An 87748-nucleotide genomic window follows, 5' to 3' on the forward strand; every position below is an offset into this window, starting at 1 on the left:
CTTAGAAGTTAATTGCGCCAGCAAAGAAAATCATAATTCTTCTAATATTAGACAGCCTGCCGTAATTCTTCTTCCTCTTGTATAACCTGTGGTTTCATGGTTTCTTCTCTACGCTGACATATGTTATTCCAAATAAGAGCTGAAATTACAAGTAGAGTCCCTGCTATATCAAAGACTGTTATTTTATATCCTTGTATCATCATAATGACCAATGTAGTAATTGGAACAAAATTAATAAATAAAATCCCATTAATGGATGATAGGATTTTCACACCATAATTCCAACTAAGCAATGCCACAATGCCTGGTAGTGTCATCATAAACAATAAATCATATTTAATAGCAAAAATCGTTTCCACACTTGGAACGGATACATACCCTTGTATTGTCATGATCATTGTGATGATGCCTGTTACAGCTGTGCCAAATACACATGTTAATGTCGAATAGCGCAGAGTTGACCATTCATTAAATGTTTGACCGCCCATTGTATAAATAACCCATCCTACAACACCAATTAAAATAAATGCGAGCGAAACTAAATTATGTTTCAGTGTAAGAAAGAAACCCATATCGCCTTTTGTAATAACAAAAATAGCCCCAATAAAAGCAATGATCATGCTACTAATCATATACTTCTTCGGTTTCACATGTTTATACCCCCAAAGAATAGCAATCGAAATCATCGGCATGAGTGCTTCCATAATCGACGCTACCATAACACCGGATTTCCCCATTAACATTTGGCCTAAGAAAACAAGCACGTTGTAAACTGTAAACGCCATGGTCCCAAAAAAGACTAGCAATTTACCTTTCCCTTCTAAACGAAAAGCTTTCTTCCCTTCTTTCATCCATAATAAAATGACTAATACAATCGATACTGCCCCATATCGAATAATTGAAAAATAGAATGGATTTATATATTCAAGTGCATGATCTGCAACTGGAAACATGGCTCCCCATGACATACTTGCTATTAAACATGCTATCATGCCTACTATTATTTTACTTTTTCTCACTGTTTTTCCCCGTTTCTATACAACCCTATCAATTATGCCTCGGCATAATTGCGTCCGGAATCGGTTTTGTGCTTGCACAAAGAACTCCTTTCCGATTCCGTGACATCCGCCGGAGGCTTTAACTTCTTTCAGCAATTATTTTCTGTAGCGAAAGCGAAGCGTCAGCTACAAATGTCTTTTGTACCGAAAGCGTAGCGACAGGTACAGGTGTTTGGATACCCGCTGAAAGAAGTTAAAATGCACAATGAGAATTATAAAAAAGAAAATACATCACGTAAAATGATTGAAAGTGATATTAACTATCATTTATAATGATAGTTTTAAGGGGGTATGTTCAATGGAACTGCGAGATTTACAGATTTTCAAAAGCGTCGCAAATTGCGGGAGCGTCAGCCGTGCTGCAAAAGAATTAAATTATGTACAATCCAATGTAACTGCACGTATTAAGCTATTAGAAAAGGAGCTCCAAACGCCCCTTTTTTATCGCCATAAAAAAGGGATGACATTAAATCCAGAAGGCCGAAAAATGCTTGCTTACGTTAATAAAATTTTGCAGGATGTCGAGGAAATGAAACAAGTATTTTTAGATAGTGATACACCTACCGGTACATTAAAAATCGGTACAGTCGAAACGGTTAGTATATTACCTACTATTCTAGCGTCTTACTATAAGGGGTATCCCAATGTCGACTTAACACTGCAAGCTGGTTTAACTGAAGAACTTATTAAAGAAGTAGCAGACCACCAATTAGATGGTGCTTTTATAACTGGACCGATTAAACATCCAGTTTTAGAACAATATGATGTGTATACAGAAAATCTCGTTCTCCTATCACAAAACAAATCATTTCGTACAGAGGAATTTATGTCTACACCAATCCTTGTTTCTAATCAAGGTTGCGGATATCGATCCAAGCTAGAACTCTGGCTCAAAGATGAGGGTTTACTGCCAAAAAGAATCATGGAATTTAATATATTAGAGACAATTTTAAACAGTGTTGCAATTGGTCTTGGCGTTACACTTGTACCACAATCGGCTGCTGAACATCTTTCTACAACCGGCAAGGTTTATTGTCATCCAATTCCTAAAAAATACGGTACTATTTCAACCGTCTTTATACGACGAAAAGATGCATATATGACAAATTCGATGGAATGTTTTTTAAAAACAATTGCTGAGCATCAGCATATATAGGGTTACTTCTATCATTACCGAGTCTTTTCTTCTGCCAATCACCATTAACAGTATCTAATGGGTACATCCATTGATAAAAAATAGTGAAGTGACAAAAAACGCTTGGTTTTTAGTACCAAGCGTTCTGTGTTAATCAATGTTAATTATATATGGAAAGAAAAGTTGCAGATAACCTATTTAAAAACATCATTTCAAATTATAATGGTGCTATTTTGCATTTTTGTCAGGCTGATGAATACCGAATATATTGCCCTCGGTATCAATATAGTATCCCTGCCACGCCATTCCAGGAAGAGCATATTTCGGCATTGCAACCTCGCCGCCATTCTCAATAATTTTAGCTTCTGTTACATCGTAATTTTCCACACCCATTGTACAAGCAAATCCATTAAAAGCTTGGTTTGGTTCCGGAGAAGCACCTTGACGTTGCATTAAAGCACCATTGACTCCAGGCTCGTCCTCATTGCCAGTCATCGCTCCAAAGTAAGGCATTCCTGCATAATCACTCCAATCTTGAAATGACCATCCGAATACCTCTCCATAAAATTTCTTCGCACGTTCCATGTCACTTACATGAATTTCAAAATGAACTAATCTTCCCATGATATCCTCCTAATTATTAAAGAATTAAATTACTCACTGTGTTTGAGTACAATTACTATATATTATTATTACAAGGAATGGAAATAAAAAAGAAGAGAAATTATATGAAAAAATCGAGAATAAACATTCTAATGCTTGTTCTCGATTTTGGTTCTATTGCTTTTAAGTTAGTTAATTTATAGCGTTTAAATTTTCTTTTAAATACTGAATAAATGGATGATCTTCTATATCTGATTTGCGTGTACATATAAATAAACTTTGCTGAATATCTGCATGTTCTACATACACCCGAGCTAGTTTTCCATTTGTTATACTTTCAGTTACACTGTAGGACGGTGCTAAAGTCATACCGAACCCTGCTTCCACTACTTTAATCGATTCATGTAAGCCCTGCATTTGAAGTCCTAATTTAGGTAATGGACTGTTAAATGTGTAAAAAACAGCCTTCAATAAATCAAGTGTCGAGCTACCACGTTCCCGATAAATAAAGTCCTCATTCGATAATTCATAAATGGAGACAGTTTGATTTGCCAAAGAATGTGATGGGTGAACTACAAACCAAAACGGGATATCTAGTATTTTTTCAAACTGTAGATCAGGGTGACCCATTTTATTTTGCACGACAAAACCAAGGTCTACTTCATAACTCAGAACTTGCTCTTCCACAGATTTCACATTGCCAAGCGACACAAAAAATTCAATGTGAGGATTAGCAAGTTTATACGCTGCTATAATAGGCGGGAGTATATAGTTTATTGGTATATAGGAAGAAGCAATATGTATTTTTTCTTCTTTCGCTAAAAATTTACCGAGCTTTTCATCAATTTGTGCTTCTAAATAAAATAAACGCATTCCCTGCTCATACAAAAACTTCCCCTCAGGCGTTAATTGAATGCCGCGTCCTTTTCCTTCAATCAATTTTGTCCCTATTTCGCTCTCTAATTTCCGTATTTGAATTGTGACAGCTGGTTGACTAAGCAGCATTTTATTGGCCGCTGCGGTAATTCCCCCATGTTTTGCTACATTCGTAAAAATCCTTAACGCATGCAAATTCATTCCATTCACACCTTTCTATCGATCAATTTCGCCTTGGCGTAATTGTAGCTGACGCTTTGCTTTCGCTACAGAAAACATTTGTTGCTGTCGCTGCGCTTTCGCACAGATAAACAATGGTCCGGATTTTGAATTGTGCCCGTGCCTGCACGATGCAGGTCAGTTAGCCGTTTTCTCAGGAAGCGAAGGTTTTAGGCTAACATCCTTATAGTCATTCCTTTCAAAATCTGTGACATCCGCCGGAGGCTTTATCTTCATTCAGTGGGTGTTAGAACACCCACTGAATGAAGGATAAATTAAATTTATGAATAAGCAATTATTATATATTTGTTTTATGTATTGTTTAGCAGTAATTTAGGTTTAGAGGTGATTTGATGGAGATTTTACTACATGAATGGTTATCAGTAAATGGATTTATTTTATTTACAATTGGCTTACTCGCAGCAGTCATTGGTGTTCTTTTCGGCGCTGCAGGCTTCGTTTTGTTACCTGCAATGTTACTTATTGGCATTCCGATTCATACAACCGTAGCAGTTAATAAATTCGCGACAGGAATTTCAGCTCTATCAAATGTCGTATCGTTTATAATTAAAGGACATTTATCGTTAAAAAAATTCACATCTTTAATTATGATATCTAGTTTAGGAGGTTTATTTGGCGCATTTTTAGCCACTCGATTATCGGAACAAGTCATGAATATTGTAGCTTGTGTATTCTTAATTTTCGCATTTTTCATTGTGCTTTGCAGTAATAAATTTATGGTAAAGGATATAAATGAAACAGAGGAACAACCAATTAATAAACTCATTCCGTTTGCGGTTTCAATATATGACGGTGGTTTTGGACCAGGCTCAGCTCTAATGAATGTAACCTATCATCTTAAAAAGCAATATACCTATATAAAAGCAGTTGAATTAACAAGAATTATTACGTTTTCAAGTTGTACAGGTGCATTTCTCTTTTACTACTTTACGGGCATTGTTAATTGGGGAATCGCCATTCCTGTTTCCATTGGCTCTATTGTCGGCTCATTCTTAGGTTTAAAGATAATACCTTATATCAATACAAAGTGGATTCAAATTTTATTACCAATCATTTTTTTCTTGCTAATTGTTCAGGTCGTATCAGATTTATTGATATAAATCACTCTACCTATTCCCACTCTAATTGGATAGGCCACTCTAAGTTGGACAAATAGAATAAGAGCTTGTAAACTTAGACTATTAACTAAATGCTTTAATCGAACAATTGATTAAGTTGTAATTTTCCCCATTTCAAAGTCCTGTATTACAACTTTTTTAAATGCGATTTGATATACTAAAATCTTATTTTTGGCTCTTTTAGAAATAACATTCTTGCCACTTTTAAAGGTACTAGAGGATTATTATAATAAAATCTATATTGTGGCATAGAAAATGTAAACACATCTGATGACAATATTTTGTTTATTCTAAAAACTCACAATGATTTCTATTAAGTAAGGAGAGATTTTACATGTATATTCCTAAGTATCACAAAATAACTGATCTAGAAGAAATCAAAGAATTTATTAAAGTCAATTCCTTTGCAACAATTGTTTCAATAAGAAAAGGGAAACCAATAGCATCCCATGTGCCATTAATATTGAATAAAATTAAGGATGAATATTATCTCACAGGTCACTTGGCATATGGAAATCCTCTTTGGAGGACTTTTGAGGATGCAGATGAAATACTAGTTATATTTAATGGCCCCCATGCTTATATTTCTTCCTCTTGGTATGAAAAAGAAAATGTGCCAACTTGGAATTATCAATCTGTACATGTATATGGAAAAGCAAGCCTACTTGATGGAATAGAGTTAGAACAAGATTTATCTAAATTACTTGAAAAGTATGAGAAATTCCGAGAAAATCCAGTTTTATTGGATAAACTTTCTCCTGAATTATTACAACAAGAAATGAAAGGAATAAAAGGATTTAAAATTAAGGTACAAGAAATTCAAGCTGCATATAAATTAAGTCAAAATCGTAATGCTAATGATTATGCCAATATCATTAGCGAACTATATAAAGAAGAAGATCCCAATGCTCATGCAGTTGCAGAAGCAATGAAGAAAAAAAGAGTTGAGTAATTGCAGATATTGGCTAAAAATTTTTAGTAAAGAAATAGGCACATGCTGACTAGTGAGTCTCTTTCGTATAAATCAATTATGCCTCGGCATAATTGCGTAAGGAATCGGCTTTGTGCTTAGGCCTCATGAGGGCCGACACGATGTCGGTCATTTCGGTAATGTCACAGGACGTGGCGTTCTTAGACTGAGTTCCTATATTTCAGCGGGTGTTTGGATACCCGCTGAAAAGTAGCTTAAACCCGCATTCATCTGTACCTGTCGCTACGCTTTCGGTACAAAAGACATTTGTAGCTGACGTTTCACTTACGCTACCAAAACACTTGCTGAAAGAAGGTAAACGTCGCAATACCACCCTCACTGTACTAGGCATCTTCATGCTAGAAATCGTTGCTATAGGCGATTTAACGTCTTCATTAGATGGTGCTTTATATCGTACTCTTAGTTTGGGTATGGACCCGTTATGTTGTTTAACAGTCAAAGTAAGCGAGAAGTGACTAACTTCTCGCTCTTTTGTTTACTCTTATTTTATTAATTAGCAGGTTTATAGCTTTACAAGTTATTAATTGTACTGAGTGACAACAAGTTATATTTTCAACTCTTTTATACCTGCTTTTAATGTGTCTGCATCTACTTTTAATGTTCTCCAGCTGTCTTTAGCTGATTTCAAGTTAGGTAGTAAAAATTTAAATTTATTTTGTTCCGCTTTATCAGATGCATTCTCTATATGTCTCAGTACGCCCGAATATTGAGAGTCTAAGTCATTCCATTGTGCAGACATAAAAGTAAGAGCATTAATAGCATCATCTAGTGCATTGTACATCTCACTAATATTACTATGTGCTACTCCAACTACACGATTTAATGTTGTTTTATAATCAACTGTCTGATTTAATTGTGCTAATAACGGTTCTAACTGACCTAATTGATCTCTTGCTATCCCCAGCATAATACCACCAGCAATCCACGTAGGAATAGAGGGCACAAATACTGTTATCATTCCATCAGACTCTAATTTTTTATAGTAGTTTACTGATTCTAAAACTTCATTTAGTCGCTTTTGATCATCCTCAACTGCAACCCCTTGGTTTTTTAAAATCGACTGTAAAAGATCTTTGTTACTGCCAAATGCTCTAACATCTTGTCCAATAGCGTCTCTTAATTTAGTTAATTCTTCTATTAATTGTTGTGCATACTTTTGATTTTGTTGAATTTCATCTCGTAAATCTGTTATTCCTTCTATTAACGTCTCTCCATCTCCTGTATTAATGGCCTCTACAATTATGTCATAATAATTTTCAAATTTTGTATCGTATTCAATAATACCTGTCAATGTATCTATAAGCTGTTTTTTTACTTTTGTATCCCATGTAAAGGCATGTGCTCTTGCATCCTTTTGATCTTGTATAATTTTACTAGGTAAATCTGGATAGCCATTAATCTTAATTCCTTCAAAGTTCACATCCGGATTCTTAATTAACATATAGGAATAGGCATTCATAGATTTTGCAAAAAGACCCGCCTTTTGCAAGGTTTCTTTCATCTTCACTTCGTTTGCTGAAAGAGACGTATCACTATTGTTAGTTTGCTCAATCTTACTTGTCTCTGCAAATGCTGCTACTGGAGAGATTACAGAAGTTGTAGTCAAGGTTAAAAATGTCGATACAGCGAGTACTTTGTATAGAGATTTTTTATTCATTTATATTCCTCCTATCTGTATTTCAATTCTTTTCTTCTTGTTTAAAGGCAATGTCTTTTGCGATAAACTCTGCATCTTGATGAATATCATTCCAACTTTGTTTAGCAGCTTTTAAATCATCAGGTATTAAAGAGAGCTTATGTTCTTGCATTTGATCGATATTATCATATAAATCTTTGTAATTTGCCCCCATTGTATTCCATTGTTGCTGAATATTCGTTAGAGACATTATCGCTTGATCCACAGTTTGATACAAATACGTCAAAGTGTCTTTGGCGTTAGTAAGTGCAATAACTGCTTGGTTAGCAAAATCGGCTTTCATAGTTAATTCTCCGATTTTATTGGAAATTTCGTTATAGGAGTCCATATGATTGGATGCCGTAACACCAGCTGCTGTTCCTAAACCAATACCAGCTGAACCGAGAACCGTAAGGCCTCCTATAACAGCCGGTGTTGCTGTTCCACCAGTCACAACAATTACTACCCCTCCTGCAATAGTTCCAATAACTAAAACAGCTGCTCCCAACCCACCACCTATTGACCATGCTAATACATTGTCAAAATGTGCTTTCTGAGTGGAACGTAGATTCTCAATTTCAGCTTGAAGTTGTGGAACCAATGCTTGTTTTCCCGCTAATATTGCCGTTAATCCACCTTTCCCATCTGGACCACCAATATTATTTTTAAAATCTATAGTATTCGTATACAGTTTCGTTTTGAAGGCTTCTAACATTTTAATTACTTCTGTAACTTCTTTTGAATTTGTATTAATTGTACTGATTAAATCACCTATACCTTCTTTTAAGCCTTCTTTATCTTTCTTTTGTACAGTGTCTATTAATGTGTCGTAATAGTTATTAAATTGTTCATCATAATTTACAATATTACGTGCCGCCTTTTGAATTTTTGGCTTCGCCGTATCTAGCCAATAATTCGCATTGATTCGAGACAGTTCCTGATTAAGGTGAATATTTTTGATTAATGCCCCCCCTTCTGAACCTAAATCAATATTGGATAGATTTACATTCGGCTGTTTAATCATTGTTTTTGCGTACAAATCCATTACAAGAATATGAGATCCTGTTTCAGCTAACGCTTTTTTCAATCCCTCAGGTCCTAATGTATAATAATTTCCTATTTTTTGTTCTTGTTCTTGAGTGATCTGTTCTTGTGCAAGTGCATGAATAGTGCTACTGTTAGTTGCGGTTATAACCGTTGCTAAAGTGGCCACGGTCAATACTTTAAATGGTAATTTTTTCATATTAAATCTCCTTCCAAACATCGATAGATTTTTACAATTCTAGTTTTCTTAATTTCATCAAATATCAAAATTTATCAGCTTGTTCCTCTAGTTGACTTATTACATTTTTTAATCGTCTTAATGTATCTTTTTGAGTCGTATTGTCGGTAGTATCAGCATCAGTACTTAATTTTGTGACACTATTTTTTATTAAATTCAAGTCTTCTTTATAGCGCTTCAATAGGTCAAGTTCTACATCCACTTGGCTAGCAAATGTATGCAAATCATGTTGCATAAGAAGAAGCATTGATTTTTGTAAATCTGCTATCGTTAGTTTCGTAGTTAAATCATATAATTTTTGATTTTGTTGCTCCAAATCATCTAAAAATGCTCGTTGTTCTGCCTTTAGATTATTTACTTCAGCGAAAGTACTATATGTTTTTTTGATTCTTTCTGGGTCAATTGCTTTCATAAGGTCATACTCTTTCGCTTTTGTAGCTGCAGCTGCAGCAATTTCACCTTTTTTATTTTCCTCAATTGCTTCACGAGCTTCTTTTTTGGCAGCTTCAATCTCTAAAGCAGATTTACCCTTTTCTTTTGCTTCTTGCTCAGCTTTTTCCTCTGCTTCTAAAATAGATTTATTTATTTCTTTTCCTTTGTTATACGCTGCCGCTGCTGTTTGAGCAGCTGGCTCGATAATATCTTTTGTAAGACTATAAATCTCTTGGAATATTTTAAGTCCTTGTACATTTAAAGCCCCTGGTAGAAATGCTATTTGCTGTAAATCATTTTGAATTAATTTTTTAGTGTCTAGTAATTCGTCTTTTAGTTTGTCTATCTTCCCTGTTCCCTCTAAACTTAGTACTCCCTGAGCTTTTGTCACATCAGTATCGAGATCTTTAAGTTTTTTATCAAGCTGTAATTTAAGATCTGTTAATTCATTAATCTGAAGTTGCACGTTTTCTTGATTAGTCATAGCCATTTCTTGAAGGACTTCTAATCTATCCAAAAAACCTTCTATTTCATCCTTATTATCTACATATCCTTTTAATGTTGGATAATAGTTATTAAATTTAGTGGCAAACCCTTTACTTTTCGAATTTATTAGCATTAACTTTGGATAGTGTTCCGATGACCATTCTTTCATATCCTGTTTTATTAGAAATTGCTCTGTGTTTAAAGCTGGTACTTCCTCTAGCTGTACATTAGGGCTTATTAAAGCCTGATCTATATACATTTGAATCAATTTAGACTGTGCACCTAATTTTCTTAAAGATGAGGAAATAGCCATGTTCTCTTCTTGAATTTCCGCTTGAACTATAGGCGTTGTAAAAGTATATATAGGAATAGCCCCCGTAGTAACAATGGACGTCATCATTAATCCTGTAATTATTTTCTTTTTCATTTTATTTACCTCCTTATACTTATAGTTTTAGGAAAGATCCTCGCTAGAATAATCCGCACTTTCCTGTAATGTAAATTTTAGGTATAGTCACATTTTTTAGCAAATCGCAGTGAAATTAATCTATTTTATGTGCAAAATAGTTTATTTCACTGTAATTTTGATTTTAAAATAGATTAATATGAGCAAAATTAAAATGAAAGTGTCATAATATGATGGAAATCAGCAGATTGAAGTTGCAATATTGACATATTTTTGCCAATGGAAAAGAAAATAAATCTTCAAAATTTAGACATATTGGTCATTTTAGAAAGGACGTGTTTTATTAGGATAGAAAGGCGCAATGAATACTTTTGTTGGTATATTTTATTAACAGAAAACTTTCTATTCCTTATTTAGATAGAAAACTAAAAAAACCAATTGCAGATTAAAAATTGCAATTGGTTCTTAGAGTAGATTTTTGATTTGTTTAGTAGAAAATGATTATCCCCTACCTGAAAAAGTGTAAATTAAGATTGGACTTTCATCCAGCGTGCATTTCTCCCTTTTGAAATAAGTTTGATTTCACCTAATATTTGCAAATCAGTTAAAGCTTTACTAATTGTACTTTCAGCTATATCTGGATAAATATTTCGAATGCATTCTTTTGTAAAAGGTTGTTTTTGATTATGAATAAAATTCTGAATTCGCTCTACCTTAGTATGTTTACATATAGAATCCAATACTCTGCTATGTAGATCTTTATAAGCCTCTAACATAATAATTAAGAACTCTTTTAACCAGAAGCTAATATTATGCCCATTACAGTACCAATTAACCGATGATTTATATATGGCTTCATAGTATTCTGATTCTCTTTTTTTTATATATTCATCTAAACAAACATATTTTACAAATGTATGTCCGCTTTTTACTAATAGTAATTGCATGAACATAAGCGTTAATCTACCATTGCCTTGACTAAAAGGGATTATGCAATAAAGATTCAATATAAAACGAGCTATCAATATAAGTGTAGGTAACTCTTTTTTACGGTTTAATAAATTGTACTGGTTGCATAATTGTTCAACAGCTCGTGGAATATTTTCAGGTGGAAAAGGACGATAACAAATCGTATGCATCCCTTTTTCAGGAAGTCCTGGGATAGAGAATGGCTTTTGGCGCCATTTTGCACCGTCAGAGGTATTATAATGAATTAATTGAAAATGCAATTCTTGTATAGTATCTGGACTAATAGAAAAAGTACAAGACTTTTTATGTACAAGAGTCAAAGTTTCATAAAAACAAAATATTGCATCTTCCGAAATGGATTGGGGTATCATATCATCTAAAATAAGTTCTTTTAATCTCTTATTTGAAACTTTTATATCCTCATAAACTGAAATATAGTTTTTTATGTATTGTAGGGGTATAGCTTTTTCAAGGCTAGTGAATATATCAGGTCTTTGCTCTTTATAAGCGGTCAACATTCCTTTATACTCACTAATTTCACTGACTAAGTTTATTAGTTGTTGCTCAATATTCATGTACGGGTCTTCGAAAAAATTTCTCATTTGGTTCCTCCTGTTACTATCTCACAATGCTCTATTACAGTAATAAATTTTATATTTTTTAGGAATTCCTAATGTTATTCGAATAACATCCGGTTTAATAGAGCTTTTACTTTCTAAAAGAGGATTAATTTATTATTCAAATTTATGTATAAAGTTACTACGGATTTCGAAATCGTTAGACGTTAGACATTATTAAATATCGGAATATTATCATTAAAATGTACTGATTTTTATTTTATTTTTTTGTGACATTTTATAAATGTATTTTTCTTATAGTTGTAATACATTTAGTAAATGAACATAAATAAAAATTTATTCCCACTAAAATTCGTAACAAATCAATTATGCCTCGGCATAATTGTGTCCGGAATTGGCTTTGTGCTTAGGCCTGCATGAGGGCCGACACGATGTTCCGTGACATCCGCCGGAGACTTTAGGCCAACAAGTGTTTTTGTGCGAAAGCGTAGCGGCGGCAACAGATGTTTTTTGTGCGAAAGCGTAGCAGCAGCAACAGATGTTTTTGTAGATAAATTGCCACAGGACGTGGCGTTCTTAGACTGAATTCCTCTATTTCAGCGGATGTTTGAAAGAAGTTAAATTAATTAACGAGCCCTTTATTATACTCAATCCATTTTTCCATTTCTCTCTCCACTGCTCGATTTTGCCATTCAAACCAAATTCCATAGCATTCACTACAGTGACTGTCTACGCCATTTTTTTTATGCAAATCTTTATATGTAAACAAGGTCTTTTTACGACAACTGTAGCAGTAGATTTCTTTTTCTTTATAAAATTCCATAACTAATTCCCCCTCCATTTACACATAATCATTTCCATTTTTTAAATAAATTATTCTGAAGTATAGCTTCATTCCAATCCTAGCCTTTTTATTTTGTATTTGAAAAATAAAAAGAAGAGCCAATAAAAGTTAGCTCCTCTACTTCAAAATATATTTTTTTCTGTCTCAATGACTATTTCTTTAAAAATATCCCATCACCAACTTTTTTTCGCCTCATATTCTATAGAATCAGACCTATGTTGAGGGGGAAAAGTATGGGGATTGAATTGACAGCTCTCCATTGGATTTACGTTGTTTTTATTGTCCTTATTATTGGATTTATGGTTAAACGTCGAGATACCACCCTCATTTGTGTACTAGGCATCTTCATGTTAGCAATCGTTGCTACAGGCGATATAACTTCGTCCATTAGTGGTGTTTTTAACAGTTTTATTTATGCTATCACCGAGCTATTGTCGACCATTCTCATTATTTCTATTATCGTAGCCATGAGTCGGGTCATGATGACTTCTGGTATTAATGAGGTCATGATTGCGCCTTTTACTAAAATTATTAAAACACCCACTTTAGCTTATTGGACGATTGGTCTGTTAATGATGTGTATCTCTTGGTTTTTCTGGCCTTCACCTGCTGTTGCTCTATTAGGGGCAGTTTTGTTACCTGTTGCTCTACGTGCAGGCTTACCAGCACTTGGTGTGGCGATGGCGATGAATTTATTTGGTCACGGAATCGCTCTATCGAGTGATTTTGTTATACAAGGAGCTCCGAAGCTAACGGCGGATGCTGCTGGTATTCCAGTTAGTGAGGTAATGACTGCTAGTATTCCCCTTGTTATTACAATGGGCGTTGTTACTACGGTAGTCGCCTATATCTTATTACGACGTGATATGAAGCGTGGATCAGCGAATTTATATGCAACAAATGACACAAATGAAGATGTAGAACAAGTAGCTGATGAAAACCTCCTAACACTCGGGCAAAAACGCTTTTTCGCAGTACTTATTCCAATTGCCTTTGTACTCGATGTCATCGCAATGTCTATATTAAAATTACAAGGCGGAGATGCAACAGCTTTAATAGGAGGGACTTCTGTCTTTATCCTACTATTGCTTTGTGTTGTAGCCCACAAAAAACAAGGGCTTGAAAAGACAACAAGCTATTTTATTCAAGGATTCCAATTCGGATTTAAAGTGTTTGGACCGGTTATTCCAATCGCAGCCTTTTTCTATCTAGGAGATTCCGGATTTACGAAAATTATTGGTGACTACTTACCAGCCGCTTCACACGGTATTGTCAACGATCTCGGTGTAGGCCTAGCAGCGGTAGTTCCATTAACAAAGGGAATTGCAGTCGTCACTTTAGCAGTCGTTGGCGCCATTACAGGCTTAGACGGTTCTGGTTTCTCAGGTATTTCCTTAGCAGGTTCCGTCGGTAGTCTGTTTGGCAATGCTATTGGCGGAGGTACTGCAACGTTAACAGCTTTAGGACAAATAACAGCGATTTGGGTTGGAGGAGGAACATTAATTCCTTGGGCTTTAATCCCTGCTGCTGCTATTTGCAATGTTAGCCCCTTCGAACTTGCAAGGCGTAATTTATTGCCCGTGGCGATTGGTCTTGTGATTACAACCATTGTGGCGGTGTTTTTAATATAACATCTTAAAAGTAAGGAACTCTTTTTATGGTTTCTTACTTTTTTATTTTCCACACAATCTCAACGGTATGATTTAACTATATAAATTAGAAAGGAGATGATTTCAATGAAAGTTTCCTATTGGCGTGGAGAAAAAATACGGTTGAAGGCGGCCAGGTCTGAGGACATTCATATATTTGAAAAAGATGATGACATACTTAAAAACCTTGATTCAATCGCTTTCCCTCGGACAAATCAGCAAATTGAAGAATGGATAAATGAAATATCACAAGGGGCATCTACTGACAGTGATGATTTTTACTGGATTGCGGAGGATGCTTCAAACAATGTCGTGGGGACAATTGAGGTTTCTGGTTGTAATGCAAAGAATGGAACCTTTGATTATGCTATAACGGTATTTCCCTCACATAGAGGAAAAGGATATGCAAAAGATATGATTTTAACGATTTTAAAGCATTATTTCTTTGAACTTCGCTATCAGAAAGCAACAATTTGTGTTTACTCCTTTAATGCATCTTCATTAGCTCTACATAAAAAACTACGATTTGTTGAGGAAGGCCGGCTAAGAAATATGATTTATACAAATGGTGTCTTTTATGACAAGGTCTATTTTGGGATGACTAAGGATGAGTTTACTAAAATACACCCTAATCAATAAGAGATGGCTTCTGTACATTGCAGAAGTCATCTCTTTTTCTTTTAAGGCTCAATATAATATTTTCGCAAATGCTCATAAAACATCTGCTGTAGTTGATGTTCATTAATACCTAAAACATAAGCTTCACACATTATTTGTTCGACCTTTATAGATATTTGTTGAAGGTTAACATCCTTTGCTTCAGCAGACTTATTAACAATTGCTTTTGAGCTAGGTTTTATATCGATTATCCCCTTCTTTTGAAGCTCTTTATAGCTTTTATGAACGGTATGAAGATTGAGGTTTGTTTGAGCTGCTAAATCACGAATGGAGGGCAATGGGTCACCATTTTGCAAATTTCCTGTCGCTATTTCAAAAAGTAATTGCTGGGTTAACTGTTGATAGAGAGGAATGTTACTCTTTGAATCTATTTTTACATTCAATTGTTTAGGATCCTTTCATATGGCTCTTCGCCAAAAGTTAAGAACTTCATTTGTTAAAACATATATCATGGATATTAGTTGATCAGAGTGAAGACTGGGCGACTCCTCGGGGATCAGCATCACAGATGAGACCCTGGAGCGAGCTTTGCAGGGGAACGAAGGCTAAAACCATCACGTCCTGTGATAACGCCTTCGTGACCAACATCCTGCTGTTGCTGACGCTTCGTTAGCACTACGCTTTCGCGCAAAAACATCCTGCCGCTGACGCTTCGCTTTCGCGCAAAAAACATCTGTTGGCCCAAGCGGCTCATCGGACGCCGCCAGGAAAGAGCCCAGTCGGAACGAAAATCAACACCACGTTATGGTAATAAGCCTTTCATATTCTTATAAAATGTTTTGTAAATTAATGTGATTGAACATAGAATTACAATCATCAAAATAATTACGGCTGTCATCAACGGAGAAACATCGAAAGTAAGTAAGCTAAAATGAAGAAGTCCGATGACAATCAATAATGGGAATCCATATAACAGGCTTATTAATACTGTAGGATTTGATTTTATTGCTTCAGATGGATTAGACCATTCAAGTAAAGGATGCCTTCTATCATAAAGCGGGGACAATAAATTATACGTAATGACTAATAGTAATGTAATCAATAAATGTAGTCCCGTAATAATATCGCCTCTACCAAATAACATGTAAATAATATAGCTTATTACAACCGATATTGTGCCGATACATGATGAAGTCATAACTTTTGCTAGATACACCTTTTGTGGATCAAATGGCAACGTCATGCTAGATGCATAGTATTTTCCCTCTCTTGAATAGGGAGTTCCACTAATATTGTTCATACAACTCATCAACAAAACCATATAGACAAAAAGAAAAGATTCATTGTTCACAATCCATTCAGCCTTTAAAATATTCGTCTGTACGAGAAAAATGATTGTACAAATTGGCGTTAAAATGATCCCTAAAATAGCTTGCATTTTAAAGTATGGTTCAGACTGAATAATCCAATATTCACGTTGCAAATAATTGACCAAACTACTTTGAATATCTCTCCCCCAAACTTTGGTCGTTTTTTCTATTCTGTTTACTAGCAAGCCATGTTCATAATACTTAGACGCAATCATTTTTATAGTTGATTTAAACAATAAATAACATAGTACGAATAATAAGATGAAACTTATTGCAGTATTTAATGACAAAAACGTCTCCACGACTGATTGTTGCATTGCAAATCGATAACCTATACCGAGAAAATCTGAAATTGAAGCACTTAAGGATGATATTGTTGAAGCATCTAATTTCGCTAAAACAATGCTGATAGCATGATAATTATTTATTAGAAAGTACAATATTGGGCTTATTCCAATACCTACTATAAGAATCATCCTAACAAGCAAATACACGGATGTATTAATAAATACACTGCGATAATGATTCAAAATGGATAATAAAAATAGAAGGAACAGTACAATTAAAACGTTCATGATAAGTAAAAATGCAATTGATTTTACAGCAATACCTAGATTAAACTCTATCAGTAATATGAAAAATGTTGGTATTGATAGAATACTTACTACCATCATTGGTAAAGCTACTCCACTTATTATTTTCGACATCACTACCCGCTTTGCAGAAATGGGTAAATGAGCAAATATAGCAAAATCACTTTGACTAAACACTACAGAGATAGCAAAATAAGAAATCAATATATACGTCATACCATTTGAAAGAAGAATATTGTAAAATAAATACTCCTCTGGGGTCGCTATAAAATAAATACTTAGAGTAAGCACAAAATACTGAGTGGCTACATAAATGAATGCCATCAATAGGAGTACTTGAATTACTGGCTGCTTTGGCTTTGCATAAAAGGATGTTAAAAAGAATTTGATTAATTGCATATTATCCTTCATTAGCTTGTTTCTCCATAAAAATAGTCTCTAAGCTCCCATCGACTAGCAATTTCTCAACACGCTCATGTAAGACAATCTTTCCATCTTTTAAAAACGAAATGGATTGACAAATTTTCTCGGCAACATCTAACAAATGAGTTGAAAAGAGAACGGTCCCACCCTTTTCAACATACTCTTTCATACAATTTTTAAAAGCAACGACAGCAAGTGGATCTAATCCATTTAACGGCTCATCCATAATTAGGATGGGCGGACTAATTGTAAAAGCAGTAATCAACGCAATCTTATGAAGCATTCCATAAGAATACGTTCCCATAGGCTTATAAATACTTTTTTCCATACCAAAGACGCTAATAAAGTTTTGTAGTTTTTCATCATCAGTCTTTTCATATAGCTTCAAAACAAAATGTATCCAATCATATGCAGCTATATTTGGAAATACATGAATCGTATCGGGTATAAAATAAAATTGCTTTTTATATTCGAGCGATTGCGATTTCGAAACATTATTAATTATTATTTTCCCGCAATTTTGTTCTACTAATCCAGCAATACAATTTAATGTCGTTGTTTTACCTGCACCATTCCCACCAACAAACGCCAGTATTTCTCCCTTTTCTATTTTTAACTCTACACCCTTCAAAACCTCATGCTGTCCATATGATTTCTGTAAATTTTCTATCGATAACAATTTCATCACCTCATCCCATATCATTTATACCACCTAATGTTTGATCAACTAATGAAAAAGTGACTTAAATCCTATTCATCACCCCATAAAGTGGCAGGGGACATCTGTACCTGTCGCTTCGCTTTCGCACAGAAAACATCTTGTTGCTGTCGCTCCGCTTTCGCACAGAAAACATCTGCTGAAAGAAGTTAAAATTTCTTTTTCGCTATGAAACTTTGCATAGTAATGATCATCAATACAACTAACAGCAGTGTTACTATAATATTGATGCCATACCAAGATCCCACATCACCCGACATTAGAATATTTGTTGCATACATACTATTACTAGCAGGATTAACAATGTCCATTAATGGATGTAGCCCAGCGATAAAACGACATATTAATAGGACAACGATACTTATTAGTGCAATAAATGCAGGACTTTTAAAAAATGTACTCATCATCGCAACAAACGTTATGATGAATAACAGCCAAACACAATAAAATGCAAAAGCCCACATAGCTTGTGTCATAGGAACAGTAGTAAATAAATACGCTGAATAGCCATAGGATGCTGCATAGCCAAGAGCTATACATATAACAGCCAATATATAATGAATGATGATTTTACTATTTAAATAAGATGATATCGATACTGGCCTTGTTAAGATAAATGCCATCATGCCATTTGCTTTTTCCCCTTGAATAATACTCATAGTGGCAACGACCAGAATAATAATACCTAGCTGATCAAACTGTGAATTTAATGTTGAGGCAAGTACCTCCTGTCCCACAGGCTTTGCCATCGTAGGATCAATTATTATACCTTGAACACCACCAGCTGATTGTAAAATAACAGGTAAATAATACATCATAATCGGTTGTGTTAGCCCTAGTAAAATAAATACGATTGGGAGCCACAATATTTTAAACTCCCTTGCCATTTGATGTACTTCTTTTTTGCTTAATTCGATAAAAGCATTCATTCACTTACACCACCAATTCTAAAAAGATTTCTTCTAGATTGTCTTGAATACCCACTTCAAATTTAGTAAACATCACTTTTGAATCCAGTCCGTGCTGTATTAATCGATTAGCATCTGTTTCCAAATTTTCAACGTGTATTTTGAAACCATTTCCACAGCTTTCGATTTTCTGCACATAAGATAATTGTTCAAGCATTGTTAACCACTGAAAATCTACCTTGCGAATCATTAAAAAGATAGCTGATTCTTGATGGCGCTCAAGTAACTCTGATTTTGTAGCATCCTCTATTTTGTGACCATTTTTAATCATCACAAAGCGCTCACAAATTTCCTCCGCATCGCTCAATATATGCGTTGATATTAAAACTGTCGTTTCTTTTTTTATCTCTTTTAATAGATTTAACACTTCTCTTCTCCCTATTGGATCTAGCGCTGATACCGGTTCATCCATAATCATTAAAGCTGGCTTATGCAACAATGCTTGTGCAATGCCAAGGCGTTGCTTCATACCACCTGAAAATGTCCCGACATGAATATGTGCTTCTTTCCCTAAGCCTACCTTTTCTAAAAGTAATGGAATTTCTTTCTGCAATTCATTTTTTGATATGCCTGAAAGTGTTCCCATAAAGGACAATGTTTCAAATGCTGTCATCCATGAGAAAAAATTAGGATACTGAGGTAAATAACCAATGTGATTTTTCATAGATGAAATCTTTTGACCATTAAGAAGAACTTCTCCTTTGTCTGCAATCAGAATGTCGGCAATGATTTGAATTAATGTTGATTTCCCTGCTCCATTTGGTCCAATTAATCCGACACACTCATTAGCATCAATGACCATTGAAAAATCATTCACGGCTGTTTTTTGTTTAAACTTTTTCGTAATATTTTTAATCTCTAAGCGCACGTTTATTTACATCCTTCCTACCAATAATGAAGTATAGAACAGAACCAATTGAGTTACAGAACAAAATAATAATTGTCCACATCAGTATGTTTTCTCGCGTATCTCGGTGCCGATATAAATCGAATAATGCAACAATGATTAGAACAAATCCTACGAATAAAAATGGCAAAATGATTGGAAGTATACTTGCCCAATCCAGTTGGCTTAACTCATCAAAACCATAGTGTAATTTCATGCCTAAAACCTCCATTCATTATCATTATCAATAATGATAACATAAGATGTAAAAAATTTCATTACCTTTCTACTGTACATCTGTAAAAAATATATATAGTATAGTTATTGATAATGTTCTCATATTGATAACATTTGATTGCTTCCCTTGATACCATCTGATAGGAGGATCGTTTTATGCGGAATAAGGCAGAGACTTTAATGCACCCTGTGAGAATGAAAATTTTCCAAGCTCTGATGCACAATAAAGAAGAAGGTTTAAGCACTTTGGAGATGATTTCTATTATAAAGGATGTACCTCAGGCTACTTTATATCGACACATCCAAATTTTAGTAGATGAAAATATCATAAAAATTGTGAAAGAGCGAAAAGTACGTTCTGTTACAGAGAAATTTTATGCATTAAATGAAGGAGCAGAAAAACTTAGTCAGGAGGATTGGACACAACTAACGATCAAACAAAAATTAAATTATGTTTCCAACTATCAATTAACTTTACTATCTCAATATCAAAATTATTTACATTCACTTAGTGAAGAAGAAAGACTTGCAGATTTAGCAACTTTTTCATTTATTGATTTAACATTAACGACTGATCAATTTATGAGCTTTGAAAATGAATTAAACGATTTAATAATTAAATACTATAATATGACCGACTCAAACAATGATGAGACAAAAACAATAGCTATAAATATTATTCCAAAACCTTAAGTATGATTTTTACGTAAAGAAATGGAGAAGATTTATGAAAAGAAGAAAGTCAGTTGAAAACACACGAAAATTTATCATGATTATTATTGGCGCCATCATCGCAGCATATGGACTAGAAGCGGTATTAATTCCAAACGATGTCATTGATGGTGGCGTGACAGGTATTAGTATTATGGGAGCACACCTCTTTGGTATTCCATTAGGCTTACTGCTCTTTGTATTAAACATTCCTTTTATTTGGATTGGTTACAAACAAGTAGGTAAAACTTTTGCATTGATGAGTAGTGCTGGGATAGCAGCTCTCTCTATTTCCACAGTGCTTATGCATGATGTTAAAACAATTTTAGGTCCAAATGATCCGTTATTAATTGTTTTATCTGGTGGTATGCTACTAGGTGTTGGGATTGGGATTGTCTTACGTAACGGTGGCGCTTTAGATGGCTCTGAGGTTTTAGCCGTGTTACTATCACGTAAAATTCCGTTTTCAGTCGGGGATATTATATTATTTATTAATGCCTTTATTTTCTTAGGGGCAAGCTTTATTTTTGGCTTAGAAAGCGCATTATACTCAGCTTTAACGTACTATATTGCGAAAAACGTTATCGATATTATTCAAGTAGGTTTAGAAAAATCAAAAGATGTTCGTGTTGTCAGTGCAAAATCAGAGGAAATTGGTGATGCGATCCAAGCTCGTTTAGGACGTGGTGTTACATATACTAAAGGGCGTGGCGGTTTCTCCAATGAACCTACTGATATATTAAACTGTGTCATTAACCGTATGGAAGAAAATAAACTTGTATCGATTATTAAAGATATTGATGAAGGTGCCTTCGTAGTTATTTCTGATGTTTCAGAGGTACGTGGTGGGAACTTCAAAAAACGTGATATCCACTAAAACAAAAGTAAGTAAGTCTCTCGTTGACTTACTTACTTTTTTGTCTATTTACTTACGTTGAACTAAGGCGTTATCGACTCTGCTGTAGCATTTTCATTTGTAATTTTAATATTCTCGTATAGCCGCTAGCTCTCCTACTTTTTCTTTTTCATATTTTAATCCACTAATAAGACATAATGCTCCTACTACTACAACGGCTGTTGCTCCAAATAAGGCATACTGATAGCTATTCGTATAATTAGCTAATGCTCCTGCAAGTGAAGGACCTAACATTTGTCCCAAAGCATAACCAGCAGTTAGGTAACCTAATATTTGGTGACTGTTCACAGGCACTATTTGTCTTGCCAATGTTGTAGCTACTGTTGTAATTCCCATAAAAGTGGCTCCAAAAATAAAGGCACTTGTATTGAGTGTCATTGTATTTGTCGCAAATGCTGGTAAAACAATGCCTAACCCTTGAAATAGCATGGAAATCAATAATGTTCTCACATAGCCGTATCGCTGTGCCAGCTTAGACCAAACAATGCAGGATGGAATCGCTGCAATCCCGACAACAAACCATACAAAGCTAGCATCACCATGAAAGTTTGTTGATTCTTCTGCGATTGACACGATAAATGTTCCCGTGACAATATAGCCAAGGCCCTCGAAGCTATAAGCTAAAATGAGCCACTTCATCCATGTCGTAGGTGGAACTTTTTGTAACGCTACTGTTTGACTTGGCTTCTGTTGTGTATATTGTTGAGTAACTGGCTTTATGAACCATACGATGAATACAAGCAATATGACACTAAACAACGCCAAAGCAACCCATGTTCCACTCCAATCAAACATTGCATGTATGGGTGACACCATAACCGCACTTAAGGCAATTCCTGTACCTACCCCGCTATAAAAAAGCCCTGATAAATGCGATTTGCTATTCCCAGCTAACTGATCGAGTACAAGGCTAGCAGCAACTACAAAGATAAATGCACTCATAATCCCTGAAATAAAGCGAAGTACATACCAAGCGATAATAGCATCTGTAAAGCCCATCATAGCCGTTGTCAAAATACTAATAACGAGCGCTATTTGTAAAAACGGAATACGTTTATCCCCAATTTGTAAGCGACCAGCCACTAATGCCCCTACCAAGTATCCTAAATAATTACTCGTTGCTAGAAAACCTGCTGTGGCACGACTAAAGGCAAAAGTATCTTGCATATACGGCAAGATAACCGTATAGGAAAAACGACCAATACTCATAGCAATGACTAATGAAAAAATGCCTCCTACTAAATATTGAACTGTTTGCTTGTGCATATTTTCCCTCCCCTCCTTCTCACTATAACGAAAATTCAGATATCACAAATAGTACGAATTCGTTATAATAGATATCAAATAAATTGATGGCTGGAGGGAACATATTGAATATTAACGATCTCTTAATTTTTCGGACAGTCGTGCAAACAGGTAGCTTCTCCAAGGCTGCTACAGAACTTAATTACACACAATCCAACATCTCTATGAAAATACAAAATCTTGAGGCCATGTATCAAACAACCTTTTTTTATCGAGGACATCGAGGTATTCGATTGACACCAAAGGGAGAACAATTTTATGAAATGGTATTAAAAATGCTATATCTCTATGAAAAATCCTTTGAAATACTTCAGGATACCGAGGAAAATAGAGGACTTTTACGTATCGGTTCAATGGAAACGACTGCGGCACTACACTTACCTACCTTGTTAACTACTTTCCATAAAGCCCATGAACAGGTGGACATCACGATATTGACAAGTCCATCTCAACAAAATATCGAACGGCTAGAAAACTATGAATTAGATGGTGCGTTTGTAAATGGACCCGTTTATAAAGAAAATATCCTTGCGAAGGAATTTGTTTATGAGGAGCTTGTTGTCATCACATCTAGCGAGCATAAACGAATTGATAGCCAACGAGATTTAGAGGACAGCACATTTATTACTTTTCCTCAAGGCTGCTCATATAGAGCGATTTGGGAGCATTGGTTGCGTGAGGACGGTGTGCAACCAAAAAAGCGTATGGAATTTGGCACCCTCGACGGAATCATTGGCTGTGTTGCTGCTGGGCTAGGTGTAACTTTACTACCACGTGCAATCGCTCAAAGATATATGGATACACAGTCACTGTCGCTGCACATACTAGCAACAAAGCAGGCTCAAATCCCGACCTGGTTTATTTATCGCAATGACGAAGTACAATCACCTGCACTAAAATATTTTCTAGAGACGATTGATGCATACAAATATCCGTCGATTTGAGGTGTCTATCCGTTGTTTAGAGGCAGAGGCTATCCATCATTTTGATGGGTCTATCCACACTTTGAGGCGAGGCCATCCATCATTTTGATAGTTCTATCCATCATTTTGACGGTTCTATCCATCTTTTTGACGATTCTATCCGTCACTTTGAGGCGGGGCTATCTATCATATTGATAGTTCTATCCATAATTTTGAGGATTCTATCCATAATTTCGAGGATTCTTTCCTTCACTTTGATGGTTCTTTCCATCGCTTTTAATATGATGATATAAAAAAGGAGAAATAAATGGACTTATTTATCGCAAGTAATCGGCAATTACCTATCCGTTATTACGACAATGAAGCGATTTGGATTCATCGTGGTTGCTTAAGTTTACATCAATTATCACTACCTTTTTTTGTAGAAGTAGAAATGAAAGAACCACTTCATTTATTGAAAATAATAGAATATGTTCAAGAAGTCCAACAACAATATAGCTATACAGAAATTCAAATTATTATTAAGGACAGAAATGTTTTAATGCACTTACAAAAGATTCTCCCCCACTCTAATGCCAATCATATTCTCACTATTGAGCAACTAATTCGCCCATAAAAAAGGTAGCATTGCTCTAATGCTACCTTCCTATTAATCAATTATGCCTCGGCATAATTGCGTCCGGAGGCTTTAGGCCAACAAATGTTATTTGCGCGAAAGCGAAGCGTCAGCAACAACAGCACGAAGTTGGTCACTCAGTCGTTGCCACAGGACGTAGCGTTCTTAGACTGAGTTCCTCTATTTCAGCTGATGTTTGGACACCCGCTGAAAGAAGTTAAACTGTAGCAGGTAGTTCGATGATAAACTGCAATATTCCTTCCTTATACTTCGCGTCAATTTTACCATCATGTAGTTCTACAATGCTTTTAGCAATAGCAAGTCCAAGTCCTGAACCTTCCGTTACACTAGTTCTGGATTGATCTTTTTTATAAAATCGCTCAAATAAGCTCATTAGCTCTTCGGGTGTAAATTCATTACTTTCATTAGCAACACAAATATGAACATACCTTTCTTTTCTTTCAAGAGAAACAAAAATCTCACCGTCACCCGTACTATATTTAATGGCATTCATTAATAAATTATCAAAGACCCTAACAATTTTTTCAGAATCCACTGTAGCAAAGATACGCTCCTCTGAGAAATTTTTAATAAATGTACGATGGTTTTCCTCTGCTTGCGGAATCAACTCCTCAATTAACTGATCGAGAAGTTCATTGATGCATACCTCTTGTTGCCCAAGGACAATGCTTTCATTCGTTAGCTTCGTATATTCAAATAAATCATCAATTAGGTTTTTTAACTGTTCGGATTTTGAGAAAGCAATCTTTACATACTCATCATATTGCTCCTTCGTATCGTATCTCTCATCTCTTAACAATCGTAAGTAGCCCATAATCGAAGTAAGTGGTGTTCGTAGGTCATGCGAGACATTAGTAATTAATTCATTTTTTTGTTTTTCAATCCTTCGTTCCATCTCTATATTTGTCATAATGGCTTCAGCCATATGATTTACATTCTCTGTTAATAAAGCTATTTCATCTATTCCCTTTTTCTCAATTCGATAGCTTAAATCTCCTTTTGCGATTTCCTTTACCCCCTTCGCCAGCGCCTCAATTTGTTTCATTTTTCGTTTTGTTATATAAAAGAATGAAAAAGTAAAAAAAGCAATTCCAATTAAAGCAGGAATAGGACCCTCTGCTGTTTTAGTAATAACTACACCTTTTGGAATTCCACTGACAAACAAATATAAATCTTTATCTTCTATCGTTAATGGATAAAAGGCAATAAATTCTTGCCTCGAATCCTCGACTTGCGGTGTATCATAATTATAGAATGGGTTGTTGATTGCAAAATCCATTACATGACGAATCTTATTATGCAAATCAATTTGTTCCTCTTCCGCTTGTTTTGTTTTATACAAAACCTTCCCGCGCTCATCGGTAACTAACACTTTCAACGCACTCTGTTTCATTTCCATCTTTACATTTTCATCTTCAATCATTTGCTGTAAAGCTTCAATACTATTTTCACTAACAGCCAAATCTGCTGCACGCTGCGCTTGAAAATTTATTTGCTGCATACCTGCACTATAGTCAATGGTAGGTGTTGCATTGATATTTTCCAAAAATGGCAGACTAGCTCGTGCAACAAGTAAAGCGAGAAATGCACAAAGAATAAAAGTCGTTAAAAGTTGAATTCTGATGCTTTCCCTAACTTTTGTTATAGCACTCATTACAAGTATTTGAAATTTGCTTAGTAAGTATTTGAATGGCTTAATGATCTTTCTCAATTTTATAACCTACTCCCCATACTGTTTTAATATATTGAGGATTTCTTGGGTTCGTCTCAATTCTTTCTCGAATTTTACGTATATGTACCATTACCGTGTTTTCAGACTGTATAGCCTCTTCCTTCCAAACTTTTTCGTAAATTTGCTCAGCGCTCATGACTATGCCTTGATTTCTTGCAAGCAACTCAAGAATTGAAAACTCCCTTGGCGTAAGCTTTACCTTTTCATTGTTGACGATTACTTCATGTGTGTCGGTACTGATTCGCATATCACCAATCTCTATCTCATTCTCGTCCATCATATCTGAACGATTCATTTTGATATATCTACGAAGCTGAGATTTTATGCGCGCAATTAGCTCTAATGGGTTAAAGGGCTTTGTTACATAATCATCTGCCCCTAATGTTAATCCAACGATTTTATCCATATCCTGAGACTTTGCTGACAGCATAATAATTGGCATCTCAGCTATTTCCCTTACCTTCATACACATTTCAATGCCATCCACGTTCGGCATCATAATATCTAGGACAATTAAATGTACTTTATGCTTTTTTAAAAGACTCAAGCCCTCTTCTCCATCACATGCTTCTAGAACTTCATAGCCTTCATTTTTTAAATAAATGGCAATAAGATTTCTAATCTCTTTTTCATCATCAACTATCAGTATTGTTTCTTTAGTCATCTAATCCCACCAAATTTCAAATTATATTAAAATATCAGATATATTAATCTGAACCATAACGTGGGGTTGATTTCCGTTCCGACTGGGCGCTTTCCTGGGGGCGTCCGATGAGCCGCTTCGCTTCGCTGCAGGGTCTCATCTGTGACGCTGATCCCCAAGGAGTCGCCCAGTCTCCACTTCAATCAACCTATTTCTATAATATACTTCCTATCAATAATTACAGTTCCTAATTTTAACTATTTTTTTATTTTTCGTATATAAAAATAATAAAACATTCTACGATACCGACTTTAATTTTCGTGTATAAAAATAATAAAAACATCCTGCAATACTGACGAAAGCGCCAAAGTATATACCGTATTTCGTTGCAAGAACGGAAATATTTTCAATGTGTTTTCCAAAGAACAAACCAAGTGTAAAGTAAATCAATGTCCAAACAAAACCTGCTGTGTAGTAATACAAAGCGTATTTTTTAAACGGCATGTTATTCATACCTACTAAGTATGGAAGTATATGTCTCACAATTGGTATGAAATAGCTTATAACTAAAGCAAAATGACCATACCTGTCTATTAGTTCTTTTGACTGTAATAAATATTTAGCCTTGTTCTTTTTCACCAATTTATCAAGTATTTTATGGCCAAACACTTTTCCAAGGATAAATCCTAAGGAAAGTCCTGAAACTGCGCCAAGATATGTTAATACAAAAGCTTTCAACACACTCATTTTTCCTAACGATGATAAAAATCCACCACTCATAACAATCATCTCATCAGGAAGGGGCATACCTACGATTCCTAGCCATAAGCTGAAAAACAAAGCGAAATAACCGTATTGCTCAATATATGATAAAAGATCTTGTAACCCCATTAACTAGCCCTCACATTTCCAAGTTTGCAGCTGAGCACATAGGCAGGTGGAAGGTTAATCCATACTTTTTCATGAGAAATATCCTCAAAATAATTTTGGATAAAGGATTTCCTAACAAGTGAATATTGGAATGTGATAAATTCTCCGTCCTTTAAGCATTCCTTTACATTTTGTAAAATACGTGATGAAATGGCAGGATTCAATGATGTAAAAGGTAATCCAGATACGACATAATCAATTTTTTTAATCTTTAATGCTGACATGTATATGCATAAATTCTCAGCTGATCCATGTATTACGATTATACTCGGCTCGTGTTCAAATTGTTCACGTAGCTTTTCACAAAAAACTTCATTATTTTCAATAAGAATTAACTTTGTTGACTGTTCTTTTCTTTTCATTAATTCTTTCGTAAAAGAACCTGTACCCGGACCTAGTTCAACAATACATCGGGCATTTTTAAAACAAATTTGGTCGACCATTTTTTTTGCTAATTTTTTTGAACTAGGTGAAATCGCACCTATCGTTTTTGGATGTTTTATAAATTCAGTAAGGAACGTTATTAATTGCATAAATTTTCTCCCCGATCATGAGTAATGTTTAGATACTTTTACTATAAAGAGCATTTCTTAAAGAATTGCGAGGAGATTTCTTAAATTTTTCTTAAGAGTTTACATTATTTAACTGAATTTATAGTAGGCGAACTATGATTAAATCTATATTTTCATGTCCTTTTGTAGGTAGTAATTTAAAGGAAGTTTTATTTATTTATATTTCATCGTATTCTCATGCGGAGTACGATTGGGGTACGGAGCATTTTTGGTACTTGTGGTACCCAAAAATATATGGACAGGTAGTATATATTGAAGCTGATAACTTTAGTTTAAAAAATTAAAAAAGGTCACTCATTATTTTTCAAATGAGTGACTTTCTTTTTCTATAATTCACTAGGTGTTAATTTTCTTGCCTTAAGATTAATTTTAGGTCAACATAAACTCTAATGGATTTGTACTAATAACAGTTCCGTAAACAACAGTAGACAACTTTTGAGCATTTAAAAAACTCCTAAAATCATCTTTTGAACTACGATTATTATTTTTTTTCATTCAAATCATCAGGATAAACAACTTTGTTAATTTCATCTCCATTTGATTCATCTTTAAAAATTACTGTAACTTTAAACTTCTCTGGATCTGTTCCTCCGAAAAGTTGATAATACATTCCCACTATAGCAAGTCCCATTGATGACATAGCATCAAAACTGTTTTCAAACTCTTCTTTATTTACAGTAAGCGTAAACTCCGTAAAAGAATTGTTATAAGTTACATCTTTTATAGAAGTAAAATCATCACTAGTTTTAATCTCTTCCACCGTTTCTAAAACACTTTCTTCCAGCTCTTTCATCATTTTTTTATGAACTGATTTAGACATTTTGTATGTTACTGAACCATCATTATTTTTAATAACTTCTTTAACTCCTTCATTTTTCGCTTCAGTAATCGCTGCATCGATGTCTTGACCTTCAAAGAACGAAGCCGGTATTGTAACTTCAACGTTTAAAAGTCCTTTATCAACTTTTATTGACTCGTCTTGAGATGTTTCTTCTGCTTTTTTGTCAGCACTATCGGTTTTCTTACCACTATCACTTTCTTTATTTTGGCTACATGCTACTAACAAAATAGCTAGTAATAATGTTAGTGGCAATATTAGTAATTTTTTCATTGCTCAAACTCCTTCCTCCACAAATATACATAAAAGGATGGAGATTTACTATACCTAATTTATATCGCTTTTTTCCTTTTGCTACTCGATTTGCTTTTGTGCATAAGAAAAAGCACTCAAAATTAAGAGATATTGAAAATCAATTAGATCCTATTTCCAGACAAATTTCCTAATTACACTTTAGAACGTGCTTTGAGGTAGAAGTTAATAAAAAATTCATAACCATGGGCATAAACCTTTAAGCTCATTTCTACGAAAACACCCAACATTTTTGCAAGATACCTTGAGAAATTAATGAAAGCGTAATACGTTAAATTAGTACCCCTCTCCCCAATACATCAACACTTCTTCACTTTATAAGAATTAAATTTTCCTTAAGAGTCAGAAAAGGTTTTCAGGTAATTGGTTCTAATAATTATTTCCTATACAAAATAGTCATACAATTGCTTCCAGTAGAATAGAAACCTATATAGAGTTACATGGAAAAATAAAGTGGGGTGTGAAAGGATGCTTAAACTAAATGATGCAAAAGAAATGGTACTCGGAGTTGTGCAACATGACCCATTGTTTGTCATAATACAAAATACGCCTTTAGAAGAAATACTTTATAATGACGGATATTTAGCGCAAATTGAAGAATCAGATCATTATTCTATTTCAGAAGTCGCAGGTTGGTTTGACATAACGGATGCGATGCTTCGTTATTACATTAAACCATTCGAACAGTATATTTTTGATAATGCTTCGAATAGCCCAAACACCAATATTCGTTTGAACCTTCCTGCCATCTTAAGACTTCGCATGATTTTACTACTAAAAGATGTACACCGTGTCAAAGGCTTAAAACTTTTACTAGGAATTGATGACAACGGTCAACTTATCAAACACCAAATAACTGCAACAACTATGGGCACTGATGATTTAGCGAATAAAGTTGATGTTCTTGGAAATGTTCTTCAGCAAATGATTCAGACAGGACTTTTTAATATTCTTCCAAACGAAGAACATGGAGCCTTACAAGTAACAATCAATCAAGATTTTCTTGCACAAAACATTCAATTAGTATCCTCAGAATCGAATCTTCAAGTAGAAGAAATTCAAAAAGAAACAGCTGAACTTAAACTAGAAAATGAAAATCTACAAAAACAAATTTCAGAACTGCAAGAGCGTAGCGTAAAGGATATTGTTCAAAAAATTCGTGAGCGTCATATTGAAAATGAAATAGTGTCGACATTACGAACAGAAGCATTACAGCAATTTGCGGTGGAAAATAAGGCCGGCTTTTTCAGAAAAACTTTTCGTTCCTCTCAAATTGAGATGGAAAAGGAGCAATTTGTGTTGAGCTATATTTCGAAGTACCTAGAGGAACGTTTAGAAGTAGCACTGAATAATTATTATGGAGAATAAATATCTTTCCTTTAGAAACCATCTAACTTTTTTCAATTCTCCATTCTTTAAACACTTAAAAGCATTTCATCTTGAGTACCAGTCAAAAGTTATTCGCTGAGAAGATATTGAGCCTCCTCAGAGTAAAATGATGTGGTCACGAAGGAGTCGTCAAAAGAAGTGACGATTTTAGTCTTCGTACTTTTCTATCATCCCTGCGGAGTCTCACATTTCCCGCTTTTAACCTTATTTTTAAACGGTTAGCTTCAGCTACAGGATTTGATGCTTCCTCCTGCATTTCTCCTTACTTTTGAAAAATAACACGATTTGTTCCTTCCCCTCCTCACCTATCTGTTACACATAAATTGTGACAAAGCACAATACACCTTAAAATCCACATGATAATTTTTAATTCATTTGTAAAAATACCCATTTTATTAATTGACCACCCTGGTCAACTTATATATAATCATGTTAAAAATACACTGAATGGAGAAAAAACCTTGTATCAAACATTCCTTAATTTAGAGGTTGAAAAACAACATAAAATTATCAACGCTGCACTTAAAGAATTTTCGACCAATAATTACGATACCGCTTCAACAAATAAAATCATTAAAGATGCCGAAATTTCAAAAGGTATTTTATATCACTATTTTGGTAGTAAAAAAAATTTATATCTTTATTTATATGAGTACGTTACAACGATTTTTATTGATGCAATGAATAGCCGCTTAGATTTGGAAGAACCTGATATATTTAAACGTTATGAACAAATCATGAAAATAAAATTGGAGTTAATTAAGCAATACCATACTTTTTTTGATTTCCTTAAAAAGACATATGCTGAAACAAATGTAGAAGTAAGAAGTAAGCTTGATCAATATAATTTGACTATACAAAATAGTTCCTATGACAGTGTGTTTGCAGGAATTGATTACGATTTGTTTCATAAAAATATAGATAGTAAAAAGGCGATAGATACCCTTCGATGGGTTACGGATGGAATAAGTAATCGATATGAAAAACAATTAAAGAGTAATGTAGATAACAGTGAAGCCTTTAACCAACTGTTAGAACAATGTATGGAAGAAGCAGATGATTATTTTCATTTTTTAAAGCAATTATTATACAACAACTTAAAGGGGTGAATTGTATGGCAATGATCGAGGTCAATAATTTAACTAAAAAGTTTGGGGATTTTTATAGTGTACAGAATGTGGACCTACAAATCGAAAAAGGTGAAGTATTTGGATTTTTAGGTCCAAATGGGGCTGGAAAATCTACAACAATACGGCATTTAATGGGCTTCTTACAGCCCACAGAAGGACAGTGTTTCATAAAAGGGTTGGATTGTCGCCGATCTACGGCTGAAATTCAAAAATTCGTAGGCTATTTACCTGGTGAAATTGCGTTTATCGATAAAATGACTGGACAACAATTTATCAAATTTATTGCCCAAATGCGAGGGTTACATGATTTAACAAGAGCTAATCAACTTATGGAATACTTTGAATTAAATGCCACTGGGCTTATTAAGAAAATGTCTAAGGGTATGAAGCAAAAAGTTGGTCTAATTTGCGCATTTATGCATAACCCTGAGATCGTCATTCTAGATGAACCGACAAGTGGATTAGATCCTCTTATCCAAACAAAGTTTATAGATTTTATTTTAGCTGAAAAAGAAAAAGGAACGACCATATTCATGTCCTCCCATATGATTGAAGAAATTGAAAAAACTTGTGACCGTGTAGCGATACTTAATGCTGGTAAAATTGTTGCAACGGAAACAATTGCTGACTTAAAAAAGCGAAAATCTAAAAAGTTTTTAATTGAATTTCAAAGCGAACAAGAGCTCTCTCGTTTCTTAGGAGAACAACTTAAAATTGAACAGACTGGGCCAACACAAGCCATTATAAAAGTTCAGGGTAATGTCCAAACATTACTTCATATATTAGCAGACTATAAAATTAATGACCTCAATATAATTTCACAATCACTTGAAGATATATTCATGCATTACTACGAAAGAGGAGGTAAAGAATCATGAACTTTACTTTGCTAAAACATGAGGTGCTAGCTACTGTTAAACTTTTTAGTATTATACTCGCTGTATTAATGCTCTATATCATTAGTATTGTTTATATGTATAACCCTGAAATGAGTAATACTCTTAATAAGCTTACCGAAACAATGCCTGAATTGATGTCAGCATTTGGCATGAGTAACATAGGTAATACGTTAATTGAATTTCTATCAACCTATTTGTATGGATTTTTATTGCTTATTCTACCGCTAGTTTTCATCATTATGTCGGCAAATAAACTAATTATGGGCTATATCGATAATGGTTCCATGGCATACCTAATTGCGACACCGAATACACGTTTTAAAATTGTCTTCACGCAAGCATTTTTTTTAATTGCTAGCATTTTTATACTGCTCTCTATAACAACTTTGGCTGCAGTTTTATTTTCAGAGATTCTATTTCCAAATGAATTGAATATAAGTGCTTTTTTGACTTTAAATATTGGTCTTTTTTTCTTACACTTTGCCATTAGTGGCTATTGCTTTTTTGTATCCTGCAGTAGCAAGGATTTAAGAACCTCTTATGCGTATAGTACAGGAATTCCTATTCTATTTTATTTAATTCAGGCGCTTAGTAATATGGGTGGTGCTTTAGGAAAGCTTAAGTACTTCACGATTTACTCATTGTTTGCACCTGAAAAATTAATGACTCAAAATAGCTCGTCTATTTGGATGCTTGGAGCATTGTTTTTAATTGGGATGCTTTGTTATATGCTGGCTATTCGTGTTTTTGTTAAACGTGATTTGTATTTATAAAGCTAAACATTAGAATCTGCTTGCTTTCTCTGGCAAGCAGATTCTTAGACCTAGAAATATAAAAACTCATTGCTGCAAAGATGCCAAATTACCAAGGAAGCGCAATAACCGAAAATGAATCATTGCTAACTCCTCCACGTTTAACTCCTCATCTCCACTGTCTAGCCACTCTTGAATAACTCCTAAAATCGCAGAAGTTAAAAAAGCCTCAAAATATTGTTGAAACTCTGGATCAAGTCCTTCTTCCTGAATAACAGAGATTCTGTCCAATATATGATTACTAAAAACTTTCTTCATCCTCTTACTAAAGGCGGGGCTCCCCTGCTCCCCTAAAATAACGCGAAAGGCTGTTGCATGCTCTTTAATATATTTAAACACTGCTATAAATGGTTGATAAAGTTGGCCTATTTTTATCGTGTGAAAGGCTTCTAGTGGTTGAACGTTTTTTACATAGCCTTCTAGTTCATTTAATAATTCCTGCTGCAAATCTTCCATCACTTCATATTTATCCTTATAATGTAAATAAAAAGTTCCTCGATTAATATTTGCAGTAATAGCAAGGTTTTTTACTGTTACTCGTTCAAAACCTACTTCCTCTATTTGTATAAGTAATGCATTTTTTATAGCTCGTTTTGTTTCAAAATTCATAATATCGTGAATAGACATTTAGAACCCCCATTGTATTATCACTTTATTCCGATTAGTATTTAGCGATGTTGATCAATTATGCCTCGGCATAATTGCGTCTGGAATCGGCTTTGTGCTTAGGCCTGCAGGATGCAGGTCAGTTAACCGTTATCGCATGGATGCGATGATTTTAGGCTAACATCCTTTAAGCACTCCTTTCCGATTCCGTGACATCCGCCGAAGGCTATAACTTCTTTCAGCGGGTGTTTGGACACCTGCTGAAAGAAGTTATATGGTTACCTAATGATCACAACAAGGTCAAAAAGTGTTTGTAATTACAGTTACCTTATTTATCGGCTTTCTTCTTTATTTATTTCCATCAATCTAATTTAGTAAAATAGTTATTTTAAAAAAAATTAAAAAGGTATCTAAAGTAGTACTGTAGCATGAAGAATATACATCCTTAATGGTTAAAAAACGCGAAAAATTTTCCATTGAATTAGATGATTAATAACTACTATTTTCAACGACTAAGGCAGTCTGATTTCATCTAGCTCGAAAATGTTAAAATCCAGAATCACTGAACACTTTTTAGTTATCTGTTTATTGTAATTCCCCATACACTGCCTTAAAATTTCAGGTATCAACACTGTGTTTAGTAAAGGAGAGATGGATATATGGGAAACAATGCAATTTCATTAAACTCCATAGAAAAAAAGTTTCATCAAAAACAAGTAATTGCCCCGCTTTCCTTAGAAATTCCAAAGGGACAGCTTATTGGCTTACTTGGTCCTTCAGGCTGTGGGAAAACGACGTTAATTAAAATGATTATGGGAATGATCAAGCCCGATAATGGTAGTATTCAAGTGTTAAATTATACTGTCCCTCATAAGCAATTACTGACGGATATCGGCTATATGGCACAATCTGATGCGCTGTATTTGGATTTAACTGGTGAGGAGAATCTTCAATTTTTTGCTAAGCTTTATCGATTATCAAAAAAAGAACGTGCGGAGCGTGTAAATTATGCTGCAAACCTTGTTCATTTAACGGAAGATTTAAATATTAAGGTGTTAAATTATTCTGGCGGAATGAAACGAAGATTATCCCTTGCAATTGCCCTTATCCAAAATCCAAAGTTGTTGATTTTAGATGAGCCAACGGTTGGTATTGATCCCGTATTGAAAAAAGAAATTTGGCAGGAGTTAATTCGTTTAAAAAACGATGAGCATAAAACAATTTTAGTAACGACACATGCAATGGATGAAGCTGAGCGCTGTGATCAGTTGGCTATGCTGCGCGATGGTCATATCATTGCGCATGGAACACCACATGATTTGAAAGCTCATTATCAGGCAAAAGACTTTGATGAAGTGTTTTTAAAGGCTGGAGGCGAAGCACTATGAGAATCGGCGCAATTGTTACAAGAATTATGCAGCAAATGATCCGCGATAAACGTACACTTGCCTTATTATTTTTTGCACCTCTTCTTGTGCTTTCGTTAATGTATTTTGTTTTTAATAGTAACGAACCTGAAATGACACTAGTCGTATCAAATGGTCCTGCATCAATAATTGAAAAGCTTGAAGAGGCCGATTTTCAAGTTATCGAAAAAAATGATTTTACGATTGACAGTTTAAAAGAAGAAAAATATGATGGCTGGTTAGCTTTTCATCAAACTCAATTGAAGCTCACATTATTAAATAATGATCCGTCTACAACCAAGGCTTTAAAGATGAAGCTTTCTCAAGTTTTGCAGCCAGAACAATCTGCAATGATGAAGTTGAAGACTGAGTATGTATATGGCGATGAAAATACCGCTATTTTTGATATTTTTAGCCCGATGTTGACAGGCTTCTTTGTTTTCTTTTTCGTCTTTTTAATTACAGGTATAGCGTTGTTAAAAGAACGAACTTCAGGGACATTGGAGCGCTTACTAGCGACACCGATTAAACGTTCTGAAATTGTTGCTGGCTATATAATTGGATATGGATTATTTGCTTTTATTCAAACGACTATTATTGTTCTATTCGGGGTTTATGTCCTTGATATCGTACACGTTGGCTCCATTTGGCTTGTGCTACTAATCAATATTATCGTTGCACTTGTTTCATTATCATTAGGAGCTCTGTTATCAAGTTTTGCTGCTTCAGAGTTTCAAATGATGCAATTTATCCCGCTAGTCATTGTACCGCAAATTTTCTTTTCAGGTATTTTCCCACTTGATAATATGGCGGAGTGGCTGCAAAATATTGGGCGTATTATGCCACTATACTATGCCGCTGACGCATTGAACGGGGTTATGTATAAGGGCTATTCCTTTAGCGAAATTCTAGCTGACTTAGCGGTTCTTGCTTGCTTCGCTCTTGTATTTATTACATTAAATATTGTAAGTCTAAAAAAATATCGATCATTATAATCAAAGAGTATTGGTACAAAAAAACTACCTCTAAATACAGAAGTAGCGGAATTGACGTTTATACAGTTTACTATAACGACGTTTTGGCCATTTATTTTGAGCTAATTTAATTCGGATTCTTGAAATTATATTAACTCATACTTAACCCCTAGATTTTTTTATCTAGGGGTTATTTAATTTTAAAAAGAATCTCCAATTATTAATTTTATAACAAAAGTAACAGCATACAAGAAAGCTCCTACTGAAAATACACCCAGAAAAAAATAACCAATAAGTTTTAAATTATCTTTTATTGCTCCTAACAAATCATTTAGAAATCGTTGCATAGATTTCACTCCGTTCAATATTAAGAATAAAATAATTTCAATCAATTAGAACTTATTCATCTTAATAATCTGGTATTTACGCTCTTAATTGTAACACAGTAAAATATAATTTATTAAAAATAAACAAGCAAGAAATATTATCCCCCTATTGGTATTTCCACTAAATTATTCCCTTTATTTTCGCATCGAGTTAAATTTTAGTTTAATTAATTAATGTTAAAACATAGGGATTCTGCTCAAAAATTAGGCAGAACCTTTTACATAGCCATTATATAAGTTGATTGGAGTGGAGGCACGGCGACTCCTTGGGGATTAGCGTCACAGATGAGATCCTGCAGCGCAGCGGATGTTTTCTGTGCGAAAGCGTAGTGCTAACGTAGCGGCAGCAACTGGGTTTTGTCTGTGCGAAAGCGAAGCGACAGCAACAACAAAAGCGGCTCATCGGATGCCCCCAGGAAAGCGCCCAGCCGGAACGGAAATCACCCCCACATTATGCTGACAGATCACAAACTACCCAAAAATAGAAAATTACACCAACTTTCTATTAGCAAAAGAACTAATATTCATCTATACTAAATTTACAGTTAATGGATCAATTATGCCTTGGCATAATTGCGTCCGGAATCGGCTTTGTGCTTAGGCCTGCACGATGCAGGTCAGTTAGCCGTTATCGCATGGATGCGATGATTTTAGGCTAACATCCTTTATTAACTCCTTTCCGATTCCGTGACATCCGCCGGAGGCTTTAGGCCAAAACGAAGTTGGCCACTCAGTCGTTGCCACAGGACGTGGCGTTCTTAGACTGAGTTCCTCTATTTCAGCGGGTGTTTGGACACCCGCTGAAATAAGTTAAACATTGTACATCGTAAGTTATAGAAACGAACATGACTTACCATAAAAAAAGCCTAAAAATAAAGGTGTGTAAAGATGAATACGATTATGGAAATACAGAACATCTCTAAACAGTATAGAGGTAAGAAAATTATAGAGAATGCTACATTTTCTATTTGTGCCAATCAAATTATAGCCCTAGTAGGAAAGAATGGGTCTGGTAAGAGTACCCTTCTAAAAATTATTGCGGAATTAGTCGATGCTGACAGCGGTTCTATCGTGAAACATCGACAATCTTTAAAAATTGGCTATGTGCCAGAAGTGACCCCTTCACATATTTTGTTTACGCCTGAAGAATATCTTTATCATATGGGCAGTATTCGAGGCATGGCAAAAAAACAACTACAGCAAAAAATGAATGAGTTACTCAAATTATTTCATTTACAGGAAGCTCGGAACATTCGTATTGTTAATTTTTCTAAGGGTATGAAGCAAAAGGTTATGATTATGCAGGCAATGCTTGAAGACACAGATCTACTTATCTTAGATGAACCGTTATCAGGACTCGATCCTAAGGCCCAAAGTGATTTAGAAGAAACTCTCTCTATTTTAAAGGACAAAGGGTTAAGTATCGTTTTAACATGTCACGAGACAAAATTACTCCAACATCTTGTTGATACAGTTCTCGTTATTCAAAATAATAAGGTCATTCAAGCGGATCCATTAAATAAAAATGAAATACCGAAAAATAAATTAATTTTTGAAATATCAAGTGATAAATTATTGGATAACCTATTACCTTTTCTTGAAATTCAACAACAATCCCTTTTAAATAATGGTTGTCATAAGGTAATTGCCGTTATTAAGACCGAAGATACAGATCAAGTATTATTGGATCTCCTGCACCAAAAAGCCTCTATTAAACAATTAATCCCATTCAATCAGAAGGAGGAACAATTTTATACCCATTTTTAAGGAGGAAAAGACGCTGACATGACAAGTTTATTGCGCTATCAATTTATCAATTATTTAAGGACCTATAAATATGTCCCACCCTTTTCAATTTTCATTTTATGTCTTGTTGTCAACTATACCTTTATCCCAAATCCTATATTAAATAGCTATTCGTTTACAGCTATTATTCTCTTTTTTCTAATGGGATGGTTTACAGTGACACTATTTCACGCAGAAGACGAAGGACAAAAAGTAATAACAACACTTCATGCCAAAAGTCGCACACAATATAATTTAGGAATTTTTATAATTTGTGTACTCATTGGTTTATTCTTAAGCTTTGTATCAGTGATCTACCCTACTCTAATTGGCGCCTTTGGAGAAAAGCCAAGATTTATACATCAATTACTAGGATTTCTCTCTCATTTTAGTTTAGCTGTACTAGCTATCGCACTTTCAGCTATTTTTACGAGAGAACTCGTTAAAAACAAGCAAAATACTTGGTGGGGTGTACTTGCCATTTTAATTGTCTCTGTCGTTATCGCTACTTTAAAAGAGACAATTTTGCAGATCAAGGGAGTAATTTGGCTGCTTCCACCTGTCCGTTTTTCACTGGAAATAATGAGTTCAGAAGATTCTATAAAGTCAATACCGAACAGTTTTTATTGGCAATTTGCCTGGATATTCATCTATGCAAGCTTCGTCATCTTGTTGTTCTTCCTCCTATCAAATCGAAAAAGGAAGTAAATTTCTAACGAAGGAGAATTCTTATGGTTAAAAAATCCAAGGTGCTAATTATAGAAGATGAAAGTGCTATTGCAACTATCATGAAGGACTACTTAAGCGTCAACCATTTCGATCCTCATATCGTTAATACTGGTCATGAGGCAATCCAATATATGAAGGTAACCTATCCTGACTTCATTATTCTTGACCTTTCTCTCCCGGATTGCGATGGTATCGAATTATGTCGTCAAATTCGTGAAAATAGTAATGTTGCTATACTAATTTTAAGTGCCCGTAACAGTGACACCGATAAAGTTCTTGGCTTGGGGTTCGGTGCAGATGATTATATGACAAAGCCATTTTCTTTAAGTGAGCTTGTGGCAAGAATAAATGCCCATTTACGAAAACAGGATAGATGGCTGCAGGACAATGCAAGCCATGTGGATATGATTCAAATCGATCATATGGAAATCAATAAAAATGAATATACTTTTTCACGTCATAAAAAGCACGTTCCTCTATCAGCTAAAGAATTTGATTTACTATTTTTTCTAATGAAAAATCGTAATCAGGTTTTCTCTAAAAATCAGTTACTCGATGCTATTTGGGGCTATGAGACATATGGCGATGAAAATACGATAACCGTTTACATCAGACGTCTACGCGAAAAAGTTGAAATCAATCCATCTTGTCCTGTTTATATTCAAACCGTTTGGGGCGTTGGCTATAAATTTAGTACTCAAAACCATTTGTAGGAGAACAAGATGTACTTAAAAAATTGGATGAAGAAATGGTTATGGTCGATACTAGTCTGTGTTTTATTGTTGTTTATTTGTATCCTCACATTATTTTTCACAAATTTTAATCGCCATGAGGAACCTCAAAATGAATACATGATCAATCAAATTCGTTTAAAAGTAAATGAACTATTATTGTACATAGAAGACCATTATACAAGTATTGAACAGAATTCAAATTTAAGCATTTCCCTCCAAGAAATGAGCAATAGCGAAGGAATAGATATTACAGTTGTTCAATTAGATGGAAAAATTATTTTTAATTCAATCGAAGGAGATATTTCACAGTTTATTAACTTAGAAGAGGATTTACATTATGATTTATTTACGTCTCAACTACAACCAGGGATCATAAAAATTGCCTTTCCTATAATTAGTGAGACGCATGAACAACTAGGGAACGCTATTTTCACCATTGATCAAGATGAAATCTTACCAGTTAAAAAGCCTAACGCTAGCAATTTTGTTATTTTATTCATCAGTGGTTTCTTATGTATTTTAATTATATTACTTGCCTTGTACATTGTACGGAAGTCTAAAAAGAAAATCTTACTTCCTTTAAATCATTTGAAAAAAAATTCCGAGGAAATTATCAAAGGTAATTATGAACAGAAAACCGTATATTCGCAGGCAGATGAAATCGGTGAATTGTATGCAGTGTTTGATCAAATGCGCCTGGAAATAAAAAACCTTACTATTCAACGAGATGAACAAGAACAAAACCAAAAAAAGCTTATATCTAGTATTTCTCATGAAGTAAGAACACCTCTAACAACAATAAAAGCTTATTTAGATGCTATTTCTGAAGGAATTTGTCCTGACATGGATTCACTTATGTCGTATATACAAACTATGCAGACAAATACTGAAAAAATGTCCAGGTTAATTGATGATTTATTTATTCACACTTTGAAGGAGCTTGGACATATCCCGGTTAACTTAACAGAGCAATATAGCAAAGATGTCTTTACGAATATTTTGCATCCCATTCGTCATTATGTCCAAACGACCGGCATTCATTTTATAGAGCCAGAGTCTATCCCTAATGTACTTATTCAAGTAGATGAGCATCGACTAGAGCAGGTACTTTCAAACCTTATTACCAACGCACTAAAGCATACTACTAAAGGTGATTCTATAACTGTTTCCATCAATATCGAAAACAAATTATTATGCATTAACGTAATAGATAATGGTAATGGAATATTGCCTCAAGACATGCCGTTTATTTTTGAACGCTATTTCAGAGGTATTCAAACTACAGGTGAGACTGCTGTAAAAAATGAAGGAGCCGGACTCGGATTATCTATTTGTAAGCATATTATGGAAGCTCACAATGGTTCCATTTCATTTAAAAGTAAGCAAAATGTAGGAACAACATTTACATTAACTCTTCCTATTATTTAAATAATTTTATGAAAGAGCTTTGGACATCATCTTATATCCAAAGCTTATTTTTTCTGAGAAACTTTATTCAGTGGGGGTTTCTTCATCGCCTACTGATTATTAGATCTCCATCAATCAGCTTTTACGGGCTGTTAATGCGGGATAAAATACAATTTTCAAATCTACAAATATTTTGTAAGAATTTATTAATAATTTAATAAGGACCTTATAATAATTCCCCCTTACACTAAAAGAAATACATTTGAAGGAGGTATTCTCGTGGATAAAGAGGTACTTATTCGAGCTCAAAATCTATGTAAGACATATTCCACAGGGAGTGAGCAATTTCATGCAATAAAAAATATTAATATTGAAATATATAAAGGAGATTTTACAGTCATTATGGGAAACTCCGGTTCGGGTAAATCGACACTGCTTTATCTTTTAAGTGGTCTTGATTCCATTACGACTGGTGAAGTTTATTTTCATGGAGAAAGGCTAGATACATTTACCGAACAGCAGTTAGCTACATTTCGCTCTAAAAAAATTGGATATGTCTATCAAAGTAGTAATCTCGTCCCGGATATGACATTGCTAGAAAACATCACCCTCCCAGGATATATTGCAAAACATCCTAAAAAAGATGTGATAAAAAAAGCGGAGATGCTATTAAATAAAATGGGACTTGAAGAACAACGAAATCGTTTACCTTCGCAAACCTCTGGTGGACAGCAACAAAGAGCTGCTATTGCTAGAGCATTAGTTAATGACCCAGAGATTCTGTTTGCAGATGAACCAACGGGTAGTTTAAATTACGATCAAGGTGTAGCTGTCTTAGATATTTTAACGAATTTAAACAAAAAGGGTCAGTCTGTAGTAATGATTACACATGATATAAAAGCTGCCTGTCGTGCTAATCGGCTTATTTTCATTCAGGATGGAAAAATTGGAGGTATTTTAAACTTCGATCAATACGATGATGCTAGCATACAAGAGCGTGAACATATTATCTTTTCTTATGTCGCGGGAAAGGAGTAAAAAATGCACGCAGTTATTACTCTTTGTTTTGCACATATTAAGAAAAGAAAAATCCAAAATGTACTATTAGCAATCCTAATTATGCTATCCACCCTTTTATTAGCTACCTCTGTAACAATTATTATGAATACAAACAATATTTTTGAAAAAATACATCATGATTCAAATGGGGCTCATCAAATTTTAACGATGGGTAAGGATATTCATAATCCAATCACTGTCAACAATTGGTGGCAAGAGCAACAAGGAGTTACTGCCTCGAATCTCATTCCTTATAGAAATTTATCTGGCTTCACAGCGAATGGTGTAAAAACGCAAAATCTCTTATTCATGATGAATACACCAAAAACGCCCTTCGCTATTGATCGATTACTATTTTCAGAGGGTGAAAATCAGGACTATCCTACTGAGGGAACGATTTGGATTCCCACATCGATGGCTTCTACTTCGAATATTTCACTTGGAGATGCTATTGAATTTAACACCGGCGAAAAAGCTTTTTCATTAAGTGTTTCTGGTATAGTTGTAGATTTGCCATATGGTGGACCCTTTTCAAATAATGCTCGTATTTGGATGAACGACTCTGACTATCATAAACAATTTGATACGATGATAGGGTCTGAACAATATATGATGGCTCTTCGCTTTGATGATTATCAGCAAAGTGCAAACTATTGGATAGAATTCGAAAATTTTTTAAAAGGCCCCTACCTTGAATCAAAAATGGAATACGTGGATCTCTATTCGTTTTATTTAATTATTAATAAAATTATCGGCTTTATCATGATCGCTTTTGGTGTAGCAATGTTATTCATTTCATTGTTTATTATTGGTTTTAGTATTTCAGATGCCATTTTAACTAACTATAAAACGATTGGTGTCATTAAATCTCTCGGACTTACTTCTCGAAAAATTAGTGCGACCTATGTTTTACAATTTGCTTTATTATCCGTAGTCTCGATTATTCCTGGCCTTATAGCCAGTACAATCCTTTCCAGAGTGATCATAGAAAGCTCTTTATCTTATTTAAAGTCTGGAAAACATTTAACGATTATTCAAGATTTTAGAATCACCATGCTACTTGCTGTCATAATCCTTGTCATTGTTATCCTTACTGCGTTCATTTACTCAAACAAAACACGCCACGTTGAACCAGTACAGGCAATTAAATACGGTATGTCAGAATTTGCAAACAGTAAATTGAATCGTCGTTTAAATAACTCTAATCGCCTTTCTAATTTTGTTAATTTGCAAATTGGCATTAAAAACATCACCAAAAATATGAAAAGTTCCATTCTTATTATTGTTCTTACAGCCATTACTTCTGCTATTTTAGTGTTTAGTGCAGTCATGCTTAATAGCTTTATTTCCATCAAGCAAAACACACCAGCATTTGGCTACGATTCATCACATGTTGTAGTAACGGTTTCTAATGAAGCAACATTTTCAAAACAACAGTTTGAACAATTTTTACGCTCAGATGAACGCATTAAAAATCACGCTTGGCTAGATCAATTTACAGGGGTTCTCCCTAATGAACCAAATCAACCGTTAAATATTAAAGTCGATACTCTTGAAGGTAGTTTTGATGCTGCTGGATACGAGACAATTTCTGGCCGTAATCCTGTAAATAAAAATGAAATAGCCATTGGCCTTAATGTCGCGAAGGCTTTACACAAAAATCTAGGGGACATCGTGGAAGTCTATATCGAAGGCAAGCAGCATCATTTGATTGTTACCGGTATCTATCAATCGATAGCAAATATGTCTAATTCAGCGAGAATTACCGCTGATGTTATCAAAGTTTATAATGCTACCTATTCTGCTTCAAAACAAAGTATGATCAATTTGGTAGATGAGACATTATCAGATCAAATCGTTGATGATTTAAACAATAATTTTAAAAGCTCTGTCTCAGCTGAAACACAACAAACATCATTAGATAATGTCTTTAAAGTAGTGGTCGCTGTTTTAATAATCCCATTATCTGTTATCGGAATTTTATTTATCACTGTAACATTCATCATTATTTTTAGTGTTTCTAGAATAAATGTAAGAAAAGAAAGCGGAACTTACGGAATTTTTAAATCTATTGGTATGACCTCAAATACTATTAGATGGTCGATTACATCAGGAATTCTGTTTCTTTCATCACTAGGGACTATATTTGGGATTTTTATCGGTATTAAAGTAATACCCGTAGCTTTACAAAGTATTCTTTTAGAATACGGCATACTTGAACTCCCCCTTGCGATAAACTGGCCAGTTAGTATTGGATTATCTCTTTTAAGTATTTTGGCCGCTTGTTTTGGTTGTTGGTTATCAACGAAAATAATCGCCAAAACTTCACCACGAATTTTGCTTGTTGACTAAAAAATGCCCCCAATCTACTTAGGTAGTGGGGGCGATCCTATATAGTTAACATTATTCAGTATAATATTTTAAGGCAAACACATATTTCCCTATCAAATTTCCATTAATAAATCCGAAAAATCTTCTTCAGAAAAGACAGCAATATTATTTCTTCTTAGCAATGCAGTTGTTACGCCTACTCCAACTAATTTTGTACCACTGAAATCCCCATTGTAAATCAATGCACTGCCACAGGATGGACTATATTCTTTTAAAATTACCGTAGTCGCACTTAGCTCGAGTGCTTTCTGTAATGTTGCATATGCGCCCTTTATATAAAGCTCCGTAACATCACGGCCCGATTTTTCAAACACTCGCGCTTTTCCATCAAGAACGTCTCCGCCATCTCCACCAACGATTTCAGCAGGCTCACGAGGCGTCGAAAAACCTCCCATAAATTCAGGACATACAGTTACCGCCTTATTTTCTAACACAAGCTGTTGAATTCTTTCATCTAAACTATCTGTTCCGTTATAACGTACCTTTAACCCTGCTAAGCAGGAGCTTATTAAAATCATATGCGCACCTCATTTTTATCCATTTCGTATAATCACAACTATAGCTCATTTGAAAATTCCGTCAACAGCCCTTCTATGACTTAAATTACTTCCATGACCTACTCTATTCTCTTTTTAATGAGTAATAATGATTTATTAACTCCATTTTTTATTATTTGTAGGACAACCATTTCACTGATTTGTGCTACTATTTTATTATCTAATTTCATTTATGAACGAATTCTATCTTTATAAAGGAGGAAAAGACTTGGTTGAATTTACAATTTGTTTTCTTAAGAAGGGTGACCAAATATTATTGCTAAATAGGGATTTCCCAGAATGGATGGGGGCTTGGAATGGTGTAGGAGGAAAGATTGAGAAAGATGAAACTCCACTGGTTGGAGCATTAAGAGAAATTAAGGAAGAAACAGGCATTGTACTGCAGGATATTAAATACAAAGGGAAAATAACATGGACCGATGGATCGACCGACTTTGGCTGTATGTATGCTTTTATTGCTGAATTACCAGAATCCTATCATTATGTGACACCGATTAAAGTTGCAGAAGGCATTTTAGATTGGAAAGATCTATCATGGATTTTCCATCCTAAAAATGTAGGTATAGCAGATTTAAAATATTATTTACCGAAAATGCTGGATGAAACAGCCAACTATGAATACATATTTACATATAAAGATAATAAATTAATTGATGTTAAGAGTACCCCATTAGTACTTACTGTCTAAATATTACAAGCCCCGTAAACGTAACAGTATCGTTTGCGGGGCTTGGCTAATTATTTTTTTGGTTGCGCAAATCGCATTCTGCACATCGACCAATTCAATGTTGTTTTTTGAATTTCATCATAGATGTTCCACAAGCTATCGACTACTCGTAATTCAACATTACGTTTAAACAGTTCCTCATATAAATTTGCTACTTCAAATTTAGCAATAGGATATTGCGTTGTTTCACTTGTATAATAACCAGCATTTTGATCCTGTAGTGTAAACCCTTGGATATCAAACTCATATAAGTAGAGTTTCGTATTTTTCATCGTCTCAAACCACTTGCTTTCAATTACGACGACATGTCCACATGATGCTGATGTTATATAGTCTTGTTTATCCTGTTCGGTTGTATCGGCACCAATATGGTAGCAAACTCGTGGACAATTTCTTGGTGTTAAAAAATTAGGTAAGCATATATCGTTGATTGCCCATACTAGGCCTTTTTCTGGATTTAAATCTAGTCGATCCGGTAATCGTGGATGAAAAACTGTAATATCACTTTCCTCACTGACATGATATATGCGCACATGTTTCCCCTCCTTATTTTCTTAATTTGAAGACTATGAAATCTGCACAATGCAAATCTTCCTCGAATCGAGGATACTTTGTCAGCATCTCTTTTGAAGGCATCGGTTCGATAACGTCCTCTATAGAAAATCCTACTTGAATAATTGCTTTCATATAGCTCGTTAATGTTCGATGGTAAAGCACGATTTTTTCATCAGAATCTAGCTGTTCATATACCCCTTCATAAAAATAACGTTGCACCTTCCAATACTGTTGGTCTAGTTGTTCATTTCTTAGCCATCCACTATTAGGTGTAACAAAGCAAGGGTGAAGAATTGAAAAGATGAATGTACTATTAGGTTTTAAAAGACGATACATTTCACTCAAAGCCGCCTTATAATCTTCTAAATCTTGAAGGACCATATTAGAAACAATACAATCGAACTGTTCATCTGCTAAAAAATCTAGTTCTTCGCAATTTCCATGTTTATATTGTATCGGAACTTCCTCATGTGTTCTTTCTCTAGCAATTTCTAGCATCTTTTCTGAATAATCAACTGCTGTGACAATAGCCCCTTTTTGAGCAAGTATTCTACTTAAATAGCCTTCTCCGCACCCTGCATCTAGTAGTCTTTTTCCTTTCATCTCTTCTAATAATGAAAAAATGGCTGGATTTAATAATACTTCACGGTGTATGCCACCATGTTCATCGTAGTTTGCTGTAAATCTTTCTGCATGTTGATCCCAGCGTTTAATCGCCTCTTCTGTCGGTACTGTTCTTGCCATACAATTCCCTCATCTCTGTATAGAATCGTAACGTTACGTCCCTTGTGCACATTACTATTTTTTCATATACCCTCAAAAAGATATAGACTTATATTTTATTTTTTTATATCATTTAGATTGAGGCACGCCATCTTTAAGTAAAAACATAATCCAGAAATTCCCAATCGAATTTCTGGCTTTTCTTATTTAAGGGCTAGATTGCGTTTTGATAGGTAAAGCATTGTCTAAAGTGGCCTGTTGTTTAACAGTGATCCATCTTCCAAATACCATGACAATCAATGCAAAGAATACAATGACTCCTGCAAATACAAGCGCCGCCTTGTAGCTACTATATACCGCCACAAGCTGACCCGCGATGATTGGTCCGATAATTTGTCCAAATGCATAAAACGTTGTTAACAATGATACGACTGGACCGCTTTGTGTTGGGAATAGCTGACGTGCATAGGAGGTTGTTAACGTTACAATTCCTACAAATGTTAAGCCAAATAAAAATGACGATAATAATACGCTCCATACTGTTTGTGAAAATACTGGTAACAAGATGCCGAATACTTGCAATATGTATGCCACAAACAAAATTTTAATTGCTGAAAACTTTTCTAATAACACTGTCCAAACTGGTGCTGATGGTATGGCCGCTACCCCTACAATGACCCAGCTATACGAAGAGTATGCTTGCAGTGAGGGAATATTATGAATGATATCCACTAAAAAAGTACCAGTGATAATATAGCCTAACCCCTCAAAGCCATATGCGACGATCAACCATGGCATAAAGCCCTTTGTCATTTTTGCATCTGAGGATTTAGCGGTTTTCACACTATCCTGTACATGCAAACCTCTCCAAAGTATATATGTCATCACTAAAAACACAGCAGATAAAATCCCTAAGCCGATCCATGTACCTTGCCAAGCAAAACGTGCTTCAATTGCAGGGACTAATAAACCTGAAATAGCAATTCCTAATCCGATACCCCCAAATAAATAGCCAGACCATTTTGTAAGTGAATGCTTTGCTAAGTAATCCATTATAATACTTGATGTTAATACAAAAATAAGTCCCCCTGTAATGCCCGCAATCAGACGAAGTGCAAGCCAAACACTATATATTTCAATGATTCCCATAAGAACAACAGAAAGGACATTCAAGACAACACTTAACAATAAAAAGTTCTTCTTCTGGCGATTGATAAATCCTGCCCACAAAGCGCCAATGAAATAGCCAATATAATTACTCGATGCCAAAAATCCTGCAACTTCAAACGAAAACCCGACATCATGACGCATAAACGGCAAAATTGGTGTGAATGCAAAGCGGCTAATCCCCATTGCCACTACAAGTAATAGCACTCCACCAAATAAAATTCCGATGTGCTGTCGATTCATCATGTCCCCACCCCCTAAAAACTTTTTGTAATTAAAAGGATACAGAGTGAAAATTAATAAATCTAATATATAATTTATATAAAAGGATAAAAAATATTTATAAGAGGTGGGATACATAAATGAATTTACATGCTCTTAGATTATTCACAAAAGTAGCTGAGCTCAATAGTGTTTCTAAGGCAGCGCAAGCTCTCATGATTAGTCAACCTGCCGTTACCATTCAAATTAGAAATTTAGAAAGAGAACTAGACTTAACTCTTTTAGAATCAAAAGGTAGAGGAATTACTTTAACACAAAATGGCGAATTTTTATTTAAACAGGCTCAGCGATTATTTGATTTAGAATTGGATATCGAAAACAAACTAGTGCAATTAAAAAACACAGGTAATGAAGAATTACAAATTGCTTCTACCCATGTTCCATCCCATTTTTTATTACCAAAATGGCTCGCAAAATATAAACAAGCCTATCCGACAACTAATATCCACATAAAAACTGCTAATTCCCAGCAGGTTATTGAAGAATTACTTCACTATAAGGCTGATATGGCTTTTATCGTAAAAGAGGATGGTCATCATCCAGATATTAATTATCAATTTCTCATGAATCTAGATTATTGGTTTATCGTTCCAAATGGTCATCCCCTGGCAGAACAGAAAGTGACATTAGCGGAATTAATGCAGCAGCCATTTGTTTCACGAGAAGATGGTAGCTCTACGAAAGAATATTTAAACGCTTTATGTAAGGTTCATAAAATCCCACCACCAAGAGTAGGGCTACAACTGGACGGCATCAATGAATCCATTCACGCCATTGCCGCTGGATATGGTACGATGCTAGCTCCATCTATAGCTGCTTCTAGCTTTATTCAACGACAGCAAATAGCGCGAGTTTTTATTAAAGACATCGATATTCAGCGCCCTATTTATCTTTGCACAAGAAAAAATGAACAAAATACCTCTTCGACCTTTAATACTTTTATTAACATCATCAATGACTCAATTTCATAACAGCCTCTTTTCAAAAGCTTGAACTACACAAAATTTGTACAATAACTAATTGATGTGTAGTTTTTTCATTTGTACAAAATTGCAGTCAACTATATCTCAATATTTCATCACCATAACTTGGATTGATTCCCGTTCCGACTGGGTGCTCTCCTGGAGGCGTCCGATGATCCGCTTCTGAAATAAAGATTGATTAAAATCATCTTCCCCCTAGAGAATTCTTAGTTAAGTGATGATTTTTTATTGGATAGATATTTATGCCACAATAAAAATTGTGAAGAAATGTACTTAACCTAACGCAGCAGCTTAACTCAATAAATGGGTAGAAACTCCTTAGATTAATTTCTAAGGAGTTATTTTTGTTTATGAATTCTCATTGACTTTATAAAAAGAATGGCATAAACTGAATTAGCACTTTGAACAAAGTACTTTAATTAAAGTACTTAAAATTAAGTGTTTTAATTTAGGCACTTCATTTAATGTAAAAACAAATAGTAAGTGAAGAAAGGATACAAATATATGAAATTTACTCAATTCTTAAAAACAAAAGGTGCAATAGCTGCTATTTTTATGGGAATTTTCTATGCTATCGCAATGCTAGGCATTTTTTTATCTGGTTATTCAGCCATTCCAGGAAATGTGGACAAATTGCCAATTGCTATTGTCAATGATGATGCAGGTGAATATGGAGAAAAGATTGCCAACCAATTAGAAAAGAATTTACCGTTTAAGAATATTGAGACAGATATAACAAATAAAAAAGCCTTAGAAGATTTAGAGAAGAATGATTTAGCGTTAGTTGTACACATTCCAGAAACGTTCTCTGCGGATATCCAAAAAGGTGAAACATCATCCAATATCGACTTTACAATTAATGAAGCAGGAGCAACTACTGTTTCTTCTACGATGAAATCAGTAGTTACGGAAATTAACAATCAGTTAAGCACGCAATTCTCACAACAAACAGCTCAAGGCGTGTTAATGAATTTTAATATTCCAAAAGATCAAGCTGCTGAATTAGCGAAAAAGATTGAAACAACTTATGAAGGAAACGTAATTACAATCAACAAAATACCAGCGGGTATGAATAATAATATGCTACCAATGTTCTTAACGATGGCTGGTTATACTGGTGCAATGATTGGGGCGATGCAATTGGTATCTGCCTTTAGAGAAAGCCGTAAAAAAGCAAGTAAAAAACGTTTATTCACTTATGTACAATTGACTGCTTTAGTGATTGCAGTGGTATCCTCACTAGCTGGTACAGGGATAGCCTACTTAATTAATGAGCCAAGTGGTAGCCTATTCTTCAGTATAGTAGGACAACAAATACTAAACTATATGGTATGTTTCAACTTCACAGCAGTTTTAATATTCTTAGTTGGTGAAGGCGGAATGGTTTTAAACTTACCGATTCTATTAATCCAAACATTAGCAAATGGTGCTACAATGTCACGTCAAATGATGTATAAGCTATATGAGTGGATGAGCCATATTTCCCCAATGTATTATTCCGTACAGGGATACTATGCAAAACTATATGGAAGCATTAGTCCAAGTCCTTATATCTGGTCAATGGTTACGGTTGGGGCAATTGCAATGGTCATTAATATTCTTATCGTTACTTTCATCCATAAACCACTGCCGTTAGAAGCAGAGGAAGCAGAAAAAACGATGGATAAGGTACAAAGTGTAGCTGAAGTTACAACTTAGTTTTGCTATAATAAGAAGACAAATTCTTCTTTAAGGAGCATAGAGAATGTCTATTCAAATTTTTATTTTAAGTAAGCTGATGGAGAATAATAACTATCCATATAAATTGAAAAAACAGCTTTCAGAGCCAATTCCATTGGATGAACTAAGTGGTTTAACTGAAAGCAAACTTTACTACCATTTTGAGTCATTAGCAAAAAAAGGTTTAATAGAGGCAACTGAAATCATTAAAGAAGAACATCGACCTGATAAACAAGTATTTGCGATTACGGATAAAGGGCGTGAAGAACTGCCTAAATTAATCTACAAGTTATTTGAAAATGCTGATGATATTACTGAAATGGTAATAGCTTTAGCAAACATCAAATATGTTGATCGTAATAAGGTAGCAGAAATATTAGAAAAAAAATTAAAAACTATTACGAATCGTTGGAATGAAGTTTCACAATTTGACAGTCAGATTATGATAGATGAAAATAACGAGAAATTTGTAAAATTTATGGCAGATTATTTTTCAACTAAAGTAGAACACAAGATTTATTGGCTAGAGGAGTTAATTAAACAGATTAAACAAGAGGAAATTTAATCCATAATAATTGAACTAATGTGAAAAGCCTACTAAACTAACGGGGGCTGCGTTCCAGAATAATCAATCTTTATAATAAAAATAAATAGAGACAGACAGAGAAAACCTCGTATTTTGATCAAACTTGTTCAAAATACGAGGTTTTATTTAATCAGGAAACTGAGGATTGCCATTAAATTTTCATCAATCTTTTTTCAAAAGTGACAGCTTCGCTAACGCTTTCACTCCAATCAACTACATGACATACGTCTTACAAATATCATCCTAACTTTTAGCGATGATTCATCTCAATGCTTGTATAAGCTGTAAAAAAATAGTGAAATCTGCTCGAAAAATCTACATCATTTCCACTAATATTCGTTTTTTTATAGACAAAACAGTTTTAACGACCTATAATAATCCATACATTCATCAATACACGAACATTAAGGTGGTTTTTATGGCTGAATATACGTTAATTTTCAAAGGGACAGCTTTTTCAAGTAAGTCTCCTACTGAAGTACAAATTTTAAAGGATTATTTATTCTTCATTAATGCTGACGGGATGATTGAGAAAACAATAGCTCCAGAGCATGAGGATTATCAAAATCTACTAACTACATATCAACATCAAGAAAATTTTCATCAATTAGCTGATGGACAATATTTCTTCCCAGGCTTTGTCGATTTGCATGTTCATGCACCTCAATGGGCACAAGCTGGAACTGCATTAGATATTCCACTTTATGACTGGCTGAACACATACACCTTCCCTATCGAATCCAAATTCTCCGATTTAGAGTTTGCACAAGAGGTCTATGAAGATTTAGTAAGTACTCTTCTTGCCAATGGAACGACTACATCGCTCTATTTTGCAACTGTCCATAAAGAAGCAAGCCTGTTATTAGCGAAAATTTGTGCTGAAAAAGGGCAACGAGGTCTAGTTGGGAAAGTGGTGATGGATGATCCTGAACAAAATCCAGACTATTATCGAGATGCAAATACTCAGACTGCACTAAAAGATACAGAAGAATTTATTTTAGCTGTGAAGGAATTAGCCACATCAACGAAACAAGGTGTTTATCCAGTTGTAACACCACGCTTTATTCCAAGCTGTACAGACGATGCTTTAAATGGTTTAGGAGAATTAGCTGCTAAATACGATACACATATCCAGTCACATTGTAGTGAAAGCGATTGGGAGCATGGCTACGTAAAGGAACGATTTAAGAAAAATGATGCCTTTGCCTTACATGATTTTGGGCTATTAGGCGATAAATCTATAATGGCACATTGCAATTTCTTAAATGATGATGATGCACAGTTATTTGCTGAAACAGGTACAGCGATTGGTCATTGTCCAATTTCTAATGCTTATTTTGCAAATAGCGTCATTCCAATTGCCCACTTCCATGCAAAAGGCGTTGATATCGGATTAGGGTCAGATATTTCTGGTGGCTTCTCTCCTAGTCTATTCGATAATGCTAGACAAGCAGTCATGTCGTCTAGAATGCTAGAAGACGGTGTCGATACATCTCTTCCTGCTGAAAAACGAGGTGTCCCAAATTCACGTATTACGATTAATGAAGCATTTTATTTAGCAACAGCAGGTGGCGGAGAAAGCTTAAGCCTACCCATTGGTCGATTACAAGAAAACTACACATGGGATGTACAAATCATCGATACTAACATACCTTCTGCAAAACTTCCTATTTTTGATAGCAAGGAAGATTTACAGGATATCTTCCAAAAAATTATGTATCTCGTGCGCCCTGAAAATATCCGTGAAGTTTGGGTACAAGGAAATAAGGTTCACGCTAGAGCCTAAATAACCTTTTGCATAAAAAATTAAAATATTTACAACTTTGAGGTGTACATCTTAGTGGAAACGCAACATAACAAATTAGCTAACGATAAAATGAAAACTCAGCAGTTAACAGTTTTACCAGATGAGAAGGTGTCATTCGGCCAATCCGTCCTACTTGGTTTACAGCACGTCATGGCAATGGATGTCTACGTAGTGCCGTTTTTAATTGCCATGTTAATCGGTTTACAATCAGGCCAATCAAGCGCATTGATTCAATCGACATTCATTGCGGTAGGGATTGCAACGATTATTCAAACTCACTTTTGCATGAAGTTACCGATAGCACAAGGTCCTTCATATGTTCCAATCGGTGCCATTGTAGGTATATATGCAGCTAGTGGTAGTGGAGATCTTGGTTGGAGTACTGTGCTAGGAGCAAGTTTAGTCGGCTCCATCTTAGTTATTATTTTAGGTTTTTCAGGTATATTCAATAAAATCGTGAAAACTTTCATTCCGCCAATTGTCGGAGGGACCATTATCTTTGTAGTCGGTCTTTCATTAATGCCTGTAGGTTTAAGTAATAACATTTTTAATGCGGCAGGTGCATCTATTAACCAAAACATCTATTTAGCTTTAATTTCAGCTATCGTTCTAATCCTTTGCGTTATGCTAGGTTCTGTCTTTCATAAAAAAGGCCGCGTATTTCGTATCGCTTCAGTAATCATCGCTTTAATTGCAGGTTGTATTACCGCAAATATTATGGGCGTTTTAGATTTATCAGCAGTGTCACAAGCAAAATGGTTTAGTATGCCTCAAATTCCATTTGTAGATTTCAGCTTCACGTTTAATTTTTCTGCTATCATTACAATGGTGATTATTTATATCGTCTTAATGGCAGAAACAACAGGTACATGGTTTGCAGTGAGTAACGTCATCGATAAACCATTAACTGATAAACAAATTAATCGCGGGGTGATCGGCGAAGGAATTGGTTGTTTCATCGCATCATTACTAGGCTCAACTCCTGTCACTGGCTATTCAACAAATGCAGGTGTGATATCGATCACAGGTATTGCAAGTCGCCGTGTTTTCATTGCTGCAGGTTTTTGGTTTATTTTATTTGGATTCTCTGGAAAATTAGCTGCTCTTATTTCTGCTATTCCTTCAGCAGTTATCGGTGGTGTATTCGTTATCGTATGTGGCATTATTGCAATCAGTGGTTTACAAGTAATGAAAAATGAAAGCATCGGTGAAAAGGAAATGTATGTAATCGCAGTACCAGTGATTTTAACATTAGCCCTAACATTACTTCCTAAAGATTTCTTATACTCATTACCAACAACCGTTCAATACTTATTCGGTTCTCCAATAGCAACAGCTGCTATAGTAGCCATATTGTTAAATAAATTATTACCTAGTGCGAAATAGCTTTTAAACTCAAATGCGCAATCTCCTATTCCTAAGAGATTGTGCATTTTTCTTATTCAAAATATTTTCTGAAATTTCTGTCCAGCTTTCTATTTTTTTGTTATACTAGAGCAAAAAAGTAGGGATTAAAATGATATACGACGTGATTGTAATCGGTGCAGGATCAATGGGGATGGCAACAGGCTATAATTTAGCGAAAGCAGGAAAAAATGTCTTGATGCTTGATGCCTTTAATCCTCCTCACGAAGAAGGTAGCCATCATGGGGAAACAAGAATTATTCGCTTTGCGTATGGTGAAGGAGCTAGCTATGTACCTTTTGTCAAAAGAGCTGGTGAATTATGGAGAGAGCTTGAAACGTTAACGGATGAAGCTTTATTTTTACAAACAGGTGTAATAAATGTCGGTAAAGAGACCCATTCTTTTATTCAAAATGTAAAAACTAGTGCTAAGCTCTATGATTTAGCATTAGAACAGTATTCTGCGGCTGGAGCAATGGAAAAATGGCCTGGATTATCTTTACCCGAAAACTTTGTTGTTTGCTTTGAGCCTACTGCTGGTGTCCTTCGTGTAGAAGCCTGCATTAGCGCTTATAAAAAATTAGCTCTTGAGGCTGGGGCAACCTTACATACAAATGAAAAAGTACAGAACATCGAAGCTGGAGACATTATACGTGTTCAAACAGCAAATAGCATTTACGAAGCAAAGCATTTAATTGTGACAGCGGGTGCCTGGGCGACTGAGTTACTTCAAACAATGGACATCACCATCCCTGTAACACCGACGCGAAAAACATTTGCATGGTTTGAGGCAGAGGAGCAACTGTATCGTGAAGATGTTTTCCCGGCCTATTGTTTTGAATTTGCTGATTCCGCATACTATGGTTTTCCAAGTATTGATGGAGCTGGCCTAAAGCTTGGCAGACATGATGGCGGCGAGGCTATCAATCCAAACGAACCGCAACGTCCCTTCGACGAACAGGATGCAATAGATTTACAAAACTTTATCAATCATTTTATGCCTCAGCACGGTGCATTGAAATTCGGAAAAACATGTAAATATTCAATGACACCAGATGAAGATTTCATTATTGATTTTTTACCTGAGCATCGAAATATTGTCATTGCAGCGGGCTTTTCAGGGCATGGTTTTAAATTTAGTAGTGCAGTTGGTGAAGTATTAGCTGATCTTACCCTACACGGAAAGAGTAAACAGGATTTATCTCTCTTTAAGCTAAGTCGTTTTACGAGATAAAAAACCATCAAAGGAATTTGTCTCAAAAGTTAGTGGAGACACATTCCTTTTTACTTGAAACCAGCTATAGAAGCAAAAAATCTGCTGTTGTAAAATCTAAGTCGCTTTACTCTTTCTGCATTACATAATAACCCACTCAATTATCTACAATTTGTACACCCTTCTCTTTTAAGTACCTTGAAATAATCCGTTTTCAGTATATAAAACACTTCTCCCTTTAAATCTATGTATGGATTGTATCCCTTTCGAGAGTAAAATTGGGTATAATGCATTATAAATAACATTTTATAAAAAATAGTCCATTTTAATTAAGGGAGGGTAATAAGTTGATAAATATTTTAGTAGCGGACAATCATGAAGCTGTTGGGGAAGGTATAAAATTATTATTAGAACAAGAAGTAGATTTCCATGTCACGGTTGTAAGAACTGGTGAGGAAACTTTGAATGCCCTCTCGCAACAAACATTTGACATATTTTTATTTGATATAAACATGCCCTTTTTAAATGATCAAGGATTAGTAAAAAAAGTGGAACAATTATATTCTGAAGCAATTAAAATTATCTACACAGGCTACGACATTGAACCTTTTTTCAATATTTTAATAGAATCAGATGTTTCTAGCTTTGTTAGCAAAACAGCCTCTAAGGAAAATCTTATTATGGCAATACGCTCCGCTCTAGATGGGAATGCCATGATGCCAGTGAAATTATTACGACAATTAAAACTAGTAGATACCCAAACGAACAAAACGGAAATAATGAATCAGTTAATTCAATATGACCTCAAAAAAAATGAACTAGCAGTGCTTAAATTAGTGGCTGCTGGAAAGACAAATAAAGAAATAGCAGAAAATTTAGTTGTTAGTTTACGCACAGTCGAATATCGTTTAACAAATATTTTTCAAAAACTACAAGTACATTCAAGAAAAGAAGCTGTTGAAAAAATTAAAAGAATAGGATGGCTATAAAAATAAATAATCGAATGGTCAGGTGACTTTTATATTCATAAAACCGCAAAAAATACAGTACTAACCGATAAAACATTGTGGTTTATTTGTGGTTATGAAGCTACAATACCATGATAGAATGAATATAAATTATTGATAGATATTTAAAATTCTGAATATCTCCATTGATCAGTTTGGACTGCTGGTCTTATGGGTTAGCTGATAAATTATTTGAATGGTATACACAAAAGTTTTGTCATGCATATAGAAACAAAAATTCTGTAACTAGAATGGTGGTGATACTATTGCTCCGTAAGCTTTTAATAATTGGATTAGCTATGTTACTTACATTGGTAATTCAAAAAATTCTAAGAAATATCGGAATATTAAACAACAACTCTTTACCTTTAGAGTTTTTAAGTTATGTAGTAATATTTTTCATAGTATATGCATTACTCGACATTAAAAATTTGTATACACTTATTTCGCAGAGAGTAGTGTGAACTACTCTCTTATTTATGATTAAAGTTAGTTGATACTTGACCCAATACGCTAGAACGTTATGTCTATCCCCAATAAGCCAAAGAACGTTTCTTCATCGCTTCTCGGTATTGCTCTGTTGAGACTGGCAATGCTTTATTTGTTTCATAACCCATAATGACACCATATTTACGAACAACATCCATTTGATTAATTTCACCTTTGTTATACATCTGCTCAACTTCTATTGAATCTGTTTCCAGCCATCTATGGCGATTTTTGCGAATATAATCGCGTTCTTTTAATGTTGCAGCCATATCAATTTCGAAGGCATCCAAATCACGGTCAATTTCGTGGATGACTACACCATAATCAAGCTTTGCACGCTCAATCGAAACATATTCATCGATAACGTCCTCCAAAACGGCGTTTACATCTCGTGCTAATGGGTCACCTAAGCCACCGCCTCCTGCTGAGGGACGTGTAAAGGTATCTCCTTTCTTCAATTCAACATTGGAGAAAATCGTGCCTAAAAATTTTTCATCCTCTTTGTTTGGATTTAAAATAGCCCCCTGTGCGATAGAAGGTAGGCCACCCTTAATCCCCCAAGTAATGGAGCGAGAACGATCACAGCAATAGGACATCACTGTTTGGTCTACATCGGTTAAAACGCCTCCCTTTTCTACACCACAACCACCACGGTATTTACCTGGACCAGCTGAATCTATAATGATTTCATGCTTCGTTGTAACAACTGGTGACAAACGCTCTTGCCCTTCGCATGGTTGAACACTCAAACCTACCCCGAACACTGGCGAGGTAGTATTCGCACCATCACGGTCAATACGTCCACCATGACCACCAGCCATCCAGTCATACCACATAAAATATTCACTACTATCTCTCCGCTGATCATACCCACCTATTAATAAATACTCTAAATTAAATGAACATGCGATAGCGCGTTCAGGCATAATATTCGACCATAACTCGAAGCAGGCATTCATAATTTTTTCAAACGCTCCTGAACAATAGCCAGAAACAGCTACTGGACTAGGTGCGTTAACGACAGAGTTTTCGGGTAGGAATATTTTCACAACACGATAAAATCCTGAGTTCAGCGGAATGTCTGGGAAAAATGTTTTGGTTCCTGCATAAGTACCAGAAAGTGCTGAGCCAAAGCCTGCATTTAAGAAACAGCTAATATAAGGATGTGAATCGCTTAAATCATAAGCTATTTCATCCTCCGTAATGGTCATTTTCACACGAATTGGGATGAGGCCATCTCCTAATTGTGGATCCATATCGATATAGTCCACCGTTTCCCATTGTCCTTTTGGTAAAGCCTTAATTTTCGCTCGCATTAATCGTTCTACATAATTTTGGACTTCTTCAAAAGCTACTAGCACTGTATTTATGCCGTACTTTTCAATCATTTCTTGGAGCTGCTTTTCTCCGACTTTTGCGGCTTCCACTTGAGAACGTAAATCTCCAATACGTTCTTCCGGGATCCGCATATTCATGACAATAAGCTTCACAACATCAGTTAAATATTGACCTTTACTATAAATGCGGACAGGTGGGATACGTAAACCTTCCCCATAATGTTCCTTAGCTGTAATATCAAAGGAACCTGGGTTAGAGCCACCAACATCTGCCCAGTGACCATTTGTTTGCATGAGTGCAATCAGTTTGTCATCATGGAATACTGGTAAAATTACACGTACATCACTGAAATGTGTTCCTCCACGATAAGGATCATTTACTAAAAATACATCACCCGGATGAATATCATCAGCGAAATCCTCTAAGACAGCTTTTGCAGTTAAATGCAATGTCCCTACATGTACCGAAATATCTTGCGTTCCCTGCATAACGGTGTTCCCTTGTGCATCGCATAATGCACAGCTGAAATCTCGATTATAAATAACAAACGAGTAACATGTACGCAGCATTTGTTCAGCCATTTGATCGACTAAATTCACAAAGCCGTTTTTTAACACTTCAAATGTTACTGGGTCTAGATTTTGTATCTTATGATTTGTCTCCAATTTCGTTGTACTCATAGCTAATTCCTCCTTATCGCGTATTAGTTCACCGTAATAATAATATTTTTATAGGCATCTACTTCCGCAGTAAATCCTGGTGGAATAACAGTCGTCGTATCCAACTGATCGATAATGGCTGGACCAGCAAATTGTGAATAAACAGGTATTTTATCGCGATTATATACGTTTGTTTCAATATATTTATCCTCAAAATAAACCGGACGTGTTTCTTTAAAAGCATCTTCCAGTGAGCCTTCAGAAACATATTGCAGGAAATTAGGCTTTGGTACTGTGCCTATAGCCGTTACACGTAGGCCAAATATTTCTACGGTTTGATCCTTATCAGAAAATGCAAATTCTCGTTCATGTTCTTGATGGAACGCTTCCAAAATAGCATCTAAGGAAGTGATTTGATCGGATACGAGAACAGCTAGAGATCTCCATTGTCCCTTATAACGAAGATCTATATAATTCGTTAATGACGATGTATTTTCTGCTATTCCTTCCTCTTCTAATAACGCTCTTGCCTCTTCTCGTAATTCTCTAAATTGATTTGTTAGTTCCTCTGCACTTACTTCATCTAGTTTTTTCACATACGTTTTAGAAATATCATGACGGACATCTACAAGTAGGCACCCCATTGCCGCTGCTACACCTGGATGAGTAGGAATAATGACTTTTGGGATGTTCAAATCTTTTGCCAAATAGGCACCGTGTAATGGACCAGCACCACCAAAAGCTACAAGCGCGAAATCACGGGGATCATAGCCTCTCCGTACTGATATTAATCGAACTGCATCACTCATATTGGCATTTGCAACTTCTAAAATGGCACTTGCCGATTCCTCAACTGATTGACCGAACGCATTTGCGATTTTTTTCACAGCCTCTCTAGCTGCCTCTTTGTTTAACTGCATCGTTCCATCTAACAAATCCACACCTAGGCGTCCTAACACTAAATTTGCATCAGAATTAGTTGGCTCAGTGCCTCCTCGGTCATAGCAAGCTGGACCTGGTACTGCCCCTGCACTTTGTGGTCCATTTCGTAAAGAACCGCCTTCATCTTTCCAGGCGAGGCTACCTCCACCGGCCCCTATTGTTAATATTTCAATGCTCGGGAAACCAATTGGATAGCCATATTCTATAGACCAGTCCTTTGTAATTCGTATATCCCCCTTATACATCAGTGAAATATCAGTACTTGTACCACCCATATCTAAGCCGATTGCATTGTCAAATCCGCACAACTTTGCGATATGCTTACTTGCAATTGCGCCAGCAGCTATCCCGGAACTTGCTAATCTAGCAGCATAGCGGGGAACTGTACTTGAAGTCATGACACCGCCACCAGAATGTAAAACTAATATTTCATCGTCATAGCCCTTTTTCTGCATTTCAGTGCTTAACTTACTAATGTAATTACTCATTATTGGTCCAAGAACTGCATTAATAATAGTTGTACTCATACGCTCATGCTCAAAAATTTCTGGAAGCACCTCACTGGAAATACAAACATAGACATCCGGTAATTCCTCTTTTAAAATTTCTTTGACTTTCGCCTCATTTTCTCCGTTCACATAGGCATTGATGAAACACACAGCAATAGATTCTGTTCCCCGACGTTTTAATTTTTTTGCTAATAAACGAACTTCCTCTTCATCAATGGCTTGAAGAATATTTCCTTCATAATCTATTCGTTCTGTCACTTCAAATCGATCACGTCGTTGAATATAAGGCCTCGCAGTATCTTTGTATGTGTCCCAAATATCTTCTTTCGTTCCCCGGCGAATTTCGATGACATCTCTAAAACCCTTTGTCGTAATAAGAGCAGTTTTTGGCAGTTTACGCTCAATTAACGCATTCGTTCCAACTGTTGTACCATGAGAAAATATTTTAATATCCTTACCATTTAATGCTGCTTTTTCTACTCCATTTAGAATTCCTTGCTCCGGATTTGAAGGTGTAGACGACGTTTTTGTAACGAATACTTCCCCGGTCTCTTCATTAAAAACAAATACATCCGTAAACGTTCCTCCGACATCAATTGCTAAACGACTTTGTGCCATAGTTCTACCTTCTTTCGTTTAATTAATTAAATCTAAACCCCAAATTTTTTTTGTATATATAGTTAATGCCTCAAGCGAATGCCCCAGATTTTTTTAAATTTTTGCGTACAATTTGAGAAAAATCTGGGTCATTACACCGAGGCATATGTGACGTATATTTTTTTGTTTTCTATCCTAAATTTCTATCAAAATAAACTTGTTACTCACTTTTTGTGCCAATCGTTATTGTTTTAAACGTTGTAAAGAACTCTTTCGCTGCCTGCCCCTGCTCACGAGCACCGGTACTTGAGTTTTTCATTCCTCCAAACGGTGCTTGGGGCTCTGCTCCACCCGTTTCATCGTTAACCTGTACAAGTCCAACTTCACTACGGTTAATAAAATCAAATGCTTTCGGAATGTTATTTGTATAAATAGAAGCACTCAATCCAAAATTAGAATCATTCGATAATCGAAGCGCTTCCTCATAATCTTTTACTTTGATAACCGCTAAAACTGGTCCAAAAATCTCTTCATGGGCAATCGACATCTCGTGTGTTACATTCGTAAAGATTGTTGGATCAATATAGTATCCTTCTAACATACCTTTTGTAGGACCACCGCCAAATACAAGCTCTGCACCCTCTATTTTTGCTTTCTCGATGGCGGATAATATAGAATCATATTGCCCTTTGGATGACACAGGCCCCATCGTGACACCAACTTCAATTTTTTTAGCTTCTTCAATTAACTGCTCTACTACCTTTTCATAAACCGCTTCCTCGATATAAACTCGACTAGTTGCTGTACAACGCTGTCCCGTTTGCTTCATCGCACCTTCAATCGTTAATTTTGCAGCTTGATTTATATTGGCATCAGCTAAAATGATCGCTGCATTTTTGCCTCCAAGTTCGAGCTGAATTTTTTTATTAGTTGATCCAGCAGTATCTAAAATACTTTGCCCGACACTATTTGAACCTGTAAATGTAATCGCCTTTACTTCAGGTGCCTCCAATAATACCTGCCCTACCTTTGAACCGCGGCCTTGTACGACATTTAACACGTTTTTTGGTAAGCCCGCTTGTTGGAATAGTTCTCCTATTAATTTACCGGTTAAAGCGCTTTCAATCGAAGGCTTCCAGACAACTGTATTGCCGTACACTAATGCAGGTGCAATTTTCCATAGAGGAATAGCGACAGGAAAATTCCAAGGTGTTATGGCGGCAACGACACCAAGTGGTACCCGCATTGTATACAATAATTTCGCTTCATTGGCAGAAGGTAACACCTCACCTGTTGCCCGCATTCCTTCTTGCGCAAAATAACGTAAAATGGAAGCGCCACGCTTAACTTCACCAAGCATTTCATTTTTCGTTTTACCCATTTCACTCGAAGCTATTTCAGCTACTTTATCAATATTTTTCTCAAGCAAGTCTGCTGTCACACGTAAAATTTCTCCACGTGCAACAGAAGACGTATTTTTCCAACCTTCAAATGCTTCCTGAGCTGCAACGATAACGTCTTTCGTTTCATCTATTGTCAAAAGCTCAACTTGGCCTATACATTGAGATGGTTTCGCGGGATTAAATTGTTCTCGTATTTCTCTAACAATAGTTGTCATAAAACTCCTCCTTCAAATAGTGATCGTTTACGTCAACATTACTGTTTTTCAACAATTGTTTTACGAATATGCTCAAATGTCTCGTCTAAAATACGTAACATTTCATCTAGCTCTACTTTTGATAGAATGAGAGGTGGAGAAAAAACAACTGTATCTTGATCATACGTAACCGTACGTAGAATCAATCCTCGTTTCATCGTTTCTTGTACAAAAATTGGACTAAGAGGATACTCAAACAATTCACCCGTCTCACGACTCTTTACTAATTCAATGGCTCCAAGTAAGCCAAGAGTACGCACACGTCCGATAAAGCTATATTTTTCTTGCAGTGCTCGGAATCCTTCTAACATGGCATCCCCCATATTTGCAGCATTTTCAACGAGATTTTCTTGCTCAAGGATTTCTATGTTTTTCAATCCAACTTGGCAAGCGAGTGCATGACCGCTGTAAGTATATCCGTGCATTAATGTCCCTTTAGAAAGCTCACATAAATCTTGATGAATTGTTTCGGATATCGCCACACCACCAAGTTGAACATAACCACTTGAAACTCCTTTAGCGAAAGACATCATATCTGGCACTACCTCGTAATGTTCCATACCGAAGAATTTTCCTGTACGACCAAATCCCGTAATAACTTCATCTGCAATGAATAAAATACCGTACTCATCACAAATTTTTCGAACTTCTTTAAAGTAATCTTTTTGTGGAATATTAACCCCACCTGCACCTTGCACAGGCTCAGAAATAAATGCTGCCACAGTCTCAGGGCCTAACGTTTCAATAGTTTCACGTAAATTTCGTACGGATTCGCTGTATACATAGTGGAAATCAGGGGCGTGTGAATTGGTAAAGTCACGAAATGCTTGTAAGCCTGTCGCATTTGTAGCCCCCATAGCTACACCATGGTATGAATGAGTACGTGAAATAATTTTTTGACGATCTGGCTGCCCTTTTAGTAACCAGTAATGACGTGCTAATTTAATCGCTGTATCGTTTGACTCTGAACCGCCTGAAGTGAAAAATACAGTGTTTAAGTCGCCCGGAGTTAATGAAGCAATTTTCGTTGCTAAGCGAATAGCTGGCTCATTGCTAAACGATGCGAAGCAGGAACTAAATGCTAATGTAGATATTTGCTCCTTCGCCACTTCGGCAATTTCTTTACGACCATGCCCAATATTTACATTCCATAGAGAAGACATCCCATCAATGTAGATATTTCCTTCTATATCTTTTAAATAAATGCCATTGCCCTCTGTAAAAATGGCTGCTGGACCTTGTGTTTGCTGTTGCTCAATCGACGTTGTTGGGTGTAGAAAATGTTTTTGATCTAACGTTTTTAGCTCTTCTTTTAGTTGAATTGTCATAAATGCCAACCTCTTTTCGTTTAAAATTTTATACATTTTTTTAGTAGCAATTCTCATGCCAACTGGTAAAAAAAAAATTATTTTAACGAAAAAAATTGCCTTTTTGCCATAGCGTGGGATTGATTTCCGTTCCGATTGGGCGCTTGTTGCTGACGCTACGCTTTCGCACAGAGCAAAGCTTCCTGGGGGCGTCCGATGAGCCGCTTCACTCGCGTTGCTCGCTCCAGGGTCTCGGGCCAACAAGATGTTGGTCACGAAGGCGTTATCACAGGACGTGATGGTTTTAGCCTTCGTTCCTCTATTGCTAATCCCCAAGGAGTCGCCCAATCTCCACTCCAATCAACTCATATTTAGGGCATACGTTTTAAAAATTTCATCCCTAACTTTTGGTGATGAATCAAAACAAAGCAATTAATTGTTGCTTCACAAAACTGCTCCAAAAAGAAAAAGAGACGCTTTCTTGTTTGAAAATGCCCCTTTTCTTCTACATCAATTAACAACATTAATGATGCATTCCATCATTTACTTTGTATGAATTAGTGAGTATTGCGATAGTACAACTTATTGTGCATGAATGAAATTTTGATGCAAAAATACATCATTAGTCCTCATATGAAATTTGTTTCGTTAATTGGAATTTTTGTATTTTACGTACTAATGTTGACTGATCACAGCCAAGTGATTTAGCAGCTTGCCTGATACTTGGATATTTAGATAGAGCTTCCTTAATAATCTGCTTTTCAAACGCAGCTACTTGCTCCTTTAAAGTACCACTAAACTTCGGGGATACAACTTGTTCCTGGATGCTTTGTATTTCTACTGGATCTTCTAGATCACGCATAATAGTTGGGTTACTATCTAACTCTTGTTGCACAATATATGCTGTTATTTCTGGCTGCGTTGCTAATAAGCAAATACGCTCCACCATATTTTTAAGTTGGCGTACATTGCCTGGCCAATCATAACACTCTAATATGTTCATTGCAGATGACTCAATTGTCCGATGGATACTATATTTTTCTTCAACAATAGCTAAAAAATGGTTGACTAGTGGGATGATATCTTGGCGACGATGTCTTAAAGGAGGAATTTCAATCGGAATAATATTTAACCGATAATATAAATCCTCACGAAAATTACCTTGCCTCACCATATCCGCTAAATTTCGGTTTGTCGCAGCGATTATGCGCACATCAATAGGAATAGGCTTTCCACTACCTAGACGCTGAACCTCTGATTCTTGGAGCACACGTAATAATTTCGCCTGTAGTAATAAGGGCATCTCTCCTATTTCATCTAAAAACACTGTACCACCTGATGCAATCTCAAATAACCCTGCCTTACCACCTCTTAATGCACCCGTAAATGCTCCTGCCTCATAGCCAAAAAGTTCAGATTCTAATAAATTCTCAGGGATTGCACTACAGTTAATCGTTAATATTTGCTTATTATGACGCCGGCTATTTGCATGAATAAGCTTTGTAATTTCTTCTTTACCTACGCCCGATTCACCACCAATTAATACAGTTGAGTCTACCTCTGCAACTCTCATAACTCGCTTTACAACCTGCATCATTGCTGAAGATACAGCTATTAAACTACTTTTTGTGTTTTCTTTATTATGTAAGGCATGTAGCTTATTTTTAAAATTCTCATTTTGAACTTCTAATTTTTTTACTTCTTTCTCTAACAGTTTTAATTGTGTCATATCACGAGTAATAGCAACTACATATTGTAATTCGCCATATTCATCAAATATTGGCTTACCTGAAACTAAAAAGCATTTGCCATTAATGAACGTCTGCAAAATAGTTACTTTTTCTTTTGATTCAATTACTTTCATCGAAATGGAATCACTCATTAATCCTTCAGCGATTACGTCTTTTGCATATCTCCCCATTAAATCAATGCCAACAATTTCAATATCAATATCATTTTGAAATAAAATTTTGCCATCGCAATCACATACTGTAACACCATCGGATATGGAGTTTAATACTTTAATTGACAATGGGTTCATAAAGTCTATATAGCTATACTGCATGAATGGTTTGACATGAAATAAGCTACCTTGCGAAGTCTCTAATACATGAATGAAATACCCTTCAACCTCAAAGGTTTCTATTCCTTTACTATATTGTTTTATTATTTCTTCAATAAGCTCTATTTGGATATCACTTTTAATCATTACCTCATCATTTTTTACAATAAAAAAATGCTCATCTTTATGTAGTTGAGTTATCGACATCTAGATCACTCCTTCACGAACTTTAAATAACTTTTTCATTCAATAAATAAAAAAATCCGCTCTTTCTACGGGGCATCTGGAAGCCTAAAAGGTCTTAAAGCTTCCTTTAAGTTCTTTCATGGCTTGATATCTCGCAGAAATATTGCGAATTTTTCGTATTTTATAGTATTCTACTCTGAGGCTAGCTTTTCCTCTATTTGTTCCGCTGGTCTTGTCGACAGCTTTCGCATAATCATGAACAACACAACTGAGCCAATTAATACAAATGTACTTAAATAAAATTGTGAACGTAAAGATTCGATAAGGGCCTGGCAGAAATAAACGACTGTTAAAATACCAATTGTGACATACGATAGATATGGAAATAGCCACATTCTAATCGATAATGCCTCATCTGAAACTTTGTCATAATGCCGTCGGAAACGAATTTGTGAAATAGCAATGAAAATATAAACTGCAATCATTAATCCTCCAACGCAATTCCCCAAAAAGTAGAAAATAACTTCAGGTGAAATGAAGTATAACATCGCACAAATATACGCAACCACCGTACTACCAATAACAGCTGGAACAGGCACACCTCGACTATTTTTAATTTGCGAGAATATTTTTGGTGCATCACCTTGACGCGACATTTCTAGTAACATACGTGAGCTTGTATAAAGAGCGGAATTTAAAACAGAAATTAGTGAAATAAAAATAACTATTTGAATAAGTTGAGCAGCAATTGGAAGCCCCGCCATTGTTAAAATATTTGCATAGGGTGCTGCCAACATTTTTGTATCATTCCAAGGTATAAGTAAAACCATAATAGCTACTGAGCCTACAAAAAATAAACCTAATCGAAAGACGACATTGCGAATGGCGCGGACAATATTTTTCGCTGGATTTTCTGACTCTGCTGCCGCGATGGCTGCAACCTCAGCACCACAAATCGAGAATATAACAAAGACAATTGCCGTAAAAATCGGGACAATACCATTTGGTGCAAATCCACCGAATTCCGTTAAAATACCTAACCCTTTTGGTTCATAATTTGGCCAAATTCCTAAAATCATAGCTATACCAACTACTAAAAATACAACAATAGCCGTAACTTTAACGAAGGAAAGCCAATATTCAAATTCACCAAATGATTTTACTGAATAAATATTAACAATTGTCATCAATAACGTTATGCCTACGCTTCCGAGCCATGTTGGTATCATCGGAAACCAATTATGCAGCATTCCCCCTATGAGTGCCGCTTCTAACCCCACAATAAATACCCAGCTTGCCCAATAAAGCCAGCCTACTGTAAACCCTGCCCATGGACCAATATATTTCCCTGCATAGGAAGCAAATGAACCTAGCTCTGCCGAACCTCCTGATTTCTTTCCTAATACTATTTCTCCTGATGCCATTTCCCCAACCATTTGCATGATCAGAACTATAAGTAAGCATGCAATCGCATATGAAATCACCGCCGCAGGACCGGTACTTAAAATATTTTTCCCTGTCCCTACGAAGAGTCCTGTACCAATAACCCCTCCAATGGAGATCATTGTAATATGCCGTGTTTTCAATGATTTTTGCAAAGCCCCCATTAAACCACCCCTTTGTGTTATGTAGACATTTACTAGCCCCTTTCTTCTATTTCAATGTCTATCGTTTAATGAGCAATTCTGATGCCAAACCTATTCAATTATTAAAAATTTCAAAAAATATCAATCTGTCCAGCTATTGTTGGTATATTTTTCTACATCAGTAATTTTAATGTTCATCAGCATAGCGTGTGGTTGATTTCCGTTCCAACTGGGCGCTTTCCTGGGGGCGTCCGATGAGCCGCTTCGCTTCGCTGCAGGGTCTCATCTGTGACGCTGATCCCCAAGGAGTCGCCCAGTCTCCACTACAATCAACTTTTACATGGCAAACGTTTTACTTCTTTTCGGCGGGGGGCCAAACACCCTCAACCCTGAATTTTTGATGATATTTTTCAGCAACTTTCAGCAACAAATGTTTTCTGTGCGAAAGCGAAGCGGTAACAACGAATCTTTCATATGCGGTTTATAAATTTTGATGCAAAAATACATCATTAAAGTTTATTTACATCATCTATCCATATACACGATTAAATGAACTCATAATATTCATCTCTTCCCTGTACTTCGCTACTGTCCGTCTGGATATTTGGATACCTTCAGCACTTAAAGTATTTGTAAGCTGCTGATCAGTTAAAGGCTTCTGTCTATCCTCTCCCTCGATCAACTGCTTGAGCCGCTTTTTAATATACATAATAGAATCCATTTTTCCAGAAATATTCATTACTCCTTTTGTAAATAACGATTGGAAAGCATACACACCATGAGAGGTCTTTATATATTTTCCACGCACAGCTCGACTAATCGTTGATACATGTAGATTTAAAATGTCCGCTACATCTTTTAACCGCATAGGCTTCAATGCCTCCATGCCTTTATCGAAAAAATCCTCTTGCAATTCCACTAGTAATCTAGCTAATTCGTACAGTGTTTTATCACGTTGTTCAATTCCTTGTAATAATAAAAGAGCATCTTTCATTGTATCTTTAAAATATGTTTTACAATTCGGATCATTTTTTAGCATTTCAACATAATGTTTATCGATAGTAACGGTCGGTAAATATCCACGATTTAATTTAATCAGCCATTCCTCTCCTAATCTTTCTACTTCGACTTCTGGCATGACATATGGAATCTCATCAAATTTATCTCCTGTCATCACTGGTTTTAAATTTTTTATATAGTTGACAGTTTTCTTCACGTCATGTAGCGACGTTTTATACTTTTTACTTAACTGTTTAATAGCCTGTGCAGCCACTAGCTCTAAATCCGTTTCGATAAATCGAGACGCCAATTTTGGTGCAAACGCATCACTGTCTACCTGAATGAGTAAAAACTCCTTATAATTACGTGCCCCTACTCCTACTGGCTCGAAAGTTTGTAGTAAGTCCAATAGTGCCTCTACATGCAAAATATTTGTTTTACATTTTTTAGCAACAATTTCTACATCAACATCTAAAAATAGACGCTCATCTAAAGATTGGATTAAAAACGTTAAAATTTTTAAATCTACAGAAGATAGATTTTTATGCATAGGTACTTGTTCCAATAAAAACTGCTCATAGTTTTCTTTTACTGCAAGCTTCATTTCAATAGTGTTATATGAATTATTTTCCCGCCCATAATATTGCGCAGAATAACTGTTATCGGAATAGCTTGCTAATTGCATAATTTCCTCATATTGCATTTTTACCGTCGCATCCGTGACAACTAACAGTGGATTTTCGTTAGCCTTATCATAAATATACTGTTCTAGCTCATTTGTTGAATATTGCAGTATTTCTAAATGCTGTACTAATTGTGGTGATAACACTTGCATTATTTTTTGGGAAGTTTTGATAGCTATTTGCATACCCCATACCTCCATTACAGAATTTTCTACATAGTAACATGTTTATTCTGTATTTTTCCATTTTTTCACCGAATTTTTATTTTTAACACTTCGTTCATCACTCCACTCGTAAAAATTTTCTAATAATTCCAAAAAAGTAATTGACTACAGTTATAAGTGATCATAAAATACACATATACAATAATAGTTACCACATTACGGTAAAATTTAAGGAGTGATCAAATGTTTCATTTACCAACTGTGCAATTTACACAAGAGCAAGAGCAATTTCGCCTAGATGTTCGAACGTTTCTACAGGAAGAATTAGCAAAAGGAACCTTCACGCCTAAATGTGACTCTTGGCTAAGTGGAGATGATCCTGAATTCTCTAAATTAATTGGTCAAAAAGGTTGGATTGGCTTAACTTGGCCTAAAAAATATGGCGGTCAAGAGAGGAGTACCATTGATCGATACATTTTAACGGAGGAATTTTTAGCTGTTGGTGCTCCTGTTGCAGCACATTGGTTTGCTGATCGCCAAACAGGACCACTTCTTTTACGATATGGAACAGAAGAGCAGCGTGAATATTTCTTACCGAAAATCGTGAAAGGTGAATGCTACTTCGGCATAGGTTTAAGTGAACCAAATAGTGGCTCTGACCTCGCTTCGGTTAGCACACGTGCTGAAAAAGTAGAGGGAGGATGGATTGTCAACGGTCAAAAAATATGGACGAGTAATGCTCACCTTTGCCACTATATGGTGACTTTAGTACGGACTAGTCCTTTTGATGGCAAAAGTAAACATGCAGGGCTCAGTCAGTTGATTGTTGATTTACATGCGGAAGGTGTAACTGTAGTTCCTATTAAATTTCTAACTGGCGAGCATCATTACAACGAAGTGTTCTTTGACAATGTTTTTGTACCTGACAATATGGCTGTTGGAGAGATCGGTAATGGCTGGGCTCAAGGATTAGCAGAGCTTGCCTTTGAGCGCAGTGGTCCTGAGCGAATATTGAGCACATTTCCATTAATCGATGAGCTTATTCAAGAATTAAAGCGCCAAAACAATTTAGAAGGGTTACAGCAAGCGTCTAAAATAGTAGCTCGTCTTTGGGGTCTACGCAATTTGTCAATTGGAGTAGCCCAGCTTTTAGAATCTGGTAATAGTGAAGACGTATCTATTCCTGCTGCGCTTGTGAAGGCACTCGGTACGAAATTTGAGCAAAGTATTCCTGAAATCACACGCTTAATCGTACAGACTTATCCTACACTTGACGCGCATCGTAAAATCGATCGCTTTATGGCTGAATCCATTTTACATGCACCCGGTTTTACTATTCGAGGAGGAACTTCAGAAGTACTGTATGGCGTTGTAGCGAAAGGGGTTGTAGCACAATGAGTGAAATGAAAGATATGATTCTTGATGTTGTAGAACGCATGTTAAAAGAAAAAGTCGATAAAGAATTAGTCGATACAGTGGAACAAGGTCATTGGGCACCAGAACTATGGGATCTGTTTAAAGAAAACGGTATGACTGCTGTAGCCATTACAGAAGAAAATGGCGGCGCAGGTGGCGACATCGAGGATTTATTGAATATTGTTCGTTTAACTGGAAAATACGCTGCACCGATTCCATTTGCAGAAACAACATTTGCAAATTATTTATTGGAGTTTACTAGTTTACAAGTAATTGAGGATTTGACGACGCATATGCTATGCCCTAACCAAGCCTTTGCGTTAGAGAATGGCAAATTAACGGGAGAGGCGATTCAAATTCCTTGGGCACGTCATACAAAACATCTTGTGACACTTGCCTATAGCACGGAAGGTACACATCTTGTAGAAATAGATTTAAGCCAAGCTGAAATTAAGCCAGGTACGAATTTAGCAGGAGAACCGCGTGATACCGTAATATTCCATCATGCTATAGTTTCACAAGTATCTGCTGTGTTATCTCCTGACAAGGTACACGCTATAACAACAATCAATTCTGCTTTTCAATTAGCACTGATGACTGGTGCCGTCGATAAAATAAATGATTTAACTGTTCAATATACGAAAGAACGTGAGCAATTCGGTCGACCGATTCATCGCTTCCAGCTCATTCAACAGCATATTGTACATTTAGCAGGTGAAACGGCGATCGCCTTAGCCGCATTTAATAATGTAACTGAAGCCCTTCAGACGAACAATCAAAATAGTGAAGTTGCCTATGCCTGCATTCGCTTCGAAGAAATTATTAAAGCAGTGACAACAATTGCACATCAAGTACACGCTGCAATTGGTACGACACACGAGCATAGTTTGCATCAATTTACACGTAGACTTTGGTCATGGCGCGATGAAGGAGCCAGCACCTCTTATTGGACTAATTTGGTCGCAACCCGACTATTGGAAAATAGCGGAGATAGTCTATGGGGATATTTAACTTCATATAGCGCAAGCTCTCCACTTCTCAAAGTGGAAGGATAAAGACGTCAATTATACAATGCTTTAATTAATTTCTGACAAACCACTAATGACATGATAAGGAGTGTTTTCAATGACTGATTTACTTTTTGAAGTGCAAGACCATGTTGCCACAATTACATTAAATAGACCTGAAGCGTACAATGCTTTTAGTGAAGAGATGATCGCTAAATGGATTGAAGCCCTTGAAACTGTTCGTGATTCAGAGGATATTCGTGTTGTCATCGTAAAAGGTAATGGAAAATCATTTTGCGCTGGTGGGGATATTAAGGCGATGCAAGCTGGTGAAGGATTTTTCCAAAGTGAGGACGATATCTCTTCTACAGGGTTAGCGCGAAAAAATTCTCTTTGGAAAAAGATTCAGCGTATCCCCCTTCTTCTTGAAGAAATTGATAAGCCCGTTATTGCACAGGTTCATGGGTTTGCAATGGGTGCAGGACTTGATATGGCCTTAATGTGCGATATACGGATTGCTGCAAAATCTACCAAGATTTCAGAAAGCTATATTAACGTTGCAATCGTACCGGGCGATGGTGGCGCTTATTATTTACCAAAATTAATCGGTATCGATCAAGCATTGGACATGTTCTGGACAGCTCGTGTATTAACTGCTGATGAAGCAAAAGACAAAGGTGTTGTGACATTTGTTGTAGAAGACCATGAGCTTGAAGAATACACATTGAATTATGCAAAGGAATTAGCAAGTCGTCCAACCACGACATTGCAATTCATTAAACGTGCTGTTTATCAAAGTCAACGGATGGATTTACGTACTGCCCTTGATTACATTTCATCACAAATGGCTATTGTAACAGAGCTAGATGATTTTAAAGAGGGTGTAAACGCAGTTGTAGAAAAACGTAAGCCTGTTTATAAATGACGAGTTTAGGAGGAAGAACAATGCAACCTCTTGAAAATATTCGAGTGTTAGATTTATCTCGTGTTTATGCTGCCCCTGCCGGCTCCATGATGTTGGCCGATTTAGGAGCCGAAGTAATCCGTGTAGAACATCCAAATGGCTCTGATAGTATGCGTGATTGGGGGCCATTTGTGAATGATCAAAGTACGTATTATTTATGTGCTAATCGCAATAAAAAATCGATCACATTAGATTTAAAGACAATAGATGGCAGAGAAAAATTTAAAGAACTTGTCAAAGATGCCGATGTCGTCCTCGAAAATTTTAAAACGGGTGACATGGAGCGGATGGGGCTAAGCTATGAGGAATTAAGAAAAGTAAATCCAAGAATCATTTATTGTGCAGTAACAGGATTCGGTCAAACCGGTCCTCTTGCGTATGAACCAGGCTTCGATCCAGTTATTCAAGCAATGAGTGGTTTAATGCATGTCACTGGGTCACCTGAAGGAGAAGCGACAAAAGTTGGTGTTCCTATAGCAGATATTTTAACTTCTAACTATGTTGCCATTAGTATTTTAGCCGCTTTACGAATGCGCGATCAAACAAATACAGGGCAATTTATTGACTTAGCTTTATTAGATGTTCAGATGAGTAGCTTAGCGAATGTAGCAAGCGCTTATTTAAATACAGGTTTTATCTCAGAACGTCTCGGTAATCGTCATAATAATGTTGCGCCGTATCAAGTATTTAACTGTGCGGATGGCCCCCTAATGATTTGCGTTGGGACAGATGGACAATTTAAAAAGTTTTGCACGATGTTGAAACGTGAAGAATGGGCCAATGATCCTCGCTTTATAACAAATACGATGCGCAAGCAACATGAAGCGGAGCTAGTTCAGATGGTTACTGACATGACAATGACAAAAACACGGGATGAATGGATTACCTTATTACAGCAATACAAAATTCCAGGCGGACGTGTGAACACAATTGCTGAGGCACTAGAACAACCGCAATTTATGGCACGAGACATGATTGGTGAAATAGAGCACGAACAATATGGCACAATCAGATTCATCAAAAGCCCGTTAAAGTTCTCAGATTTAGATATTCAATATAAATTAGCACCACCTATACTTGGAGAACATACAAACGAATTCCAAAAGTCATCTCTACAAAAATAAAATTACGTTATAATAGAGGTAAAATATATTTAAGAAGATAAATCCTCCGGCGGATGTCGAAGAAAATTTTATTACGTAGGTGACGGGATGAATCAGGAGATTTTCGAAAAAAACTATACAATGTCATCGCTGCACAAAGCTATTAAAGTGTTAAAAGCTTTCTCAAAAGATGAACCTAGCCTTTCCCTAACTGAGTTAAGTAAAAAAACAGGGATAAGCATTTCCAGTTTACAGCGCTTTGTTTCTACCTTTGTGTACGAAGGCTTTCTACACAAAGATGAACGTACTAAACGCTATCAATTAGGTCATTCACTTCTTTATTTAGGGAATTTAGTAAAAGAAGAATCAAGTCTTATTATTGTCGCAGAGCCTATTTTAAAAAAGCTAAACGAAGAAATCGGCGAAAGTGTTTCCATGAATATTATTGATGGATTGGAGAGACGATGTATTTTAAACTATGATTCAACATACCCGCTTTCAACGAAAATGTTTGTAGGTGACACCTCTCCCCTTTATGCAGGTGCATCATCTAAAATATTGCTCGCATTTATGCCAAATGTTGAAGAATATGTAGAGAATATAAGTCTTGAACCTATCACTGATAAGACAATACTTTCAAAACAACAGCTGTTAACGGAATTAAAGCATATCCGTTTACAACGGTTTGCGAAAAGTAATAGCGAACGTGTGCGTGGCGCATGCTCTATATCTGCACCGATTTTAAATGCATCTCAACAAATCATCGCTTCCGTAACGCTGGTCATACCAGAAGTACGCTACAGCGACTACGATGAAAATTTATTAATCGAAACTATACAAAACGTTGCATTAGAAATTGAAAAGCAATTGTATTGATCGAAACAAAGAATAAACCCGAATAGGTTCACTTTTTAAGTGCCCTCTATTTGGGTTTAGTGCTTTAATTATTTACTAATTCTAAAAAGTCTTGCCAATGATTTAAGCGTGGAAGTTCAACATGCTTGTTATAAGATTGATTTTTTAAAATCACTTTTGTATTCACATCTTGCAGTGTTTCTAATACAGCTGGTTTATCATCTACATAAACATCTAAAGCTAGCTCTTTGATAATCGCCACTTTCTCTGTATCCTGCATTCCGCAGAAAAAGTGACCTTCTGTGATTGGAAACCCTTGTAATTTCATCCATGCTTGTGTTTGCTCACAATACTTTTTAGGACGTGAAGTAATATAATAAATGTCATGTCCTTGCTGTGCCAAAGCTTGAAGCGTCTCTAACGCTCCCTCAAAAGGAGGACAATCCGTAAAATAAATTTCCTCTAATGAACTATTCCACATCGCGGTTCCCTCAGCATCTGTTAAGCCAAAAGGTTCGTGAATTTCAACTCTTTGCAAAGCTTGAAATGCTTCTAGCGCAACATTTTTACCAAGTTTTTTATTATAGAGCACAAAGGCGTGTGCTCGTAAATCGATGAGTGTGTCATCTATATCAAAGCCAAATTTCATGTTGTTTTTCTTCCCTTCAAGAAGCCTTGTCGATGAAGTTAGCCGCAAATGTTTGCTCTTTTTCAATTTGCGTCGCTAATACTTCTTCAATGGCTTGCTCGCGCATTTGTTGAAAATCTTGTACGTTAAAATGAATAAGCGTATCTTTATTTATTAGTGATGCAAGACAATCTGCATCTTTTAGGGCACTATTAAGCCCAAATGCCCCAGTTGGTGTCATCGTGTGAACAGCATCCCCTAATAGTACAAGCCCTTTTGTCCCCCAACAGTCACAATGACTACTGAATACATCAAGCAAGACAAAATCTTGCCAAGATCTGATATGCTCCTTAACCGTTTCAGATAGTTCCGGAAATTGATCTGAAAGCTGTTGGATAAATGGTGTAAATGCTTTTTTTCGAAGCTGAGAAAAACTTCCTTGTTCAATGTTCCAGCCGATTTGAATAAACCCACCTACTTGTGTAAACAATGATAGCTGTTTATCGCCTATTAATGCCATTTTAATCGATGGCTCCCATCCTTGAGGGGCAGGAATTTTTGCCCACAATAAATCAAAGCCATGTTTATGCTTTTGAATCTCAATGTGCGCTTGCTTACGAATAGTAGAGTAACGACCGTCAGCACCGATAATTAACTGACTACTAATTTCAATCGTTTCCCCATCTCTTGATGCAATGACACCCGTATATCTGCCCGAAGAGTCAACTATGAGCTTTGTCACCTTCGTATTTAGGAAACAAGAAAAGTGCGGAAAATGCTGTGTTTCTTGTAAAATGCCCTTTAATAGATTTGCTTGCGGCACGTGAATTCCTAAATGTCCTACAGTCTCATCAGGGAGAATAGTTTTTATTGCTCTACCGTCTGCGTAATATTCAAGCTTTCCCATACGTAATAAACCGTGCGCCTCGACTGCTTCAAAAAGCTGATGACTTTTTAAAACAGCCTCACCCTCTTCATTTAAATGCTCACCGCGAAATGCCTGCCCAAGTGCTGCGTTTTGTTCCAGCAGAATCACGGAAAGGCCTTTTTTCGCTAGTAAGTGCGAAAGAAGTGCTCCACCTGGACCAGCCCCTACAATACAAACATCTGCTTGATAATTCACTTTTCTTCACCTGTCTTTGGATAAGCAATCATACGTAAATCTTGCCCAACCTGCTCAAACGAAGCAAATTCTACATCCCATGCTTCATCCATGGTAGATGGATTTTGACCAGCAAAAGGTGTTAATGATAAACGACCACCGAGAATCTTCGGCGCTATGTAAATCACATATTTGTTAATAGCACCTTGCTGTAAAAATGAAGAGTTGATTGTACTTCCACCCTCTACTAAAATATCCGTAATGCCATATTGATATAGTTTTTCAAGCATATCATCAACAACAAGCCCCTGAGAATCATGTCGAACTGGCAATACAGTCACGCCTTTTCCCTCAAATGCTGTTATTTTTTCTTGACTGGCATTCTCACTACATACAATAATTGTTTTCGCTTCTTCTACATTCAGAACATTGGCATGAGCTGGTGTACGAAGTGAGCTATCCATAATAATGCGTACTGGATTTTTTCCGTAATCTTCTTTTAATCTTGTCGTTAAGGATGGATTGTCAGCTAACACAGTACCTACACCAACTAAAATACCATCCACCTCATGACGAATACGGTGAACATCCTCGCGCGCTGCCTCACCCGTTACCCACTTGGAATGTCCTGTATGGGCAGCTATTTTTCCATCTAAAGTCATCGCATATTTTGAAATAATAAATGGACGTTTTGTTAGCATATTGTGAATAAAGCGTTCATTTAAACGGCGAGCTTGAGCTTCTAAAATACCCACCTCTACCTCTATGCCCGCATCTCGTAACAGTTGAATACCACGTCCAGCTACAGCAGGATTTGGATCTTGCATAGCTACAACTACGCGACTAACTGCTGATTCTTTCACTAAATTCGCACAAGGAGGTGTTTTTCCATAATGCGAACATGGCTCAAGAGTTACATAAAGTGTCGCACCTTTAGCATGTTCTCCAGCCATACGGAATGCATGCACCTCTGCATGTGGTTCACCTGCTTTTCTGTGTAAACCTGTTCCAACAATGACACCGTCTTTGACGATTACAGCCCCTACAAGTGGATTGGGATTCGTATTTCCTTTTGCACTAGCGGCTAAATCAAGTGCCAACTGCATATATTTTTCATCTGTTGTCATCTTCGTTCCTCCACTCACTTCTCTTCACGCAAATGTCCAGATTTCTCTACTTTCGTGTCTAAATAAAAACGATTTGTCTCCGTTAATCCTCCCCATAATGGGACATGTCCTTCTGCTGCTAAACCATGTGCCTGTAATGCGGCAAGCTTCTTCGGATTATTGGTAATTAGTGTAACTGGTTTTGAACGAAGTGCTCCTAACACAGTAATGGCATCTTCGTAAGAACGAGTATCGTCTGGGAAGCCAAGAGCATGGTTTGCTTCAACCGTATCTAAGCCCTCTTCTTGTAATAAATAAGCAAGAGATTTCGAGAATAACCCGATGCCACGACCTTCATGATCTGCTAAATAGAAAATGGCACCACAGCCATGCTCCACAATCATTTTCATCGATTCATGTAATTGATAACCACAGTCACAGCGCTGGCTTCCAAAAATATCACCTGTATGACAAATGCTATGCATGCGAATTAAAGCATCCTCTGCATGTGCAAAATCTCCATAAACAAGTACTGATGACTGTTGTAAAAAAGCTAAATTTGCAGATGCTAATCCATCAATAATTTCCTCTTTTGACGGATTGGCGCCTACTTTTAACCAGTTATACCATTGAAATGTTGCTGAAAATTCACCCTGTTTTACCGGTAATTTCACTGGACCAACTAGGCAAATACTCTCAGTTTCTGATTGCTTCACGATCGTCATTTTGTCTTTCACTATATCTAAAACTTTAGTAGTAATTGTCATATTTTCTCCAACCTTCTATTGTTAACAGCTAGCTAGACCTACTAACTGAGCACTTGTATTTTCACATCACTTACATAACGTAACTTAGTTTATAATAATAACTAATAACTGTCAAACTACAGCTTCTATTCTATTTAAAAATTTAATAAGAAACTAAAACTGCTATATTACGTTTTTATCATATACTAATAGCTTATGGAGATGCTATTTTTTCTGTGCAGGCTAGTCTATAATAAGCTGAGGGAACTGTAATGACGAAAGGAAGTTTAGAATGCAATTAGAAAAAAATGTGCAGGTGAAACAGCCAAAATATCAACAAATAGCTGTCGATCTAGCCTCAAAAATCGTGGAAAGAAAATATCGAATTGGCGATAAAATTTACGCAAGATCATCTCTAGCTAGTCAATACAATGTCTCTTCGGAAACTGCAAGAAGAGCGATTGCTGTTTTGCAAGACTTGGAAATTGTGGAGGCCACTAAAGGTAGTGGGGTTATTATCATCTCATATGAAAAGGCTGCACATTTTATCCGCCAATTCCATGATGTTCAATCAGTCCATGAACTACAACATGAGCTTATGTCTAGCATTCAAAAGCAGCACCAAGAATTAATAAATCTACAGGAAAAAACCAAACAACTTATTAGTCGAACTGAACATTTCAGATCCGTCAATCCGTTTATTCCTTATCAATTAGAGATGACAGCTGAAAGCCCTTGTATCCACCAAACCGTACAGGAATTGAATTTTTGGCAAAATACATCTAGCACGATTGTCGGAATTCGTCGTAAAAATGAATTATTACTATCACCTGGTCCATATGTGTCCTTGGAAGAAGGAGATATCATTTACTTTATCGGCAATGATGAAAGTTTCGCTCGAGTTCAGAGCTTTTTATACCCAAATTAAAATCCGCTTAAACGCTGATATAACAGCGTTTAAGCGGATTTTTTCTATTTTGTCGATTTGACAGAAGTAACAACTTTTTGTTAGGGTTAAGTTGTTACTTGTTTATATTTGGGTATCATTTCCCTCAAATAGTATTTTTCTTTATTCAGTGAGTGTCCAAACACCTACTGAAATAGAGGAACTCAGCCTAAGAACGCCACGTCAGTGGCAATTTATCTGTGCGTAAGTGAAGCAACACCAATTACGCCAAGGCGAAATTGATCTACGAAAGGAGTGGTTCTATTGGAAAAAATAAAAGTGGAACATGTTTCTAAAGTTTTCGGGAAACATATTCCCCAAGCATTAGAACTCGTCAAGCAACAAAAAAGCAAGACTGATATCTTAAAAGAAACAGGTGCAACAGTTGGTGTATACGATGCAAGTTTTACCGTAAATGAAGGTGAAATCTTCGTTATCATGGGATTATCAGGGAGTGGAAAGTCGACACTTATACGGCTTTTAAACCGTCTCATAGAGCCTACAAGTGGGAATATTTACATCGATGGAGAAAATATTTCTAAAATGGGCAAAGAAAGTTTACGTAATGTAAGAAGAAACAAAATGAGTATGGTCTTTCAAAACTTCGGTTTATTCCCCCATCGTACACTTCTTCAAAATACTGAATATGGCCTTGAAATCAGAGGCATCTCAAAGGAAGAACGACAAGCAAAAGCAGAGCAGGCTCTCGAAAATGCAGGCTTACTTGCTTATAAGGACCAATATCCAAGCCAATTATCCGGTGGTATGCAACAGCGTGTTGGATTAGCACGTGCACTTGCAAACGACCCTGAAATATTACTAATGGATGAGGCTTTTTCTGCACTCGATCCATTAATTCGTAAAGAAATGCAAGATGAGTTACTCGATTTACAAAGCACATTGAAAAAAACAATTATATTTATCACCCACGATTTGAATGAAGCATTACGTATTGGTGATCGTATCGCCATTATGAAAGATGGCTCAATCATTCAAATTGGTACTGGAGAAGAAATTTTAACAAATCCTGCAAATGATTATGTTAAAACCTTCGTAGAAGACGTCGATCGCTCTAAAGTATTAACTGCTGAAAATGCCATGGTTCGACCTGTATCTGTCAATGTAGATGTAGATGGACCGACCGTAGCACTTAAAAGAATGCGCGAAGAAACGGTTAGTTTACTAATGGCTGTTGATAAAAATCGACATTTAAAAGGCTATATTACGGCTGATGACGCACGGGCTGCAGCTAAAAGACAAGAACAAACGGTACATTCAATTGTTCAATCAGATATGTTAACCGTTCCACCAGATATGCTTTTACAGGATATATTAGGTTTGATTCATAATTGTCCTACTCCTATTGCAGTTGTAAAAGATGAGCGCTTGCTTGGTGTTCTTATCCGGGGCGTTGTCATCGAAGCACTTTCAACTAGCGATGAGGAGGCAGCTGAACATGAATAAATTTTTAGACAATATCCCTGTTATACCATTGGGACCATGGGTAGAATCAGTTATGGACTGGTTGACGAGTAATTTTTCAGTGTTTTTTAACTTGATTCAAAAAAATGGAAAACTACTCATGAATCAGGTCACTGATTTATTAGTGAGCATTCCCCCGATTATTCTTATTTTACTTGTTGTCATTTTTGCCTTTTTCGTTACCGGTAAGAAATTCGGGCTCGCAACGTTTTCATTAATTGGTTTGTTATTTATCTATAATCAAGGCTTATGGACACATCTTATGGAAACAACTACGCTCGTGCTCTTTTCAAGTATCATCTCCATCATTTTAGGTATTCCACTTGGCATTCTAATGTCCAAGTCAACTGTAGCAGAAAATGTGATTAAGCCAATACTCGATTTCATGCAAACAATGCCTGGCTTCGTCTATTTGATTCCTGCCGTTGCCTTCTTTGGTATCGGGATAGTACCTGGCGTATTTGCATCCGTTATTTTCGCCTTACCACCAACTGTACGTATGACGAACCTAGGAATTCGCCAAGTACCAAAAGAATTGGTAGAAGCTGCGGATTCATATGGTAGTACGTCAAATCAAAAACTATTTAAAGTAGAAATCCCACTTGCGAAATCAACTATAATGGCAGGGATTAACCAGACTGTTATGCTATCACTGTCAATGGTTGTAACTGCCTCAATGATTGGTGCACCTGGTCTAGGACGTGAAGTATTAACTGCACTACAACGTACACAGGTTGGGAATGGCTTTGTTGCAGGTTTAGGTTTAGTAATTTTCGCCATTATTATAGATCGCTTAACGCAAAGCTTTAATAAGAAGAAAACTGTTTAGAAATAGAGGCAATTCATAAACGAAAGTCTTAGATCTTCACTTTCAATGCGAAGATCTACGTTTTGTAGTTTGATACAAACTTATTAATATACGAAAGGAAGATTCGATGAAACTGAAAACATTAACTAAATTAGGAATGGCTTTAGGGCTTGGCTTTTTGCTAGCCGCATGTAATGGTGATGATTCAAGTAAGAGCGATGGTAACTCAAAGGACGTCAATCTAGCCTACGTTGAATGGGATACAGAAATCGCTTCAACTAATGTAGTTGGTCAGGTGCTAGAGGATTTAGGCTACAATGTAACATTAACACCACTTGATAACGCAATTATGTGGGAGGCTGTTTCAAAAGGTGAAGCCGATGGTATGGTCGCTGCATGGTTACCAAATACTCATGCCCCACAGTACGAAAAATATAAGGACAATCTTGATGAGCTAGGCGAAAACCTTGCTGGTGCCAAAATAGGTCTAGTAGTACCAAGCTATATGGACGTTAATTCGATTGAGGATTTAAAAAAGCAAGCAGATCGTACAATTACGGGTATTGAACCTGGTGCTGGAATCACAGCAGCTACTGAAAAAGCTTTAGATGAATATGATAATTTAGCAGATTGGCAGCTATTAACTTCTTCATCTGGTGCTATGACAACTTCTCTTGCTAAAGCAATTAAAAATAAAGAAGACATTATCGTGACAGGCTGGTCTCCTCACTGGAAATTCGCTAAATATGATCTTAAATATTTAGAAGATCCAAAAGGCGTTTATGGTGGCGAAGAAACGATTAACACATTCGCTCGTAAAGGTTTAAAAGAAGATCAACCAGATGTATATTCTGTACTAGATAACTTCCACTGGACATCAGAAGACTTAGAGAGCGTTATGCTAGAAATTATGGATGGCAAAGACCCAAAACAAGCTGCTAAAGATTGGGTTGCAGCCAATGCAGACAAAGTTGCTGAATGGACGAAGGATGTAAAAAAATAATTTTCAAAAATTGACGGACAACTTGAGCGGTTGTCTGTCTTTTTTTACGTTCCTCACATCTTATTTGAAGAACATTATTTAGGGCTACTATATAAAATAACTTCGCCGTAATGAACAGAATACGAATAATTAACGTCTGCTTAGAGAATTTTAAGGTCTCCTAATTACTAATGATATACATCCTTATTTTAACAAATATTTCATAATATTTGAATATCTTATTTGTTTCTTTTGTGAATTTTTATGCAAAAAACTCTTTTATCTATCGTCGTGTATACTAAAAAAAGTCACCCCGCAACGATTAGACCGATGCCAGATGACTATTCACTAAGATAATAATTTCAAAAATATCGCTGCTCCTAAAACAAGAATAATGCAAACAAGACGTCTCCAATCCTTGGATTCATTGAAAAACAACATTCCAAGTAAAGCGCCACCTGCCGCTCCAATTCCTGTCCAAATTGCATATGCTGTCCCCATTGGTAATGTTTCCATAGCATATGCAAGGCCAGTAAAGCTCAAAGTAAATACGAAAATCAATAACACTAAATTTTTTATACTTTTAGCTTCATTATATTTACTAATCATATAAACACCCATCATCTCACATAGTCCCGCGACTACTAATGCAACCCATGCCATTATTCGTTCACCTCTTTTTCTTTAGGCTCACCTGTCACTAGCTTTAAACCGACGACCCCTGCAAGTAAAACGACAATACATAAAATCTTAGCTAATTTCCATGGCTCTCCGAACAGTAAGCTATCAGCACATACAGTACCGGCTGTCCCTAAGCCTACGAATACTGCATAAACAGTACCGACTGGTAAGCTTTCTCCAGCCTTAATTAATAAATAAAAGCTAACAAAAATTGCAATAGCGGTACCAATCCATTCAAATACACTTCCTGCATGCTTTAAACCTATAACCCAACCAACTTCAAAAAAAGCAGCAATTACGACACTTAACCATTGTTTGTTCATTGCGAATTCCTCCATTTTATTGTTAAACACGGATGAATGACTATTATAGTTCTCTGGCATACCTGATCAGTTTGGTGACCTACCTGATCACTTCTCCGACATACCCGATCAGTTCTCTGGCCTACCTGAGCATTTCTCTGACATACCCGATCAGTTCTCTTCCCTACCCGAGCACTTCTTCGGCATACCCGATCAGTTCTCTTCCCTACCCGAGCACTTCACTCTGTCTATTCCTGAACTAAGATTTTTCTTTAACTCCCTTCCCTCAGTAACCAAAATAAAAAAAGCCTAAGAAACACTGCTGTATACAGTATCTCCCAGGCTTTTATCCTTCCGTGTCACAAAATTAATTTGTGGTTTTCTCTCGGACCAGACTAGCATTTGCTACGGAACCCTAGAAAACTATCCTATTTGATTGTGCTACTAGTATAGCAAACTATTCAGTCATTTTCTACTCGTACATAACCAACTTTTTCAACTAGTGCTTGCCCCTCATCTGATACAATCCAGTCGATAAACTTCTTTACATTAGGATTATCTGTTCCTGCTGTTACAGCATAAAATTCAGATACAAGTGGGTATGTGCCATTACGAATATTTTCCTTTGTGGGCGCAATCCCATCAATGGACAATAATTTAATTTCTTTGTTATTCACCATTTCTTTTGAGAAAAATCTAAACGTGTAGCCAATGGCATTTTTATAATTACGATATTGTGATACCTCATGAATAATACCACCCATACCTGTTGCAACATTTTCTGCAGGTGCTTCCATGATTGGTGTATCTCCCATCATTCTTTCAAGTGCTGTTTGGCTTCCGCTATCTGCTGGGCGTTGAAAGGCACGAATCGCAGCATTTTCACCACCGACTTCATACCAATTCGTAATTTTTCCAGTGTATATTTGTTTAAACTGCTCCAGTGATAAATTTTCTACGCTGTTCTTATGATTGACGAAAAAGACAAATGCCTCTCGTCCAATAGGGGTCATGTCAAATGTAAGACCTTCCATCTCAGCTTGCCTCTTTTGTGATTCAGATGGCGCTGCAACAAAAATCAGGTCAACATCTCCTGAAATCAAATTTTGATAAGCTTCGGGTGTACGACTCACCATCACTCTACTTCTATCATATTGATAGTAACTCTTTGGATATGTAGCTTCTACAAACGCAGCATACAGTGGATACATCGCCGTCGCCCCATCTAAGCGTGGTAGTGACTCAACTAATTGCAATGAAGCCTTTGTATCTGACTTTACTACTTTATTTTGCTCTGTAAATGGTTGATAGACTGACACATCAATTTCTGCATCAACAGTTGGAATACTCATTTTGTAGTAATATTGAATAGGCTTAATCGAGGCAATCAACAACGCAATGCCCATTACTCCAGCTAACCATATATTCCGTTTTGTTGTTGTCAACCAATCAAAAATTAAACAAACAAATAGGACAAATAAACATATCGGAACAGTTAAGAGTAGTCCTCTAAAATGTAGCCCACCACTAAAAATTACATACAGCGCAACTACTCCTGTGAAAAATAATAATCCTATTAGTACAAAAAGAGACTGTAGCACTTTCATAATCATCCGCTCCACCTCCAAAAGTGTAATTTTATACTAACTATTCTTATAATAGGTTATTTCCGGAAGATAACACAACTATATATTCTGAAAATTATGTTAAGATAAAACATAGTATTGTAAGGAGGTATTACATATGGCAATTGAAAAAGTACGTGAACATTTAGCACAATGGAATGTGGAACACAAAATACAGGAGCTAAACGAAAGCTCAGCGACCGTTGAACTAGCGGCACAGGCACTCGGATGCGAGCCTGAGCGCATTGCGAAATCCCTATCGTTTCTCGTAAACGATGGTGCGATATTAATTGTTGCTGCAGGCGATGCCAAAGTCGACAATGCAAAATATAAAGCTGCCTTTGGTACAAAAGCAAAGATGCTCGGGAAAGATGACGTTCTTGAAAAGATTGGACACGAGGTAGGAGGTGTTTGTCCTTTTGGTGTGAATGAGGGCGTTGCTATTTATTTAGATGAATCACTTAAACGCTTCACAACAGTATTCCCTGCATGTGGTAGTAGCAACTCCGCCATTGAGCTTACTATTTCTGAACTAGAAACCTATACTCCATATCAAGAATGGATGGACGTCTGTAAAGGCTGGAACGAGTAAAATAAAAAAACGGCGAAACTGAAGTGACCCCTAAAAGTTAGACACGGTTATTTCATTAGGCAGCTTGGGTAAAACGAGTTCGGTATTGCACCGGACTCGTTTTTAATTTTGCCT

81 protein-coding genes and 1 riboswitch are annotated in these 87748 nt (G+C 35.9%); of the genes, 40 read left to right on the forward strand and 41 right to left on the reverse strand.

Annotation, left to right across the window (positions count from 1 at the left end):
* Positions 1-47 precede the first annotated feature (47 nt).
* Positions 48-992: a DMT family transporter gene (locus ABH968_RS11970; protein WP_370044334.1), complete on the reverse strand. Its 945-nt coding sequence runs from the start codon at positions 990-992 to the stop codon at positions 48-50.
* Positions 993-1356: 364 nt separating this feature from the next.
* On the opposite strand from ABH968_RS11970, the gene ABH968_RS11975 reads away from it, so the two are divergent.
* Positions 1357-2214, forward strand: a complete 858-nt coding sequence (locus ABH968_RS11975) for a LysR family transcriptional regulator (protein ID WP_370044254.1) — start codon at positions 1357-1359, stop codon at positions 2212-2214.
* 207 nt (positions 2215-2421) lie between these two features.
* Here ABH968_RS11975 and ABH968_RS11980 read toward each other — a convergent pair whose 3' ends face one another.
* Both ABH968_RS11980 and ABH968_RS11985 read right to left on the reverse strand, forming a co-directional pair.
* Positions 2422-2817, reverse strand: coding sequence for a VOC family protein (locus tag ABH968_RS11980; RefSeq protein ID WP_370044255.1), 396 nt, complete (start codon positions 2815-2817; stop codon positions 2422-2424).
* A 171-nt stretch (positions 2818-2988) separates the two neighbouring features.
* Positions 2989-3873 carry a LysR family transcriptional regulator gene (locus ABH968_RS11985; RefSeq protein WP_370044256.1) on the reverse strand — a complete coding sequence of 295 codons (885 nt, stop codon included), beginning with the start codon at positions 3871-3873 and terminating at the stop codon, positions 2989-2991.
* Positions 3874-4244: 371 nt separating this feature from the next.
* On the opposite strand from ABH968_RS11985, the gene ABH968_RS11990 reads away from it, so the two are divergent.
* Together ABH968_RS11990 and ABH968_RS11995 are read left to right on the forward strand one after the other, a co-directional pair.
* Positions 4245-5012 carry a sulfite exporter TauE/SafE family protein gene (locus ABH968_RS11990; RefSeq protein ID WP_370044257.1) on the forward strand — a complete coding sequence of 256 codons (768 nt, stop codon included), beginning with the start codon at positions 4245-4247 and terminating at the stop codon, positions 5010-5012.
* 352 nt (positions 5013-5364) lie between these two features.
* Positions 5365-5982, forward strand: coding sequence for an FMN-binding negative transcriptional regulator (locus ABH968_RS11995; protein WP_370044258.1), 618 nt, complete (start codon positions 5365-5367; stop codon positions 5980-5982).
* Positions 5983-6565: 583 nt separating this feature from the next.
* Here the strand turns inward: ABH968_RS11995 and hblA are convergent.
* The 5 genes from hblA to ABH968_RS12020 form a co-directional block, all read right to left on the reverse strand.
* On the reverse strand, positions 6566-7678 hold the full coding sequence (gene hblA, locus ABH968_RS12000; RefSeq protein ID WP_370044259.1) for a hemolysin BL binding component B: 1113 nt from the start codon (positions 7676-7678) through the stop codon (positions 6566-6568).
* Between the two features lie 22 nt (positions 7679-7700).
* On the reverse strand, positions 7701-8939 hold the full coding sequence (gene hblD / locus ABH968_RS12005) for a hemolysin BL lytic component L1 (RefSeq protein WP_370044260.1): 1239 nt from the start codon (positions 8937-8939) through the stop codon (positions 7701-7703).
* 64 nt (positions 8940-9003) lie between these two features.
* Positions 9004-10323, reverse strand: a complete 1320-nt coding sequence (gene hblC, locus ABH968_RS12010) for a hemolysin BL lytic component L2 (RefSeq protein WP_370044261.1) — start codon at positions 10321-10323, stop codon at positions 9004-9006.
* A gap of 506 nt (positions 10324-10829) precedes the next feature.
* The gene (locus ABH968_RS12015; protein ID WP_370044262.1) at positions 10830-11873 is read right to left on the reverse strand and encodes a Fic family protein; all 1044 of its coding nucleotides are present in this window, start codon (positions 11871-11873) and stop codon (positions 10830-10832) included.
* A 598-nt stretch (positions 11874-12471) separates the two neighbouring features.
* Positions 12472-12672 carry a hypothetical protein gene (locus tag ABH968_RS12020; RefSeq protein ID WP_370044263.1) on the reverse strand — a complete coding sequence of 67 codons (201 nt, stop codon included), beginning with the start codon at positions 12670-12672 and terminating at the stop codon, positions 12472-12474.
* Between the two features lie 254 nt (positions 12673-12926).
* Here ABH968_RS12020 and ABH968_RS12025 point away from each other — a divergent pair, with 254 nt between their 5' ends.
* Together ABH968_RS12025 and ABH968_RS12030 are read left to right on the forward strand one after the other, a co-directional pair.
* A complete protein-coding gene (locus tag ABH968_RS12025) occupies positions 12927-14324 on the forward strand; it encodes a hypothetical protein (RefSeq protein ID WP_370044264.1) in 1398 nt (465 codons plus the stop codon).
* Between the two features lie 105 nt (positions 14325-14429).
* On the forward strand, positions 14430-14981 hold the full coding sequence (locus ABH968_RS12030; RefSeq protein ID WP_370044265.1) for a GNAT family N-acetyltransferase: 552 nt from the start codon (positions 14430-14432) through the stop codon (positions 14979-14981).
* 41 nt (positions 14982-15022) lie between these two features.
* Here the strand turns inward: ABH968_RS12030 and ABH968_RS12035 are convergent, their stop codons facing one another.
* The 7 genes from ABH968_RS12035 to ABH968_RS12065 all read right to left on the reverse strand — a co-directional run bounded on the left by ABH968_RS12035 (position 15023) and on the right by ABH968_RS12065 (position 20135).
* Positions 15023-15403, reverse strand: coding sequence for a GntR family transcriptional regulator (locus tag ABH968_RS12035; protein WP_370044266.1), 381 nt, complete (start codon positions 15401-15403; stop codon positions 15023-15025).
* A gap of 119 nt (positions 15404-15522) precedes the next feature.
* Positions 15523-15651 carry a hypothetical protein gene (locus ABH968_RS12040; protein WP_370044267.1) on the reverse strand — a complete coding sequence of 43 codons (129 nt, stop codon included), beginning with the start codon at positions 15649-15651 and terminating at the stop codon, positions 15523-15525.
* Between the two features lie 111 nt (positions 15652-15762).
* Positions 15763-17334, reverse strand: a complete 1572-nt coding sequence (locus ABH968_RS12045) for a hypothetical protein (RefSeq protein ID WP_370044268.1) — start codon at positions 17332-17334, stop codon at positions 15763-15765.
* Entirely contained in the window at positions 17324-18049 is a 726-nt protein-coding gene (locus ABH968_RS12050; RefSeq protein ID WP_370044269.1) for an ABC transporter ATP-binding protein, read from the reverse strand. Before ABH968_RS12050 ends, ABH968_RS12045 begins: the two co-directional genes overlap by 11 nt.
* Before the next feature lie 164 nt (positions 18050-18213).
* A complete protein-coding gene (locus ABH968_RS12055) occupies positions 18214-18993 on the reverse strand; it encodes an ABC transporter permease (RefSeq protein ID WP_370044270.1) in 780 nt (259 codons plus the stop codon).
* 4 nt (positions 18994-18997) lie between these two features.
* Positions 18998-19900: an ABC transporter ATP-binding protein gene (locus ABH968_RS12060; RefSeq protein ID WP_370044271.1), complete on the reverse strand. Its 903-nt coding sequence runs from the start codon at positions 19898-19900 to the stop codon at positions 18998-19000.
* A complete protein-coding gene (locus ABH968_RS12065) occupies positions 19884-20135 on the reverse strand; it encodes a PLD nuclease N-terminal domain-containing protein (protein WP_370044272.1) in 252 nt (83 codons plus the stop codon). The genes ABH968_RS12060 and ABH968_RS12065 overlap by 17 nt, the downstream gene beginning before the upstream one ends.
* A gap of 176 nt (positions 20136-20311) precedes the next feature.
* On the opposite strand from ABH968_RS12065, the gene ABH968_RS12070 reads away from it, so the two are divergent.
* Both ABH968_RS12070 and ABH968_RS12075 read left to right on the forward strand, forming a co-directional pair.
* Complete coding sequence (locus tag ABH968_RS12070; protein ID WP_370044273.1) at positions 20312-20848, forward strand: helix-turn-helix domain-containing protein; 537 nt, start codon at positions 20312-20314, stop codon at positions 20846-20848.
* A 34-nt stretch (positions 20849-20882) separates the two neighbouring features.
* A complete protein-coding gene (locus ABH968_RS12075; RefSeq protein ID WP_370044274.1) occupies positions 20883-21743 on the forward strand; it encodes a YitT family protein in 861 nt (286 codons plus the stop codon).
* Between the two features lie 105 nt (positions 21744-21848).
* On the opposite strand, the gene ABH968_RS12080 is transcribed toward ABH968_RS12075, so the two are convergent.
* Positions 21849-23048: a YbfB/YjiJ family MFS transporter gene (locus ABH968_RS12080; RefSeq protein WP_370044275.1), complete on the reverse strand. Its 1200-nt coding sequence runs from the start codon at positions 23046-23048 to the stop codon at positions 21849-21851.
* A 104-nt stretch (positions 23049-23152) separates the two neighbouring features.
* On the opposite strand from ABH968_RS12080, the gene ABH968_RS12085 reads away from it, so the two are divergent.
* Positions 23153-24031: a LysR family transcriptional regulator gene (locus ABH968_RS12085; protein ID WP_370044276.1), complete on the forward strand. Its 879-nt coding sequence runs from the start codon at positions 23153-23155 to the stop codon at positions 24029-24031.
* Positions 24032-24317: 286 nt separating this feature from the next.
* Positions 24318-24626 carry a hypothetical protein gene (locus ABH968_RS12090; RefSeq protein ID WP_370044277.1) on the forward strand — a complete coding sequence of 103 codons (309 nt, stop codon included), beginning with the start codon at positions 24318-24320 and terminating at the stop codon, positions 24624-24626.
* 217 nt (positions 24627-24843) lie between these two features.
* On the opposite strand, the gene ABH968_RS12095 is transcribed toward ABH968_RS12090, so the two are convergent.
* The 4 genes from ABH968_RS12095 to ABH968_RS12110 all read right to left on the reverse strand — a co-directional run bounded on the left by ABH968_RS12095 (position 24844) and on the right by ABH968_RS12110 (position 28485).
* On the reverse strand, positions 24844-26358 hold the full coding sequence (locus ABH968_RS12095) for a HAMP domain-containing sensor histidine kinase (RefSeq protein WP_370044278.1): 1515 nt from the start codon (positions 26356-26358) through the stop codon (positions 24844-24846).
* Positions 26342-27043: a response regulator transcription factor gene (locus ABH968_RS12100; RefSeq protein ID WP_370044279.1), complete on the reverse strand. Its 702-nt coding sequence runs from the start codon at positions 27041-27043 to the stop codon at positions 26342-26344. The genes ABH968_RS12095 and ABH968_RS12100 overlap by 17 nt, the downstream gene beginning before the upstream one ends.
* Before the next feature lie 276 nt (positions 27044-27319).
* Complete coding sequence (locus tag ABH968_RS12105) at positions 27320-27913, reverse strand: DedA family protein (RefSeq protein ID WP_370044280.1); 594 nt, start codon at positions 27911-27913, stop codon at positions 27320-27322.
* Positions 27913-28485, reverse strand: a complete 573-nt coding sequence (locus tag ABH968_RS12110; protein ID WP_370044281.1) for a class I SAM-dependent methyltransferase — start codon at positions 28483-28485, stop codon at positions 27913-27915. Before ABH968_RS12110 ends, ABH968_RS12105 begins: the two co-directional genes overlap by 1 nt.
* 134 nt (positions 28486-28619) lie before the next feature.
* On the opposite strand from ABH968_RS12110, the gene ABH968_RS12115 reads away from it, so the two are divergent.
* Complete coding sequence (locus tag ABH968_RS12115; protein ID WP_370044282.1) at positions 28620-28808, forward strand: hypothetical protein; 189 nt, start codon at positions 28620-28622, stop codon at positions 28806-28808.
* 197 nt (positions 28809-29005) lie between these two features.
* Here the strand turns inward: ABH968_RS12115 and ABH968_RS12120 are convergent, their stop codons facing one another.
* A complete protein-coding gene (locus tag ABH968_RS12120) occupies positions 29006-29635 on the reverse strand; it encodes a hypothetical protein (RefSeq protein WP_370044283.1) in 630 nt (209 codons plus the stop codon).
* A gap of 507 nt (positions 29636-30142) precedes the next feature.
* Between ABH968_RS12120 and ABH968_RS12125 the strand changes: the two genes are divergently transcribed.
* The 4 genes from ABH968_RS12125 to ABH968_RS12140 all read left to right on the forward strand — a co-directional run bounded on the left by ABH968_RS12125 (position 30143) and on the right by ABH968_RS12140 (position 33865).
* The gene (locus ABH968_RS12125; protein ID WP_370044284.1) at positions 30143-31042 is read left to right on the forward strand and encodes a hypothetical protein; all 900 of its coding nucleotides are present in this window, start codon (positions 30143-30145) and stop codon (positions 31040-31042) included.
* Positions 31043-31524: 482 nt separating this feature from the next.
* Positions 31525-32172, forward strand: a complete 648-nt coding sequence (locus ABH968_RS12130; protein WP_370044285.1) for a TetR/AcrR family transcriptional regulator — start codon at positions 31525-31527, stop codon at positions 32170-32172.
* Positions 32173-32183: 11 nt separating this feature from the next.
* Positions 32184-33071 carry an ABC transporter ATP-binding protein gene (locus ABH968_RS12135; RefSeq protein WP_370044335.1) on the forward strand — a complete coding sequence of 296 codons (888 nt, stop codon included), beginning with the start codon at positions 32184-32186 and terminating at the stop codon, positions 33069-33071.
* Positions 33068-33865: an ABC transporter permease gene (locus ABH968_RS12140; protein ID WP_370044286.1), complete on the forward strand. Its 798-nt coding sequence runs from the start codon at positions 33068-33070 to the stop codon at positions 33863-33865. Before ABH968_RS12135 ends, ABH968_RS12140 begins: the two co-directional genes overlap by 4 nt.
* A gap of 66 nt (positions 33866-33931) precedes the next feature.
* Here the strand turns inward: ABH968_RS12140 and ABH968_RS12145 are convergent, their stop codons facing one another.
* Complete coding sequence (locus tag ABH968_RS12145; RefSeq protein ID WP_370044287.1) at positions 33932-34531, reverse strand: TetR/AcrR family transcriptional regulator; 600 nt, start codon at positions 34529-34531, stop codon at positions 33932-33934.
* A 638-nt stretch (positions 34532-35169) separates the two neighbouring features.
* Here ABH968_RS12145 and ABH968_RS12150 point away from each other — a divergent pair.
* On the forward strand, positions 35170-35898 hold the full coding sequence (locus ABH968_RS12150; RefSeq protein ID WP_370044288.1) for an ABC transporter ATP-binding protein: 729 nt from the start codon (positions 35170-35172) through the stop codon (positions 35896-35898).
* On the forward strand, positions 35895-36911 hold the full coding sequence (locus tag ABH968_RS12155) for an ABC transporter permease (RefSeq protein WP_370044289.1): 1017 nt from the start codon (positions 35895-35897) through the stop codon (positions 36909-36911). Before ABH968_RS12150 ends, ABH968_RS12155 begins: the two co-directional genes overlap by 4 nt.
* Before the next feature lie 179 nt (positions 36912-37090).
* Here the strand turns inward: ABH968_RS12155 and ABH968_RS12160 are convergent, their stop codons facing one another.
* Complete coding sequence (locus ABH968_RS12160) at positions 37091-37237, reverse strand: hypothetical protein (RefSeq protein ID WP_370044290.1); 147 nt, start codon at positions 37235-37237, stop codon at positions 37091-37093.
* Positions 37238-38176: 939 nt separating this feature from the next.
* Between ABH968_RS12160 and ABH968_RS12165 the strand changes: the two genes are divergently transcribed.
* The 6 genes from ABH968_RS12165 (at position 38177) to ABH968_RS12190 (ending at position 45342) form a co-directional block, all read left to right on the forward strand.
* On the forward strand, positions 38177-39043 hold the full coding sequence (locus ABH968_RS12165; RefSeq protein ID WP_483308126.1) for an ABC transporter ATP-binding protein: 867 nt from the start codon (positions 38177-38179) through the stop codon (positions 39041-39043).
* Between the two features lie 18 nt (positions 39044-39061).
* Positions 39062-39769, forward strand: a complete 708-nt coding sequence (locus ABH968_RS12170; protein ID WP_370044292.1) for an ABC transporter permease — start codon at positions 39062-39064, stop codon at positions 39767-39769.
* 23 nt (positions 39770-39792) lie between these two features.
* On the forward strand, positions 39793-40503 hold the full coding sequence (locus ABH968_RS12175; RefSeq protein ID WP_370044293.1) for a response regulator transcription factor: 711 nt from the start codon (positions 39793-39795) through the stop codon (positions 40501-40503).
* A gap of 9 nt (positions 40504-40512) precedes the next feature.
* On the forward strand, positions 40513-41952 hold the full coding sequence (locus ABH968_RS12180; RefSeq protein WP_370044294.1) for a sensor histidine kinase: 1440 nt from the start codon (positions 40513-40515) through the stop codon (positions 41950-41952).
* A 258-nt stretch (positions 41953-42210) separates the two neighbouring features.
* Complete coding sequence (locus ABH968_RS12185) at positions 42211-42969, forward strand: ABC transporter ATP-binding protein (protein ID WP_370044295.1); 759 nt, start codon at positions 42211-42213, stop codon at positions 42967-42969.
* 3 nt (positions 42970-42972) lie between these two features.
* Positions 42973-45342: an ABC transporter permease gene (locus ABH968_RS12190; RefSeq protein ID WP_370044296.1), complete on the forward strand. Its 2370-nt coding sequence runs from the start codon at positions 42973-42975 to the stop codon at positions 45340-45342.
* Between the two features lie 92 nt (positions 45343-45434).
* Here the strand turns inward: ABH968_RS12190 and ABH968_RS12195 are convergent, their stop codons facing one another.
* On the reverse strand, positions 45435-45899 hold the full coding sequence (locus ABH968_RS12195) for a 2-thiouracil desulfurase family protein (RefSeq protein ID WP_370044297.1): 465 nt from the start codon (positions 45897-45899) through the stop codon (positions 45435-45437).
* A 247-nt stretch (positions 45900-46146) separates the two neighbouring features.
* On the opposite strand from ABH968_RS12195, the gene ABH968_RS12200 reads away from it, so the two are divergent.
* Positions 46147-46626, forward strand: a complete 480-nt coding sequence (locus tag ABH968_RS12200) for an NUDIX hydrolase (protein WP_370044298.1) — start codon at positions 46147-46149, stop codon at positions 46624-46626.
* Positions 46627-46676: 50 nt separating this feature from the next.
* Here ABH968_RS12200 and ABH968_RS12205 read toward each other — a convergent pair whose 3' ends face one another.
* The 3 genes from ABH968_RS12205 to ABH968_RS12215 form a co-directional block, all read right to left on the reverse strand.
* Positions 46677-47198 (reverse strand): DUF6886 family protein, encoded by a 522-nt coding sequence (locus tag ABH968_RS12205; RefSeq protein ID WP_370044299.1) that lies wholly within the window; start codon positions 47196-47198, stop codon positions 46677-46679.
* A gap of 13 nt (positions 47199-47211) precedes the next feature.
* Positions 47212-47964 (reverse strand): class I SAM-dependent methyltransferase, encoded by a 753-nt coding sequence (locus ABH968_RS12210; protein ID WP_370044300.1) that lies wholly within the window; start codon positions 47962-47964, stop codon positions 47212-47214.
* Positions 47965-48150: 186 nt separating this feature from the next.
* Positions 48151-49353, reverse strand: a complete 1203-nt coding sequence (locus ABH968_RS12215; RefSeq protein ID WP_370044336.1) for a YbfB/YjiJ family MFS transporter — start codon at positions 49351-49353, stop codon at positions 48151-48153.
* A gap of 119 nt (positions 49354-49472) precedes the next feature.
* On the opposite strand from ABH968_RS12215, the gene ABH968_RS12220 reads away from it, so the two are divergent.
* The 7 genes from ABH968_RS12220 (at position 49473) to ABH968_RS12250 (ending at position 58093) form a co-directional block, all read left to right on the forward strand.
* Positions 49473-50363: a LysR family transcriptional regulator gene (locus ABH968_RS12220; RefSeq protein WP_370044301.1), complete on the forward strand. Its 891-nt coding sequence runs from the start codon at positions 49473-49475 to the stop codon at positions 50361-50363.
* 516 nt (positions 50364-50879) lie between these two features.
* Entirely contained in the window at positions 50880-52073 is a 1194-nt protein-coding gene (locus ABH968_RS12225; RefSeq protein ID WP_370044302.1) for a YhgE/Pip domain-containing protein, read from the forward strand.
* A gap of 46 nt (positions 52074-52119) precedes the next feature.
* On the forward strand, positions 52120-52659 hold the full coding sequence (locus tag ABH968_RS12230) for a PadR family transcriptional regulator (protein WP_370044303.1): 540 nt from the start codon (positions 52120-52122) through the stop codon (positions 52657-52659).
* Positions 52660-53098: 439 nt separating this feature from the next.
* Complete coding sequence (guaD, locus tag ABH968_RS12235; protein ID WP_370044304.1) at positions 53099-54466, forward strand: guanine deaminase; 1368 nt, start codon at positions 53099-53101, stop codon at positions 54464-54466.
* Positions 54467-54520: 54 nt separating this feature from the next.
* Entirely contained in the window at positions 54521-55873 is a 1353-nt protein-coding gene (locus tag ABH968_RS12240; RefSeq protein ID WP_370044305.1) for a uracil-xanthine permease family protein, read from the forward strand.
* A 130-nt stretch (positions 55874-56003) separates the two neighbouring features.
* The gene (solA, locus tag ABH968_RS12245; RefSeq protein WP_370044306.1) at positions 56004-57125 is read left to right on the forward strand and encodes an N-methyl-L-tryptophan oxidase; all 1122 of its coding nucleotides are present in this window, start codon (positions 56004-56006) and stop codon (positions 57123-57125) included.
* Between the two features lie 326 nt (positions 57126-57451).
* On the forward strand, positions 57452-58093 hold the full coding sequence (locus ABH968_RS12250; protein ID WP_370044307.1) for a response regulator transcription factor: 642 nt from the start codon (positions 57452-57454) through the stop codon (positions 58091-58093).
* A 545-nt stretch (positions 58094-58638) separates the two neighbouring features.
* Here the strand turns inward: ABH968_RS12250 and ABH968_RS12255 are convergent.
* The 7 genes from ABH968_RS12255 to rpoN all read right to left on the reverse strand — a co-directional run bounded on the left by ABH968_RS12255 (position 58639) and on the right by rpoN (position 71310).
* Complete coding sequence (locus tag ABH968_RS12255) at positions 58639-60618, reverse strand: hydantoinase B/oxoprolinase family protein (protein ID WP_370044308.1); 1980 nt, start codon at positions 60616-60618, stop codon at positions 58639-58641.
* Between the two features lie 23 nt (positions 60619-60641).
* Positions 60642-62666: a hydantoinase/oxoprolinase family protein gene (locus ABH968_RS12260; RefSeq protein ID WP_370044309.1), complete on the reverse strand. Its 2025-nt coding sequence runs from the start codon at positions 62664-62666 to the stop codon at positions 60642-60644.
* A gap of 199 nt (positions 62667-62865) precedes the next feature.
* Complete coding sequence (locus tag ABH968_RS12265) at positions 62866-64263, reverse strand: aldehyde dehydrogenase family protein (protein ID WP_370044310.1); 1398 nt, start codon at positions 64261-64263, stop codon at positions 62866-62868.
* 38 nt (positions 64264-64301) lie between these two features.
* The gene (locus ABH968_RS12270; protein WP_370044311.1) at positions 64302-65630 is read right to left on the reverse strand and encodes an aminotransferase family protein; all 1329 of its coding nucleotides are present in this window, start codon (positions 65628-65630) and stop codon (positions 64302-64304) included.
* 601 nt (positions 65631-66231) lie between these two features.
* Positions 66232-67878: a sigma-54 interaction domain-containing protein gene (locus ABH968_RS12275; RefSeq protein ID WP_370044312.1), complete on the reverse strand. Its 1647-nt coding sequence runs from the start codon at positions 67876-67878 to the stop codon at positions 66232-66234.
* A 170-nt stretch (positions 67879-68048) separates the two neighbouring features.
* Entirely contained in the window at positions 68049-69464 is a 1416-nt protein-coding gene (locus tag ABH968_RS12280; protein ID WP_370044313.1) for an amino acid permease, read from the reverse strand.
* Positions 69465-69972: 508 nt separating this feature from the next.
* On the reverse strand, positions 69973-71310 hold the full coding sequence (gene rpoN / locus ABH968_RS12285; protein WP_370044314.1) for an RNA polymerase factor sigma-54: 1338 nt from the start codon (positions 71308-71310) through the stop codon (positions 69973-69975).
* A gap of 222 nt (positions 71311-71532) precedes the next feature.
* Here rpoN and ABH968_RS12290 point away from each other — a divergent pair, with 222 nt between their 5' ends.
* The 5 genes from ABH968_RS12290 (at position 71533) to ABH968_RS12310 (ending at position 76655) form a co-directional block, all read left to right on the forward strand.
* Positions 71533-72687 carry an acyl-CoA dehydrogenase family protein gene (locus ABH968_RS12290; protein WP_370044315.1) on the forward strand — a complete coding sequence of 385 codons (1155 nt, stop codon included), beginning with the start codon at positions 71533-71535 and terminating at the stop codon, positions 72685-72687.
* Positions 72684-73760, forward strand: a complete 1077-nt coding sequence (locus ABH968_RS12295) for an acyl-CoA dehydrogenase family protein (RefSeq protein ID WP_370044316.1) — start codon at positions 72684-72686, stop codon at positions 73758-73760. The genes ABH968_RS12290 and ABH968_RS12295 overlap by 4 nt, the downstream gene beginning before the upstream one ends.
* A gap of 70 nt (positions 73761-73830) precedes the next feature.
* The gene (locus ABH968_RS12300) at positions 73831-74637 is read left to right on the forward strand and encodes an enoyl-CoA hydratase/isomerase family protein (protein ID WP_370044317.1); all 807 of its coding nucleotides are present in this window, start codon (positions 73831-73833) and stop codon (positions 74635-74637) included.
* A gap of 20 nt (positions 74638-74657) precedes the next feature.
* Positions 74658-75800, forward strand: coding sequence for a CaiB/BaiF CoA transferase family protein (locus ABH968_RS12305; RefSeq protein ID WP_370044318.1), 1143 nt, complete (start codon positions 74658-74660; stop codon positions 75798-75800).
* Positions 75801-75887: 87 nt separating this feature from the next.
* On the forward strand, positions 75888-76655 hold the full coding sequence (locus ABH968_RS12310) for an IclR family transcriptional regulator (protein ID WP_370044319.1): 768 nt from the start codon (positions 75888-75890) through the stop codon (positions 76653-76655).
* 64 nt (positions 76656-76719) lie between these two features.
* On the opposite strand, the gene ABH968_RS12315 is transcribed toward ABH968_RS12310, so the two are convergent.
* Genes ABH968_RS12315 through ABH968_RS12330 form a run of 4 tightly spaced genes read right to left on the reverse strand, consistent with a single transcriptional unit; the run spans position 76720 to position 80237 of the window.
* Positions 76720-77283, reverse strand: coding sequence for a 5' nucleotidase, NT5C type (locus ABH968_RS12315; RefSeq protein WP_370044320.1), 564 nt, complete (start codon positions 77281-77283; stop codon positions 76720-76722).
* Positions 77284-77299: 16 nt separating this feature from the next.
* On the reverse strand, positions 77300-78385 hold the full coding sequence (locus ABH968_RS12320; RefSeq protein WP_370044321.1) for an FAD-dependent monooxygenase: 1086 nt from the start codon (positions 78383-78385) through the stop codon (positions 77300-77302).
* Positions 78382-79491, reverse strand: a complete 1110-nt coding sequence (gene ribD, locus ABH968_RS12325; RefSeq protein ID WP_370044322.1) for a bifunctional diaminohydroxyphosphoribosylaminopyrimidine deaminase/5-amino-6-(5-phosphoribosylamino)uracil reductase RibD — start codon at positions 79489-79491, stop codon at positions 78382-78384. The genes ABH968_RS12320 and ribD overlap by 4 nt, the downstream gene beginning before the upstream one ends.
* Positions 79492-79505: 14 nt before the next feature.
* The gene (locus ABH968_RS12330) at positions 79506-80237 is read right to left on the reverse strand and encodes a GTP cyclohydrolase II (protein WP_370044323.1); all 732 of its coding nucleotides are present in this window, start codon (positions 80235-80237) and stop codon (positions 79506-79508) included.
* 271 nt (positions 80238-80508) lie between these two features.
* Here ABH968_RS12330 and ABH968_RS12335 point away from each other — a divergent pair, with 271 nt between their 5' ends.
* The 4 genes from ABH968_RS12335 (at position 80509) to ABH968_RS12350 (ending at position 84455) form a co-directional block, all read left to right on the forward strand.
* Positions 80509-81144 carry a GntR family transcriptional regulator gene (locus ABH968_RS12335; protein ID WP_370044324.1) on the forward strand — a complete coding sequence of 212 codons (636 nt, stop codon included), beginning with the start codon at positions 80509-80511 and terminating at the stop codon, positions 81142-81144.
* A gap of 282 nt (positions 81145-81426) precedes the next feature.
* Positions 81427-82626 carry a quaternary amine ABC transporter ATP-binding protein gene (locus tag ABH968_RS12340; RefSeq protein ID WP_370044325.1) on the forward strand — a complete coding sequence of 400 codons (1200 nt, stop codon included), beginning with the start codon at positions 81427-81429 and terminating at the stop codon, positions 82624-82626.
* Positions 82619-83473, forward strand: coding sequence for an ABC transporter permease (locus ABH968_RS12345; RefSeq protein ID WP_370044326.1), 855 nt, complete (start codon positions 82619-82621; stop codon positions 83471-83473). Before ABH968_RS12340 ends, ABH968_RS12345 begins: the two co-directional genes overlap by 8 nt.
* 106 nt (positions 83474-83579) lie before the next feature.
* A complete protein-coding gene (locus ABH968_RS12350) occupies positions 83580-84455 on the forward strand; it encodes a glycine betaine ABC transporter substrate-binding protein (RefSeq protein WP_370044327.1) in 876 nt (291 codons plus the stop codon).
* 327 nt (positions 84456-84782) lie between these two features.
* Here the strand turns inward: ABH968_RS12350 and ABH968_RS12355 are convergent, their stop codons facing one another.
* The 3 genes from ABH968_RS12355 to ABH968_RS12365 form a co-directional block, all read right to left on the reverse strand.
* The gene (locus tag ABH968_RS12355) at positions 84783-85097 is read right to left on the reverse strand and encodes a DMT family transporter (RefSeq protein ID WP_370044328.1); all 315 of its coding nucleotides are present in this window, start codon (positions 85095-85097) and stop codon (positions 84783-84785) included.
* A complete protein-coding gene (locus tag ABH968_RS12360; RefSeq protein ID WP_370044329.1) occupies positions 85097-85438 on the reverse strand; it encodes a DMT family transporter in 342 nt (113 codons plus the stop codon). Before ABH968_RS12360 ends, ABH968_RS12355 begins: the two co-directional genes overlap by 1 nt.
* A 312-nt stretch (positions 85439-85750) precedes the next feature.
* Positions 85751-85847: riboswitch (guanidine-I (ykkC/yxkD leader) on the reverse strand.
* A gap of 31 nt (positions 85848-85878) precedes the next feature.
* Positions 85879-87030: a PstS family phosphate ABC transporter substrate-binding protein gene (locus ABH968_RS12365; RefSeq protein ID WP_370044330.1), complete on the reverse strand. Its 1152-nt coding sequence runs from the start codon at positions 87028-87030 to the stop codon at positions 85879-85881.
* Between the two features lie 130 nt (positions 87031-87160).
* Between ABH968_RS12365 and ABH968_RS12370 the strand changes: the two genes are divergently transcribed.
* Positions 87161-87634 carry a YbaK/EbsC family protein gene (locus tag ABH968_RS12370; RefSeq protein WP_370044331.1) on the forward strand — a complete coding sequence of 158 codons (474 nt, stop codon included), beginning with the start codon at positions 87161-87163 and terminating at the stop codon, positions 87632-87634.
* Positions 87635-87748 lie beyond the last annotated feature (114 nt).

It is taken from the genome of Lysinibacillus sp. RC79, assembly GCF_041262405.1.
Taxonomy (GTDB): domain Bacteria; phylum Bacillota; class Bacilli; order Bacillales_A; family Planococcaceae; genus Lysinibacillus.

Bases quoted from the DNA above. Each gene is read 5' to 3' on its own strand.
- ABH968_RS11970 (WP_370044334.1), bottom strand. From the start codon at position 992: ATGATAGCATGTTTAATAGCAAGTATGTCATGGGGAGCCATGTTTCCA.
- ABH968_RS11975 (WP_370044254.1), top strand. From the start codon at position 1,357: ATGGAACTGCGAGATTTACAGATTTTCAAAAGCGTCGCAAATTGCGGG.
- ABH968_RS11980 (WP_370044255.1), bottom strand. From the start codon at position 2,817: ATGGGAAGATTAGTTCATTTTGAAATTCATGTAAGTGACATGGAACGT.
- ABH968_RS11985 (WP_370044256.1), bottom strand. From the start codon at position 3,873: ATGAATTTGCATGCGTTAAGGATTTTTACGAATGTAGCAAAACATGGG.
- ABH968_RS11990 (WP_370044257.1), top strand. From the start codon at position 4,245: ATGGAGATTTTACTACATGAATGGTTATCAGTAAATGGATTTATTTTA.
- ABH968_RS11995 (WP_370044258.1), top strand. From the start codon at position 5,365: ATGTATATTCCTAAGTATCACAAAATAACTGATCTAGAAGAAATCAAA.
- hblA (WP_370044259.1), bottom strand. From the start codon at position 7,678: ATGAATAAAAAATCTCTATACAAAGTACTCGCTGTATCGACATTTTTA.
- hblD (WP_370044260.1), bottom strand. From the start codon at position 8,939: ATGAAAAAATTACCATTTAAAGTATTGACCGTGGCCACTTTAGCAACG.
- hblC (WP_370044261.1), bottom strand. From the start codon at position 10,323: ATGAAAAAGAAAATAATTACAGGATTAATGATGACGTCCATTGTTACT.
- ABH968_RS12015 (WP_370044262.1), bottom strand. From the start codon at position 11,873: ATGAGAAATTTTTTCGAAGACCCGTACATGAATATTGAGCAACAACTA.
- ABH968_RS12020 (WP_370044263.1), bottom strand. From the start codon at position 12,672: ATGGAATTTTATAAAGAAAAAGAAATCTACTGCTACAGTTGTCGTAAA.
- ABH968_RS12025 (WP_370044264.1), top strand. From the start codon at position 12,927: ATGGGGATTGAATTGACAGCTCTCCATTGGATTTACGTTGTTTTTATT.
- ABH968_RS12030 (WP_370044265.1), top strand. From the start codon at position 14,430: ATGAAAGTTTCCTATTGGCGTGGAGAAAAAATACGGTTGAAGGCGGCC.
- ABH968_RS12045 (WP_370044268.1), bottom strand. From the start codon at position 17,334: ATGAAGGATAATATGCAATTAATCAAATTCTTTTTAACATCCTTTTAT.
- ABH968_RS12050 (WP_370044269.1), bottom strand. From the start codon at position 18,049: ATGATATGGGATGAGGTGATGAAATTGTTATCGATAGAAAATTTACAG.
- ABH968_RS12055 (WP_370044270.1), bottom strand. From the start codon at position 18,993: ATGAATGCTTTTATCGAATTAAGCAAAAAAGAAGTACATCAAATGGCA.
- ABH968_RS12065 (WP_370044272.1), bottom strand. From the start codon at position 20,135: ATGAAATTACACTATGGTTTTGATGAGTTAAGCCAACTGGATTGGGCA.
- ABH968_RS12070 (WP_370044273.1), top strand. From the start codon at position 20,312: ATGCGGAATAAGGCAGAGACTTTAATGCACCCTGTGAGAATGAAAATT.
- ABH968_RS12075 (WP_370044274.1), top strand. From the start codon at position 20,883: ATGAAAAGAAGAAAGTCAGTTGAAAACACACGAAAATTTATCATGATT.
- ABH968_RS12080 (WP_370044275.1), bottom strand. From the start codon at position 23,048: ATGCACAAGCAAACAGTTCAATATTTAGTAGGAGGCATTTTTTCATTA.
- ABH968_RS12090 (WP_370044277.1), top strand. From the start codon at position 24,318: ATGGACTTATTTATCGCAAGTAATCGGCAATTACCTATCCGTTATTAC.
- ABH968_RS12100 (WP_370044279.1), bottom strand. From the start codon at position 27,043: ATGACTAAAGAAACAATACTGATAGTTGATGATGAAAAAGAGATTAGA.
- ABH968_RS12105 (WP_370044280.1), bottom strand. From the start codon at position 27,913: ATGGGGTTACAAGATCTTTTATCATATATTGAGCAATACGGTTATTTC.
- ABH968_RS12110 (WP_370044281.1), bottom strand. From the start codon at position 28,485: ATGCAATTAATAACGTTCCTTACTGAATTTATAAAACATCCAAAAACG.
- ABH968_RS12115 (WP_370044282.1), top strand. From the start codon at position 28,620: ATGATTAAATCTATATTTTCATGTCCTTTTGTAGGTAGTAATTTAAAG.
- ABH968_RS12120 (WP_370044283.1), bottom strand. From the start codon at position 29,635: ATGAAAAAATTACTAATATTGCCACTAACATTATTACTAGCTATTTTG.
- ABH968_RS12125 (WP_370044284.1), top strand. From the start codon at position 30,143: ATGCTTAAACTAAATGATGCAAAAGAAATGGTACTCGGAGTTGTGCAA.
- ABH968_RS12135 (WP_370044335.1), top strand. From the start codon at position 32,184: ATGATCGAGGTCAATAATTTAACTAAAAAGTTTGGGGATTTTTATAGT.
- ABH968_RS12140 (WP_370044286.1), top strand. From the start codon at position 33,068: ATGAACTTTACTTTGCTAAAACATGAGGTGCTAGCTACTGTTAAACTT.
- ABH968_RS12145 (WP_370044287.1), bottom strand. From the start codon at position 34,531: ATGTCTATTCACGATATTATGAATTTTGAAACAAAACGAGCTATAAAA.
- ABH968_RS12150 (WP_370044288.1), top strand. From the start codon at position 35,170: ATGGGAAACAATGCAATTTCATTAAACTCCATAGAAAAAAAGTTTCAT.
- ABH968_RS12155 (WP_370044289.1), top strand. From the start codon at position 35,895: ATGAGAATCGGCGCAATTGTTACAAGAATTATGCAGCAAATGATCCGC.
- ABH968_RS12160 (WP_370044290.1), bottom strand. From the start codon at position 37,237: ATGCAACGATTTCTAAATGATTTGTTAGGAGCAATAAAAGATAATTTA.
- ABH968_RS12165 (WP_483308126.1), top strand. From the start codon at position 38,177: ATGGAAATACAGAACATCTCTAAACAGTATAGAGGTAAGAAAATTATA.
- ABH968_RS12170 (WP_370044292.1), top strand. From the start codon at position 39,062: ATGACAAGTTTATTGCGCTATCAATTTATCAATTATTTAAGGACCTAT.
- ABH968_RS12175 (WP_370044293.1), top strand. From the start codon at position 39,793: ATGGTTAAAAAATCCAAGGTGCTAATTATAGAAGATGAAAGTGCTATT.
- ABH968_RS12180 (WP_370044294.1), top strand. From the start codon at position 40,513: ATGTACTTAAAAAATTGGATGAAGAAATGGTTATGGTCGATACTAGTC.
- ABH968_RS12190 (WP_370044296.1), top strand. From the start codon at position 42,973: ATGCACGCAGTTATTACTCTTTGTTTTGCACATATTAAGAAAAGAAAA.
- ABH968_RS12195 (WP_370044297.1), bottom strand. From the start codon at position 45,899: ATGATTTTAATAAGCTCCTGCTTAGCAGGGTTAAAGGTACGTTATAAC.
- ABH968_RS12210 (WP_370044300.1), bottom strand. From the start codon at position 47,964: ATGGCAAGAACAGTACCGACAGAAGAGGCGATTAAACGCTGGGATCAA.
- ABH968_RS12215 (WP_370044336.1), bottom strand. From the start codon at position 49,353: ATGAATCGACAGCACATCGGAATTTTATTTGGTGGAGTGCTATTACTT.
- ABH968_RS12220 (WP_370044301.1), top strand. From the start codon at position 49,473: ATGAATTTACATGCTCTTAGATTATTCACAAAAGTAGCTGAGCTCAAT.
- ABH968_RS12225 (WP_370044302.1), top strand. From the start codon at position 50,880: ATGAAATTTACTCAATTCTTAAAAACAAAAGGTGCAATAGCTGCTATT.
- ABH968_RS12230 (WP_370044303.1), top strand. From the start codon at position 52,120: ATGTCTATTCAAATTTTTATTTTAAGTAAGCTGATGGAGAATAATAAC.
- guaD (WP_370044304.1), top strand. From the start codon at position 53,099: ATGGCTGAATATACGTTAATTTTCAAAGGGACAGCTTTTTCAAGTAAG.
- solA (WP_370044306.1), top strand. From the start codon at position 56,004: ATGATATACGACGTGATTGTAATCGGTGCAGGATCAATGGGGATGGCA.
- ABH968_RS12255 (WP_370044308.1), bottom strand. From the start codon at position 60,618: ATGAGTACAACGAAATTGGAGACAAATCATAAGATACAAAATCTAGAC.
- ABH968_RS12260 (WP_370044309.1), bottom strand. From the start codon at position 62,666: ATGGCACAAAGTCGTTTAGCAATTGATGTCGGAGGAACGTTTACGGAT.
- ABH968_RS12265 (WP_370044310.1), bottom strand. From the start codon at position 64,263: ATGACAACTATTGTTAGAGAAATACGAGAACAATTTAATCCCGCGAAA.
- ABH968_RS12270 (WP_370044311.1), bottom strand. From the start codon at position 65,630: ATGACAATTCAACTAAAAGAAGAGCTAAAAACGTTAGATCAAAAACAT.
- ABH968_RS12275 (WP_370044312.1), bottom strand. From the start codon at position 67,878: ATGTCGATAACTCAACTACATAAAGATGAGCATTTTTTTATTGTAAAA.
- ABH968_RS12280 (WP_370044313.1), bottom strand. From the start codon at position 69,464: ATGGGGGCTTTGCAAAAATCATTGAAAACACGGCATATTACAATGATC.
- rpoN (WP_370044314.1), bottom strand. From the start codon at position 71,310: ATGCAAATAGCTATCAAAACTTCCCAAAAAATAATGCAAGTGTTATCA.
- ABH968_RS12290 (WP_370044315.1), top strand. From the start codon at position 71,533: ATGTTTCATTTACCAACTGTGCAATTTACACAAGAGCAAGAGCAATTT.
- ABH968_RS12295 (WP_370044316.1), top strand. From the start codon at position 72,684: ATGAGTGAAATGAAAGATATGATTCTTGATGTTGTAGAACGCATGTTA.
- ABH968_RS12300 (WP_370044317.1), top strand. From the start codon at position 73,831: ATGACTGATTTACTTTTTGAAGTGCAAGACCATGTTGCCACAATTACA.
- ABH968_RS12305 (WP_370044318.1), top strand. From the start codon at position 74,658: ATGCAACCTCTTGAAAATATTCGAGTGTTAGATTTATCTCGTGTTTAT.
- ABH968_RS12310 (WP_370044319.1), top strand. From the start codon at position 75,888: ATGAATCAGGAGATTTTCGAAAAAAACTATACAATGTCATCGCTGCAC.
- ABH968_RS12315 (WP_370044320.1), bottom strand. From the start codon at position 77,283: ATGAAATTTGGCTTTGATATAGATGACACACTCATCGATTTACGAGCA.
- ribD (WP_370044322.1), bottom strand. From the start codon at position 79,491: ATGACAACAGATGAAAAATATATGCAGTTGGCACTTGATTTAGCCGCT.
- ABH968_RS12330 (WP_370044323.1), bottom strand. From the start codon at position 80,237: ATGACAATTACTACTAAAGTTTTAGATATAGTGAAAGACAAAATGACG.
- ABH968_RS12335 (WP_370044324.1), top strand. From the start codon at position 80,509: ATGCAATTAGAAAAAAATGTGCAGGTGAAACAGCCAAAATATCAACAA.
- ABH968_RS12345 (WP_370044326.1), top strand. From the start codon at position 82,619: ATGAATAAATTTTTAGACAATATCCCTGTTATACCATTGGGACCATGG.
- ABH968_RS12350 (WP_370044327.1), top strand. From the start codon at position 83,580: ATGAAACTGAAAACATTAACTAAATTAGGAATGGCTTTAGGGCTTGGC.
- ABH968_RS12355 (WP_370044328.1), bottom strand. From the start codon at position 85,097: ATGGCATGGGTTGCATTAGTAGTCGCGGGACTATGTGAGATGATGGGT.
- ABH968_RS12360 (WP_370044329.1), bottom strand. From the start codon at position 85,438: ATGAACAAACAATGGTTAAGTGTCGTAATTGCTGCTTTTTTTGAAGTT.
- ABH968_RS12365 (WP_370044330.1), bottom strand. From the start codon at position 87,030: ATGATTATGAAAGTGCTACAGTCTCTTTTTGTACTAATAGGATTATTA.
- ABH968_RS12370 (WP_370044331.1), top strand. From the start codon at position 87,161: ATGGCAATTGAAAAAGTACGTGAACATTTAGCACAATGGAATGTGGAA.